Genomic DNA, 115343 nt, shown 5'->3' with positions numbered 1-115343 from the left:
GCGATGATTTACTGTCCCTTATGCTGCATGCAGAGGACCCTGAAACAGGTGAACGTTTATCCGATGAAAATATCCGTTATCAAATCATTACCTTCTTAATTGCAGGGCACGAAACAACAAGCGGACTTCTATCCTTTGCGATTTATTTCTTACTAAAGAATCCAGAGAAATTAATGAAAGCCGTCCAGGAAGCAGATGAGGTGCTGCAGGGCGGGCTTCCGACATTTAAACAGGTGCAAAAGCTAAGCTACACTCGTATGGTGTTAAATGAAGCCCTTCGCCTCTGGCCAACAGCGCCTACGTTCTCTCTTTATGCGAAAGAGGACACAGTAATCGGGAGGAAATATCCGATTCAAAAAAATCAAAGCGTCTCTGTTCTGCTCCCTAAATTACATCGTGATCAAGCGGTATGGGGAGAGGATGCAGAAGAATTTAAACCAGAGCGGTTTATGCACCCTGAAAAGATTCCGCAGCATGCCTATAAACCGTTCGGAAATGGACAGCGTGCGTGTATTGGGATGCAATTCGCACTTCATGAAGCCACGATGGTACTAGCGATGGTTCTGCACAATCTTGAATTGATTGATCATACGTCGTATGAACTGGATTTAAAAGAATCCCTGACAATTAAGCCAAATGATTTTAAAATCAAAGTGCGGCCAAGAAAGCAGCAATTCTTTATGGCGCCTCCGAAAGAAGAAGCGAAAAAAAGCCCAGCATCTGCTGAAGCAAAAGTAGCGAGTCATGGAACACCGCTGCTGGTCTTGTATGGATCAAATCTTGGCACAGCAAAGCAAATAGCGAACGAATTGGCTGAAGACGGGAAAGCAAAAGGGTTCGATGTGACCACTGCGCCGCTTGATGACTTTACACGCCAATTGCCAGATACAGGTGCTGTCCTCATCGTGACCGCTTCATACAACGGACATCCACCTGACAATGCGAAGCAATTCGTGGATTGGTTGACGCAGGATGAAGAGCAGGATTTATCAAACGTGACATTTGTGGTCTTTGGATGCGGAGATCGAAATTGGGCGAGTACGTACCAGCGGATCCCCCGTCTTATTGATGAGGCTCTTGAAAGAAAAGGAGCCAAGCGTGTAGCTGATTTAGGAGAAGGTGATGCAGGCGGTGATATGGATGAGGATAAAGAAACATTCCAGAAAACAGTCTTCGAACAGCTTGCAAAAGAATTTAAGCTCACTTTCCAAGAAAAGGGGAAGGAAAAGCCAAACCTATCAGTTGCTTATACTAATGAGTTAGTGGAGCGCCCTGTAGCTAAAATATATGATGCCTTTTCAGCTGTTGTATTGAAAAATGAAGAATTACAATCAGAAAAAAGCACGAGGCAGACAAGACATATTGAATTGAAATTGCCTGCTGGAAAAGCATACAAAGAAGGAGATCATATCGGGATTGTGCCGAAAAATAGTGATGCACTTGTTCAACGTGTGACCCACCGCTTTAAACTAGATCCAGAGCAGCGCATTAAGCTTTCATCTGAGAAAGAGGCAAGTCATTTACCATTAGATCAGCCGATTCCAATCAAAGAATTACTTGCCTCGCATGTTGAGCTTCAAGAGCCTGCGACACGTACACAGCTAAGAGAGCTCGCAGCACATACTGTATGTCCGCCTCACCGCGTGGAGCTTGAACAAATGGCTGGTGAAGCATATCAAGAAGCCATCTTAAAGAAACGAGTAACCATGCTGGATTTATTAGATCAATATGAAGCGTGTGAGCTGCCGTTTGTGCACTTTTTGGCGCTTTTACCAGGTTTGAAGCCGCGTTATTACTCGATTTCTAGCTCGCCAAAGGTAGATGAAGAAAAAGTCAGTATCACAGTGGCGGTTGTAAAAGGTAAAGCATGGAGCGGCAGCGGAGAATATGCCGGAGTCGCATCAACCTATTTATGTGGTCTGAAAGAAGGGGAAGAAGTAGCCTGCTTCCTGCATGAAGCGCAAGACGGATTCCAGCTGCCCCCTTCATCAGACATCCCGATGATTATGATTGGACCAGGTACAGGAATCGCTCCATTTAGAGGATTTGTTCAGGCAAGAGAAGTGTGGCAGAAGGAAGGGAAGCAGCTAGCCGAAGCCCACCTATATTTTGGCTGCCGTCACCCTCAGGAAGATGATCTGTATTTTGATGAAATGCAGCTTGCAGCGCAAAACGGAATTGTCCATATCCATCGTGCTTATTCTCGTTACGATGAGCAAAAAGTATATGTCCAGCATTTGTTGAAGGAAGACGGCGGCATGCTGATCGAATTGCTTGATCAAGGTGCTTATCTGTACGTGTGCGGAGACGGAAAAGTCATGGCCCCAGATGTAGAAGCTACACTGATCGATCTCTATCAAAACGAGAAACAATGCTCGAAAGAAACAGCTGAAAATTGGCTGACATCTCTTGCAAATGACAATAGGTATGTAAAAGATGTGTGGAGCTGACAAAGAGGAAAGACCGCCTATTAGGCGGTTTTTTTTGTTCTCATAGAAAGAGATCGATAGAATGAAGGTTGGGAAGATACAAAACACCTAATTTAAAAATGAAATATTTTGTAAAAAATAAGAATATTCTCTCATTTACTCCAATATGAAACAATCGTATGATTTTTTATATAGGACATAAAGGAGGAATATAATGAAAAAGGTGAAAATGTTACTCCCTTCTCTTCTCGTTTTTGGTGCTTTAAGTGTGCCTAGTTTTGCCCATGCCGCATCGGATTCAGTACTAACGTCTGATTATGACATGGTGACTTCTGATGGAAAAGTGATCTCTTCAAGTGATTTCCACAATGATACGAAAGCCCCCTCATCCTTTGACAAAGTGGATGATCTTTCTTCTACTGTTGGCGAAAAAGTAAAACCACTATCAAAATATTTAAAAGATTTTCAAACGAAAGTCGTCATTGGAGACGATGGTAGAACCAAAGTAGCAAATACAAGAGTGGCACCATACAATTCGATTGCTTATATTACATTTGGCGGCTCCAGTTGTACGGGGACACTCATTGCTCCTAACAAAATTTTGACAAACGGACACTGCGTATACAATACAGCATCGAGAAGCTATAGTGAAAAAGGAACTGTATATCCTGGTATGAATGATAGTACTGCGGTGAACGGTTCAGCAAAAATGACTGAGTTCTATGTGCCAAGCGGGTATATTAATACTGGTGCAAGCCAATATGACTTTGCCGTGATCAAAACCGATACGAACATTGGCAATACGGTCGGCTACCGATCCATCCGCCAGGTGACAAACTTGACTGGGACAACCATTAAAATCTCAGGATATCCTGGTGATAAAATGAGATCGACTGGTAAGGTGTCACAATGGGAGATGTCAGGTCCTGTGACGAGAGAAGATACGAATCTAGCATACTATACGATTGATACATTCAGCGGAAATTCAGGTTCTGCCATGCTCGATCAGAACCAGCAAATCGTTGGAGTTCATAACGCTGGGTATTCAAACGGAACGATTAATGGCGGTCCGAAAGCGACAGCTGCCTTTGTTGAGTTCATAAACTATGCGAAAGCGCAATAAAAAATAAAGCTTGTTTCCTTCATAGGGGACAAGCTTTTTTGATGGATCGATTCGGTAGGATTCATATTTCTAATCTGAGAAATTTGAGATAGAGAGCCTCTTCATTTTTTTCTCATGTCATCCGCGAACCACTCATACATTAAAATGACACATTTCCTTTCAGTCAAGATGATGCTTAAGATGGATGAGGAGGTCACGCGCTTTTGAAGATGAAAAGAGGCTGGATCGCTGCTGTCGCCTTATGTTTTGTGATATGGATGGGCACGTTGTTAGGTGGATTGGGAGAGAAGCAGGCAGCAAAAGGGGCGGATCGATATGATCATGTCATTCAATTTCCAAAGGAACGGTACCCTGAAACAGGCAGTCATATTCAAGAAGCCATTCGAAAAGGACATTCAGATGTGTGTACCATTGACCGAAATGGAGCAGATGCCCGCAGGCAAGAATCATTAAAAGGAATTCCGACAAAACCTGGCTTTGACCGGGATGAATGGCCAATGGCTGTTTGTCTTGAGGGAGGAAAAGGCGCAAGCGTTCAATATGTCAGTCCATCTGATAATAGGGGAGCAGGCTCATGGGTCGGCCACCAAATCAGCGGGTTTCCTGATGGAAAAAGAATATTATTCATTGTGAAATAAATCTGGAAAGAGTCTCCTTAGAGTGGGGGGCTCTTTTGTTTATCACCAGAGCCTATTCGAGCTAGCAGGGACAAAAGATTCAGTGATACAATCAATCTATAAGGGACAAAGACTGACAAGAAGAAAATGTGAAGGGACATATGCTTATGGATAAGAACCGTGCATTATACGATTTTTTTATGCAGCATGCAGAGAAGCTGACTGAAACATGGTATGAATCAATTGAGGATGATGATCCAGAATCCATATATCGTTCAACAGATTCCAGCATCATAGCAGAGCTAAAACGGCAGAATCAAGATTATTACCAGCATTTTATTAGAGCTATTATTGAAGACAAGACGTATTTACATACTGAATTTAAAAAATGGTCTGTGGACTTAGCCAGTGATCCGAAGCACTTAAATACACCTTTAGATTACGTCGTGAGAGAATACATGTCCAATCAAAAGGTGGTTCTGCATTACTTAAAAGAATTTATAAAACAGCGTCAAGATGAGATTGATATTGACCGCATCTTTTATTGGTATGATTTAATTTCCGAAGCATTTAATATTTCAATCCATGTGTTTATCCAGCAATATGTGAAAAATACTACGAAGAAGCTTGTGGCTCAAAGAGATATGATTTACGAATTGAGCTCACCGGTGATTGTCTTAAAAAGCCAGATTGCGTTATTGCCTTTAGTAGGTGACATTGACACAGCGAGAGCAAAGATTATTTTAGAAAATACGCTAAAACAGTGCTCACAAAAAGGTGTTCAGCATTTATGTATTGATCTATCGGGTGTTGTCATTATTGATACAATGGTGGCTCATCAAATCTTTGATCTTGTCACGTCACTTCGATTAATTGGAGTAGAGACGACCATTTCAGGGATTAGACCAGAAATTGCCCAAACAGCAGTGCAGCTCGGGCTTCCTTTTAATGAATTTCGCACGGCATCATCACTTGCTCACGCGCTGGACCGCATGACTGAATTTTCTCCAATATAAAAACCAGGCCGATGAAAGGCCTGGTTTTTTATTTAGATGACAGCGTCAATTTGTGTGACTTTCCAATCTTTTTGTACTTTTTCGTATGTCACAGTTCGTTTTACTTTGCGTCCATCAAGTGTTGGGACTGTGAATTCATATGTGCGGATCGTTTGTTTTTTTGAAATAAGTTTAGGTGTGGCTTTTTCCCAATTGAGCATGTTGTCTCCGTCACCGACTGGAACAGCCATTTTGCCTTTATGAACAATGAACTGATAATCTTTTAAACCATGTTTGATGGCATCATTAGTGAAAACTTCAGATAGGTAGCTGTTTAATTTTTTCTTTGTATCAAATGTTTTAGAAAGATAGTTGTACGTCATATCTTTATAGCTAAATGATTTTAATTTGACATTAGAATGTTCTTTAACTTTGTAGCCTGACATTGCACTCCAAAAATGTTCTCTTGCATCAAGGGCAATATGTAACGCTTCTTTATTTGTCAAAGCGGCTGATTTCTTGGAAGCGGCCAATGTTGTCGTTTGTAATGAGATCATAAGCATAATAGCAGTTAATAAAACAAATAATTTTTTCAAGGCAATTGCCTCCTTTTCTCAATGAAAACTTCTTATGTTACAAATGTTACAATAATTACAGTGATATTACAAGTATTAAATCTAAATGTTTTTTGTTTCTTTTGTTTCTAATTATATAACGTTTGAGGGAGACAAAAAGTTTTCATTTTTTTTATTTTTCTTCTTAAAGATTATTTAACCGTTCTAAAGAAGAACGAAACGTCTTTTGGAAAATTTCTATTTAGACGTTTAACACTCTTTTTTATTTATGACATATACTGTCGTGATGAATGTCTAAAGAAAGTGGTGTTTCGTATGTATCAACCGTATGAAGATATGTGGAATGGTTACTTATATGATAGGCAGATGCAAGGCTGGCCATCAAGTTCCTTTCCTCAAACTGGGGGTTTTCCTGGGTTTCCAATCGGGGGAGGGCACGGTTCAGGCGGGCAATCGGCACCGCCAGCTCCGCCGCAGCATATCATTTCGCAGTATCAGCAAGCACTCTCTCAGCCTCAAAGTATGCAGTCGCTTATATCTGCGCAAAGTGCAGGAGGTCATCAAGCTGTTCATTTTGCAGCGGGATGTAATAGAAGATGGACGCTTGTGTTCCTGAGAAACGGCCAAGTATTTTTAATGTTTGTCCTTTCCTCACAGCCTTTTGGCAGAACAACTGGTTTTATATGGCCGAACTTTACATTTGGCTCCTTCCCAAGTTCAAGTATTCTTGCATATTCTTGTGCATAAGAAAAAGCCGGTTCTCATCAGCAGCTGATGAAATACCGGCTTTTTTTAATGAATATTTCGAAATACGCCAATCACTTTACCTAGTATACTCACATTCTGTAAAATAATCGGTTCCATTGATGGATTCTCTGGCTGTAATCTAAAGTGTGTATTTTCTTTATAGAAACGTTTCACTGTCGCTTCATCTTCCTCTGTCATGGCGACCACAATATCTCCATTGTTAGCGGTGCTTTGCTGACGCACAATGACATAGTCCTTGTCCAAAATACCTGCATCAATCATACTTTCTCCCATAATTTCAAGCATAAACACTTGTTCATCTGGTGCTGCAAAAGTCTCTGGAAGAGGGAAGTATTCTTCTACATTCTCAACAGCCGTGATAGGCAGGCCGGCCGTTACTTTTCCGATGACTGGGACATTCATTACAGCACTCTTTGGAATATTCATTTCCTCTTCATCTAGTACTTCGATCGCTCTAGGTTTTGTCGGGTCTCTTCTAATTAAGCCCTTTGTTTCTAGTCTAGCCAAATGTCCATGGACCGTTGAACTGGATGCTAGACCGACAGCTTCTCCAATTTCACGGACGGATGGGGGATAACCCTTGCTTTTTACTTCATCTTTGATGAATTTTAGGATATCGAGTTGTCTTTTTGATAGCTTCGTCATCTTTTGCACCTCAAAACGTCAATTTTAAAGAAATTATAGCATGTTTTTCCTAACAGTACAAACATAGGTTCGAAAAAACGTTTGACAGAAACGTTTGTTCGTATTTATAATGAATGACAGAAAGAGCGAACACATATTCTATTAGGAGAGATGACATTATGAGGTTAAAAGAATCTATTATTTTTATTGGGGTATTCTCATTCATCGTTGGCATATTTCTCTCACTTATTGCAGTCACAAGCCATAATGATTCAAATCAGTATGTTAAAATAGAGGTTCAATCAGGTGATACTCTTTGGGGATTAGCTGATCAAGTAAATGACAGCAAATCAATCGACAAAAATGCATTTATTGACTGGGTCACCGAACACAATGATCTTGCTTCAACAGAAATCCAGCCTGGAGACATTCTTGTCATACCCGTCAAAAAAGAGCATCCAGTCGTATATCAGCTTGCAACAGTACAGTAGAAAGGTCGATTGAAGACATGAACGCAATCATTTATGCGAGAGTAAGTACTGTGAAAGAAGAGCAGGAAACCTCGCTGAAAAGACAAGAAGAAGAGCTGATGGCTTTAGCTGCCATGCACAAGATGAATGTGGTCAAAGTCATCAAAGAAAAAGCCAGTGGATACGATCTAGATCGTGATGGTGTGTTTGAAATGCTTGCTGCACTGAAGGAAGAGTCAATTGATGCAGTTCTGATCCAAGATGAAACACGTCTTGGAAGAGGACAAGCAAAAATTGCGCTTCTTCATTGTCTATTTAAAGAGAACGTAAAGGTGTACAGCGTGTTTCATAGAGGAGAGCTTGAGCTTTCAGAAGCAGATGAAATGGTCATTGAAATTGTAGGAGTTGTCGAAGAGTACCAACGGAAAATTCATAACCTGAAAATCAAGCGGGGGATGAAAAGGGCTGTTGAGCGCGGATATCAGCCTGAACTGAATTTAAGGCAGCAGGACAATGCACCTGGCCGTGAGCGTATTGAAGTACCGATTTCAGAAATTGTTCGATTAAGAAAAAACAACATGACGTTCGCCGAAATTGCCGCAACTCTTCAGGCATTAGGTTTTGACATTTCAAAAGCAACAGTGCATAGAAGGTATCAAGAATACGAAAAAGGCCTTACTACCTAAAGCGTGATTTGTTGTCAAAATGATTGATATTTAGTAGTATGTAGAGAAAATGCTTTAAAGGAGTTTGTCATGATTTCTAAAGAACAGCTTGCCAGAATAAATGAGCTTTCAAAAAAGTCGAAAGAGACCGGTTTATCAGACGCTGAAAAAACAGAACAAAAGAAGTTGAGAGAAGAGTATTTGAAAGCTTTTCGTTCTTCTATGAAAAATACACTTAAAACCGTTAAAATTGTTGACCCTGAAGGAAACGATGTCACACCAGAAAAATTAAAAAGAGAAAAAGATCAGAACCTTCATTAAGGCTGTGATTTCTTGAATTTTGAAAAGATGGGAAGAATATTCTCGTCTTTTTTCATATTTGCATAACTTTTTAGGTGATCGATAAACTAAATGTGACAAAATCCTTCTTTTTCAGCGTGAAATAGTTGTGAAAAAAGGACAGTAGATTTATGATAATGGTGTACACAAGATACGGAAGGGGATTTATATGGAAACGATTGAATTGAAATCTATTGCAACAATACGTACTCTCTCCATAGACGCAATTGAAAAAGCGAATTCCGGTCACCCAGGAATGCCGATGGGTGCTGCACCAATGGCATACGCTTTATGGACGAATCACTTAAACGTAAGTCCGCAAAATCCAAATTGGTTTAACAGAGACCGCTTTGTTTTATCTGCAGGACATGGTTCTATGCTTTTATACAGCATGCTTCATTTAAGCGGATACAACCTGAGCATCGAAGATTTAAAACAATTCCGCCAATGGGGAAGCAAAACACCTGGACATCCTGAATTTGGACACACAGAAGGCGTAGATGCGACAACGGGTCCTTTAGGCCAGGGAATTGCTATGGCAGTAGGAATGGCACTTGCAGAAAGACATCTTGCGGAAACGTATAACAAAGACAACTTTCATGTTGTAGATCACTATACATACAGCATTTGCGGAGATGGAGACTTAATGGAGGGGATTTCCTCTGAAGCTGCTTCACTTGCTGGTCATTTAGGCTTAGGCCGTTTAATCGTTCTTTACGATTCAAATGACATTTCTTTAGATGGCGACCTAGATCGTTCATTCTCTGAAAATGTGAAGAATCGTTTTGAAGCGATGAACTGGGAAGTTCTTTACGTGAAAGACGGCAACAACATCGAAGAAGTAACAGCTGCTATTGAAAAGGCGAAACAAAGCACAGACAGACCTACATTAATTGAAGTGAAAACAACGATCGGTTTCGGATCGCCAAACCGTGCGGGAACGTCTGGTGTGCATGGCGCACCGCTTGGCAGCGAGGAAGCAAAGCTGACGAAGGATGCTTACTCTTGGACGTTTGAAGAAGATTTCCATGTACCTTCTGAAGTGTACGATCATTTCAAAGAAGCTGTAAAAGACGCTGGACAGAAAAAAGAAGCAGCGTGGAATGAGCTGTTTGCGCAATACGAAAAAGAATATCCAGAGCTAGCAGCACAGCTGAAGCTTGCGATTGAAGGAAAGCTTCCTGAGAATTGGGATCAAGAGGTTCCTGTTTATGAAGCAGGTTCAAGCCTTGCCTCCCGCGCATCTTCAGGCGAAGTGTTAAATGGCATTGCGAAGCAAGTACCTTTCTTTATTGGTGGGTCTGCTGACCTTGCTGGATCAAATAAAACAACGATTAAAAACACAGATGATTTCGGGAAAAATAATTATGCCGGCAAAAACATTTGGTTCGGTGTCAGAGAATTTGCAATGGGTGCGGCATTAAATGGTATGGCACTTCACGGCGGTCTTCGTGTATTCGGCGGAACGTTCTTTGTTTTCTCGGATTACTTAAGACCAGCGATTCGTCTTGCTGCGTTAATGGGACTTCCAGTCACATACGTCTTTACTCATGATAGTATCGCTGTTGGTGAAGATGGTCCGACGCATGAGCCGGTTGAACAGCTTGCTTCATTACGTGCGATGCCTAATCTTTCAGTTATCCGCCCAGCAGATGGAAATGAAACAGCTGCAGCGTGGAAACTAGCTGTATCTTCAACGGATAAACCGACAGCACTAGTTCTTACTCGTCAAAACCTTCCAACGATTGACCAGGCACCAGAGAAGGCATATGAGGGAGTAGAAAAAGGTGGATATGTTGTGGTTGAAGCAGCTGATGCACAGCCAGAAGCACTTCTACTCGCTTCAGGATCTGAGGTTGGTTTAGCCATTGAAGCACAAAAGGCACTTGAAAAAGAAGGTATCCGCGCGTCTGTTGTCAGCCTTCCTGCATGGGATCGCTTCGATCAGCAGTCAGACGAATACAAAGAATCTGTTCTTCCTAAATCAGTACGTGCACGTATTGCGATTGAAATGGGCGCTTCACTTGGCTGGGAGCGTTATACTGGCCTTGATGGTGACGTGATTGCAATTGATAAATTTGGTGCTTCTGCTCCAGGTGAAACCATTATCGAGAAATACGGATTTACTGTCAGCAATGTAGTCAGCCGTGTGAAAGCGAAGCTGAATAAATAAACGATCTTCAAGCATCATGCTTTTTTGCTATCTGTTTGCAGAGCATTTTCACCCGCTCTGCAAACTTTTTTCTTTTTTCTTGTTTTTTTGACAAAACTAGTTTCTTCTTGCTTCATATATAGACAATTCTTTCTTTCACATTTTTGTATAATACAAGCAATAAATGAGATTGACGAAATGTGAAAGGAAGGGATAGACATGGAACGCCATTATTATATTTATTGGATTGAGGATGAATTTGCGCATCACTATTTTGGCAGAGAATCAATTTTGTTTCATTTGTTTGAGTCGTTACACTGGACGAACCGCACTGACGATGAGCTTGTAATGCTTGTGAAGCAAGTGGATTATGTGACGAAACGAATCCCTGCTTTTCATATGCACCAGCGTCTAATGAATAACTTAACGAACATTCACTATACACAAATAGGCTCGATTTACAGCGCCTCCTTACCAGATGGAAAAGGAACTGCAGCATTTATTATAAAAGACAGGTATATCCAAATGTCTGCTACTGGCAGTTATGAGGCAGAAGCAGTGTTTTTTGAAGTGCTGAGAAAAATCAGCCCTTGTTTTCTTGCGATGGACTTTAGTTCAAAGAAGCACGGGTGGCTTAATCCAGTAAAAGTGAGAAATTTTGTTTAAAAAAATAAAATTGAACGTGAAATGTTGTATAATAGCCTTTTGTTTAGTACACTTTATACGAGACAACATGAAGGAGGAAGAATTATGGATTTATGGGTTGTCATCCTTGTAGGCGTTGTTGCACTGCTTGCAGGAGTTGCACTCGGATTCTTTATTGCTCGTAAGTATATGATGAGCTATTTGAAAAAGAATCCACCGATTAATGAACAAATGCTTCGAATGATGATGATGCAAATGGGCATGAAACCGTCCCAGAAGAAAATCAATCAAATGATGAAAGCCATGAACAACCAAGCGAAATAATACGTACGATATTATGATCATAGATGGAACATGGTTATAAAGAATGGACAAGCGTTGTCCTTTCTTTATTCAATTCACCTTCATCAGACGCTTAAAACCACTGTACTTGCATGAATGAAGCAGGGAAGGTGGTTTTTATTATGGCGTCAAGCAGTATGTGAAAAAACAAAAAACCCCTATGTCAGAGGTTTTTGTTTCGTTTATGGTCACCATATCAACTGTTCTAATAATTGTGCGGCATGATTGATATCATGAAGTATGATTAGTTGGCTGAGTTTGAGTGTAAGTGTCGTTGATATTGTAAGAGGAGATGATCTAGCTGCTGGCTATGTTCGATGGTCACTGTTGATGTCATCCCATTGTGCAAGACAACTTTCATCAGCTCTTCTCTTTTTTCTTCGATTTGAGTTAATAATGATGTTTTTACCAAAGTCATGTTCCTTTCATGCAAATCTTGATAAAAAGAATCGATTCTATTATATCCATTTTAAGGTTTATTTTCAAATTTAAAGGATTCGTTATCTTGATGTCAAATTAAATTATATAAGGTTTTAAGAGAATAGACCATCTTTATTGAGGTGATGTAAAAAAAATGAAATGATTTTGTCATCTCTTATTGTATATTGTAAGAAGGGGGTGTTCTTTTGACAGATTTGAATTACTTTTTAGCATTTGGAGCAGGATTTCTTTCTTTTATTTCACCATGCTGTCTGCCGCTTTATCCAGCATTTTTATCGTATATTACTGGCGTTAGTATAGATGAAGTGAAATCTGAGAAGGTGATGCTGAGAAGAAGAAGTCTGCTTCATACATTATTCTTTTTAGTTGGGTTCTCTATTATATTTATTGCGATTGGCTTTGGGACATCGTTTGTCGGGAAGTTTTTTAATGATTATCATCAAGCGATTCGTCAAATTGGAGCCATCCTCATTATTTTCTTTGGTTTTATGACTCTTGGCGTTTTTAAGCCTTCTTTCCTTATGGGCGAAAAGAGAATACAGTTCAAAAATCGTCCTGCTGGTTTTTTTGGATCCATTCTCATCGGAATGGGCTTTGCCGCTGGATGGACACCTTGTACTGGACCTATTTTATCCGCTGTCATCACACTGGCGAGTAACAATCCTGAGTCGGCGGTGATGTATATGCTTGCGTATGTCTTTGGATTTGCCGTCCCGTTTTTTATTCTCTCCTTTTTCATTACGAAAATGGCGTGGATCAGAAGGCGTCAGCAGCTCATCATGCGAATTGGCGGGATCATTATGATTGTGGTAGGGATTATGCTGTTCTTTGATCTTCTCACATGGATAATCATCATGTTCTCATCATTGTTTGGCGGGTTTACAGGCTTTTGAAATCGTTTTCTACAGTCGCGGCGAATGGTTTTTTTTCGTCAATTGGAGTATATTATACATAGGCTGACCTTAAAGAATAAAGGAATGATTTGATATGATGATCTTGATCTCTTCTATAATAGCGATATGTATGGCAGTGGCCGTCATGTTTATTCGCATTAAGTCATCTGCAAAACCTGCAACTGCGAAAAAAATTATTTTACCTCCTATTTTCATGAGCACTGGTGCACTGATGTTTTTCGTTCCTATGTTTCGGGTAACTGGAGCTGAATTTCTAGAAGCGATCACAGTGGGGATGTTTTTCTCTATATTTTTAATCAAAACATCGAAGTTTGAAATTAGAGGCAATGATATCTACTTAAAGCGTTCAAAAGCATTTGTGTTCATTCTCATTGGACTTCTTGTCCTTCGTATCGGAATGAAGACCATCCTGAGTTCTTCTATTGATTATGGTTCATTAAGCGGGATGTTTTGGATTCTTGCCTTTGGCATGATCGTGCCTTGGCGGGTTGCCATGTATTTATCATTTAGAAAGCTGTCCAAACAATTAGATCCGCAGCAGATTCAAATGAATTAAACCTCCTTTTCATAAAGGAGGTTATTTTAATAACGATTCATATGGCGAGTGATCAATGTTTTTTTCTTGAAGGCGCTTCAGTAAAAACTTATGATCCCGCTTCGGTGTAGCCATAATGTAGCCGCGAATGATTAAGTCTAAATTAATGCTGGCAGCCTGTTCTTTTAATGCCAGCTCGCCGATTTTACCCGCTATTTTTTCTTTGGCAACATCTCTAAACAGCTCTGGAACAGGTAATACGAGTTCATTTAACAGCTGTTTGTCCTCATCCCGCCATAGGTGAAGGCTTTTTTGAATATATTCATCCTGCCAATCAAGCTCTGATTTCCCATCTTCCTTTGGCAATCGTTTTAAAAATTTGCGAAACATAAAAAAGCCACCGATTGCGAGTAATCCGATCATCACTGTACCCCAAAATAAAATGAACCACAAAAACCAGCCGCTTAACATGTTCTCACTCCTTATACCCCTTATCTCTCTATTTTATATTACATGAAGAGAGGATAGAAGAAAATAACAAAAATGTATGTCTATGATCTCTATAATCGCCCTTTTTCATTGATAGCCGCCCATTTACTAGAATGACCCAAACCAATTAATAGAAAAAGAATACATTATCATATAGCGACTCTACTATTTGGCCATGGTGGTTCGCAAAAGGTATTGACTTGAAACGAACGGAAGAGAGCCCACCTAAATGAAGGTGGGCTCTTAATGTTTGAAGTGCGGGATTTGAAAGGAAAAAGCACCGTTTGGATGGTCGGAACATTTTTTAATTTTTATCGATATGATTCGGTTTTCATAATCTGTTTCAATGTCTTTGTCGTTTAGATAAAAAGGGAGCATCACGCTTTTTTCAATTAGCTGTTCGCCTTCACCGTTTGGTTTTTGTACTGTGTAAGTCATTGTCAGCTCATGTCCAGCGAAGGTCAGTTTTACATCAGTAATCGATAGGGTGGAGACATCGATTTCGATAATATAATCACGGCTTGTTTCATAAAGATCAATTGGGAGGTGTTCATCATACCAGGCAAATGGATCATCCATTAAAACATTGAGCCAATCGTCTATTTCAAGAAAATCAGAGGAATTCGATTGCTTTTCATTCTCCATAAACACTCCTCCATCACATCTCATAATAAATCATATGATGAAAATGGAAATGTGTGAAAGACCTAAAACATCCCGTTTGGTCACGGGATGAGAGAGGAATGCTTACATATCATGATGAGAATTGTGCTTTTGTCTTGTATGGTTGCGGTTTTTCACTTTTTTACTGCCTGATAATGGCTCAGGCTGTCCGCCTTGATGCTCCTTAGGAGAGTTTTGACGGATGTCTTTCCCTGTGTTTTTATTGGTCATGATTTTTTGGCTCCTTCTTATTGATTCTTTTTGCGTTTTTTATTGTTTTGTCTTTGTTCTTCTGTTAAAACGAGTTGATCATCTGCCGTATAGCCTGCGCCATTACCCTGGCTTTTGGCTGCGTTCATGCCATTAATGACATGATTTGCTTTGCGTTTTGTCATGTTCTATCACCTCATTTGTAGTATGAGCCCGCTCCGCTTCGTTTATGAAGAGTAATCATTTCCTAATGATAAGTTAAACTTATTGAATTTAATAAAAGCATTGTTATTTACTTATGTATGAATTTGTTTTAAGATGAAATTGTGAGAAAATTGTGGTGAAATACGACGATTTTTCTGAGAATTGAAATTGATCTTGATCATCAAAAGGGGGATTTTGGACATGTCGAAACAGCAGCAAGTCGCTAAACAAGACGCTTTTCAATCTAGAAAAACGTTTTCGACAAATGGGAAAACGTATCACTATTATTCGTTAGAAGCACTAGAGAAACAAGGAATCGGAAATGTTTCTAAGCTGCCTTATTCCATTAAGGTACTTTTAGAATCAGTGCTTCGCCAAGTAGACGGTAGAGTGATCAAGAAGGAACACGTTGAAAACTTGGCAAAATGGGGAACTGCCGAGGTAAAAGAAATTGATGTTCCATTTAAACCTTCTCGTGTTATTTTACAAGACTTCACGGGTGTACCAGCCGTCGTTGACCTTGCTTCTTTAAGAAAAGCAATGGCAGATGTAGGTGGGGATCCGGATAAAATCAACCCTGAAATTCCAGTTGACCTTGTTATTGACCACTCAGTACAAGTTGATAAAGCTGGAACTGAAGATGCATTAAACATTAACATGGATTTAGAATTCGAACGTAACGCAGAGCGTTATAACTTCCTTAGCTGGGCAAAGAAAGCGTTTAATAACTATCAAGCTGTTCCGCCTGCAACAGGAATTGTTCACCAAGTGAACTTAGAGTATCTTGCAAGTGTTGTTCATGCGATTGAAGAAGATGGCGAGATCATCACTTACCCAGATACTTTAGTTGGTACTGACTCTCATACAACGATGATTAACGGTATCGGTGTACTTGGATGGGGCGTTGGCGGTATCGAAGCGGAAGCTGGTATGCTTGGTCAGCCTTCATACTTCCCAGTACCAGAAGTTATTGGTGCTAAATTAGTTGGAGAGCTTCCAAACGGAACAACTGCAACTGACCTTGCATTAAAAGTTACACAAGTTCTTCGTGAAAAAGGCGTAGTTAACAAATTCGTTGAGTTCTTCGGACCTGGTGTTGCACAATTGCCATTAGCAGATCGTGCAACAATTGCGAACATGGCGCCAGAATACGGTGCAACTTGCGGATTCTTCCCAGTAGATGAAGAAGCGCTTGCTTACCTTCGCCTTACTGGACGTGATGAAGAGCAAATTAATATCGTTGAAGAATATTCTCGCGCAAATGGCTTATTCTATACGCCAGATGCAGAAGAGCCAATCTTTACTGATGTTGTGGAAATTGATCTTTCTCAAATTGAATCAAACTTATCTGGTCCAAAACGTCCACAAGATTTGATTCCACTTTCTCAAATGAAAGAGACGTTCCATAAACATATCGAAAGCCCAGCTGGTAACCAAGGGTTTGGCTTAGATAAATCAGAGCTTGATAAACAAATCGAATTTGATCTTGCAAACGGTGAAAAAGCTGTGATGAAGACAGGTGCGATTGCGATTGCGGCGATTACGAGCTGTACGAATACATCGAACCCATACGTTTTAATCGGAGCAGGTCTTGTTGCGAAGAAAGCAAGTGAGCTCGGTATGAAGGTGCCGAACTACGTGAAAACGTCACTAGCGCCAGGTTCTAAAGTTGTAACAGGATACCTTGTGAATTCAGGACTTCTTCCATATTTAAGAGACCTCGGATTTAACATTGTTGGCTATGGCTGTACAACATGTATCGGAAACTCAGGACCGCTTGCGCAAGAAATTGAGGATGCTGTCTCTGAAAATGATCTGCTGATTACTTCTGTTTTATCAGGTAACCGTAACTTTGAAGGTCGTATCCATCCACTTGTGAAAGGGAACTACCTTGCATCTCCACCATTAGTTGTGGCTTATGCACTTGCTGGTACGGTGAATATTGATTTAACAAAAGATCCTATCGGTGTCGATAAAAATGGCGAGAACGTTTATTTCAATGACATTTGGCCATCAATGGATGAAATCAACAGCGTCGTTAAAAGCACTGTCACACCTGAGCTGTTCCGTTCAGAGTATGAAACTGTTTTTGACAACAATGACCGCTGGAATGAAATTAAAACGACGGATGATGCATTGTACAAATGGGATGAAAATTCCACATACATTGATAACCCGCCATTTTTTGAAAACCTATCAGTTGAACCTGGTAAAGTTGAACCGCTTAAAGGCTTGCGCGTCGTTGCGAAGTTTGGTGACTCTGTCACAACTGACCACATTTCTCCTGCTGGAGCGATTGGTAAGGACACACCTGCGGGCAAATACTTGCAAGAAAGAGGCGTGTCGCCTAGAGACTTTAACTCATATGGATCCCGCCGTGGTAACCACCATGTCATGATGAGAGGTACTTTTGCAAACATCCGTATTAAGAACCAAATTGCACCAGGAACAGAAGGCGGATATACAACCTACTGGCCAACTGGTGAAGTGACATCCATTTATGATGCATGCATGCGTTATAAAGAAGATGGTACGGGTCTTGCGATCTTAGCAGGTAAAGACTACGGAATGGGTTCTTCACGTGACTGGGCTGCAAAAGGAACAAACCTTCTTGGAATTAAATTTGTTCTAGCTGAAAGCTTTGAGCGTATCCACAGAAGTAACCTTGTCTTCATGGGCGTACTTCCTTTGCAGTTTAAAGACGGAGAAAGTGCAGAAACTCATGGTCTAACAGGAACAGAAACATTTGAAGTTCATGTTGACGAAACAGTTCGTCCGCGTGATCTCGTCACTGTGAAAGCAATTGACACAGATGGCAACGAGAAAACATTTGAAGTGGTCGTTCGCTTTGACAGTGAAGTTGAAATTGACTACTATCGTCATGGCGGTATCCTTCAAATGGTACTTCGCGAAAAATTGGCAAGCAACTAATACAGCAAAGAAGAGAAGGCGATTCAACAGCTTTCTCTTCTTTTTTAAAATAGTGGAGGATCAATCATGTGGAAAAAAGGAATGGCAAGCGCTGTTTTACTTGTGTTGATTGGTTTACTTGCGTGGAATTTATTTGGGCCAAAAGAGCCCGCAATCGGTCTTGAAAAAGGGGATCAAGCCCCTGATTTCGAACTGAAAACCCTTGACGGCAAAACCGCCTCGTTATCTGATTACCGAGGGAAAAAGGTGCTCGTCAATTTCTGGGCGACATGGTGTAAGCCGTGCAGGACGGAAATGCCGGATCTAGACGCAATTAGGAGCGAAAATGACGGGGTCGAAGTACTAGCGGTGAATTTGACGACCACTGAAAAGAGTGTCGATCATGTGGCAGCATTCACAAAAGAATTAAAGCTGAGCTTTCCTGTTTTATTGGACCAAAAAGGCATTCAAGCAAGATATCAGGTGCTCTCATACCCAACGACATACATATTAGATGAAAAAGGACGCATCATGTCTGTGAAGCATCAAATGCTGACAAAAAAAGAAATTGAAAAAGAGCTGGATCTATAATGATTCAGCTCTTTTGCTTATTTTCTAAATGTTTTGGCGAAAATGTAATCATACATATTTGGAGGTGAGTGGAATGAGAAGAAGAAAACGACGCACATTTGAAGAGCTTGTGCTTGAAAATAAAAAAGAATTATTAAGCAATGAGGAATTTTTAAACCAGCTTGAAGAAAAGTTGGAAGAGCGATTTAGACAAAAATAAGTTATGAATTATCCGTTTTCGTTCATCCTAAAGAAGAGGGAGGGATGAATGATGGGTAGAGAGCATGATAAACAAGCACAGTTTACACCTGACCATTTAGGGACGAAGCCTGTAGCATACAAACGGAATAAAGGTAAAAAGATGCATAATAAATCAAATGAACAGCCTGATGTGATACAGACGAAGGGTGAATAAGGAGGAATCGTGATGAATGACAAGTCATATAAATCCAATCCAGATGATCGTTCTGATAATGTTGAAAAGCTGCAAGATATGATCGAGAACACACTTGACAATATTGATGAATCTGAAGCAGCGATGTCCCTTTCGACAGATGCAGAAAAGCAAATGATCAAACAAAAAAATGAAAACCGCAAAATGAGTATTGATGCGATGCGTTCTGAGATCAAGGACGAAGAAGCGGCAAGAAAGAATGGCTATACCGAATAAACCAGGGATTCCTGGTTTATTTTATTGCCTCTTTTTAGAAGAACCATTTGGAATGTGGTAAAATTGCAAAGACAGACCTTAGGTTTTGATAGGAGAGCGATGAAAACGTGTATATATCCAAAAAAGAAATAGAAGTCCGTTATGCAGAAACAGACCAAATGGGCATCGTGTATCATGCCAATTATTTAGTCTGGATGGAAGTCGGCAGAACAGCATTGATTAAAGAATTAGGTTTTTCCTATGCGCAGCTAGAAGCAGACGGTGCTCTTGCACCTGTGATAGACTTACAGGTTCAATATAAAAAACCATTGCTGTATGGTGAAACAGCAACCGTTCATACATGGATTGAAGAATATAATGGTCTCAAAACGGTGTATGGCTATGAAATTCAAAAACCTGATGGACATACAGCGATTACAGGGACAACCACGCATATTTGTGTAGATAAAGACACTTTTAGACCTATTCAATTTAGAAAAGCCTTTCCTGCCTGGCATAAAGTATATGAACAGTCGAAGAAGCAGGTTTAATTCATGGCTTTTGGTATTAAACGAAGCGATTTAAACGCTTGGAAAACAGATGTCCAGCAAGGGAAAGTTGCTTTTTTAACACACTATTGGCTCGATGACCGTTTTCCAAATGCCAATACCGTCACCAAAGCAGCCTGTCAGGATATGAAGCAGTTAGTTGAATGGGGAGAAAGACATGGCCTAAAAAAAGAATGGATCCATGACCGCGCAGGGTTTCCTCATTTTGACCTCATCGGAGAACCGCAAAAAAGAATTCTGCAAAAGGAACGGTCTTTAGGAAACATTCATGAGTATGGGCTGTATATTGAAGTGTAAAACAAAAAAGATACCCGAGGGATGAGGTATCTTTTTTGTTTATTCATAATGAAATTCTGGTTCTTTCACGGATTCGTTATAATCAATATGCAGATCATGGTTGTCAAAGTACCAAATATCACTTTCCTCAATGAAGAAAGTAATACCTTCTATTTCAGCGGTTGCGCCGGCATTTTGAGGTTCATCTTTTGCGACGCCGAGAGAAAAGCCTTTTTGTACATTACTGCACCCGCCATATCTCACAAAAAAGCGAACTTGATCACCTTTTTCTAAATCTAATTCATCCTTGTACCAATTGAGTGCATCTTCTTTTATCGTTAATTTCAATGTGATCGCCCCTTTTTGAAGTCATGCTGTTTTTAAAATGCAGGATGCAAAAACAGCTTTTCTTTACTTTTACCACATATTTAAATGGATGAAACGGCTAGAGCCATTTGATTTTCGGTTCAGTTTTGTTGAGAATTCGTTTGAGGTTGGCGATGTGTCTGTAGATCACAAAGCCAGCAAGAACGGCAACAACAATGATTAAGAATAGGTCTTTGGTGAATATGCTGTAAATGAATGTATAGATCCCGGTCAGCATAGATGATAGTGAAACATATTTACTAATGTATAAAAATAAGAAAAAAGCAGCGATCATCGTGATAAATAGGAATGGGGCATAAAATAGCAGCACACCGCCTGATGTAGCGACTGCTTTTCCCCCTTTAAATTTTGCAAAGATAGGAAAGCTGTGACCGATAACAGCAGCAACTCCTGCTAATAAGGGATGGATGTCCAGCTGCATGAAAAACGGTAAAGCTGAAGCAAGCGTCCCTTTTAGGATATCAGCAGTAATCACAATAGACCCTGCTTTTACGCCAAGTGTACGAAATGCATTCGTCGCACCTAGGTTTCCGCTGCCATGTTCACGGATATCGATTCCCTTTGCAGCTTTCCCGACAATGAGACCGGATGGAATACTGCCGAGAAGATAAGCCAAAATAAACATCAAAGCAATTAACATCTGCATAACTCCTTTATATTCTCCCTCTTGTCTTACATTTTAACATGATCTTGTGAAAAACATGGGGAACTTTTTTTGAAAAAATCGAAAGCAGATGGATTCAGCTTTGTTTTTAAGCAGAAATTCGCTAAAATAGAGGAAAAGGAGTGTCTTGATGAACAATCCTACGAAAGAAGAAATTGGCCGTATATTAAAGAGCAGTAAACGAATTGCTGTTGTTGGTTTATCAGATCAGCCGCATCGGACGTCTTATATGGTGTCTAAGGCGATGCAGGATGCCGGGTATGAGATCATTCCAGTGAATCCAACGATCGATGAAGCACTCGGTGTAAAAGCAGTCGCTTCTTTAACAGATATAAAAGAGCCTGTTGATATCGTCAATGTCTTTAGACGTTCAGAGTTTTTGCCAGAGGTGGCAGAAGAGTTTCTCGAAATAGACGCACCTGTTTTTTGGGCGCAGCAAGGCATATATCACGAAGAAGCGAAAAGGCTGATTGAGGAAAATGGCAAGGTCGCCATCATGGATTTATGTATCAAGGTGGCTCATGCGATGACAAAAACTCATTAAATCGTCAAAAATCCTTGGTTTTTCAAGGATTTTTGCTTTTTTGTTGAAGAAATATATTTGCGATTCTAGAAGAAAGCGATAAAATAAGGCGACAGGGACATATCGGCGGCCTTGCATATCGAGAAAAAGAGCGATAAGATAAATATAGAACGTTTGTTCTGTTTTGCTAAAACCATCATATGATTGCATTTGGCTTATGAAACAGTCTTGTTTATAATGGACTTCTAGTTCTGATTGCAGAATGTAGATTGATTCTCATAGCTGTGCAAAAGAGCATGTATTGGTGAATCACACATGCATGGTGATGATGCAGCTTATTAAAGTGGACAGTAATGAGCAGCATGATCATCATTAAAATCTAGAGAGATCATTTGATGATTAGCCGGTTATGTTTGTTAGTGAAAGGGGATTAAGCATTTGGTTAAAAAGCAGCAAGTAGATTATAACGATGATTCTATTCAGGTGCTAGAGGGACTTGAAGCGGTCCGTAAACGTCCAGGGATGTATATTGGATCTACGGATTCACGCGGTCTTCATCACCTTGTCTATGAGATTGTAGACAACTCTGTCGATGAAGTGCTCGCTGGCCATGGAGATCATATCATTGTCAAAATACATAAAGATAACAGCATTTCTGTCCAAGATAAAGGACGAGGAATGCCTACTGGTATGCATAAGCTTGGAAAACCGACACCTGAGATCATTTTAACGGTCCTTCACGCAGGCGGAAAATTTGGTCAAGGCGGATATAAAACAAGTGGTGGACTTCACGGAGTTGGGGCATCTGTTGTGAACGCGCTGTCAGAATGGCTCACTGTTACCATTGAACGTGACGGGTTTATTTATCAACAGCGCTTTGAAAACGGCGGTAAGCCTGTCACATCACTTGAAAAAGTCGGAAAAACGAAAAAAACGGGAACACTGATTCATTTTAAGCCGGACCCTACCATGTTCAGTGTCACGACCTATAATTTCGATACATTATCAGAGCGTTTAAGAGAATCTGCCTTTTTATTAAAAGGGTTAAAAATAGAGCTGATCGATGAACGGCATGATGTACAAGAAACGTTTTATTATGAGACAGGCATTGAAGCCTTTGTTGCTTATTTAAATGAAGAAAAAGATGTTCTAAGTGAAGTCGTCTCATTTGAAGGAGAGCATCAGTCCATCGAAGTAGATTTTGCTTTTCAATTCAACGATGGCTACTCGGAGAATATCCTTTCATTCGTTAATAACGTCAGAACAAAAGATGGCGGTACACATGAGTCTGGTGCCAAAACGGCCATGACGAGAGCCTTTAACGAATATGCACGCAAAGTGGCCCTTTTAAAGGAAAAAGACAAAAATTTAGAAGGCACTGACATTCGTGAGGGACTGTCTGCTATTATTTCTGTCAGAATTCCTGAAGAGCTGCTTCAATTTGAAGGGCAGACAAAAGGAAAGCTTGGGACAAGTGAGGCTCGTTCAGCTGTTGATGCTGTTATTTCTGAAAAGCTTGCGTATTTCCTTGAAGAAAACCGGGAAACAGCCACTCTTCTTGTGAAAAAAGCGATTAAAGCGCAGCAGGCAAGAGAGGCTGCTAGAAAAGCACGTGAAGAAGCGAGGAGCGGCAAGAAACGGAAAAAGTCTGAAGCAACGCTGAGCGGAAAATTAACACCTGCTCAATCTAGAAACCCGGCAAGAAACGAACTATACCTAGTAGAAGGTGACTCAGCGGGCGGGTCAGCAAAACAGGGGCGTGACCGTAAATTCCAAGCGGTGCTGCCGCTGCGCGGAAAGGTCATCAATACAGAAAAAGCAAAGCTTGCTGATATTTTCAAAAACGAAGAAATCAACACCATTATTCATGCAATCGGTGGAGGCGTCGGTGTCGATTTTAATGTAGAAGACATCAATTATGATAAAATTGTGATCATGACAGATGCGGATACGGATGGAGCGCATATTCAAGTGCTTCTCTTGACCTTCTTCTACCGCTATATGAAGCCGCTGATTGAGCATGGCAAAGTGTTTATTGCACTCCCGCCTTTATATAAAGTCAGCAAAGGCTCAGGGAAAAAAGAAATCATTGAGTACGCATGGTCTGATGAAGAAATGGATGACGTATTGAAGAAGGTTGGAAAAGGGTACACGATTCAGCGCTACAAAGGGTTAGGTGAAATGAATGCCGACCAGCTATGGGAAACGACAATGAATCCAGAATCGAGAACACTTGTCAGGGTCAAAATTGATGATGCTGCACGTGTGGAACGCCGCGTCACAACTCTTATGGGGGACAAAGTAGAGCCACGCCGTAAATGGATTGAAAAGAATGTCGCCTTTGGACTTGATGAGGAAAGCAACATTCTTGAAAATGAAAACTTGTCGCTAGCTGAGGAGGTTTAAACATGGCACAACAAGAACGATTTCATGATTTACCATTAGAAGAAGTAATCGGCGACCGGTTTGGCCGCTATAGTAAATATATTATCCAAGATCGTGCACTTCCAGATGCACGTGATGGATTAAAACCTGTACAACGAAGAATTTTATATGCGATGTACGCAGAAGGAAATACGCAGGATAAAAACTTCCGTAAAGCCGCTAAAACAGTCGGTAATGTTATTGGTAACTATCATCCGCACGGAGACTCATCTGTCTATGAAGCGATGGTGAGAATGAGTCAGGAATGGAAAGTACGAAATGTGCTGATTGAGATGCACGGGAATAACGGGAGTATCGATGGAGATCCGCCTGCTGCCATGCGTTATACGGAAGCAAGGCTGTCGGCCATTGCTTCAGAGCTTTTAAAGGACTTAGACAAGGAAACAGTTGAATTCGTTGCAAACTTTGATGATACAAGCAAAGAGCCAGTTGTATTACCAGCGATGTTCCCAAACCTTCTTGTGAACGGATCAACGGGGATTTCAGCAGGTTATGCCACAGATATCCCGCCGCATCATCTTGGAGAGGTCATTGATGGCGTCATCAAACGAATCGAACAGCCGCATTGTACGGTTGAGGATTTAATGACGGTCATTAAGGGGCCGGATTTCCCAACAGGCGGTATTATCCAGGGTGTCGACGGTATTAAGAAGGCATATGAAACTGGTAAAGGGAAGATTATGATTCGCGGAAAAGCGGAGATTGAAACCATTCGCGGCGGGCGCCAGCAAATCGTGATCACAGAAATTCCTTACGAAGTGAATAAAGCCAATCTTGTCAAAAAGATGGACGAGTTCCGAATTGAAAGAAAAGTAGAAGGCATTTCAGAGGTCAGAGATGAGACAGACCGTACTGGGCTTCGAATCGTAGTAGAGTTGAAAAAAGAAGCAGATGCAAATGGTGTGTTGAATTTCTTATATAAAAACTCAGATCTGCAAATCCCATATAACTTTAATATGGTGGCGATACATAATCGAAGACCAACCTTAATGACGCTGACAACTATACTAGATGCATATATTGCCCATCAAAAAGAAGTGGTGACGAACCGTTCAGCGTACGAGCTTCGAAAAGCGAAGGAACGCCACCATATTGTCGACGGCTTAATTAAGGCACTTTCCATCTTAGATGAAGTCATTGCCACAATCCGCTCCTCTAACGATAAGCGAGATGCGAAAAACAACTTGATGGCGAAATATGACTTTACAGAAGCACAATCAGAAGCGATTGTTTCCCTCCAGTTATATCGTTTAACGAATACAGATATTACGCAATTAAGAGACGAAGCAAGAGAGCTTGATGTGCGTATAGCAGAGCTTGAAGACATATTAGGTAACGAGAAAAAGCTGCTAAAGGTCATTACAAACAGCTTGAAAAAGCTCAAAAAGACATATGCTGATGAGAGACGATCTGTCATTGAGGAAAAAATCGAAGAAATTAAGATTAACCTTGAAGTGATGATCGCATCAGAGGATGTATACGTTACAGTCACGAAGGATGGTTACATCAAACGGACAAGCCAGCGCTCCTATGCTGCCTCTAACGGTAAGGACTTTGGCATGAAGGATACTGACCGTTTGATTCATCAGTTTGAAATGAATACAACAGATGTTCTTCTGCTGTTTACGAATAAAGGAAGCTACATTTATTGTCCTGTTCATCAGCTGCCAGATATACGCTGGAAAGACATGGGGCAGCATATTACAAATATCATTTCAATTGATCGTGAGGAATCAATCCAAAAAGCCATTCCAATAAAAGAATTTGATGAAACGTCATATCTTCTATTCTTTACAAAAGGCGGAATGGTGAAGAAAACAGAGCTTCTTCAATATAAAGCGCAGCGCTATTCGAAACCGCTTGTCGCCTTGAACCTAAAAGGTGATGATGAACTCGTAGATGTCCATGTCACAACAGGACAGCAGGAATTGTTTATTGCAACGAAAAATGGTTACGGTTTGTGGTTTGATGAAGAAGAAGTAAGTGTTGTTGGTCCGAGAGCGGCGGGTGTCAAAGGAATCAATTTGAAGGAAGGGGACGAGGTAGTCTCTGGCCAGATCATTGATCCAAAGAACGATGTCCTTGTGCTCACGACACAAAGAGGGGCTGTAAAGCGAATGAACCTCTCTGAATTTGATAAAACATCAAGAGCGAAACGCGGAGTTCTTATGCTAAGAGAATTAAAGAAAAACCCGCACCGTATTGTGGCTGTGATCGCTGCATCTCTGCACAATACGCTTGAGATAGATACAGAAAAGGGTACAACGATACCGCTTGAAATCTCTACTCTCAGAGCAAATGACCGCTATAGCAATGGATCATTTATTGTAGATGAGGAAGAGCAGGGAGAAGTGACTCATGTCCTTCTGACGCCTGAACCTGCGCCAGATGACAATAAATAAGCAAACGAAAACCCCCTGCGACTGGCAGGGGGTTTCTTTTATATACGGGTCTTTTAGCTCTCGTGGTTGCCAAACATGCTTGAAATGGCGTGCACTACTTCAATTCCTTGGTAGACGAAAAGAGAAAGTGAAGTGACAGAGAATAGACCTAGAATGAAAACTCTTAAGAAAAATAACATCGTGTAAAACCTCCCAATTTTTGTTTTGATTTAGATGGTTGGGTTAAACACGAGCTAGTCGGAAATAAGAAGATTGATAGAACACTGCAAGTAAATGCTTCTTTTTCCGGTCAAATCGATCAGTATGAGTGATGCGTGCAAATCCAGCTGTCATACTGCCAATAATCAGCAGTGCTGTAAATGCGGCAAATACTGCGCTCACATGTTTTTGTTTCTTTTCATCGCCCATTGTCTGAACAATTTTCATTTCATGTGATTCTTGATCGGCAACCACCTTTGCATGATGGTATACCTGAACGGAATGAGGCATTGAGAACAAATGAAAACTTGCAAGTGCTATGAATAAAACACCTAATTTTAATAGCATATTTTTTTTCATTTTTCTCACCCCTTCCTGTTTATTTTCATGATCTTACCACGTTTTCAGTTATTTGAAAAGTCTTATTTTTTTACTTTCCCTCTTTAAAAAAGCGATAAACATCAGGACATCTATATGACTGTTTCACTTCATGAAAGGTTTCAATTTAATTTTTTAAATTTAAAAAAAGTGCCATGATCAAGGATCAGACACGTTTAGTGAGATTGTAATGCATGTGGTTTTGCTACAGCTTTTGTAAAGATTCCTGCAATACATATGGCAAATAGAACAAAGTTAAAAGCATGGAGCAGTCCCACTTGATTGGCAAGCAGCCCTAATATAGGAGGGCCGGAAAGAGAGGCTGTGTAACCAGATAAGGTCACAATACTAACGCGTTTGACAGCGTACCTGCTATCATCGCCAGCTGCAGAAATGGTCAGCGGGAAGCCTAAAGATGCGCCAAGCCCCCATAAAAAGATCGATAGCATACATACAACAAGTGAAATTTTTAAAATGACTAAGAATAGGCCGGCAGCTGCTGATAAAATCGCAACTCTTAGCAATAACACTCTGCCAAAGCGATCGATCAAACGTCCGCTGATCAGTCTGCCGCTAATCATGCCGCACAAAAATAAAGCATAGATGACCGTACTCATGGAATGTGAAACCTCGTAGCCATCCACCATTGCAAGTGGAATCCAATCATTGGCAGATCCTTCGACAAACGCAAGACATAAGGCGATCATCGCAAGAGAAATTGTTCGTTTGTTCAGCCATGCCGTTTGAGTAGACTCAACTGTATCGGGCTGCTTCTCATGCTGATCCTTTCCTGTCCCATGCGGAATAAACCGTGTACAAATCAATATGCAGAGAAAAAGCAGGAGGGCGATAGCGAGAAGGTGTATCAATACAGAAATCCCTAAATGGATAAAAAGAATACCAGCACCTGCTCCAATCAAAGTCCCAATGCTAAAAGAAGCATGCAATATAGGCAGAATGGTTTTCTTGATGTTGTACTCAATCTCTGTTCCTTCTAAGTTCATCGCCACATTGCACATGCCAGAGCCTGCTCCAAAAAGAAAAAGACCAGAAGTGACGACAAAGATAGAAGAGATCGATGAACCAATGGCAAGAGTAGTGAATCCAAGGAACATCAAAAAAGCACTGATCACAATCGCCACTCGGCCGCCTTTTTTGCGGACGAATACATTTGAAAGAACAAGCCCAACAATTGAGCCAACAGATAAACCGAGTAAAATAAGTCCCATTGTTCCTGTGTTTGCTTGTAATAAATCTCTGACTTCCGGTGTCCGTGAAAACCATGTTGAGATGGAGATTCCAGACATCGTAAAGATCACAATAATTGCTTTATACCACTTTAATTCCATCTAATCCCTCACATTTAAAAATGTATATGTTATTGAACAAATCTACTCGATTATAAATGAGACTTGCTGATTCGTAAATAACAGGAGGGAGGAACGTAATGAAAAATGTTAGTCAAAAGAAAATCCTTTTGGTTAGAGGTGAAATTGATGGATACAATATTTAGATTGATGAGCATTTTTGCAAATATAATTTAAATTTAGATGAACGTTTTGACCATTAGAACGTAAAAGAATTCATTGAAAATGGATCAAACATCAACTGGCGCAATAATGAAAGATTGACAGCAGTGCTCATAGCAAATGGCGCTGTTGTGACGTAATGGTTATGGTTGTGAAATCGTACCGAATATCATAAAAGCATTTAGGTTTAAATGAATCAATTTAATTGATTTTTTCTTTTTTGTCTCAATAAGATAAGTATACTTAGTTTTGAGACGAAAGAAATTCGTTTGTTGTTTAACTTCCTAGAATATATATTATGTAAACTAGGAAATGAGAATACATATTAGCGTCATTCCATTATTTGAATCTCCATCCCCCATGAAGTTGTGATATAGAAAAATCCAAGAGGGCTCAGCTCTCTAACTTTAACATCAGGCTGTTCTGCAAAATATTTCAAAGCCTCTTCTATATTGGTCACTGTAATAGCTAGATGAGCTACACCGATATCACTCGGTTTTAGGTGAACATTCTGTTGATCTGGCGTCGACCATTGAACCAGTTCGATCTTTCTACCGCCGTATTGCAAAAATGCCGCCCCTTCTACAACTGAATGATCGTGAACCCCAAAGTATCTTTTTAAACTATCGTCTTCAAACTGCATCCGTCCTGGCCGGAACAAGACTTCAAAACCCAAAATATTAGTGAAGAATTCAACTGCTACTTCGATATCGGGTACTACAAATCCTGAATGCTCTATTGTGCCTTGAAAAATTGTATTTTTCATATCGCTAAACCCCTTTGATTTTTTTGGAAGTAAACGATTAATTATAAAGTAGTATTTAATGCAGCTAATAACACAAGCACCGATGATGTTGGCACTACTACAAGATTTAGAACAACAATACCTGGGCCTTGAGATACTATATTATTTTTTGTAATTTCTATCTTTTTTGATTATCCATTAAAATTTACATGTTCCATCTGAACAATAATCATCTAGCGACGACTCTAATTTATGCTCTTCAACCTTAGCATTCGCGTACTCTTCTTTCCAAACCTGTTGTAATGTTTCTAAAAATACTTCGCTAGGTTGTGCTCCTGAGATGACATATTTATCATTCACTACGTAAAAGGGAACGCCCTGAATCCCAATTTTTGATCCCTCGGCTCTATCAGCTGCAATATTCTCGCTATATTTATCATTTGCTAAAACATCCAAAGCTTCGTTGCCATCAAGACCTATTTCACTTGTAAGTTGAGCAAGTGTTGCGTGATCACCGATATCTAGTGAATCCGTGAAATGAGCTTTCAAAATACGCTCCATAAACTCCCGTATCTTCCCTTTTTCTTTTGCATAATAAGAAAGACGAAGTGCATCATATGAATTCGTAGGAATCATTGTATCAAATTGATAATCTAATCCAACCTCTTTTGCTTTCTGTTTCAATTGATTGTTCAGTACTTTTGCTTTTTCATATGGGACACCATGCTTAGAGGATAATACTTGATGGATATCCATTCCAGTGTTTTTTTTCGCATATGGATCTAATTGAAAATGACGAAATAAGACTTCTACCTCTTCTTTATGTTCAAACTGTTCTAACCCTATTTCAAATTGACGTTTGCCAATATAACAAAACGGACAAACAAAATCAGACCAAATTTCTACTTTCATCATATGTTCCCCCTTTATGATTTTGATGAATGTGCGAGGGGGATTATGTTAATAAACATCTTTTTAACTAATCCCGCCAATGCTCTTTTTAAAACGTTCGTGCTGCCGCTTTTGCTTTTTCAATTGTTGCAGTAACAATTTCTTCTTCTTTAGTTGGATCATAGTCAATACCTTCAACAAAAATCGTTGGTTCCACTTCAATTCCAACAAACTTTAGCGCACCTCTCACGTAAGAATCGGAATGTTCCATTCCAATTGCCTGCGAATAAAATCCTCCCATTCCATGAATATGGATTGCTTTTTTTCCTTTCATCAATCCTTCTGGACCTTCAGCTGTATATTTAAACGTTTTTCCAGCACTCATGATTGTATCAAAATAGGCTTTTAATAAGGGTTGGATTCCTAAATTCCACATTGAAGACTGAATGATGTATTTATCTGCTTCCATAAATTGCTTTGTGAATGCATTCACTGCTTCTATTTTTTGTGCTTCAACATCTGTTAGCGCTTCCCCACTTCTTAACTTCTTTTGTCCAGTTAAAAAATCAGCATCGATTAATGGCACATTTGCATAATAGACATCTACTTCTATTATTTCATCCGTTGGATTTACTTCCTTATATTCATTGATAAATGCTCTAGCAACTTGCGTACTTCTTGATTGTTCCTCACTTTGAGGTGTTCCTTTAACAAATAATACTTTTGACATGATCATTTCCCCTTTATGATTTTGATGAATGTTTTTTGTTCCTAAACATTTTTTGAATACTTATTAAAAGAATTTACACGTTTCATCTAAACAATATTTTCGGAATGATTCCTATAATTTTTGCTGAATCAACACCCTCATACAAAAAGCTGATTTAATGATTATAGACAATCGGCATTTTTCCGATTAATTGGCGTTGCCTAGCGGCGTCATACATGAGTTTAGCGACATTTTCCCTAGAAACGGACATTTTAGCTGGCTGATCGCCGAATGAATAGCCATAAGATTGCCCGTTGTATTTGATATTAGGATTAATGATTCGAACGACTGTCCAATCCAGGTTCGATTGTTTAATCAGTTCTCCTATCTTCTTCATTTCGGCATAACCATTTGGCATGAGAAGTTTAGGCAATATTCTTGGCAATATCGTCGATAAGCTTTTCTTATCGTCTTCAGATTGCAAGGCTGGCGTCGCAAGTGTAATCAACCTTTTTTTGGTGAACTTCTTCATCGCTTTGACAATCCGGTTATGTCCATCGGCAATCGGTGTGCCTTTTCGTTTTCGCGACAAATCAATCCCGGGGCCTAAGGTGCTTATCACGACATCAGCTTCTGAAACTGCCGTTTCAATAGCTGAAGTGTTCGTTAGCTCCCCCGTTACAATGCGTAAATTCGAATGCTTTTGCTTGATTTTCTCAGGGTTTCTAACATATACCGTAACGAAATCTCCGTTTTCTAATGCAAACTGTGTTAAAAGTTGACCGATTGCACCAGTTGCACCAAAAATAGTGATGTTCATGGTCTTCTATCTCCTTTTGTTATTCTGAATGATCACAATTATTTCCTTGATCAAAACTTTTTCATAATAACATGTGTTATTTAAGCAACGCGCGTTGTATAATTTGATGATAAGATGAAAAAGAATAATAAACAATAACCAAAATAGCCAATATGTTGTTTACGCAACACTTCTATTGTATTGTCGTTTTTAAACACCATATGAACCCTTAAAAGGAGAAGAAAAAATGATTATGCCAAAAAAAGATCCAAGAACACTTCGTACAAGACAATTGATTGTAGACTCTTTTCTTTCGTTAGCTAGTGAAAAAGATTTCAACAATATAACGGTACGTGATATCACAGAAAAGGCTACTATTAACCGCGCTACATTTTATGCGCACTTTGACGATAAATTTGATTTATTACATTCTACAATCACCAATACATTTACAGACAAATTGAAAAAAAGACTAAATGATCACGATGGATTCAATGAAAAAGTCATTGCAAATATTTTTCTAGCCATGTGTGATCACCATAAAGAGATAAGCGACCTATGTCCTAAAGGTTATAATTCTTTAGGAACGATTATAGAAAGTAAAATTAAAGAGGAGTTACAGAAGCTAATAGCTGATCTTGTGCTAAAAGGAACTGAAAATACCATTGAATTAGAGGATAAACAATTGGTAACAACCCTATCTACTATGCTAAGTTGGGGGATATACGGAGCTGCATACACATGGAATAAGGATGGAAGACCTATTTCACCAGAAGAGCTAGTGACTAAGACCCTGCCTATCTTTAGAAATGGTATGAGTAAGTATTTTCTTTAAAGTAGCCTTTATTATTAAATTACGCAACAAATTGGTATTAGAATAAAACAGTTGCTGTAATTGGCAGTGGGCATTCTGCTGTTAGCACTCTGTTTGAGCTGGCAGAGCTAAAAGAGACATCAAAAAACACAGAAATGATATGGATTTAAATAGTGGGGTATTTGGAGGAGAAAGCAATGATCAATTGCCTGCAAGAGGTCAATTAGTGCTCGATTTGTTGTTGCTTAAATGACTGGTGATAAAGAGTCTGCTGAAAGTGTAGAACTTAAGTTGCAAAGCTTTACTTAGAGTGGATTCAATAATAAGTTGCAAAGCTTTACTTAGAGTGGATTCAATAAGTGGATTCAATAATAAGTTGCAAAGCTTTACTTAGAGTGGATTCAATAAATTGTGGAACTCTTATACGGCTTTTGTGTAAACCTCCCCCCATCTTATTTAAATTTCAAAACCTCTACGACCTTCTCAATAAATTAAATCGGTCGTAGAGGTTGGGCCTTTTTGAGCTACCTTGCTTTGTTACCGAATTTGTTGCAACAGTAAATTAAATACTTTGGGATATTTCTTTTAAAAATTGCTTTCTCTTTTCATCTGTTGTTAAGTTAACTCCCGAAAAATGAATCCATTTGGTGTCTTCATTTTTCAATCCCAAGTCAGCAAGAGTTCTGTTAATAAAAACGCTTTGAATCGCATTCCCACCTTCAGATTCTATATAATCCTTATCTGTTGTAGATGTTGAAATCACGGTTGTTTTTTTTATATTTGTCAATAAGCCCTTCAAAGCACCGGTATTTTTATCTTCCAAGAATGCAAAACCTCTTAACATCACTTTATCAATAAATCCTTTTAAAATAGCAGGTAAATCCCACCACCAGACAGGAAATATAAATATCAATTCAGTTGACTGATTTAATTTCTCTTGATAATCCTTAACTAATTGATAAGTTGTATCTCCTTTATTAAAATATTGCAATTCTTCAGCTGAAAAAACAGGATTAAACCCATCTTTATATAAATCGATCACTTGAAATGGTTCTCTCTTTGTTTCTAGATTTTCTGTTATGGAAGCCAAAATGGCATGATTATAGCTTCCGTCCCAAGGATGTGCATAGACAATCGTTTTCATTATTCATTCACCCTTTTTTGTTATTTTCATCATATTTTGATGTACATTCATTTTATTGTATGCTATAACGTACTACAAGTACGGTAATTAAAGTGCGATACTAACCTAAAGGAGAGTGTAAAATGAATGAGGAGTCCTTCCAGACGAAAGCTGAGCTAAAAGATACTGGTTTTGGGTATACTTTGTCATTAATTGGCGGGAAATATAAAATGCCGGTTCTGTATGCTTTATATACTAACAGTGCTCCTGTTCGCTATAATCAGCTGAAACGTATGCTCGGAACAATTTCGTTTAAAACATTAACCAACACACTAAAAGAACTTGAAGCGGATTACTTAATTAATCGTAAAGAATATCCTCAAGTACCTCCAAAAGTAGAATATAGTTTATCTGAAAAGGGATTATCACTGATGCCTGTATTAGATGAGATATGTTATTGGGGAGAGGAACAAATGAAAAATAATTAGGTAGACTGGAAAGAAAGCTACTACGGTTTAAAAATGCTTTCTAAAGTAGCTTTCTTCTCATCTTATATCAATCCCATAGGCTCATTTTGTTGATGTGCTAACTCCATTCCTTCTGCCAGATAGAGAGCGTTCTTCTTATCTATATCATCATCAGGCCAATTGTGAATCAGTTGACGCAATCTAACTGCAACGGTCTTACAAACATCTGGCATTAAGTAACTATCAGAATCCGAAAGATTCAGCAAAGGAATGATGTCATCTGTAAAGTTTTCAAAGGGTATGTCCCCGCCAAATCCCTCCATTTCATCTAAATTCATACCGATACATGCTGCTAACTTGCATCTAAAATCATGGAAGTCGGTGTAAGACCAATGTACTTCGGAGTGAGTAAAATCCATTCCCACGAATCATTCCTCCGTTTTCAAATTGTGATGGTCAATGTTTTCAACATTCGCAAATATTACTCCTGATTGATCATATAATGGGACAACGAGGCACGCAACGCTCTATTCTACCAGAGTCCTAAGGTTATTTTGATTTAATCCCTGCCCCACAAAGAGGTATGATAATGGTTTCTTCTGATTCCTTTTGATATTTCATGTAGCCAGCAAAATTGATGGCAGATGTCACTTCGACATAAAATCCTTTCTGACTCAGTTTAGAGCGTGCATGTATAATTTCTTCTTCTTCAATATCAATAAACGTACCATTCGTCTTGTGTACAGCTTCTAAAATTTGTTTAGAACGCGCTGGAGCAGCAATAGCGATCCCTTCTGCTACAGTCCCTTTATTTGTCACAGGCGTTGCTGATTCCTCCGCATGTTGAAAAGCTTTCACAAGTGGTGCGCAGTTTTTCGCTTGTACAGCAACAATTTTCGGTATTTTATGAATGAGACCATTTTCGAATAACTCTCTAAAGCCATAATATGCACCGAGCAGCAGAGTGCCGTTTCCAACCGGAATGATTAAAGCATCCGGTGCTCCTTTTAGTTGCTCATAGATTTCATAGGCGTATGTTTTTGTACCCTCGAAAAAATAAGGGTTATAGACATGGCTTGCATAAAAAACGTTTTCTTCGTCTACTGCCTTTTGGGCCGCAGCTGCAATGTCCTCTCGTGTACCATGAATTTCTTTAATCGTTGCTCCGTGGGCTTTTATTTGAGCGACTTTTTTAGGTGATGTTTGATCACTTAGATAGATGTCACAGGCAATACCACAACGCGCAGCATACGCAGCAATTGCCGTTCCTGCATTCCCGCTGCTATCAGCAATGACTTTTGTTACCCCTAATTCCTTAGCTTTTGTCATTAACACAGCTGCTCCACGGTCTTTAAATGATAGTGTCGGCATCATATAATCAACTTTTACATAAGTGTTTGGCTCATTAGGATCTAAAACGATTAAAGGAGATTGGCCCTCGCCCATTGTCACAGTTTCCCACGTCTTAGAATCTTTTGGAAATGGCATGGTTTCAACATAACGCCATAATGAATTTGGATAGTGATCCCAAGCTGTGACGTCTATTTTCGGGGTATCTTTCACTAGATTTAATACTCCACCACAATCACATTTCCATAGAGTTGGTGTCATCTCATATTTTTTCCCGCAATGGTTACAACTTAATTGATTCATTCTTCATCTGCCCCTTTGAATATTTTTTTATACAAAATATAATTTTTTATATAGGGTGGTCAAAAAAATATTCTAAATATATGCAATGGCATCCATTTCAATCTTGAAACCAAAATGTAATTCATTCGTTGGTACAACAGTACGTGCTGGTTTATGTTCACCGAAAAATTCAGTGTAAACCGCATCTACTTTATCCCATAAATGAATATCCGAAATGTATAATGTCATACGCAAAATCTTTTCTTTTTTACTTCCAGCCGCTTCTACAATCATTTCCACATTCTTAAGTGCTTGTAATGTCTCTTCTTCAATGGTGCCGAATTCTTTTTCTCTTGTTTCGGGATTGATGGCAAATTGTCCTGAAACGTAGACCGTGTTTTGATGAATGGTTGCGAATGCATAGTGTCCGTTGGATTTTAGATTCCCTACCTCAAGGATGCTTTTCATTTCGTTTCCCCTTCATTCGGTTTATGCTTGATCTCATCTAAATAGCTATAGACGGTGACTTTGGAAATACCTAACATAGATGCGACCTTCTCAACAGATCCTTTCATTAAAAAAATTCCCTTTTCATCCATGAACCTTATTAATTCAATTTTTTCATGGCGTTTCATGACTGGGTGAACACTGTTTTGAATGATCTGTTGAATCAATTGATCTACTATTTCTTCCACATTTTCAAGTTCATCATTTGATGTTGATTCATTCTCTTGAACTTCAACTTTTGTAGAAAGAAAAGTATCCATAAATTGCTGCATTTGATTCAATGCTTCAACATCAAAATTGATACAGAATGCACCGATCACCTTTTGCTTCGAATCACGAATTAATGAAGTCGAAGAACGAATGGTACGGTTGTCTTCTGTTTTAAATGTATACCCAGCAAGATAATCTTCTTTAAAATCTTCTGATTGTAAAACAGTCTTTACCAAATGATCAAATGATTGACCGATTTTTCTTCCCGTCACATGATGATTGACTGTAAACATGACAGATGCTTGAGGGTTCGTTAAATCATGAATAACTACTTCACAATTTGGTCCAAACATTTTTGCCGTAGATTTTGCTAAAGGAATATAGCTCTCTAATAAATTCTTTATATTTTCCATGCCTAAGCACCTCATTTGTTTATTCCACTAGATTGTATAATTTTTTATATATAAAAACAATATATAGATTTTTTTATATGTATAAAAAAGTTGAGGAAATATAAAAAAAGCAGCCATTGACTGCTTTTTCTTTTGCTCCTTTCTAATTGATTTCTTGCTGGATTCCATACAAAATGACTTCAATTCCCCACCTGAACCGTTCCATTGATACGGTATCACCAGCAAACATTTCTTCTTTCAGGCTATGGATGAAAGGAAACCGCGTTTTGTCTGCATCATGAAATGATTTTTTTGTATCTGAAATCTGCGAAGAGCCGTGTTTCTTCCATGAGACCTTTTCGTATGCTACGGAAGATACGTATAACAGTAACAGGTCTACTCCCCATGCAGCAGATGTAGATTTGATCCCGCCTTCATGCAATGCAGCGAGGAGTTGTTCGGTCAACTGCAGAAAGTTCGTTCCTTGCGGGATGGTGGAAAGAGAAATTTCAGCAAGACCAGGTTTTTCGAATAACAGTAGGAAATAAGTATGCAATATGTCAAATAACTGTTCTTTCCATGTGCCAACCGCTGAATCTGGATAAACCATTTGGCCGAGACCATAATCCAATACGTAAGCACTTAGTTCTTGAAAATTGTTCACGTAGACATACAAAGATGCAGGTCCCGTATCGAGTGCTTTAGCCACTTTACGCATACTCATACCCTCTAACCCTTGCTCCTTTAGAAGCTCATAGGCAGTTTTCACAATGAGTTCACGGCTTAAGGGCTCTTTAGCCGGCCGAGACCGACGACTTATAATACGACGATTTGAATTGTTCATACTCTCTTTATAACATGTCAAAGTCAAATAGTAAATTGAGCATCAATCACCGTTTTCTTGAAAAGAATTCATCATATCTGCAAGCTTGACCGCAGCGTTTTTTGAAAAACATAGTTTTAAACTTTTCTCCGATTCATGAGCTTTCTCCGATGAATATTCGTACATCATGTCTTCATATTCTTCAATAGCCTTTTCAATATGATGAGGATTTCGGACAATCGCAAGTGCAAGCTCCATTGCATCAAACATCGCCATGTTTACACCCTCACCTGCGAATGGCGACATGACATGAGCGGCATCACCGATAAGCGTTGCTCCTTTATGGCGGTTCCATTTAAAACCGACAGGAAGCGTATAAATCCTTCTTGGAATGATGGCATCTTCTGCATAACGAATATAATTTTTCAGCTGATCGTCCCAATCACTAAATAACTGTAATAATTGTTCTTTTGCTTCTTTTGCTTGATGAAACGGAATACCACAAGTCTCAATCCAGTTACGTTCTACCATAAGGCTTGCATACACTTTTATTCGTCCATCTCCGTTTAACTGACCAATCAGTCCTTTGTGGTCTGCTAAAGCAAACATTTTACCACGTTTATTAAATGCAGCTAAATCAGGGTGGTTCACCTCTACGTTGAGGATATTCAATTCCAGCATCGTGAGCCCGGCGTATTCAATATCAATATCTGTTAACAGAGGACGCACACGAGAAAAAGCACCATCTGCCCCAATTAAAAGATCAACTGTCTCGACAATTCCGTTTTCAAAATGAAGCTCAGTCATGCCGTTTTCTAATGAAACGCAACTTTCTAGTTTATATCCATATTTGATGTTTTCAGCATCCATTTGATCTAACAGCAGTTCGCACAAAACACCACGATCAATTTCTGGGCGAGTGCCTTTCTGATCTGATTCCGTTTCTTCATCTAAATAAATTCTTCCTGATTTATCAAGTAATCGGAAATCTTCTCCTTCATAGCGGGCGTTCCTTTGAAATTTCTCATAAACTCCCGCCTCTTTTAAAGCTTTTTGACCTGTTTCTTCATGAATATCCAGTGAGCCCCCTCTTTCAAGGCTCTTGTCATGCATCTCTCGTTCATAGATGGTTGTTTGTATTCCGTAATTTTGCAGAATTAAGGCGAGTGTTAGCCCCCCAGGTCCTCCTCCAATAATAGCGATTTGCTTTTGCTCCTTAGATAATGCCGTCATCGTATGCATCTCCTCTTCTTTATGGAAATCGTTTAAAGCCACATCTCTTTTATATTATAACGAACACTGTTCGCAAAGAACAGTGTTCGTTTGAAAAAGTTTATTTCACGGTTGTGTGCTTTAATGAAAAGAAACCAATCGCCCGCCACCATATGATACACTCCAACTAGGAATGTTAAAGGATGTCGAATCATCAGAATGATTCTTAAATCAGCCGTTTCGATTGTTCTAATTCTGATGTAGGAGGTGTTTCTATGAATAAATTATTGGCAATGTTGATATTAGGATTGAGCTTTAGTGGTGCGGCTCTCATTCTTACTGTCCCTTTGTTATTCAAGCCCAAACCAGAACAATCTGAGCTGGTGTTTGCTGCTGGATCTGCGGGCGCTTTCGCAGTATTCGCTGTCTCATGCCTAGTTCCTCGAAAACGATTCAATCGCTAAAAAAACTAAACAAAATCCACCATTATAACAATGGAGATGTGTTTAGGTTTTTGTGATTTACCTTAGTGTTCAGTCAAAGAATGTATACAAGCTGACCCCGATAGGGAATCTACTTATTCAAAACAAAAGAGACTGCTGAAACATATCACGATATGCACTCTAAACGAATCACTAGCTTTGGCATAATAGACATCAATGCGAAAATCTTTGATATTAATTCTGACATTCCTCATATCACAAAAGGTCCATTAAACGCATATCGTTTTGTGATATAATCTTGAGTCAAAGACAAGCGCTAAGAGAAAATGAACTGGCTGAATGGACATCATGAATGTGAAAAATTCTGTGGAAATGATAGGGTGATAGCGATGAGAAGAATTGAGTCTGGTATATCAGTAGACAACGAAACATTTTCTGATGTTGCCAGGTATGAAAACGAAACAATCAGCAGAACGACAATCATCAACTCAAATGTTTGTTCTCCTATTTTTTTGAGCTGTCACTTGGATCATCTTGTATTTGATACGTGTGATCTGACGAATGCGAGATTTTTTGCCGGTAGTACGATTGATCATTGTACTTTTAGTCATTCAGACTTGCGCTCTGTGGGCATTGGCAAAAACGAAGCCGTCTTCACCAATTGCGAATTTTCTTCCTGCGATATGAGGGGAATGACATTGGAGAATGCTACGTTTATCGATTGTACTTTCTCTAATTGTAGATTCAATGACCGTGTTTTACAGGCAGCGAACATCGTCAATTGTACTTTTGCTGGTAAGCTAATAGAAATAACGTTTGAGGGAAATGGCAAACAAAAGCTGATCGCCAATTTTGAAAACTGCACCCTTGATGGTGTTCGTTTTATAGGCTGTGACCTAGCGGCATGTATTCCGCCAGCATCCAAACACCATTTATATGTTGAACATGTATCTGTACGAGTGAAAAAGGCCTTAGAGAAGATAGATGATGATCCTACTCTGTCTGACCATGATCGGAAAATACTAGTGCGGAGTCTGCGGAAGCTTGAACAAATGGAACAGTATATTTTTAACACGAAATATATGGAGAAAATACATGGGGCCGCTTTTGTTGAACGATTTTTCAGTCATCTTGGATGTAGCAAGGATCACATGTAATATTTGCTACATTCCTTTTCCTACTTTATCTTTATGTGGTACATCAGCTTCGAGTATATTTGAGCGGAATGAGTTCTTCGATTTTCACCTTGACTAGCTCCCCATCCATATCAAGGATGACAAAACACGTTGGTCCAAAGTCTGAAATGAGCTCTCGGCAGATGCCACAAGGGCTGACTACCCTAATTCTTCTATCTTTTTCATCTGAATAAGGGTGTCTCACTGCAACAATTGTATCAAAATCTTTGTATCCATTAGATAAAGCGCTACCAATCGCAATGGCTTCTGCACAAACAGTTACCCGTCCGATATAGGCTTCTATATGGACAGCTGATATGATTTCTCCTGTTTTCATGCGGATCGCTGCCCCTACATGATGCCTGTCATCTTCATAAAGACTGATAATCTTCTTTTTTGCTTCGTCTATTAATTCGATATCTTCTTGTGATAGATCAAACGTTTTCATTGCGTTCCCCCTTTCGCCTCACTGCTCGTATGTATTATACCAAACATGAGGTGATGAACCGAACTTCACTCTCCTTTACAAACCAGCCAAAAGACCGTTTAATCTGTAGTGAATTGCCATTCTGAATGTATTTCATATTCAATTGAAAAAGGCTGCTTTCAAATAAGCAGCCTTTTCGCCTATTTACATCAGAACATGTACCCTTTCTAGGTGTGAACTGAATCCCTAACGATTGATCACTTGAATGATTTTCTTCAGAGCATCTGCCGCTTCTGGAATTGGCATGACAACAAACACATGCAGCATTTCAGGATAAACAAAGGTTTTGATGTCCATTCCTTGTTCTGATAGTTTTTCATCGAGCTTTATGGCATCTGGATATAACATATCATGTGTTCCGATAAAATGAGTGATCTTCCCGAGCCCTTTAAAGTCACCGTAAATGGGACTAATCAATGGGTCTGTGAGACTTTGATCAGCTGCCCACATTTTTGTGATGACTTCCATTCCTTCATGACCTAGAATCGGATCCTTTTTTGCATATTCAAATATGAGAGGGTTGCTCATGCTCATATCCACGCACGCAGATAGTAACACGATATCCTTCGGCTGCGGCAGATCCTCTTTCTTTAAAAGGTGCGCAAGACCAAGTGAGATGTTTCCCCCAGCTGAATCTCCCATGATCGTCAATTGATTGGCACTTCCGGCAGTTTTCAGAAGGTCTTTATATAGGTTAAGCATTTTCGGATACGTATCCTGGTTGCTATAATGAGGTACTTTTAGGTAAATAGGAGCGACTACTTTCGCACCTAGTGATTGCGCCAATTTATCCATGAACAACCAATGGACATTCAAAGGCTGATTTGTCCATGCGCCACCATGTAGATAGAGAATGACTTTTTGATTTTGTGATGCTTGTTCATTCAATGTGAAAACTTGCATGCCTTCGAATGTCTGCTCTTGTACATCACTGATTAACTTCACATCATCCCCAATAGCATAAGGCTGCGTATTTTCAATTCCTTTTTGCTCAAGAAATTTTTTTGTCTGTTCGATACTAGAAAAACTCTCTTTATTACTTTGCGAAGCGAATAATGTTTCAAATTGAATACTTTCTTTAGAACGTTCACCACGATACATTTCTACACTCATTTTTTTCTCTCCTTCACCCAATAGGTTTATTGATCATCCTGCTTCGGAACACGAAATGATTCCAGGTAGACTTGTACTTTTTTTTCAGGGGTTTTTAATAAGTTAGATAAAAGGTCTTGAATGAGACGAAGGCTTTTAATTTTCTTTTCAATTTCTTCATGTTTAAGATGGACAATTTGTCTTAGGGTATCAAGGTCTATGTCTTGACTTAGCATGTCCATAATTTCAGCTATTTCCTTTAATGAATAACCGAGCGTTTTCGCATCTTTGATCAATTGAATTTTCACAACATAGTCGTCTGTATAGAATCTGTAACCGTTTGAACGTCGTCTTGGAGCAGGTAATATGTTGTGCTCTTCATAGTAACGAATTGCGGCAGGACTTACTCCTGTTTTTTTGGCAAGTTCTCCTCTAGTCATCAACTCCATCGTTACTCCTTTTTCGTGATTTTGTCTTTCTATATTTACATTATAAAGGTTGAACTATACTTCAAGGTCAAGAGATGTTGATGTCAATTCTGAAGCGTTTTAAAAGGTAAACATTTTTAAGGTTGCTGTAAGGTTCAGATTAATACAGGTTAAGGTTGAGGTAGTACAATGTGTTTGTAGTAGTCAATAAATCATAGAGGTGAAACGTTTTGAGAGAAAATAAAGTCTTGTCTTCATTATGTTACTTTAGTATCTTTTTCGCACCATTTTTGTTCCCAATTATCGTCTATTTCTTAGGTCAGGACGAAGTGAAATATCATGCGAAAAAATCATTATGGACGCATGTCATTCCTTATTTGATTTTTGGTATTGGCATCCTTGGTTCAGGTTTACTTGGTATGAAAGATATCAGCCATGCGGGGCCTTTCTTAATTGCGACATATGCAGTGACATTCCTTGTTGCCATCTACTTCTTCATTTGGAACATTGTCAAAGGCATCAAAGTGTTTTCAGAATAAATAATAGGTAAAAAAACGGTTCTGTTGTTGATCAGAACCGTTTTTTGTATGTTTTTATGCTGGTAGTTGGATATCAATTGTTGTTCCTTTCCCTACACTGCTGCGGATCGTGATATCCCCGCCGTGCTTGACGATAATATCCTTTGCAATGGCCATCCCAAGACCAGAGCCTGCATGCGAAACTCCTGTGTTCGTCCCTCTATAATAGCGGTCAAACACTTTTTCCAGCTCTGCCTCTTCGATTCCTTTGCCGTTGTCTTTAATCGTGATGTGGGTATGTTCTTTTTGTTCAAGCTGTACAATGATTGTCACATCAGAATCATTGTGAACGAGGGCATTTAAAATAAGATTGGTAATTGCTCTTCGAATGAGGATTTTATCAATATTCAGCATGAGCTTGTCTTCATTCGTTTGAAGCTCAATCGTCTGATCAGCATATCTTGAATCGTTTAAAATATCAATGAACGTTTCCCGCAGCAGTGACACAATGTTGACTAGCTCTTTATTGAGCATGACGCCGTTATTTTTCAGCCTGGTCGTTAAATTCAGATCCTCCATGACATCTTTGATATAAAGTGATTTATTCTCAATGATGCCTGCGTAATGTCTGATGTCTTGCTTTGAAAGGGGATACTTTGGATCTTTGATGATTTCTGCATAGCCTTGAATAGAAGCTAGCGGCGTTTTAATATCATGAGAAATATGGGTGATCCATTCTTCCCGTATTTGCTCTAATTTGTCTTTTTCTTTCTTGCTTGAAGCGAGCTGCTCTGATAAGTGATTGACATTATAAAAGACATCTTTATAAATTCCTTTAGCAGGCAGATTTGTCGTGTAATCTCCGTTTGCCAGCCGCTGGATGCCATGAATGGCACGGCCGAGCGGTTTTGTGAGCTGCCGGCTGAATAAGTAATCAATGAGTAACGCTATGATGGCATCAATTGATAATAAAATCATCGTTCCGATATTGAATTTTGTCACTAAGTCCTTCGTGTCGAACGAGAATAGGTATTTTCCGATAGAAGGGTCTTTATATCCGATAAAGTAGCTGTATTCTTTGTCTTTTACTTTTTTTCCGCCAGCAAAAATGGTCGAAAATAATTGCTTATCTTTATATTTATGTAAGTTCACGATTTCTATTGGTGTATATTTGTTCTTTAATCCTTTAGGTGCATGCGCATGATACACGTCTTGTCCATTTTCGTCTAAAATTTGAATCCATGCATTCTGTTGTTTTAAAGCTTTCTGCCCTTCTTTGTTTACGGTTATTCCTTGATCAGAAAAAGAGACGTATTGTTCAAATGATCTTGTGAAGGTTTCGGGCGTATTTTCCTCGTTATGCTGGCTGTTTGCCTGAAGTACAAGCCAAATCATAAATACGAATAAGTTGATAAAGACCGTGATTATGGTCACGATAATGACAGAGACCATATACCTGCCTGTTAATCGCCATTTCATCCTTACGCATCCTTTACAACAAATTTATACCCAAGCCCTTTGACTGTGACGAGAAACTCTGGTGTTGACGGGGAATTCTCTATTTTTTCCCGAAGTCTTCGGATATGAACCATCACTGTATTGTCAGAACCGAAGAAGTCTTCTCCCCAAACGGTTTGATAAAGCGTTTCTTTACTGATGATGCGGTTCGGGTGCTGCAAGAAATAGGACATAAGCAGAAGCTCTTTTGGCGTGAGCTCAATTGCCTCGCCATTTTTAGTCAGTTCTGCTAGCTGCTCGTTTAACTCAAACGGCCCTTTTTTAATCACGGGATCGGCTTGAGATGACTGCAAGTATGAGACCCGTCTTAGCTGCGCTTTCACCCGGTAGGCGACTTCCTTTGGGCTGAACGGTTTTGTAATGTAGTCATCCCCGCCGATGGCAAGTCCTACAATTTTGTCTGATTCCTCTCCCTTTGCTGATAAAAAAATAATTGGAACATGGGAGGTCTCTCTAATTTGCCTGCAAATATCATAGCCTTCACCGTCTGGCAGCATAATATCAAGTATGACAAGATCGGGTTGTTCTTGATGGAATTTCGTGAGCCCCTCACGGGCAGTTGAAGCTGTTATGACACGATCAATGCCTTCTCTTGTTAATACTGTGTTGATTAATTCCAAAATTTCTTTTTCGTCATCGATCATTAATACTTTGCTTTGATGCTTGGGCATACATTGATCACTCTCCTGAAGTCATTGTTATTATTATACCCAATGTGAGTACATAGTGAAAAATCGACTTCCTACTTGCATAAAAAAAGCCAATTTTCTCATTTTAAAAGAAAATTGGCTTTTGGTGATTCAATTCATTTTAGCGTTTGACCACAAAAGTTGTCACACTTTGAGCCGGGAGATGAGCCCAAAATTGATTACCTGATATATTTAAGTCTGTACCCGGCTGAAGGTTGCTGTTGCTGCTCGTAATCCATCTTGACGCTTGCGAAGCAGTTCCATTTTGCATCACAAAGTGCTGATTGACTCCTGTATTGTTTTTGTTAATCGCGACAATGACGACCTGATTGTTTCCTTTGTAGGCAGATACGAAAACATTTGGTTCAGGACTTTTCGTTGCATCAATCCTGATGTATCCAGGGCGTACAAATTTGGAGAAATGCGCCATGTTGTAACCGCGTTTGCTGATCATGCCGTCTTCCTTCATAGGGCCGTAGGATCTGCGGATGTACCACCAAACATATGCCTGAAAGTCCCCTTCTACCATCGAATGGTGAATATGCTCTGAAACTCCTAATGCTTCAGGCCAGCGGTCGGCTGAATTGTTATCGCTATTCGGGTAGTAGACCTCTGTCATCCAAAGCTCCTTCCCCCCTCCTTTTTGTTTGAACAGAGGATACGGAAGCTGGCTGATTTGGGTTCCGTACAAATGGGCTCCGAGAATGTCCATATTTCCAAGCGCCTGCGGATCATTTAAGATAGGATCTGATATATTTTTAAGGTATTGAAAGGATTCTGGCGCAATTACACGGGCATTAATGGAGCCGGCATTTTCTCTCATGAAACGCAGGATTTCCTGAGGAGTCCACCATGTCCATTCATGTGCATAATCGGGCTCGTTTTGTACTGATATCGCATAGAGATTGACGCCATTATTTTTCATATACGTCACAAAATCGTTCAGATGCTGAGCATATGCGGCGTATTGATTGTATCTTAGCCGTTTTGCAGTTGTACCATTACGGTTGAAGGTCTCCACCATTTGGCTTGGAGGATTCCAAGGTGAAGCGATCACTAAAGCTCCATGCTCTATTGCTCTTTTGGCAGTGGCGACCTCTCTGTGCCAATTATTTCTGTTCTCATCTACAAAAATTCTTAGAATGGAAAATCCTAATTGATTCTGCCCATTGCCAAAGGCGGTTTCCCTTTGAGGTGCGGTCAAATCCCCAATCCAAGCCGGGTGGTTCATTCCACCAAATCCGCGAATCACTTGTCTTTCCGCATTGATATTAATATTGGCATCTGCTGCTGAAACTTCAGTCACGAAAGGTCCGATGAACATGACAGACAGCATGGTGAAGCAGACCAATAAAGTGCAGATTGGTTTTTTGATCATTGACATCAAATTTTTCCACTCTCCTATCATTTTCTCATCTTTTGTTATTGAGTAAACCGCCAGGAATCAAATTGAAATAGGTTTGCACCTGTTCCTGTGAAGACAAAAAATACGTTGTGTACGCCAGCTGCTCCATTTACTGTCGTTTCTACTTCTCGCCAGTTGTTCGGTCCGCCTGTGGAAGGGACATTTAGTGTTCCGACGAGTCTGCCGTCAGGGCTTCCGAGGCGTACTTCTATTTTGCCGCCTGCATTTGATGCTACATTCGCTTTAAATGTTCTTGCGCCGCTTGATCCGAAATCGACGTTACTGGCAGCCACCCAATCTCCGTTTTGAATGTTTGTGACATGCTGGTTATTGACCGGTCCGCCTGGGGCTGAGGATGCCTCTGTTAAAATGCGTCCATTCCAAGCAAATGTTTCAGCTTCTACCCGCTGATATGGATTCAGATTGGATAGCTGTTTGACGCCTTCATAATTGGCTGCTACCTCTTGAAGGGAGCCGTCAGCATTATGCACAAGCTTATTAATGTGCGGAGATCTGTAGCCTCTTCCTGCTCCATATAAGGCAGAGCTGACTGTTTGGGTATGATATACGACATACCACTCGTTTTTAAAATTGAACACAGCATGATGGTTGTTACCGCCTCCCCCGAAAAATGCACCCGGATTTTTCAGGAAGTGCCCTCTATACGTAAAGGGACCCATCGGACTTGAGCTCGTCATATAACCGATCTCACCAGGTGGTTTATCTGCAGGGTGGGAGCCGCCAAAGTTAATGCAATAGGAATAATAATAGGTTCCGTTATACTTATGCATACCGGAATCTTCAAACATAAAAGGAGCATCAATGGTCGAGGCGCTGCCCACAACACTTGTCATATCAGGCCCAAGTTTTAATACTCTTGCTGTTTTAGGATTGGCCCATTGTCCCTGCGTTGGATTAGAACCGCCTGGAACGCCTCCGCCGGCATATAAATAACCAGTGCCGTCATCATCTACAAAGACGGCTGGATCAAACAGCCATACAACCCCGGCCATTCCTGGTGTATTTGGCGTGACAAGCGCTTTTCCGATAGGATCTGTCCATGGACCGATTGGGGAATCTGCTGTAAGAACGCCAATCCCTCCGCCGCTGTTCGCGAAATAAAGGAAAAATTTATCCTTCCCATTGATTTTTTTCACCGCCGCTGATGGAGCCCAGGAAGCACCTGCCCATTTAGCAATTCCTCTGCCGCCATTTGCCCCATTTGCTCCGGCTACTGGAATCGCGCCATGATCTGTCCAGTTCACCATATCTGCTGAAGAGATGACGAAGACCCTATTCAAATTGGCAAAAGAATTATCCTTAATCGTTCCGTTGCTGTGATATTCATAGTCATCACTCGACATATAAATGTACACTCTTCCGTTATAGGTGAGCGCAAACGGATCAGCGCCCAAGTGGTGGTCTATGAGCGGGTTTGCATTTCCTACACGTTTTGCAATTGTTGTGCTTGCCGCACTCGCATCATATACCGGTAAACAACTCAGTACCAAAGCAAAAATCAATAAACCAACGCCGCACTTCATCCTCGTCCTCATCGTTTCATTTCCTCCTGTTTTCATCTTCCTAATATTGGGGTTTGGGCCCAATTTCAAAATATGTTGATAGGGACTGATGAAGAATGAATAGAAAGAATGATTTCTAGTGCAAATCCTTGCTGGAATCACAATGAAAACCCTTACTTTTTGACTAGAAGACAACAAAAAATGCAGTCTCCCAAGCTGGGGCTGCATTTTTTCTCCTTATGAATCATTGCATGTTTAAATATAACGAGCGGTGACCATTTTCTTTCTTGTGTAAAACTCTACTCCGTCAGTTCCATTGGCATGCAAGTCTCCGTAGAAAGAATCCTTCCAGCCGGAAAACGGGAAGAATGCCATTGGTGCGGGTACACCGATGTTTACGCCAAGCATGCCCGCTTCAATGTTTTCGCGAAATTCTCTTATGCTTGATGCACTGTCTGTATACAGGCAGGCACCGTTCGCAAATTTTGATTGGTTGGACAGGTCGATTGCTTCTGCTAATGAAGAAACACGGACAATTGATAAGACTGGGGCGAAAATCTCGTCCTGCCAAATTTTCATTTGATTTGTGACATGATCAAAGATTGTCGGTCCGACGAAATACCCTTCTCCATTTGTTTCGTGATCTTGCCGGCCATCACGAATGAGGCTTGCTCCTTCTTCAATCCCTGATTGGATGTATTGAAGCGTTCGTTCTTTATGTTCCTTTCGAATGACTGGACCAAGAAAGACGTCTTCATTGATCCCGTTTCCAATGACGAGTTCGTTTGATTCATCAACTAATTTTTGAATCAACTCTTCAGCCACTTCTTCTTCCACTGCGACAACGGCTGCGGCCATGCAGCGCTCTCCTGCTGAGCCGAAGGCAGCCCCGATGATTTGTTTCGTTGCCGCGTCTAAATCCGCATCTTTGAGGACAATGGAGTGATTCTTTGCGCCTGCAAGTGCTTGGACACGTTTGCCATGCTCTGTTCCTTTTTTATAGACATATTCTGCGACTGGCTGAGAGCCGACAAAAGATATGGCTTTGACCTTTTGATGTTCAAGCAGGCCGTTGACGACATCGTGAGCCCCATTGACAATGTTGAGAACACCTTTTGGAAGACCCGCTTCTTCAAACAGCTCTGCTAACCTTGCCGCAAGAATAGGCGTTCGTTCTGAAGGTTTTAAAACAAACGTATTTCCGCAGGCAATGGCAAGCGGGAACATCCAGCAAGGCACCATCATTGGAAAGTTAAATGGCGTAATGCCGCCGATGACGCCAATTGGATAGCGGTACATGCCTGATTCAAGTCCAGTCGCAATATCTGGCAGCTGTTTTCCCATCATTAAGGTTGGTGCGCCCGCAGCAAATTCCACACATTCAATCCCGCGCTGAACTTCTCCTTTTGCCTCAGTTACACTTTTTCCGTTTTCAATCGTTACGAGTTCAGCCAGCTCATCCCAGTTCTCAACGAGTAACTGCTGGTATTTAAATAAAATGCGTGCACGCCGGGGAACAGCTGTCTTAGACCAAGTAGTAAACGCTTCTTGTGCTGCTTGTACCGCGCGTTCGACATCTGTTTTTGTTGAAAGCGGCACTTCCGCGATGATTTCGCCAGTAGCTGGGTTATACACTGCCTCTGTCTGACTTGTTTCCGCCTCAATCCATTGTCCGCCAATATAATTTTTCAACGTTTGTACATCTGTTTTGGTCATGTTCCCTCTCTCCTCTTTGTTAAAAAATGTCATGCTTAAAGGGTGTGTATGTATCGTCATTGTCTCATCTAATGGGCATTCATCTGTATACACTCTTTGTCAAATCAAACGGCAGTTTTGGTTTACGTTATGATAAACCGCTTTAGTCAGGCTCTTGTTCAACACAGATTGGTTTGTTTGTGACATTTAACACTAGAATACCGAAATTTCATGATATGTTTTTGATTAACTATTGGGTAACTTTAGAAAAATCATAATATTAAAATGGGTCTCAGTCAATCCTCTTTTTGCTTCATAAGAAAAACCTGATGCGCGGTGCATCAGGTAGAGGCTGGTTTATTTCTGTTATTTGGTTGATGCGGCATATTGATTTGGTTCTATATAATTTGGCAGCATCTCTCCATGTGCTTCAATGAGTTCGTCACATAATTGAATGGTGTCATCAATTGATAGTTCAGCGCTTGTGTGTGGATCCAGTAAAGCCGCTTGATAAATGTGTTCTCTTTTACCGCTGATTGCTGCTTCAATCGTCATCAGCTGTGAACTGATATTGGATCGATTGAGTCCAGCCAATTGTTCAGGGATCTCTCCGACATAGCATGGCATGATGCCGCCTCGATCTGCCACACACGGTACTTCTACACAGGCTTTTTCAGGCAGGTTGTCAATGAGCCTGCCAGTATTCAGAACATTTCCGCCAAATTTAAAGGCAACATTTGTTTCGATGGCTTCAATGATACGTGAACCATATTCTTTAGAGCGGGTATGTGTGATCTGTGTGTTCCCCACAAGGTCATGCTTCATTGTATTCCAATTGTTGATTTGTTCCTCGCAGCGTCTCGGGTATTCATCAAGCGGAATGTTAAACTGACCGATTAGTTCTGGGTACCGTGATTTGATGAAATATGGATGGTATTCGGCATTATGCTCTGAGGATTCTGTGACATAGTAGCCGAATTTATCCATCAGTTCAAAACGAACCATATCATGATGCCGTGATTGCTGCTTTTCTTTTGCTCGTCTTTTGATTTCTGGATACAAGTCTTTTCCGTCCCGTTTTACCTCTAATAACCATGCCATATGGTTAATGCCGGCAATTTTTTCTTCAATGTCTTCATGTTCCATTTCAAGAGATTCAAATAGGTCCTTTGTACACACCTGCACACTATGACAGAGACCAACCGTTTGAACCTGAGTATAGCGCAGCATCGCACCTGTCAGTGTGGCCATTGGATTCGTGTAATTTAACAATAAAGCATTTGGGCAAACCTCTTCCATATCCTTTGCAAAGTCAAGCATGACAGGAATCGTTCGAAGGGAGCGGAAGATGCCGCCGATCCCTACCGTATCCGCAATCGTTTGTCTTAATCCGTATTTTTTAGGTATTTCAAAATCAATGACAGTACTTGGCCGATAGCCTCCAACCTGGATGGCATTGATGACATATTTCGCATCCTGTAAGGCTTCTTTCCTGTTGTGATAGGACTGAATGGTCACATTTGCACCGTAATTTGCTTTTAAATGCAGGAGCATCGTTTCTGATTCTTTCAGCCGGTTGTGGTCGATATCATATAATGCGAATTCAAAGCCTGCAAGGGCGGGAACAAACAGACAATCTCCTAATATATTTTTAGCAAACACGGTACTCCCTGCACCGATAAATGTAATTTTAGACATAGACGACTCTCCTTTTCACATCCATATTGGGCTAGCCTTTGACAGAGCCTTGTGAAAGCCCTGCGATAAAATATTTTTGCAAAAGTAAAAACATCGTGACCATTGGCAGCATCGCAATGAGTGCAGCCGCCCCAACGAGCTGAAGCTGATGCTGATTTTGACCAAAGAAATGGGATAAGGCGACTGTGAGTGTATGCATCTCTTTATCTTGCAAAAAAAAGATAGCAAATTGATAGTCGTTCCAAATATACACGCAGGCAATGATTAATACAGAAGCGGTAATGGGCTTCAAAAGCGGAAAAACGACAGTGAAAAAAACTCTGAGTGTCCCTGCTCCATCAATACGGGCAGCTTCTTCAAGCTCCTTTGGAATTGTCGACCGGATAAAGCCTGCGTATAAGAAAATCGTCAGCGGCAAAAAAGCAGCCACATTGTTTAGAATCGCAATTTGATAGGTGTTCATCATCCCGATTTGAACGACCATTTTATAGAGCGGGACAAGGGCTGTGAGCGGTGGAATGACCATAATGGCAATAAATAAAACATAGACTGCTTTATTCAGTTTTGTGTTCCTTCTTGCAAGCGGATAGGCTGCAAGAGATCCAAACATAATGAGCAATACAGCGGAGCTGAACGTAATGATCACTGTATTCAAAAAGGACTGGCCAAGCTGAGCCTCTGTCCATGCTGTGCGGAAGTTTTCAAGATGAATCGCTTTCGGAAACAGCCATTTTGAACTAAAATCTCCTATCCCCTTTAATGATGTCGTCACCAAAATATAAAATGGAATCAGGTGTAGCAATGTGATCAATAGTGCGAGGAAGGAGTACCATCTTTTCTTCTGTCTATAGGCGTTATCCATCACACCTCGGTCTCCTTTCGTTTGAAATAAATCAGCGCTGCGACACTAATGACAAGGATGATGACTGCCATGAAAACTCCTTGCGTTGCTGCATAGCCTGCATCTTGACGTTTGAAATACAGATCATACATAAAGGTCGACATGGATTGCGAGGAATCTCCAGGTCCCCCGCCCGTGAGTGCCACAATGACATCAAAGAGCTTGAGTCCGCCAATGACATTCAGCACAACATTAATGGTGATCGACGGCATAAGCAGCGGCAGTGTGATCCGCCTAAATTGCTGGAGGCTTGATGCGCCGTCTAATTGTGCCGCTTCATAATAATCCTTAGGAATACTTTGAAGTCCTGCTAAATAAATGATCATCGCAATCCCGACGAATTGATATGTGTTGACAAGCACAATAATCCATGTGTTGAATTGCGGGTTGCCGAGCGCATTCATTTGATCAAATCCAAAAAACGTCACCACATCATTTAAGGCACCGCCTTGGTAAGCAAACACAAAATACCAAATATAGCCCATCGCAATCGGGCTGATCATGACAGGTAAATAGATGACCGTTCTTGTGATGGCTTTCATCTTTAAGCTTTGATTTAATAAGAGAGCATACCCAAGTCCGATGATATTTTGTAAAATGGTACTCCCAATTCCATAGAGAAGCGTGTTTTTGACAACAAGCCATGTCGCCTGATCCTGAAGCAGCCGCCCATATTGCCCAAGACCAATCCATTGATAAGTTTGTGAGAAACCGTTCCAATTCGTAAAAGAAAGCTGAATGCCGTTCAAAAAAGGATAAATGATAAAGGTACTGACGACGAGAACAGCTGGCATGTACATCCACCAAAGTGATGAATTCTGGCGTTTTTGTATCTTTTGTTTTGGTAAAGAGGTGAATGCGGCTGGCTGCTTTGCTTTTGTGATGTCATTCATTGGCTTCACTCCTGTTTCAGCATCCATCGGCTATTGTTTTTTCAAACGCTTATATTCCTCTTCCATTTTCTTTGATAACTGTTCTGGTGTGATGGAGCCTGCTAATAATTCTTGACCCGTTGTTGCCATGACCGCCCACATTCCGCTTGGTAAGTATTTTCGATCGAAATACGGTTCAATCTTCACCTGTTCGTATTGATCGTAAAAGGTAGAGTAATAGTTTTTCGCTTTCACTTGTTTTAGAGCTGTTTCAGAGGATGTGCCCTCGGCGATTTTTTTTGCGTTTTCAGGTTTTGCTAAAAAATCGATGAATTGTTTTGCTTCTTTTAGATGCTTGGAGTCTTTCCAAGCAGCGACAGTAAACCGTTCTCCGCCAATCCAGCTTTGTTTATCTCCCTCATGAATGGCTGGAACAGGCATCGTGCCTACTTTGATCGATGAATTCAGCTCTGTTGCTTCAGGTCCTAAGGATCCTCCGACAAAGGTGAAGGCGATTTTATTTTGTGCCATGAGCTCAGGCGCTTGAGATAGTTTCGCTGTCAGGACATCCTTGTTTAAAAGGTCTTGATCCTTCAAATCTTTCATGAACCTGGCAAGCGGTGTATATAGAGACCAATCAAATGATCCATTTTCAAGTTCTTTTCCGTATTGATGCTTTTGATCGGTGATTAATAAAGGCGTCGCCAGCTCATCAAAGACTTGGGCAATATTTGAGTTATCTCCTCCTGGTATCCAAAGCGGCACAACATCTCCTTTACTTTTTTCTTTCACTGTCAGCAAAGCAGATTTGAGTTCATCAAGTGTTCTAGGGACTTCTATGCCATATTCCTTTAATAGATTGGCATTAAAGCTAAGCCCGTCTTTTGCTTGATTCAGCGGATAGGCGTACACTTTGCCATCTTTGTCTTTTAAAATCTGGTCGAGGGAAGGATCAAGCTGTTTGACCCAATCCATCTCTTTTAAATCAGCCACATACTCGCTATAGCGCAGTTTGGCCCAGCCATGTGTATCAAACAGGTCTGGCATATCGTTTGCCCCCATTTTGACGCGGATCATATCTTCATAGCTGTTGCCTGGGAAATTGGCATCGATTCGAATCTGCTCATGCTCCTTTTCAAACTCACGAATCACTTCTTCAAACGCTTTTCTTTCCCCGCTGTTGCTCATCGTTGAAAATAGCGTCAAGGTCACCTTTCCATTTGCTTCAGAAGAGCCGTTATTGCCGCAGGCAGACAACATCATGGTCAAGAAAATGGCTGCAGTCAGCATCATGATTTTTTTATTCATGGTTTCCTCCTTTTGATCACTGAAAATTCAGACGATTATCGGTAGAATTCATGCAGTTGCGGAAACAAAAGAAGTCCATTATACTGGAATTCTATTCTTTTCAAAGAGATAAGAGAGCATAGCGGCAGGCTGCCTTGTGTTCAGCATGATCTGGCCATCATGCTAAGCAGCTTGCTTTCTGCTTTTTTGTCTCTTTTTTGTTAGCTGAAATCTATGGTTCACCCCCTTTCACGGATGAGACATGTACTGCCTCGCTCGATGAGTGTTGTTGGCACGACGACTTTTAGAGGAAGTTTTCTTCCGTTTATTCTCTCAAGCAAAAGCTTCAGGCCGACTTCCCCCATTTCTTCTGTATATACTTTGACGGTTGTAAGCGGCGGGCTTGAAAATGAAGCGGCTTCAATGTCGTTAAATCCAACAATGGATACATCTGAAGGCACGTGTAGACCGGCTTCATGAAGAGCGCGCATTGCGCCGATTGCCATAGAGTCACTTCCAATGAAAAAGGCTTGCGGCAGTTTTCCTTTTTTGATGGCTTGCTGCATAAGCGTATAGCCTTCTTGCATGGAGTATTCACCAATGTGGATGTCTTCCATATGAAGAGCGCCCGCTTCCTGCATTCTTTTCATAAACGTCGTTTGTCTTTCGTCCTCAATCACAGCATTACCTTCGAAATAATGTTCCCGCTCTTTTCCGCCAATATAGCCTAGATGTGTATAGCCAAGAGAATGCAGATGACGAATGGCGCGATCTGCCGCTCTGACAAAGTCCACATGTACACAATCATACAAATCTTCATCCGCATAATGATTGATAAAAACAATGTGTTCCATTCGATTTGTCATTTTTTCAACCGTATCGGGGCTGATTCGTCCAATGACGATCAAACCGTCAATATCCTTTAGCATCGCCCCTTTATCCATGCTTCTTAGGCGAAAGGTATGGAGAGTGGACAAGCCTTGTTTGGCATATTCTTTTTCAATTCCTTTTCGAATCGATGAAAAAAAGGGATCATTTAATTCTTCGTCAATGGATTGAGCGACAACGACACCGATGACTAGGGATTCAGATGGACTTTTCTCTTCTGCTTGATCGGCTTTTCTTGCTCTTACTGGGGTATAGTTTAACTTTTTAGCAATGTCGAGGATGTTTTGTCTCGTTGCGTGTGAAACGGCAAGTGTTTGATCGCCATTTAACACACGGGATACAGTGGAAACGGACACTTTTGCATCATGAGCAATATCTTTGAGTGTAGTCATAGGCAAACTCCTCATCATTATTTGACTAAATATTTACTAAAGATATTTGAAGGATAACATATTAGTAAAGCGCTTTCAATTATCAATTTGCAATTTTTATTTTGTTTTTGGGTAAGTTTTGGTGAGTGAATTATGTTTTAGTAAAATTTGCGTAAAAAAAGAGGATAGTTTTATCCCCTCTTTTACTAACGTGATTCAATTGAGGCTGTTTCTTTTGCAAACAATTGCTTCATTGTTTCCCAAGCGGTGTCGAGCTCTTTATGAAGTCCAAATAAACCTGAGGTGCCGATGATGTAGATTTCATTTCCAGCCTCAGCAAGCAGCCGGAACGTGCTCTCATTACAAGAACCGTCTACTTCAATTGAAAACGAGTACCCTTCGTGTTTTTTGATATCTTTCACCTGTTTAATTTTCTGAAGCATTTTTTTAATAAAAGGCTGTCCGGCAAAGCCTGGATCGATCGTCATGATCGTCACTCTGTCTATTAAATGAATAAAGGAATCTAATGCTGCAACCGGTGTGGTGGGATTTAGAACAAAGCCAACCTCACATTTTCTTTTGTGAATATGGCGGATGATTCGAAAGGCATCTTTTTGCACGACTTCTGGGTGTAAACAAATCATCGTTGCGCCTGCATCAATACATGCATCGATTAAAAATTCCTGAGGGTGTTCGGCCATTAGATGAACATCAATCGGTAAATTTGTTAGTTTCCGCAGCTGTTCAATGAAAAAGGGTGATAACGTAATATTCTTCACATAATGCCCATCCATTACGTCGACATGGTACCGGTCTGCTCTTGTGTTGAGAAGATGAATTTGTTCACGGAAGTGAGTTAAATCCATGCACATCAGTGAAGGTGAAAAAACGGCTGTCATTCTCTGGCTCCTCCTTTTTACAGCTGAAATAAAAACTTGATCATTCCAATCAAGATTCCGATGATGCCAAAGTCTGTATCTCCAAATGTTGTTCCTTCAAATCCAAGGGTTCCTAGCACAGGTAACAAACAAGCAGGTAAAAAGGAAAGAAGCAATCCATTTACAAAGGACCCAGCGACAGCACCTCTTACCCCTCCTGTTGCATTGCCATACACTCCTGCTGTAGCACCGCAAAAAAAGTGCGGGACAAGACCAGGGACAATGACAGTTAAACCAAACAAAGGTAAAAGAAAAATGGATACGATGCCTCCTGCAAAGCTGCATAAAAAACCGATAATGACCGCATTTGGCGCAAATGGAAAAACGGTTGGTGCATCAAGTGCTGGCTTTGCCCCCTTCACGAATCGATCGGCAATCCCTTTAAACGCAGGCACGATCTCGCCAATTGCCATCCGTACCCCTGCTAAAATAATGTACACACCAGCAGCAAACGTAATCGCCTGAATGAGAATGAAGACAGCGAAGTTCGTGCCCCCGCTAATTTGTTCTATAAAAGGAATTCCTGCAAACGGTGCAATCGCAAAAAACAGCAAAGCCATCGTAATTGAAATGGCAACAGAGGTATCTCTTAGAAAACCGAGCGATTTAGGGACTTGAATGGTTTCCGTTGATTTCTCTGGAGAACCAACCCATTTGCCGATCATTCCCGCAGTAAAATAACCGAAAGTACTAAAGTGTCCGAGCGCGAGATCATTGCTTCCGGTGACTTTCCTCGTAAATGGCTGAAGGATTGCGGGGGCAATGACCATAGCTGCTCCTAATATCATTGAACCAGTAGAGATGAGTAGCCACCCGTGCATGCCGGCTGTCGAGAGAACGACGGCGAGCATAGCTGCCATATACAACGTGTGGTGACCAGTCAAAAAGACGTATTTAAAGGGTGTGAATCTTGCAAGTAACAAATTGACCAGCATGCCAAAAATCATAATGAGTGCTGTCTGTGTACCGAATTCCTTTTGAGCAATGGCGGCCATAGCATCTGTATTTGGGACAACCCCTTGAATGTGAAAGGCTGCTTCAAACATCTTTCGAAAAACCCCGAGTGAATCAGAGACGACTGTAGCACCCGCCCCTAATATTAAGAAGCCCATGGTTGTTTTCAAGGTGCCTGACACAGTGTCTGCGGCTGATTTTTTCTGTAAAAGTAAACCGGCTAGTGCAAACAAACCGATGAGAATGGCAGGTGTGCCCAATATATCGTTCATGATCAGTTCTATCATGATGTGAATCCCCCTTTTTCATGACTTAAATGTGTTGACGAAGGACGTCTTTAATGGCTTTCTGGTCTAACAAATTATTTAAGCCAGCCACATTTCTTGTGCCGTCATTCAGCTGGTCAATAATATCAGCTGCTCCGATATAAAGATCTGCTTGTTCATTTTTACTTGTACTGAGATCGGTATGATCCACTTCAGCTATAAGACCTAATTCTTCTAATGCTTTTTTGACATTCATTTCTACAATAAAGCTGCTTCCTAATCCGTTTCCACACACAACAAGAATTTTTTTCATTGCCTTTTTCCTCCTTTATACTTGTGAAAATTGATCAATTAGTTCTTGAACCGATGCTAAATCTTCTGCTTCAATCAATTGTTTCGTCCGTTTCTCTTCACTTAACAGCATGGTCAGCTGTTTGAGTGCTTTCAGGTGGCTCATGCTGTCAATAGCCGCTAACACAATGACGAGCCGCACCTGCTTTTTTCCATCCTTTGAAAACGAAATGGGCTGCTTGAATGACATGAGTGCCATGCTCAAGTTGTTCACGCCGTCCTCGGGCCTTGCATGTGGGATGGCCACTTGTGGTGCAATGACAATATAAGGACCATTTTGATGAACAGACTGAATCATGGCTTCCACATAACTGGGTTTAATCGCATGTTGATCAAGTAAAGGCTGCGCCGCTTTTGTAATCGCCTCTTGCCATGTGTCTGCTGTTTGGTGGAGCTGAATGGTTTGTTCTGTTAATAAATCATTTAACACTGGGTTCCACCCTTTCTGATAGGATACATATGTGGGATGAAGCAGCTCCTGAATGTCATGAAGCAGTGCTTGTTTATTTTGTATGATGGTATGCTGCTGAATGATGTTGAATAAAGCGTTTACATGATGCTCGTCAATCTTCGCTTCTGAGCCTTTCCCGTATTGAAGTATCGTTTTTTTCTCATAGGCAGTTAAAATAGGATGAACGAGATGAACTGGTTTTCCTTTAAACGAAATAGGTGTTGTGGACACAACGAAATCTGCATCAACGGCTGCTAATTCTTCATATGCACGCTTTGATAACAGTCCGCGTACTTCAATGTAGCCGATTAATTCGAGAAGCTGAGTTTTCAGCATGTTACTTGTGCCAATTCCTTCTCCGCAGACAATGTATACAGAACGGCTTACAATGGATGAAATTCCTTCTCTTCTCATCCAGCTGCCAAAATGCATGGCGAGATATGCAATTTCATGGTCACTCAACTTTGAACAGGCCGCCTTTTCTAAATGGCACGCAACTTTCTGAGTAATTTCAAACACTTCTGGCTGTGCTTTTTTTATAGAGTCCGTCAGTTCGTTGATCATTCCAATGTGATAGATGAGCCTGTAATAAGCTGGAAGTAAATGCATTGTTAAGTTTTGCTCCAATGCTTTAGGTTCTTGAAAGGAAATACAAGCATATCTCTGAAAGTCCAATATCATTTGTCTGGCGATGGTGCGAATGAGATGTTCTTCTGGTTTTTTAATTGATGGAAGTTTTTGTTTTTTGGCACTGAGCCATAGGGTGCTAAGAAAATAGATCTCATCATCATGAACAAAGAGACTGGTCTCTTTTTGAATCTGCGCCATGAAACGAATAGCAGCCAAGCATTCATCTGTTTCCTGCAATGTTCGCTTTTCTTCGTTTGGAATGTGTACAGCATGCCCTAGCTTCATTCGCTTGAAGTAGAAAAAGAGATCCAAAGAGAGCTGATCCAGCATCTCATCTGCAAATTCAAGCTGAAGTTCTTGTTCTGACTGCTGGAGGAGATGGTGTACCCGTTTGGATGAAATAGGTCCCTTTAACCAAAACGACGGAAACGTTTTTTCGTTTTTGATCATTGTGCGAATGAAATGTATATAAGGTTTGAGTGCCAATCGAATGGCCCTTTCGTCTCCTGATATCACATAGCCGCTTGCTGATTGATAGCGGAGTGTGATCTCCTGCTTTGAAAGCGCTTCTTTTAGTTGTTTCATATCCTCAAGTAATGTATTTCGGCTCACCTTTGTCATCTTCATAAAATCATCAATTTTTAGGCAATGCTCGCTACATGCAATGGATAAAAGCAAGATAGCCCTTCGTTCTTTTACACATGGTTCATAATCTTGACCAATAAGAATGGTGTCAGCTTTTTGAATAATGACTTCTTTTTCATGAGGATTTAAATAATAGCCAAGTTGACCTTTTCGCTGCACACCACTAAGCTGATGAGTTTTCAGCCAGCTATTCATTCGTTTGATTTCAGCATAAACGGTTCGAGTCGAGACATTCATTCGATTCTGTAAATCTTCTATTGATAGATAAGATGTCGTATGAAGCAGCATAGATAGTAAAGTCGTGCCCCTTTTGGTTAAGTACAGTTGGAATTCCTCCTTTCTTCCCCTTTGGTTATAAGTCTAATCAACTCACATGCATCAAAGAAGCCCAAATGTCTTCAGCACATGCTGTGCAGCGATTGTGTGCTCTTTTCATAAGAAAAACACACCATTTGAGTGTGCTTTCAGGCTTGTATACAAAGAGTCCTTTGTCTTCTTTTAGTTGTTTAAAAGCAAAAAACCTAGAATGGTATAAAGCCAGTCAAGGTTTTTTCACTTCTTATCATCTTTTATTTTTCCTATACGTGACGCTCAAAATTATTTGTGGTTTAAACTAAATCCGAAATCCAAATAGTTTTCAAATGAAATACAAATACACCAATCACCTTCTAACGATATAAAGTAGTGGTGCTGTGGGATATCTAAAAAATAGACTAGTAACTCTTTTAAATGTTTTAATTCAAACTGGTACCCAAACTCTGTAAGGTTATCCCCTATGTAAATTACTTGTAAGTCATTAGCTAAATATTTTTCTTTTAATTCAGTTATAAATAGAAGAGCATCAGGAAGTAACGATTCATTACTTGAGCTCTTACTATGATGTTTATTGGTTTGTAACCAATTTATTTTTGAACCAGCAAAATCAAATTTTTGTTCTATTAAATCTAAATAAATTTTTGGATTTTTATGTACTTTGACATAATTAAGCAGGTCTTTTAATTCCAAATCCTTTATTAGATCTTCATCATAAGAATTCAATAAAATGAACCCCTTTATCTAAAATGTATTTATTTAACTGCCTTCGTGTCAAAATCTATAGGAATCACTGTTCAGTCATTTGTCGCATTCATCATTTCAGTGTACATTACTATTTTAGCTTGGTGCCCCGTCTCTGACAAAGCATATTCATCTTTTTGACGGAGTTATATTAAATTTTCTGCCATACCAAAACTTCATTCTTCTATATTCAATGCCAATAATAAATATAGTGCTGGGTTGAAGAATCTATTGTCATCCCTATTTTTTCATACAATTGTTGTGCTTTTATATTAGAAGTCGCTGTTTCTAAACAGATAAATCGTGCCCCTTTTCGTTTGCAAATGAAAATGCTTTTTTCACCTTGCTTTGCAACAAACAAAATAGACTCTTGTTTGCGGTATTGTTCCGCTAGAAAATGATAAGCACCTTCTACATTAGAACGCTGCTGATAAAATTGGCGATATTAATCAAACAGAACCGCAACTTGCTTTAAATCATTTTTCCGCAAGCGCTGCGGAAACGTTTTTAATTATTTCTTCGCGATTCCAATCTTCAAAGCTGCGGTACCAAGAAACAGTGAACCATTAATTGCTGCATAAAAAATTACCGCATTTATAGCGGGGTATCGGTAGTTTTCTATTGCTTTTATTGGAGCGGAAATATCCCTGACAGTGAAAATCGAATTTAAGTCAAAATGAAAGAGGCTAAGGGTCAGCCTCCTTTCATTGTTTATAGAGTTGGTAAATTTAATGCTGTATTGATATTTTGAACATCTAAATTGAATTGTTCATTCGGATTCCAAGCGTGATAGTATCCTTTTTCTGTCAAATAAGCAGAGATTTGCTCATGCATATCAATCGCCTCCACTAAATGGCGGGTTAGGATTTCTTTAACTTCAGATGTGCCTGATTCGGTAACTGCCATTGCATAATTTTTGACTCCGCTTTTTGCTGAAATCAATAAATCCATGGCAATTACTTGATCAGAGAGTGCATTCATGCCAGTTAAATTTTCAATAATTGGATTCATATTATTCATCTCCTCACTGCTGCTTTGCGTTAGATAAAATAGAAGAATATTCCTGTAATTGTCTACTGGACACATCAATGTCCTGCTGCATAATATCTTGTAGCCTTTCATCCGTAACCAGGGCTTTCAAAGTTTTGGATTTAGTTAAACAAGTGGTCTTAAATACAGCCATTTCATGGATCTCAAGAACTTCATGTAAAGCGTAATTCATACTTATAAAAACCTCCTTCTTATGGTTTCAATACGACTTTTATACAATTATCTGTTCTTGTGTCAAAAATTTCATAGCCCCGTTTGGCTTCACTGAGCGGGAGAACATGAGTCACTACATCTCCCGGATCAATTTTGCCTGTTTGAACTAATTCAAACATATATGGCATATAGTGTATCACAGGGGCTTGTCCCGTCTTGACGGTAACATTGCGGTTCATAATATCACCCATTGGGAATCCATTATATTTTCCGCCATAAACACCTGTAACTTGGATTGTCCCGCCTTTTCGAACGGCCTGTGACGCAATGATAAACGCACCAAAAGCTCCGGCATGAAGTTTGAGGCCGCTTGCAAGAAATTCCATATCAGTCATTTTTCCATCCATGCCTACCGCATCAATGACAACATCTGCTCCACCCTTTGTCATTTCTTTCAGATGCATGCCTGTATTCTCATATTTTTCAAAATTTACGATTTCCACGTTGTTCGTACGTTTGGCATGCTGCAAACGATATTCCACATAATCAACGGCAATCACACGTTTTGCACCTTTTAACCAGCAAAATTTTTGTGCAAAAAGTCCTACTGGACCGCAGCCCAGCACAATAACTGTATCTCCGTTTTTTACCCCCGCATTGTCAACAGTCCAAAATGCAGTGGTCATCGCATCAGCAATGACTGAAAGCTTTTCATCGGGTTCTTCAACCGACTCAGGAATTTTGAAATGAGTAAAGTTAGCAAAAGGCACCCGCAAATATTCTGCCTGCCCTCCTGGATGACCGCCAGTTATTCCTGCATATCCGAAATATCCTCCCATATCACCGTTTTCATTGGAATTATCACATTGGCTCTCCAAATGGTTTTGGCAGTAAAAGCATTCACCACATGCAATGTTAAATGGAATAATTACACGGTCACCTTTTTTCAGCTTCGTAACTTCTGGTCCTACTTCTTCAACGATTCCCATTGGCTCATGACCAATGACATAGTTTTCCTGCAGATTAGGAATCATCCCATGTATTAGATGTAAATCGGAACCACAGATAGCTGTACTGGTTACTTTAATGATCATGTCATCAGGCTTTTGAATCTTTGGGTCTTCAACTTCCTTCACTTCAACGTTTTTAATGCCTTGATACGTTACAGCCTTCATTCTATACAGCCTCCTTGGTTATTGTTTATCAGAATGTTCATCAGGTGTCTGGGCAAACAAACCTTTTCTATTAGTCTCCACAGGGAATAGATTCATTTTGCCAATCATGACCGTATTATTGGCAGAGAGCTGATCTAGTTTATACTGTTCACTTAGTTCGTATGGATGGAACCACTTTTTATTAATCATCAGTTCTGTAATTTCCTGATGCATCGCAATCCCCTGCATTAGCTGATCCCGCAAAAGAGCCCTAACATCAGGTGATGCGGATTCGGTTAATGCCACAGCAATATTCCGAACCCCTTCTTTTGCACGAAGAAGGAGATCCATAGCAAAAGTGGTATCTGCAAGCTCAGGTACATGTATGGAGTTTATTGGGTCTAAATAGTCATTGTTCAATTTATATGCACTCCTTTCATGTTTACTGTTGGTGTTGGGCGGTTTTCAGGAACAGGAGCTTCAAATGGTGCTCGTTTATAGACTTCCTGTAACTGTCCAAGCGCTTGTATCGATTGTTCAACATCTTTTTTCATTAAATTTCTCAAATCATCATCAAAAACCAGTCCTTGCATTAATTTCGATTTCGCTACACAAAGTGTCTTAAAATTAATGACTTCATGTAAGTCCAAGGACTCATGGGCAGCTAATTTTTGATTATCCATTCAATTCACCCTCCGTGTATTCAAATTAAATCAATGGTATTATGCCGAAAAAAATAATTTTTCATACTCTCAGAAATACAATGATGGAAGAAGATTAATCATCTGTGGTTGAAAATAGTGTAGAGACTTTATATAGTTCAATGTTTGTCCATAAATTAGAGGTTTTACAAAAAGGGGGATTAAAGTTCCTTATGCTGGGGTTATTGGTCAGTGTACGTAAGTTCGTGTCTGTATTGTTAAAACCAGCCGCTTCTACTTATGGCTGTTCAATGTAAAAATAGATGTAGTTGTGCCAATGAAAAAGGTCAGTTTCCTATAAAGAAAACTAACCTCAAGAATTTGATTTATTAAATGTAACTTTCTTTGTTATGATTGAACAAAAAAGCAAATTCATTGCAGGAATAAAAAACAACTATTCACCCAATGAATGTTCATACAGCTATTCAGATAACAAAACGGCACCTCTCCATAAAATTTATCAAAAAACCCTCATTTACTTATGGTACAGCTCACCGTCATGTATCTATCATGAGGTCTAACCAGCATTGATTATGGACAATATAGGAGTAGTCTCTCTTGTAAACCTTCCATGATTTCTACCGGCATTTCCCTGACCTTGATATCCTCACCTAGGAAAAATATCCAATTTGTTATTTCGGTTATTTCTTCTGAATGATTAACATTGATAAAAGTCTTTAGAATGGCTGTAGTTTGGTAAGGATTCGTATAAGAAATTGACATTCTTAAAGGATGGTATTTTTTGAACTGTGCAATTGCCTTTGGACCAAGTTCAAGGACAAGATTGATTACTTCCTCCTGCTTACTTAGCTTTTCTAAAATCTTTTTCCTACTTAATCGATTATTTGTAGAGCATGGTTCTACATCTGTGAGATTGTCGACAGGCAAAATCCGTTTCTTCTCTTCCTTTAAATCAAAGCCTTCAATCAGCCATAGGCTTTTTTCACGATAAAGGTTCAAGAGGTAAATAGGATAGGACTTTATCACTTTCTCCTCTCTAATGGTGATCAGTACATATCGATCCGAAATAAGCAGTTGGATTAATTTTTCTAACATGGGATGAGGGAGATCTGATAAATCAAGCAGGTCAGGATTATTCGGGTTGGTCCCTTCAAATAGCAAGAGGCGATTTAAAAGAACAAGGTCATCTTGCTGGGTTTCTGAGATGAGTCCTAGTAATTTTTCAGCTAAAGACTGGCGACTCTTTAAATAAGGGAGTTGTTGGTTTCTCGTGGCCATAAAGGCAATAAAAAGAGCTTTAATCTCATTATCGGTAAAACGAACAGTTGGCAGGACAGAATTGTTCATCACAAAATATCCCCCGTCCCTTCCGACTTCTGCGACAAGCGGCATCCCCATAGCTTCAATTTCTCTGATGTCTCTAATTGCTGTCGAACGAGAGATATTAAATTCTCTCATGATTTCAGAAATTGTAAAGTTGGCGCGGTTGTTAATATACCGCATGATGGTATTAATCCGTTCAACTTTTTTCATCTGCTCCCCCTAAACAGTATCATTTTTTGACATGGTTTAAGCCTATTATATACCTATCAAGTGAAAAGAAAGAATCATTTGATTCATTTTTTGAAGAGGATGTGTAGAATATGACAGATTATATACTAGAAGAAAAAGACAGCTTTAACGTGTTAGGTATTGGAACTGAACTTAAGAGTCATTACACAGACTATGCGGGCATAACGAAGGAAAAAGCAGACTTTTGGCAAGCAGTCAATCAAGAAGGAAAGCTTGACACATTAAAAGCCATTGCCACAAATGACTATATTTTTATCGTAAACGAAGCGGTAAATAACAAGCTGATGCATTATGTCGGGGTCATGACAGAGGAATATCTATCAGAAGCAGACAGAGTGATTCAATTCCCTAAAGGGGAATATCTAATCGTTAAAGGGGAAGCTAAAACCGCTGATGAATTGCATCAAACGCTTACTGGTATTGCATTTGGTCAAGTCTTGCCTGAAGCAAAGAATTTCGCCTATGTCGGTGGACCAAATGCAGTAGTAGAGATGGGGCAGCGAAATGACTTATTACTTGGTGAGATGTGGATTCCTGTTGTACGGAAATAAGAAGGAAATGGAGGGATAGAAATGGCTTATATCGTTGATTTTAAAAATGTGTCTACGATTGGTTTAGAGTCTTCACCTGTAGCAGAAGCACTTGCTGGCTTACGAGCGAATGAGGCTCGTTACTTTATGAACAAATATAAGCATGAATTGACAGTATTGCCTGCTAGCGAAAGTCAGGAGACCCTTGATTATGTGAACCGAGTGCTAAAAGAAGAACGTGAACTAGAGTTTGCAGCCAAACCTTTAGAAACGGCAAGTTTTCAAGTGGAAAATATCAAATGGACCTACGTCTTTTATGAGGATGGTCTTGCAATTAACGTCCTGTATACAGTGGATGACCCGAAAAAACGCGCTGTTGGTTTTAAGCTTTCTGAAGGGATGGAAGTACCAAAGGAATTAGAAGGAAAATTTAAATTTGCTAGGCAGAAGTCTAAACTAGCTGGAACGATTCGTGGATCATTTTTTAAAATTAAAGGGGAATATTGAACTCGAATTTGTGAAAGTGATTGAACAAATAAATTAAAATTCTTTCCCCCTTCTAAACAGAGCAGCATTCTCTATGCATTATTAGAGGATGTTTTTCTGTTTATTGTACCAACTTCATTTTCTTATGAAAAAGTTCGCCGTTAAAGTGGCTTGTCAGTTATTTTTTTATATAAATGTCCTGCTATTTTACTTTTTCAAAGGAATTTCTGATCTAAATTCAAAGAAAATGATGTAAAGTATCCCCCCCTCATTCAAAAAACACTCACTATAAAAGCTGGTTTTGCTTGTCTATATCATACGATGATCCTCTTAGGTAAAAAGGTCCCCTTTTTGTCGGTTTTTTCTCAGTTTGAAGTTCAATAACACAAAAAACCTTGAAAGGCATTAAGCCAATCAAGGTTTTTTTGCGTAATCTCATTAAAAACGAACTAATTTGAATGCATTTTTGAAAGAAAGTCTTGAAGAACTACTTTTACTGGTGAATTCGCAGTGGTAGCCACTACATGATTTACACGTTCTAAAATTTGGGGATGCTTCAAAATCAATTTCTTGCTTTCTTCAATTGGGAAACTTCTCAATGTATCAATACAAATCTCAAATAATTCTTTATCATTAGTATTTAACAAACCTATTAAAATATTTAACTCATATTCATTGCACTCATTATCCAGACAGTAAGCAATTTTACGCTGCCACTCTATTGGTTTATTAAGCACCTGATTTGATAGTTCTTCCCAGTCGTTGAGGCTAAATTCAGAGAGTATCTCACTAGCAATCAAACACCCGTCATCATACCATGAATCTACTGTTGTATCAGCAGATAAAAGATTATCTAATTCTTTAAACATATTGAGTCCCCTAATTATGAAATTACTCTGAGAACACATTCGAGTACCTACAGCCCCAAAAATTGATCATTGATCATAAATGAATAAAACTGAAGAAACTAGCGATGTAAATTTGTTAGTAATTAAGAATCTACTATTTCATTTCCACCAGTTGGATGTAATTTCTTTCAAATGAAATTCTATAAAATCAATCACTTTGGTATAGTCTTCCGAGCTGAATTCCTGAATAGGATTGTCCCAATCTGTATTTTTAACTATTAGAACAAGATAGTTACCATCAGAAGATAAATCGGGATACCACCCTAAATCCAATGTTATTGATGATTTCTCATGATAAAGTTGTAATAAACTTTCAGTGAACATAAACCATCTATCATCTTCTGTTTCTAACTTTTTAGGGTCAATTTCTCTAAAATTATTATAACATACAATCCAACCTTCAGTTATTCTTAAAGGATGAATGTTGAATACAGGGACTTCAAGTTTTATATTCCTTCTCATTATTCTCCAACTTATCCATAAATTTTATAGTAATTTAAGTCCTAATTTATTATTTAGATTAATTATATTGTCTTTAATCATTCTACTAATTTCAATACTTAGTTGCTCAACTATTTTCAGAGGTTGCTTTTGTCAATTGGCCAATCTATATTTTTCAAATACCTTCCTTAACACCTCGCTAATAGTTTTCTTATCCTGAGGATACTCTGTAATGTACGTGTTACAGGCTTGCTCAAGATAATAGTAGAATGTTTGATAATCAACAATAACCTCATCATCATGAAGTGCAAATAGTACTCCATGAAAGGGTTCCTCGTCGGGTTCCAAATCATTTGGAAATGTGCAATCAACATCGTTAATTCCATAACCTACTCCCGTAGATAAATGCTGAACAATATTTACAAAGCTATCATCAGTGATGGCATTGAAAAAAGCCACCACAGGAAAGTGTTCATCTCTTAACATTTGAGTTTCTAAAATTTTTTTTAACATACTATCTGAATCCTCCCACCTATAATTCAGGATAAAACGAGGTCACTGTCCCATCCTTATCTGTATAACCTCTCCATTTTATACCTTGTCCATCGTAACCTTCCCATTCTCTCCCTAAAACACCTTTTGAAGAAGCATTATTTACAGCTTCTTTTCCTCGTTTAATAAAATCTTCATCAGAAATTAACTTAGGATCATAAACAGTTTTATCAAATGGCTTTGCTTTCCATCCAATTTTTTGACCTGTTTTAGCATCTAAAGAAGGAACTTGGTAAGTTATTTTTTCCACTCCTGGCAAAGCATCATGCTTCTTAACATTTAATATATTTACATCATTTTTCATAAATTCATCTTTGTTATGCGCCCCACCAATTCCTCTTCTCCTTGGAACATTGGGATCAACTTTTCTTATATGATCTTCTAAGCTAGATGAGAACTTAACTTTTTCCCTACCCGTAATTCCCATCTTCCCCCGAAACCCTTTCGCCCCAAACGGTAAAAGCATTCCTAGCGCCGCATTCATACTCGCTTCCTGCTGTTCTTTCGAGATCTTATTTCCAAACATGTCTCGGCCTGTAATCGCTTCGCTGAAACCGTTAGTTGCAGTGAGGCCATATAAGCCTTTTTGAGATATTTTTAAGGCGCCAAAAGACTTTTGTGATGTCTTGTAAATGTCGACTGCTCTGACTGCGGCTGATGTGGCTTGAGTCGTTTTATAGACGGCTTTTCCGCCTTTGAAAATGCGTCCTGCCCAGCCGACAATTGGGATGTAGCCTGCCGCTGCCATGCCGCCTGCGGCGACGCGCTGGCCTGCGGTGAGTTCCTCGCCTGTGATTGGATCAATACCCGTTGCGGCGCGTTTTGCATCATTCACACCCGTTAGTTCATTGACAATATTTCCACCATAATCGAGCACTTTTTCATACCAAGAACGGTTGGCGAGGGCTTCTTGTTCCTTTGCGATCTTGCGGGCTTCTTCTTGTTCTTTTTTGATTTTCAGATATTCAGAAGTTTGCTTTTCAATATCACTTTTTGCCTTGTAGATTTCGCTATTTTGATACGCTTTCTTATCAAAATTCATAGGTGAAATCGCTTTTCCGTCATTTGTCGCATTTATCATTTCTGCGTACAATGCCATTGTAGCTTGCTGCTCCGTCTCTGACAAAGCATATTCATCTTTTAAATTTTGATCAAGCTCTCTCAGATCTTTGACCGTCTTTTTTCGTTCATCTTCCGCATCTTCTATTTTTTCATCAAAGGTTTGGCTATCAAATACCTCTAGGGAAATGAGGTCATCAATGTCTTGAAAAATCGTTTTGAGTGCCTTTTTTTGATCCTTTACAATGCTTTTGGCATTCTTGATGCCCATATGTACTGCGTTGTCTAAAAAGTGTTCTTCTACAAAGGTATCGCCGCCAAAGCTCGTATCATCAAGTGTCCCAGAAACACCTTCATGAAAGGCTTTTTGCTTATCAATGAAGCTGATAAACATGTCTACATTTCCAGCCAGCTCTTGATAAAAGCTTTTAATGTTATCGGCACCTTTCCCAGTGAAATCATCACCGAGATTGGCAACACCTTGTAATGTCTTTTTTAAATCTACCATTTGTTCGCGGAGTTCCTGATAGTGTGTTGCCCTTGTATCCATGGCACTGGTTAGTGCTTTTGCATCAAGTATCTTACCCAGAAGAAGTCACTCCTTCCTATTCATTGACAAGGTCAATTTTACCAACACAAGGAATGTCATGAAATAGGAATAAAGATACAAAAACAACTTTTATTTGATCAGAGAAAGGTGCGTTTCTTCAAAAAACGGACACCAATCAAGGCATTTAAAGTGCTCAATGATCAGCGTCCGCAGGTTCTTCTTTCTGGACAACATATTCGGTTCATTTTTCTTGTCTATTATACGATGATCAACATAAAAAAGCAGTTCTTATTCAGGATGTATTTATTGACGCAGTAATGGCTGAGTCGTGTAACGGAAAGCGCCACCAAAGCTTCTTGTTATTTTAAAATCAACATATTCTACCCTAAAAATTATCAAGACCTAAATTGAAAAAATTAAAGGGTATAACATATTTTATATGATTATACCCTTCCTTCTTAAACTAACGCACCTGTTAGCATAACAAGAAAATGATTATTTTATTTTTTTTAGCATTTTAAAATTATCCAACTTAACCCCCTTTTTTTCCACAGTTTGTGAACAAACAATTTTATAACCTAGATGTTCAAAAAATGGCTTAGCTGTAATACTTGCTTCGGTATCAATTTCTAAAAGATTTAGTTTCTTTGCCTCAGATTCGAGCATATCAACTAAAGCTGTGGCTATACCTTGTCCTTGATAATCTTTATGAACGAATAGTCTATCTAAGTACCCGGTATGCGTTAAATCGCTAAAACCAACAACTTTATCATGAACTTTAGCAACAAATGTTATATTTTGACCCAATGATTCCTTCCAAGAATTAATTTTATATTCTTTTTCATCTCTTGGTGCCCAAGCATCCAATTGTACTTGGGAATAATCTTTTGAATTTACGGAATGAACTGTTTCATAAAACAATGAAATAATCTCTTTTGTATCAGTATCCTTAAACTTTATAATCTCCACTTTCTGTTATACCTCCCCTTATTCGGATAAGCATCCTATGTTGTTATTCACAATGAGAACTTCTTGCACCCTCATAACACATCTCTCCTAAGTGGGCTTTCTTACGATTTAGCCTTAAGCAATTGCAGCTCTTGTTCCATTATTTCAGCTGCTTCTGAAATGAATTGGATGATTAAATCTAATTCTTCTGGTTTGTATTCGTTTGTGAGCTGTTTGGTTGATGCTGATAAGGATTGGAAGAGTTCTTTTACCTGTGATTTCCCTGCTGTTAGTGGGACAATGATGACTCTTCGTTTGTCCTTTGGGTCTTTTTCTCTTTTGGCGTAGCCCGCTTTTTCAAGCCGGTCAATGAGAGCTGTGACTGCACCTGAGCTAAGGCCTGTTTTTTCACTTAATTCCCCCGCTGTGAGGGGGCCGAGTTCGTTTAATAGATCGGCTGATTTGAGATCTGTTGGAAAAAGGCCGAGCGATTGAGCGGCCGCTTGGTGGAATAAAACGGTTCGTGTGGCGAGGCGCCTCATTGTATGTATGATCTGGGCTGCTCTGTCTTCTGCCTCGTTCTTTATTGACAACTTGTTCTCCTCCCTTTAAAATCAATTTATCTTGATCATCAAGATAAATGTTCTCTTACTTTATGGTTAAGTTGATCATAGCAAAAATAATGAGAGAACGTAAGCAGGAGGTAAATGAAATGAATCATGTGGATAAAGGCAAGGCATCCACTCGCTTTGTTGTCATCGGTTTGCTGTTAGGGATTTTTATGGCAGCGATGGACAATACCATTGTTGCAACAGCGATGGGAAGCATCGTAGCAGATTTGGGCAGTTTTGATAAATTTGCTTGGGTGACGGCTTCTTATATGGTGGCAGTGATGGCCGGAATGCCGATTTACGGAAAGCTTTCTGATATGTATGGTCGAAAGCGTTTTTTTCTGTTTGGACTTATTTTCTTTTTAATTGGATCAGCGCTGTGCGGTATCGCACAAACGATGGATCAGCTCATTATTTACCGAGCCATTCAAGGGCTTGGAGGCGGTGCACTTCTACCGATCGCATTCACGATTATCTTTGACATCTTTCCGCCTGAAAAGCGCGGAAAAATGTCTGGTATGTTTGGAGCAGTCTTTGGTTTATCTAGTGTACTCGGACCGCTTTTAGGTGCTATTATTACGGATTCGATCGGCTGGCATTGGGTTTTCTATATTAACGTGCCAATCGGTATTGTCAGTGTCTTCTTGATCGCCAGGTACTATCAGGAGTCGCTTGAACATCGTAAGCAGAAAATCGACTGGTCAGGTGCCATTACACTTGTCGTTGCGGTTGTCAGCTTAATGTTCGCGCTTGAGCTTGGCGGTAAATCTTATGCTTGGGATTCGGTGCAAATCCTCACACTTTTTGCTGTGTTTCTTGTGTTCGGTACGATCTTCTTTATTGTTGAGCGTAAGGCTGAGGAGCCGATTATCTCATTTTGGATGTTTAAAAATCGATTATTTGCTACATCTCAAATTTTGGCGTTTTTATATGGCGGGACATTTATTATCCTTGCTGTCTTTATTCCTATTTTTGTTCAGGCGGTGTACGGTGAATCTGCGACAAGTGCAGGGTTTATTTTAACACCGATGATGATTGGATCAGTCATTGGCAGTATGATTGGCGGAACGATGCAGACGAAAGTGCCTTTCAGACGTCTGATGACCATCTCTGTCATTTCATTTTTCGCTGGGATGCTGCTGCTTGCCAATATGTCACCAGATACAGCAAGACTGTGGCTCACACTCTTTATGATGATATCAGGCTTTGGCGTCGGGTTCAGCTTCTCCCTTCTGCCGTCAGCTTCAATGAATGATCTTGAGCCGCGCTACCGAGGCAGTGCAAACTCGACCAATTCATTTATGAGATCACTTGGGATGACGTTAGGTGTCACGATTTTCGGGACGATTCAAACCAATGTGCTGACAAATCGTTTAGCAGATTCCTTTAGCGGAATGAAAGGAGCCCCTTCTCAAGTAGGCGATCCACAGGCTATTTTCCAAGAAGGTGCCCGCTCACAAATTCCGCCTGATATTTTAAATAAAGTCATCGATGCGATGTCACAAAGTATTACGTACGTATTTTTGCTTGCATTATTCCCGATTGCACTTGCAGCGATTACGGTCGTATTTATGGGAAATGCACGGGTACGCACATCTAATGAAATGAAAGAAAACGAATAAAGTGAAAAAGCAGAGCGATAGCGGCTCTGCTTTTTTTCGTCTCATTGATATAATGGATGGGCTTTGCCCTCACTGCCAACGATTCGTATTTTCGATTGGACCATGTCTTTTGCTGCTTGTTTTGCTTTTTGTAAATACATACGCGGATCTAAACTTTCAGGTTCGTTTGAGAAATGATCACGTATCGCCTCGGAATATGCATTTTTCAGTTCAGTTGAGACATTCACCTTTGCCATACCAAGTGCAACACATCGCTTGACATCTTCATCTGGTACAGCGGAACCACCGTGCAGGACAAGTGGTACATCAACAAGCGCTGCAATTTGTTCAATGCGGGCAAAGTCAATATCCGGCACTCCTTTATAAATGCCATGGGCAGTACCAATGGCAGGCGCTAAAGTAGGTACCCCAGTTTCTTCTACAAATTGACGGCATTCTGATGGAACGGCTTTTTCGGCATCCTTTTCATCGACGACGATATCATCTTCTACGCCGCCTACCTTGCCTAGCTCTGCTTCGACATTCACACCTACTTTTAATGCAAGATTCACGACTTCTTTTGTGCGGCGTACATTTTCTTCATATGAATGCATGGATGCATCGATCATAACGGATGTATATCCGGCCCGGATACAGGTGAGAATCACATCAAAGTCCGTGCAATGATCCAGGTGAAGACCGATTGGGATTTGATATTGATCAGCCGCCGCCTTCACTGTATCTGCAATCGCTTTTGCTCCAAGAGATTGGACTGTTCCAACCGTTGTTTGCAAAATCACAGGTGACTTTAATTCTGCGGCAGTTTCGAGCACCCAATAGATACTGTCAAAGGAGTGCACATTGAATGCCACAATTCCGTATTTTTCTTTTTTCGCAGCCTCAAGCATCGGTGTTGTTGAAAGTAAAGGCATGATCAAACATCCTCTCTAGTTAAAATATCCGTTTCTAATACAGCAAGCATGTCTTCATTTGTTCTTGTTTCCAGCAGTTTTTGTCGTTTCGCTTCATCCATTAAACCTCGTGAAAGGGCAGAAAGAGCCTTTAAATGAGTGGTTCCTGCTTCGTTTTTGGGGATCAGTAAGGATAGGAAGAAAAAGCAAGGCTTCCCATCAAAAGCGTCCCATTCAATTCCTGTTTCCGTGCGGACGATCACAAGTGCTGGTTTCGTGATGGCTTCTGTTTGTGTATGCGGAATGGCAAATCCATCTTGAAATCCGGTTGTACTAAGTGCTTCTCTTTCCGCTAAGCCTTTTTTGACATCCTCTGGTGAGGTGCAAATACCTGCTTTGTAGGCAATGTCAGCAATGGCTGCGAAAACACCAGCCTGTGAAGAAGCTGTTTCGTGAAGATTCATATAGATATGTTCCATTATTTCTCTTCCTCCCTCTTAAACTGCGGGTTTGTCTATTTTTTTACGATAAAGTCCGTATAGTATCGCACCTACAAGTGATCCGATTAGTATGGAAAGCACCCATTGGAATGCGCCTGTGACGACTGGAAGGACAAGGAACCCGCCATGCGGAGCTGGAACCTGTACGCCAAAGAGATACGTTAATATAGCAGAGATGGCCGAGCCAAACATGATAATTGGCAGGACAACGACTGGGTTTTTTGCCGCAAATGGGATGGCTCCTTCTGTAATATGTGTCGCCCCCAGAATATAGTTGATTGCCCCTGCATTTCGTTCTTGTGGCGTGAAATGTTTTCGGAAAATGGTTGTAGCAATCGCAATGATAAGCGGTGGTGTGATACATGCCGCTGACACACCTGCCATGAAGTAAAGGTTACCTTCTGCAAGTAAAGCCGTTCCAGTGACATAGGCTGCTTTGTTAAAAGGTCCTCCCATATCAAATCCACACATTGCTCCAACAATTAAGCCTAAAAGCAAAGGATTTGTGGATTGTACAGATGAGAGAAAATCCATTAAGGAATTATTTAGCCCTGTGATTGGGACTAACAGCGGGGTCATGACAGCCCCGATTAAGAAAATACCGATCACGGGATAGATGAAGATCGATTTTAATCCATCAAGTGAAGCTGGTAGTTTTTGAAGCAAGAATTGAAGCAATAAAATGATATATCCTGCTGCAAAACCTGCGATAATACCGCCTAAGAAACCAGCACCTCCATCATTTGCAAGGAGACCCCCTATAAATCCAACGACCATCCCTGGGCGTCTAGCGATCGAATCAGCGATAAATGCTGCTAAAATTGGCACCATTAAGCTAAAGCCAAGTCCGCCAATGCTTTTCAAGTAGGCAGCAAACGGATGATACGTTTCGTGCTGAGGATCAGCAGAGTAGATTCCGAATAAGAAAGAAAGGGCAATTAAGACACCGCCTCCAACAACAAATGGCAGCATGTGTGATACACCGTTCATTAAGTGTTTATAGATGGTGTGTATCCATTTATTTGCCGACTTTTGTTGAGAGGATGAAGGAGCAGATGGTTTCTCTGTTCCAGAAGCTCTTCCTTTCACTTGATGAACGGGAGCATCTCCATTTATAACGCTCTGAATCAGCTCGGCCGGCGTGCGAATGCCTTTGGCTACAGGCACTTCAATGAGTGGTTTGCCGTGAAAACGGTCTGTATGCACATCTTTATCGGCTGCCACAATGACCCCATCTGCTTCCATAATGTCTTGATCTGTTAAAGCGTTTTCAATTCCTACTTGACCATGCGTTTCGACTTTAATGTCGACCCCTAGTTGCTCAGCAGCGATTTTTAATGCTTCAGCTGCCATGAATGTGTGTGCAATCCCTGTTGGACAGCCGGTTGCAGCGACAATTTTTTTACGGCTCATGTGTTATTCCCCCTTATATCTTCTGAATGTGTACTTGCTCAATCAATGAATCAATATCATGTAAATCACTTAAGCCTTTCGAAAAAGCAGTGGATGCTCCAGTTGCAATGCCGTAGCGTAAGCACTCTTCAGGTGAGTGTCCTTCAAGGTGTTTACTAAGAAAAGCTGCGAGCATCGCATCTCCAGAACAAGCTGTGTTTACGACAGTGCCTGTCGGTGCGTTTCCTTTAAACACTGCGTCCTTTGTAATGAACAATGCCCCTTCTCCCCCGCGGGAAATAAGCACTTGCTCTGCACCCATCTCAATGAGCTTCTCTCCTGATTGAATGAGTTCTTTTTCTGACAAAGGATGTGTTTTGCTGAAAAAAGCAGCAATTTCTTCTTCATTCGGTTTTAATAAATACGGCTTGTATTGAAGCGTCTCAAGAACTGCTGCTGAGCTTGTGTCTAAAATGAACTTGACCTTCTGTTGATGGCAAATAGCTGCTACTTCTGAAAAAATGCTGGCAGGAACACCTTTTGGCAGACTGCCTGACATGATAAGAATGCCTCCTTGCGGGATAGCCGCAATTTTCTCACGAAAGGCGTGAAGCGCTTTTTCTTCAATCGCAGGGCCCTGGTTCACGAGCTTGTATTCTTCTGTCGTATTGATAAAAACATTAATGCGTGTAATTCCTTCAACCGAGATAAAATCGGTCTGAATAGAGAGATCCTTTAAAGATTGTTCAATATAAGAGCCTGAAAACCCAGCGATAAATCCTAATGCAGTGCTGGTGAAGCCATATTTCTTTAGCATAATCGACACGTTCACGCCTTTTCCATTTGGCTGATAATCTTCATCTTCTGTACGATTGACTGCATTTGCCCGCATTTCTTTTAATGCAATATATAGGTCAATAGCAGGATTTAAGGTGCAGGTATAAATCAATTGGTTTCACCTTCTTTCTTTTCTCTAAAGAAAGTATCTCATACGATTCGGTGAAAATGTTTTCAGAATGTGTAAAGGTTTTCATGAGAAAAAGCCTTCCAGATCAAAGTCTCGAAGGCTTTCTTATTGGTTATTTCATTCGGATCACATAGGCATCGAGTAAAATGCGGGCAATGACATGAAGAGACAGGCGGGATCTGACTTCATAATCTGGGAAGAAAGATTGTTCCCCTTTATATCCGACTAGTGTCATATCTGATATTTTGCTTAATGTAGAATCTATTCTTGTCGTGACTGTAATGGTTGTCACTTGCTTCATGCTGAGGTTTTGACACGCTTCAACTAGCTCAGCTGTTTCGCCATTTAATGAAACAAAGATGGCAAGCTCACTTTTTTGAATGTCTCTCGATTTCAGCCGAATGATATTCGGATCGTCGTGTACTTCACATGTTTTTCCGATGAGCTGTAATTTGATGGTCATCTCTTTGGCGATCATCTCTGAGAAGCCTCTGCCGAAAATATAAATTTTGTCTGCATTATGTATTTTTTGAACGGCATCTTCAATTTGCCCAATGCTTTGCAGCTGTATCGTTTTTAAAACCTCTTCTTCATTTTTCCGAATCGCTAGTTTGATGTCTTCATCAATATTTTTGAGTTGGTCACTTGCATCTGTCATTTTCTTTTCTTGTTTCAATCGATATTTAAAGGATGTATAGCCGTTATAGCCAATTTTTTTCATCAGTCTGACAATCGTGGCAGTCGATACATTGGCTCTTTCGCTTAAAGTGACAATGGATAAGGTGGAGATATCCTCTAAATGCTGGTGAATATAATTGAGTAAATAACGTTCTGTTTCACTTAACGTTTGATATACATCACTTGGGATGTTAAATAATGATTCATTCAATTCGATTCCCCCTTATTCATTTCATACTATAATTAAATGCCCAATAAAAACAAGATGATTCTTTTGTCATGTATTTAGAAGAAAGGCGAAAATGAGTGAAATTTTATTTTTGACATAAACTAAGGAAAAGTTGTGTCTATGTGAAAGGAGGTGATCCGTATGCTTCATCTTTTGTTTTATCTGATCCTTCTCTATGTCGTTTATGTCTTTTTGACCGCATTTGTTTTGTTTTATTTGCCGATACAAAAAACATGCAAAGAACATTGTATCTATAAAGCCTCTTCGATCTCAGGCGACGATCAGGGCACAAATCAAGTGATGCTTCTGGACGATGGATTTGAGTCTGGTCAGGCAAGAATCCAAATGATTCGTGAGGCAAAGAGGATGATCCGCCTTAGTTATTATTCCATTCAAAAGGGAAAAACAGCCGAATGGGTACTAGGTGCTTTAATTGAAGCTGCTGATCGAGGAGTGAAAGTTCAGCTGCTTTTAGACGGCATCTGCCACAGTTTGCGTGGACCGCTGAAGCATTTACGATATGCCGTGGCAAATCATCCGAACATGGCCATTCGTTTTTATGAGCCCTTTCGGTTATTTAAGCCATGGACGTGGCATAACCGCCTTCATGATAAGCTGCTGCTAGCAGATGGCCGAGTGGCTATCATGGGCGGAAGAAATATCGGTGATAAATACTTTGCAGATCAGCCGCCGAAAGACTTTGCATTTGACCGCGATGTGCTACTCTATAACGACAAAAAAGGAAAAGTATTAGATGAAATGGAGCAATATTTCGTTTATTTATGGAATCATGACTTTACGAAAAGAACAAAAGCCGTGTTCTCCAAGCAAAAAGCAAAAAAAGGCTTAAAACTAAGAAAGAAACTGCTTAGATCCTATCGGGAGGCAGTGCATGCGAAAGAACCTTTTGTGATGTCCTCCTTTCATTGGGCAGCAGATGGCACCTCAGTGAAACAGATTGCATTTTTTACAAATCCTGTGGAGCGTTTCAATAAGCGTCCTCTTGTGCTGAAAAAACTAAACGATCTTGCTCACCGGGCAAAGCGTTCTGTGCTCATACAGACGCCTTATGTCATCCCGACACGCCCAATGAAAGACGGTCTCACTCCCTTAGCTAGCGGGATTCAAACGACAGTTGTCACGAATTCTCTTACAGCGACGCCAAATCCGTTAGCTTTTGCAGGTTACTTAAGCACGAAAAAGGAACTGATGAAAACAGGCGTTCATTTGTACGAATATGAAGGTCCGTATTCCATTCATGCGAAATCGATGGTCATTGATGATTATTTAAGTATTATCGGAACATATAATTTAGATGCGAGGTCTAGTTTTTTAAATACAGAGTCGATTTTGGTCATTGATAGTGCCCCGTTTGCGCTATCACTTACTCAGGCAATTGAACGTAAAATCGCCTATAGTATTCTCGTCGCGAAGGACAAAGAAGCCTATAAAACGAGTGCCTATGGGCAGAAAAAAAAGCCTTTAGTGAAAAGGCTCCTTTTAAATGGTTTATCCGCGATCACCGTTCTATGGCGTCGATTGATCTAGAGGGCAGCTACTCTTGTGGCAGCCCTTTTTCTTCTGATTGCTCCTCTTCTGCTGACTCCAATTTGGTCAATTTAAACACCAAGATCCCCGCAACAATCACAATGACACCTAATAGTTTTGCGGGAGAAAATTCCACTTTCTCTAACCCAAGCCAGCCGAGCGAATCGAACAAAAGCGCACAGCCCAGCTGTGAAATCAGGACAATCGAGATTCCATAAGTCGGGCCAAGCCGTTTGATGCTTTGAACGAGGCAGATGACCACCCCTACTCCAATGGCTCCGCTTATCCAGTACCACGCTTCCATATGTCTTAATTGAAACATGCCGGTTCCTTCTAGCAAAAGACCCATCAAAAGTGAAGCAATAAAGCCCATACCTAGAACGAGAGTGGTCGTTGACCAAGAGCCGGTCTGCTCATTGACCTTACTGTTAAAAATGGTTTGTAAGCTGACGAGTGCGCCAGCCGTGATGGCTAATCCTATTCCTATGATCATGTCTGTATCCCTTCATTTCTTCTATTCATAAATGTTTCGCTCCGCTAATTCTAAGAGTCCTTCCCGGTCAAGAATCGTAATTTCCCCTCTTTGCCTCTTGATCAGCCCTTTTTCACAAAATTGCTGAATCACCCGGTTAATATGCCGGTAGCTTGTACCAATTAAGCTCGCCGCATCAGTAAGACGAAGTGCGCTCGCACTGTTATCACCTGTTAACACGGACAATAAGTAGCTTGCGAGCCTGACCTCTACAGGATATAAAAGGTGGAAACTCAAATCGTTTGATTTCGTATAAAATTTGTTTGTGATGCCCTTTAGTAAAAAGGTTAACACGCGGGGATCATCCTTCGCATGGCGCTTGAGCGCTTGATGAGAAATCCTTAGCATATGTACTTCTGTGACAGCCTCCACTGTATTGACCATATCTGTCTGCTGAACGTATTCAATATCTCCAATCGTTTCAAGAGGATGTTTAAAACAAAGAATAAAGGTCTTCCCTTCTTTTGTGGTGGTGAAAATCTTTAATTTTCCTTTTACTAACAAGTACAAGTGCTCCCTCTGATCTCCCTTTGAACAAATCAGTTCACCTTGCTCATAGCGCCATAAGCTGACGTGTGATATGAGTTTCTGATGAAAGACGTTTTCTAATTGATGTGCCTTGAGATAAGAGGAAAATAGTGATTCATCATGAAGCTCCTCCATCTGACGCCCTCCTTTATAGCTTTAAAATGATGACGCCTGCGATCATCAATAGAATTCCTGCATAATGCTGCCATTTCATTTTCTTTTTCTGTACACCAAACCATCCTTTTGCATCAATTGCAAAGGTGAAAGCAAGCTGTGCAATGAGCAAAGCAGCAATGGTCAGTGTGACACCGATCATTTGAATTGCGGTGACTTCATTGAAAATAATAATGGCTGCAAATGCGCCTCCTACTAAATAAAGCGGGTTCACCTTTCGATATTCCCTGAAGTGTCCGTCACGCACGATCAGTAAAATGATAAGTGCGATAATAAAACCGGTCAGCTGCGTGATGGTTGCCGCCTGCCATGTCCCGATATCCTGGCTGATTCTTGCGTTTGCTACGCCTTGCAGTGTAATACAAGCGCCTCCTAATAAAGCGAAAATAACACCTTTCATTCGTTCAAATGCTCCTTCTTTTTTCAGTCTAGTTCCATTAAAAGATAGATACCCTCATGTTGAAAAGGACATATGTCCCACTTTGCGTATTATATCAGAAACTTTTTCTTTTGCAGTTTCATCGTTTTAGATTTTTCACAGTGGGTACAGTTTTATATCACCTGAAAACAGAATATTGAATTGAATCACATATAAAAAGGAGACATGTCAGAATGAGAAATCAAGAGAAACATTTTATTAACGGAGAATGGATCGCATCAACAGGAAACGAAACGACGGAAGTCATCAATCCTGCTACAGAGGAAGTCATTGGCACTATTAGTTTAGGAACAAAGGAAGATTTAGATAAGGCAGTCAAAGCCGCTCGTGCCGCCTTCCCTTCTTTCTCAAAAACATCTCGAAATGAACGCGTAAAGATGCTGGAAAACATAGTGCGCGGCTACGAAAAGCGTAAGGATGAACTGATAGAAGTCATGACACAAGAGCTTGGTGCACCGCTTAAAGTATCAGAAGAGGTTCATTACAAAATGGGACATGAACATTTTTCTAAAGCAGCGGAAGCACTTAAATCTTATACATTTACTGAGGACCGCGGCGGACATACCATTATAAAAGAAGCGATTGGTGTCAGCGGATTGATTACACCATGGAATTTCCCAACGAATCAAACATCACTTAAAATCGCAGGTGCCATTGCAGCAGGCTCACCAGTTGTCTTAAAGCCAGCGGAAATTACACCTTTTGCCGCAATGATTCTTGCAGACATCATTGATGAAGCAGGCGTACCAAAAGGAGTCTTCAACCTAGTAAACGGAACTGGTGACGTCATTGGTGACGGCATTAGCTCACATCCTGATATTGACTTTGTTTCATTTACTGGATCAGGTGCTGTCGGCTCTAAAATAATGGAAAATGCTGCAGACAATATTAAGAAAGTGGCTCTTGAGCTTGGCGGGAAATCCCCTCTTATCGTCTTAGATGATGCAGATGTGGATGAGGCAGCCGAAACAGCCGTTCATCATATTGCGATGAATACAGGTCAAGTATGTTCCGCAGCTACACGTGTGCTGATTCCTGAATCAATGAAAGACGCATTTGAAAAAGCGCTGCTGAATGCTCTGCCGAAGTTTACCGTTGGTGATCCGAGAGAAGATCACGCCACTGGCCCTCTTGTTTCCAAAAAGCAATGGGATACCGTGCAGTCTTATATTGAAAAAGGAATTGAAGAAGGTGCTAACTTGCTTGCTGGGGGAACTGGTAAGCCGAACGGACTAGACAAGGGCTATTTCGCAAAGCATACTATTTTCACAAATGTGAAAAATGATATGACCATTGCGCAAGAGGAAATATTCGGACCCGTCATGAGTGTAATCACATATAAGGACCTTGATCATGCCCTTGAGATTGCCAATGATACAGTGTATGGCCTTGCTGGGTATGTGGTTGGAAAAGATGAAAAAACATTAAAATATGTAGCTGAACATATTCGTGCTGGTCAAATTACCATTAACAATGCCGAAACAGATTACTTTGCCCCATTTGGCGGCTTTAAGCAATCTGGTATCGGAAGAGAATGGGGAGACTTCGGAATCGAGGAATATTTAGAAGTGAAAGCTGTGATGGGACTTCCAACAGCATAATTTGGGAAAGGAGAAAAACCTTAAGGTTTTTCTCCTTTTTCATGATAGGAAGAATCTGCCCCTTGCTCCCTACTTATCCATCTTGATGAGATATTTTTCGACCGTTGCTTTAGGAGGAAACGATTCTTGTAACTCATCAAACCAAACCTCAATCGTTTGACCCTGTGACAGCTCTTTAGTATCTACTTTTGTTAAATCCATAACGATGAGATCATTTTTATACTTTTCAATAAGAAGATGAGTATTCAATGAATCATCGCTTTTTAGAGGCGTTTTATTGTTTATAAGAAGTAAATTCGTCTCCCCTTTTCTTAGCAGGATGCCTTTTTTTGAAAAAGGTGCTGTTGTTTTATTCTTATTGTATGAATCCTTTATATTGCCCTTTGGAGAATGGCACGCAACTAATAAAACGAGAAAAATCAAGATGACAAGCCGAAAACATTTTATGTTTTTAAACTTTAGCTGCATCAACTTTCATACACCCCTTTTCAATTCCTTACGATCGCTTCTTCATTCAAAACGGTTCATTTTTCTTAAGGTGCTTTATCCAGTTAAGCGATTCACCTTCAAGTTCCTTCACCTTGCAAAGGTATTAGAAATCTTAATCATGACAATCAATATTATATATTTTACTTAATGGCAAACTTTCGGTAAAGTTCAAATTGAACCTATATATATAATTCCTATCGAATTAATCTATGTTTATATTCCTTGTGAGGTGGATATCGTTGCAACTTCATGTATTGAACAGTCCGTTTAGTCAGGAGCAGGCAGAACTGCTTAATCAGCTGCTTCCGACTTTAACAGATCAACAAAAAATTTGGCTTACCGGTTATTTATCAGCACAGGCAGCTTTAGCCGGATCAGAAAATACTGCCCTAGCCCCTTCTCCTTCTGCCGCAGCACCAGCGCAGCCTGTCAGCAAAGATGTGACCGTACTTTATGGCTCGCAAACAGGCAATTCTGAAGGGTTAGCAAAAAAGACAGCGCAGCATCTTGAAGAGAAAGGTTTTCAAGTGACGCTCTCTTCTATGTCAGATTTTAAACCAAATAGTCTGAAAAAAATAAACAATTTACTGATTATCGTCAGCACACATGGCGAGGGAGATCCGCCTGATAATGCTCTTTCTTTCCATGAATATGTTCATGGCAGACGTGCACCAAAGCTCGATCATTTAAGCTTTTCTGTCCTTTCACTTGGTGACAGCTCTTACGAATTCTTCTGTCAAACAGGTAAAGAATTTGATGAGCGCTTAAAAGAGCTTGGCGGAACGCGTCTTTTCGATCGAGTGGATTGTGACCTTGATTATGATGAGCCGTTTTCTGAATGGCTTCAAGGGGTGGCATCTTCACTTAGTGAAGGCGAAGCCGCAGCAACCCCGCAAGAATTAGCAGGAGCAAACACTCAAACAGCAGCATCTGAATACTCAAGAACAAATCCTTTTTATGCTGAAGTGCTTGAAAATATCAACCTAAATGGCCGCGGCTCTAACAAAGAAACCCGTCATTTGGAGCTTTCTCTTGAAGGATCAGGACTTGTTTATGAGCCAGGTGACAGCCTTGGTATTTATCCAACAAATGATCCTGCGCTTGTTGATGAACTGATCAAGGCATGCGGATGGGATGCAGAGGAAGCCGTAACTGTTCATAAAAACGGTGACACTCTTCCTTTAAAAGAAGCACTCACCTCTCATTTTGAGATTACCGTATTAACAAAACCTCTTCTTCAAAAGATGGCGTCCTTTACAAAAAGCGAAGCCTTGCAGGCTCTTTTAGAAGAAGGAAACGAAGAAAAGTTGAAAGCGTATATAGCAGGAAGAGATTTAGTAGATGCTGCTCGTGATTTCGGTCCTTTTGAAGGAACAGCGGCAGACTTCGCTGCGATTTTAAGAAAAATTCCTGCCCGCCTTTATTCCATTGCAAGCAGCCTGAAAGCAAATGAAGAAGAAGTTCATTTGACGATCGGTGCTGTGAGATATGATGCTCACGGAAGAGAACGTCAAGGTGTCTGCTCGATCTTATGTGCAGAGCGCTTAGAGCCAGGTGATACGCTGCCTGTTTATATCCAGCACAATCAAAACTTTAAGCTTCCTGAAAACCCTGATGCACCGATCATTATGGTAGGACCAGGCACAGGCATCGCCCCTTTCCGTTCCTTTATGCAGGAGCGCGAAGAAGTCGGTGCAGACGGAAAGTCATGGTTATTCTTCGGTGATCAGCACTTTGTAACGGATTTCTTATATCAAACCGAATGGCAAAAGTGGTTAAAAGATGGTGTGTTAACGAAAATGGATGTGGCTTTTTCAAGAGATTCAGAGGAAAAAGTATATGTCCAGCACCAAATGAAGAAACAAAGTAAAGAATTATTCGAATGGCTGGAGCAAGGTGCCTATGTATATGTCTGCGGAGATGAAAAACATATGGCGCATGATGTTCATAATACCCTTCTATCGATCATTCAAGAAGAAGGTGCGATGAGCAAAGAGAAAGCAGAAAGCTATCTAGCCAACTTGCAGCAGCAAAAACGCTATCAGCGTGACGTATATTGATTGAATGTTTGAAAGAAAGGAGCTTTTACTTACATGGTGAAGACAGCATTAACAGCGCCGGATGGACCTCCGAGCGACGTAGAGGAAATCAAAGAAAAAAGTGATTATTTACGGGGTACATTAAAAGAAGTAATGCTTGATCCGATTTCAGCGGGTATCCCTGATGATGACAACCGCCTGATGAAGCATCACGGCAGTTATTTACAGGATGATCGTGACCTGAGAAATGAACGGCAAAAACAAAAGCTTGAGCCTGCCTATCAATTTATGCTGCGCGTCCGCCTGCCTGGCGGAATCGCCACATCTAAGCAGTGGCTTGTGATGGATGAGCTTGCTCATCAATACGGAAACGGTACGTTAAAGCTGACAACTCGTGAAACCTTTCAGCTTCATGGTATTTTAAAATGGAACATGAAAAAAACCATTCAAGACATCCATTCCACTATGCTTGATACGATCGCTGCTTGCGGCGATGTGAACCGTAATGTCATGTGTACATCAAACCCCTATCAATCAGAAGTACACCATGATGTATACGAGCTCGCCAAAAAATTAAGTGATGACCTGCTTCCGCAAACAAGAGCGTATCATGAAATTTGGCTTGATGAGGAAAAGGTAGCGGCAACGCCTAATACAGAGGTTGAGCCGATGTATGGTCCACTTTATTTGCCAAGAAAATTCAAGATTGGTGTGGCGGTCCCTCCTGCTAACGATATTGATGTTTTTTCGCAGGATTTAGGCTTCATTGCGATTATTGAAAATGATCAATTAGTCGGCTTTAATGTCGCGATTGGCGGCGGAATGGGCATGACTCATGGTGATACAGCGACTTATCCTCAGCTCGCAAAAGTCATTGGATTTTGTACACCGGAACAAGTTGTAGAGATTGCCAAACAAGTGATCACCATTCAGCGTGACTATGGAAACCGTTCGGTGAGAAAAAATGCCCGCTTTAAATATACAGTGGACCGCCTCGGTCTTGAGAATGTAAAAGAAGAGCTGGAACGCCGCCTTGGATTTGCTCTATTAGACGCAAGAGATTATCACTTTGACCATAATGGTGACCGTTATGGCTGGGTAAAAGGCATCAATGGCAGATGGCATTATACTATGTTTGTAGAAGGCGGCCGGATCACTGATTACGATGATTATCCGCTAATGACTGGCATTCGTGAAATCGCAAAAATTCATACAGGTGACTTCCGCTTAACAGCGAATCAAAATTTAATGATTGGAAATGTCACATCTCATAAAAAGAAACAAATCGAACAGCTCATTCAGAAGTTCGGTTTATCAGATGGCCAGCAGCACTCTGCACTGCGCCGCAGTTCAATGGCCTGTGTTTCTCTTCCAACATGCGGCTTAGCGATGGCAGAAGCAGAACGCTACCTCCCGCGCTTGATTGACAAAATTGAAGAGATTGTCGAAGAAAACGGCTTAAGTGACAAAGAAATCACGATTCGAATGACTGGATGTCCAAATGGATGTGCCCGACATGCGCTTGGTGAAATTGGCTTTATCGGGAAATCACCTGGCAAATACAACATGTATCTTGGCGCTGCGTTTGATGGCAGCAGATTAAGTAAACTGTACCGAGAAAATGTAGGAGAAGAAGACATTTTAAACGAGCTTGGCTCTCTACTCCCCCGCTATGCGAAAGAACGCGAGGAACATGAACATTTCGGTGATTTTGTGATTCGGGCAGGTATTGTGAAAGAAACAACAGATGGCACGAATTTTCATGTGCAATAAAAAAGACAGGACGCTCTCCTGTCTTTTTTTATGGACTTTGTTTCCTTTTCAAGTATTCGCAAATGCTTTTGTACACCTTCGGATTGTCTAAAGAAGATAGATCTGGTGAAGGCAGCTGTTCATAAGCTCCTTTTAATAAACGCCGGACGATTTTTCCGTTTCTTGTTTTCGGTAAAGCTGAAATGAGATGAATTTCCTTTGGAGTGAGCGCTTTCCCCGCATGTGAACCAACATGTGTTTTGAGCTCTTGAATGAGTGTTGTTTCTTCGAAAGACTGTGAACTCGCTACAATGAAACAAACAAGTGCCTCTCCCTTCACTTCATCCTTTACTCCAATCACAGCGGCCTCGTGTACGGCCGGGTGCCCGACAAGAATGGATTCAATTTCAGCTGGACCGACGCGTTTTCCTGCTGTATTAATGACATCATCCGATCTGCCCGTGATATGGAATGCGCTATCCTCTGATTGCATCACCCAATCACCGTGTGTCCACACCCCATCAAATCGTTTGAAATAGGTGTCTTCATAACGCTCCGGATCTTTCCAAAATCCACATGTCATGCCGACCCATGGCTTTTTCACAACAAGTTCCCCTACCTCATTCATAACGCTCTCTCCTGCCTCATTAAACACATCTGCCGCCATTCCTAAGATTGCCGCATTAAAAAGGATCGGTTTGATTGGGCGAAGCAGCGTACTTCCTACAATTCCGCCAGAAACCTCTGTTCCCCCTGAGTAATTTAAGATCGGAATATGCTTTTGACCAATTGTGTCAAAAAGCCACTGCCATGGTGCTTCATTCCACGGTTCACCTGTAGAAATGATGGCTTTGACATGCGACAGCTCAATGTCTGAAAGGTTTTGCTGCATCGCAGATCGAACAAAAGTAGGTGAAAGTCCAAAATGGGTGACTTTTTGCTCGTGGATGAATGACCAGAGATGCTGTTCATTTGGATAATCGGGGGCGCCGTCATATAAAACAATCGCAGCTCCATTGATCAAGCCGCCAAAGACGAGAAATGGCCCCATCATCCACCCCATGTCTGTGAGCCAGAACAAGCGGTCTCCTTTTGAAACGTCCATACAAAGACCGGCATCAAAAGCTGCTTTTACAGGAAAACCTGCGTGTGTATGGACAGCCCCTTTGGGTGTACCGGTTGTTCCAGAAGTGTATAAGATCATAAGAGGATCTTCATTTGAAAGATAAGTCGTTTCACTCAGTGGTTCTTCTTTTAACAAATCGTTTAGCTTGATATCCTCTTTATATCCAGTATGAGAGGCAGCGTGTACTATGACTGTTTTGACAGTCTTGGTTTTGTCGATGGCTTCTGCCGCACATTCACGCATGTTGATCGTCTTTCCCCGGCGCGTCACGCTTGAGCCTGTGACGACAATGGTTGCACCGGATGCACGAATACGTACGGCTAGAGGCTCGCTTCCATAGCCGGAAAAGACTGGGCTAAAGATGACACCAATCTTTGCAAAGGCAAGCATGACAGCAGCCGTTTCCGGAAGCATCGGCATATAAATGACGGCCACATCCCCTTTTTGAATCCCCTTCTTCAAAAAACCAGCAGCGAGACGATTGACCTTTTCCTGAAGTTCGAGGAACGTCCATCTTCTCTCTTCTCCCGCTTCATTTCTCCAAATCACGGCTGGCTGATGCTGGGTTTCTTCATTCTCTGCCCATTTGTCAACAGCCGTTTCGACCACGTTGAGCCTGCCGCCTTTATACCAATTGGGCCACATGAATGAATCTTGGCCTAATGCAGCTTCATACGGCTCCTTCCACACAATGCCGACCGCCTTTTCAGCTTCTCTCCAAAACCAATCGGTACGCTCGATACTAGCTTGATAGAACGCATCGTAAGTAGTAAAACCAAGCGAATGCATCCATTTGTAAAGACGTGTTTGTTTCATCATCTGCTCTTCAGGTATCCACGCTGGTTTTAGGTTTATCATGAGGCCGCCCCCTTTAGACCGGATAAACCGGGTGTTTTCGTCTTGTAAATGTCATCTCTTTAGAGGTATAGGCTTGTAATCTACGACAAAGCTCATCTCGCAATTGGTCAAACGGGATAACACCATCGACAATCATTTCAGAGGCAAGCTCATATATATTCATATCTTCCTGGTATTCTTTACGTTTCTCTTGTATAAATGCCGCCCTCTCTTCGGCAGGCAGTTCGGCAATTTTATTCGCATAGACAGCATTTACAGCGGCTTCTGGCCCCATGACAGCAATTTGTGCTGATGGAAGAGCGAGACAGCAGTCCGGTTCAAAGGCTGGTCCTGCCATTGCATATAATCCTGCACCGTACGCTTTACGAACAATGACGGATATTTTCGGAACGGTTGCCTCTGACATGGCAGAAATCATTTTCGCCCCGTGCCTGATAATGCCTGCTTGTTCCACTTTTGTTCCAATCATAAACCCCGGTATATCCGCAAGGAAAAGGAGTGGAATATGAAAGGCGTCACATAGCTGAATAAACTTGGCGGCTTTGTCAGCTGAGTCATGAAATAAAACGCCGCCTTTTACCCTTGGCTGGTTGGCAATAAGACCGACAGGCTGACCATTCATGCGGCCAAATCCTGTAATCAACTCTGCGGCAAACAACTTTTTGATTTCAAAAAATGATCCTTCATCAATGAGTAAATCAATGAGCTGATACATATCAAAAGGGGTATTTTGCCCTTTAGGGATAAGGTCTTGGAGGGTGATCTCTGATGGTTTAGGTGCGATTGAGGCTGCCCGTTTTGGTTTTTCTGTGTAGTTAGCAGGCATGTAAGTTAAATAAGTGCGAGCGATTTGAATGGCTTCTTCCTCTGTTTTTGCTAAAATATCGCCGCATCCAGAAATGCTGCAATGCATTTTTGCCCCGCCCATTTCTTCAAGTGATACTTTTTCTCCAATCACCATTTCGGCCATTCGCGGTGAGCCTAAATACATTGAGGCATTTCCTTCGACCATGACGACGATGTCACAAAAAGCAGGAATGTAAGCACCTCCGGCTGCAGAAGGACCAAATAGTAAACAAATTTGCGGAATACGTCCAGACAGCTTCACCTGGTTATAAAAAATGCGGCCTGCACCCCTTCTGCCTGGAAACATGGCGATTTGATCGGTGATTCTAGCACCGGCAGAGTCAACTAAATACAGCATCGGACAGTTGAGCTTTTCGGCTGTTTCCTGAATTCTAATGATTTTTTCTACCGTTTTGACGCCCCATGATCCTGCTTTGACGGTAGAATCATTTGCCATGACGCAAACAGTCTGCCCATTCATCCGCCCCGTCCCTGTGACAACACCATCTGCTGGTAAATGTTCATCCTGACACTCAGCAAACATGGCATCCTCAATGAAAGAATCTTCATCTAATAACAACTGGAGGCGGTCACGGACGAACAATTTTCCTTTTTCTTTGTTTTTTTGATGGTATCGCTCAGCCCCGCCTTTTACAATCCGTTGTTTTTTCAGTTCATATTCTTCGATCATCCTCATTCCCCTTTCTTGCTACCTGCCTCTGTATTGAGGCGTACGTTTTTCTTGGAAAGCTTGAAGACCTTCCGTTCGATCTTCTGTATCAATGAGCCGTAGATAGGCTTCGTATTCCTTCGTTAGACCTGTATGCAAATCGTGATCAAGGCTTGATTGAATTGCTTGTTTCGCTTCTTTTAAGGCAAGCGGGCCATTTTTAATGATTTGTTTTGCAAGAGAGATGGCATCGTTCATGAGGGAATCTGCTAAAGAGATATGCTCAATCAGTCCGATTTGAATGGCTTCTTCTGCTTGTAATGATGTGCCTGTGAAAATAAGTTCTTTTGCTTTACCGAGTCCAATGAGGCGCGGAAGGCGCTGCGTCCCTCCGGCTCCTGGTATGATAGCTAGTCCAGTTTCTGGCAGGCCGAGTCTTGCTCCGGCTCGTGCGATGCGGAGATCACAAGCGAGCGCGAGCTCAAGTCCTCCGCCAAGTGCGTGTCCGTTCATCACTGCAATGACAGGTACAGGAATAGATTCAATCTCGATAAACGTTTGCTGAATCGAAAGAACAGCGCCTTTCGCTTCTGCTTCTGTCATCAATCGTCGTTCTTTTAAATCTGCTCCAGCGCAAAAGACTTTAGAACCGGCTCCTGTAATGAGCAGACAGCGAATGCTTTCATCGTGTTTGATTTCTTGAATGAGTTGATTGATCTCCTCCAGCATTGAAGAGGATAGGGAATTCGCTTGTTCTGGCCTGTTTAAGGTCATGATGCCGATCTGTTCATCTTGTATTGAAAAATGGACCAATGATGTCATGTTATTCATCCTTTATGAAGTAGTCTGAGAGTGAAAAGCGCGTAAACAGTGACTAGGCAGGGTTCGATCTACTTTTGCTTCAATCCATTCTGCCGCTTGAATTAATGCAGGAAGGTGAATATTTGTCTCAATTCCTAGTTTTTGAAGCATATGCACCACATCTTCTGTCGCCACATTTCCGCTGGAGCCAGGTGCATAGGGGCAGCCGCCCAGCCCGCCGCTGGAGGAGTCAAATATGGTGATCCCAGCTTTTAATGCCGTATAAATATTGGCAAGAGCCATCCCCTTCGTATCATGAAAATGAAGAGCGATTTTATCAGCAGGAAAACGTTCAAGTAAAATGTCTAAGCGCCTTTCTACTTGAAGCGGATGGGCTTCACCGATGGTGTCACCGAGAGATATTTCATCAATGCCATAAGAAAGCAAAATCTCCGTTAACCGCAGCACTTGATCCATTGGCACTTGTTTTTCATACGGGCAGCCAAACACGGTGGAAATATACGCGCGTGTGTTTTTTCCTGCTGCTTTTAAATCAGCTGTCATTTGTTTGATAACAGGAAGTGTTTCGTGGATGGATTGATTCATATTTTTCTTGTTATGTGTTTCACTCGAAGAGATAAACATAGCGCCTGTGTCAAGATTGGCTTCAAAAAAATGAGCTAAGCCTTTTTCATTTGGAATGAGTGCTGCATAAGTGATGTCGTCTTTTTTGTTAAAGGATTGGGTGAGTTCTTTGGCATCTTTTAAGGCTGGAACCCATTTAGGATGAACAAATGATGTGACTTCAATATAAGGGAGCTGGGCTGCTGCGAGCAGATCAATCCACGTTCGCTTCTCGCTTGTATCCAGCCAGACTGATTCATTTTGCAGTCCGTCCCGCGGGCCGACCTCCCTGATAAGCACACTCTCTGGTAATGCCATCTGGCTCCCTCCTATTCTGTCAGTTCTAGAAGAACCTCTCCTTCATCGACAAATTCCCCCTCTGCCTTATACACTTTGCTGATGGTTCCGGTCTCTTCAGCAACGATCGGAATCTCCATTTTCATTGATTCTAAGATGGCAACCTCCTGTCCTTTTTGCACTTCATCGCCTTGTTTCACAAGAAGCTTCCACAAGTTTCCGGCCATTTGAATCGTGACAGTTTTCATGAACGGTTTCCCTCCCTTTTTTTCATGAGAAAATCGGTTGTGATGATGCCTTGTAAGAAAGCAGAAGATCCGGCCATTTCCCTTAAAAGCGGTAAGTTGGTTTTGATCCCTTCTATTTCATATGCTTGTAATGCCCCTTTTAATCGTTCTATTGCAAGTTTTCGTGTATCACCGTAAACGATCATTTTCGCAATCATTGGATCGTAAAAAGGAGTTATGATGCTTCCCTTTGTCACACTTGACTCATGACGGATATACGGCGCTTCAGGCGTAGAATGCTGAGTGATCGTTCCTGGTGAAGGATAAAATGTGATGGGATCTTCCGCGTAAATTCTAACCTCGATGGCATGCCCGATTTGATGAATATCCTCCTGATTGAAGGAAAGCGGCTCACATGCAGCAATTTTCAGCTGCTCCTCAACAAGGTCAATGCCTGTAATTTCTTCTGTGACGGGATGCTCTACTTGTAATCTCGTGTTCATTTCTAGGAAATAAAATTGTTGATGCTGATCGACTAAACATTCAATCGTTCCTGCATTTTCATACCCAATCGCTTTAGCTGCTTTGACGGCCATCTCCCCCATTTGATGTCTCACCGATTCATCGAGACAGGCGGCTGGTGCTTCTTCAATGATTTTTTGATGTCTTCGCTGAAGTGAGCAGTCGCGCTCAAATAAGTGAACCCCATGACCGAAGGAATCAAAAAGGACCTGGATTTCTATGTGACGCGCGTCTTCAATGACCTTTTCCATATACAGCGTGCCATCGTTGAAAAAACTTTGCGCTCTTTTTTGATTCCCTTCAAAAGCCCTGTACAGCTCATCGTCATTTTGCACGATCTGCATGCCAATTCCTCCGCCCCCGCTTGATGCCTTGAGCATAATCGGATAACCGAGTGACTGCGCTTGACTGATCCCTTCTTCTGCATCATGCAGTGGAGCTGAAACGCCTGGTACAATGGGGATACCTGCTTGAGCCATCGTTTTCCTTGCTTCAATTTTATTCCCCATTCGCTGAATGACTTGTGCGGATGGGCCAATAAAGGCGATTCCTTCGCTGCGGCAGCGTTCTGCAAAGGCCGCATTTTCTGATAAGAGGCCATATCCTGGGTGGATGGCATCTGTATTTGTCTGCTTGGCTACACGAATGATTGCTTCCATGTTTAAATAGCTTTCAGATACTTTCGCGCCTCCAATCAGATAGGCGCTGTCTGCTTCTTGCACATGAAGAGCATGCTGATCTGCTTCTGAATAAACGGCGACGGTTTGGATCCCGAGCCTTTTACACGTTCGAATAATTCGCCGGGCAATTTCGCCTCGATTTGCAATCAGTACTTTTTGAAACATCGCTGCCTTCACTCCTTTATTAGATCAAGCGCCTGCTTTTTCAGACGAAATTTTTGAATCTTCCCTGATGCGGTCATCGGATACTCGTCAGTGATGAAAAAATATTTAGGAATTTTGTAGCGTGCCATTTGCGACTGACAATAGCTGGTGAGTGTCTCAATCGTCACCGCCCTGCCTTGCTTGAGCCGAATGAATGCGGCAGCTTCTTCTCCGTACGTTTCATCGGGTATACCAACGACCTGTGCATCAAGAATGTCCGGATGAGTATAAAGAACGTCCTCAATCTCTTTTGGGTAAACATTCTCCCCGCCTCTAATGATCATATCTTTCAGCCGTCCTGTGATTTTCACATAGCCGTCCTCATCCATCTCTGCTAAATCACCTGTATGAAGCCAGCCGTCCTGATCAATCACTTCATTTGTGGCTTCTTCATTTTTATAGTAGCCTTTCATCACATGATAGCCTCTTGTACACAGCTCACCTTGTTCTCCTCTTGGTACTTCCTCCGGCGTGCCTGGAACCGTGATTTTCACTTCGATGCGAGGAAGCGCCCGGCCGACCGTTTGAACTCGTCTTTCAAATGAATCATCCGTTCTTGTTTGGGTAATGACAGGAGAGCTTTCGGTCTGTCCGTAGGCAATCGTGAGCTCCTTCAGTCCCATTTGTTCAATGACGGCTTTCATCACATGGGATGGGCAAAGAGATCCTGCCATAATGCCCGTTCGTAATGTGGACAGATCGTATTGGTGAAAATTCGGATGGTCGAGTTCTGCAATGAACATTGTCGGGACGCCGTGAAGGACGGTGCATTTCTCTTTTTCCACTGTTTGAAGAACTCTCTCTGGATGGAAGGATTCAATTGGAATGATCGTTCCTCCTTTTGTGAGACAAGCAAGCACGCCAAGAACTGATCCAAAGCAATGAAAGAAAGGAACAGGGATACACATTCGGTCCTTTTGGGTGAGCTTCATACAATCTGCGATTTGGCTGGCATTGCAGACAATGTTTGTATGGCTGAGCATGACTCCTTTTGGGTAGCCGGTTGTGCCTGAAGTATATTGCATATTAATGACATCATCAGGTGCAAGCTCATCCATTCGTTTCTCCCACTCATGATCCTCTGTTCTTTTAGCAGCTGCTTGAATACTGTCCCAGCTGCGCATGCCCTTTGGCGTGTGCTTGCCAATATAGACGACACTTTTTAAATAAGGAAAAGATGAGGATGTGATCTCACCTTGATGAGCGTTTTGAAGCTCCGGTATAAGTTCTTCAAGCAGTCTGACATAGGATGTCTCTTTAAACCCGTCTACGATAAACAGCATGCTGCTATCAGAATGCTTGAGTAAATAAGCGAGTTCTTGAGCTTGAAAGTTCGTATTCACGGTGACAAGAACGGCTCCAATTGACGCGCAGGCAAATTGCAGCAAAAGCCATTCAGGTACATTGGGCGCCATGATGGCGATATGATCTCCTTTTTGAACCCCTAATGCCATAAGACCTTTCCCGGTTTCCTTGACTTCTCGATAAAACGCTTCATATGAATAACGTAAAGAACGTTCTGGATACACAATGGCTTCATGTGCTGGATGCTGCTCCCTTTTCTCTTTTAATAGGGAGCCGATCGTTTGTGGATGAATCGACATCATGGCTTTCCTCCTCCATTGATGGTAAGCGTTTTCATTATCGGATTAAGCTAACAGTTGTCTTGCGATGACTAGACGCTGAATTTCAGAGGTCCCTTCTCCAATTTCCATTAGCTTGGCATCTCTCACAAGCCGTTCTACACCACATTCTTTCATGTAGCCTGTTCCTCCGTGAATTTGGACAGCATCAAGACTTGCTTTTGTCGCCATTTCAGAAGCGAAAAGCTTGGCATAGGCAGCTTCTTTTGTAAACGGCTTGCCGTGATCTTTCAGCCAAGCGGCTTTCCATACCATTTGTCTGGCGAGCTCTATTTGCATCGCCATATCTGCCAGCTTAAACTGAATGGCTTGGAAGGAAGAAAGGGTCTGCCCAAATTGCTTTCTTTCCTTTGCATGCGAGAGCGATGCATCTAGTGCAGCTTGTGCGATGCCAACTGATAACGCAGCAATTGAAATGCGTCCCCCGTCTAATGTATATAAAAATTGCTTAAATCCTTTCGCTGGGTCTCCTAAAATATTCTGGGCTGGTACACGTACACCGTCTAAAATGATTTCTGCTGTATCTGAACCGCGCACGCCCATTTTGTCATATGGATTTGTAATGGACAGCCCTTTTTGCCCTTTCTCTACAATGAAGGCGGAGATGATTGGGCGGCCGTTTTCATCATGATCCGTGACAGCGGTGACGATAATGGTTCTGGCAAAATTTGCGTTTGTGATCCAGCACTTCTCCCCGCTGATGACATACTCTTGTCCGTCTTTGACCGCTTTTGTTTTCGTCCCTTTTGCATCTGATCCTGCGTTTGGTTCTGTTAATCCGAAGGAACCGAGTGCTGTTCCAGATGCTAGCGGGACAAGATGATCCATCTTTTGCTCCTCTGTACCGAAATAATAAAGCGGGCTTGCGCCTAAGGAAACGGCTGCGGCATAACTAAGACCTGTACTACCGCACTGTTTTCCGATTTCTTCTACAGCGAGTGCATATGATATCGTATCTCCTCCTGAGCCTCCGTATTTCTCTGGAAAGGGGATGCCCATAAAGCCGAGCTCCCCCATTTTTTGAAACGTTTTGACTGGGAATACAGCCTGTTCATCAATGGTTTGAGCGAGTGGTGCAATTTCTGCTTTGGCGAAATCTTTGACCATCTGGCGGATCATTTGTTGTTCTTTCGTTAATTCAAAATCCATCTTGTTTCCCCCTTTGGCTCTTTTCTATCATATTTATTAATCAAGCAGCTGCTTCATGCCAAGCTTGATTGAATTCAGAAAATTAAAACAAAGATAATAGAAAAAAAGCATGAATGATAAAATGCTCATTCATGCTTTTTCTGTTATTTCACTATTTTTGTAGAAGGCTTGCTTTCGTGATGAAGACGATTAAGAGCCGTAATCTTGTAAGTATCCATTTTCTTTTGATTGACTGGGAGGTCTTTAATCGTTGTTATGGTGCCTTTTTCTTTTCTAACTGTTTGCAGTAATTCATAGGTTTCTTTATTTGTTAATCGATAGACTGCATAATAGGATACGGTAGAATGCGGATCATTTTTGATTTGTAAAGCCGCACCATCCGTGGTCTTTTTCACAGATTGAATGATTGGTTTTTTAGGCGCTTTCTGATGAAGCCAAGGCATTTCTGGAATGAGAGCTGGTTTGCGATATGACTCTTCTATCAATCGATCCTTTACATTCAAAGGGTTGCGATTGATATCCTTCAGGCTGAAATGCATGCTTCCCTGGACGAGCTGTGACTGCCTGTTCAGCTCAATCTGCCTAAAATATTCTTCCGGGTCAGACCAAGCAGGATCACTGTTTTGATTAATTTTATATGCCGCCTGACCAATGTACAGGTGAACCGGCTCCCCTTTCACTTCATTTGACCACCATTTCGTCAGCACATCATAAGCGGCTGCTTGAAAGCCGATGCTCCAGTAAATTTGCGGAGTGACATAATCAATATCGTGCTGCTGAATCCACTCTCTTGTATCAGCATACAAATCATCGTAGTTGGTCATACCTGCTGTGGTGTTTGAACCAGTCGGGTCATCTTTGATATTGCGCCATACACCGAACGGACTAATACCAAATTTCACATACGGTTTTTCTTTCTTAATGGTGTCATTGATTTGCTTCACGAGCTGGTTCACATTATCTCTTCGCCAATCTTCTATATGAGTAAATGCTTTTTTTCCATATGTTTCATACGTTTCTTGATCTGGAAACGGGACACCAGCTATTTTATTCGGGTAAAAATAATCATCCATATGCACCGCATCAATATCGTAGTTTTTCACAACTTCTTCTATGCCGCCTACAATGAAGTCCTGAGCCTCAGGAATGCCTGGGTTGTAATAAAGCTGATTACCATATGCAATCGTCCAATCAGGATGCTCTCTTGCAGGGTGATCGGCAGACAAACGGCTGAGATCAGTATGATTCATTGTGATCCGATAAGGGTTAAACCAAGCGTGAAATTCAAGGCCGCGTTTATGAGCTTCTTCAATCATAAACTCAAGCGGATCATACCCAGGATCTTTCCCTTGCGTGCCAGTCAAATATTCTGACCACGGCCCGTATGCTGAAGGGTAAAAGGCATCTGCTGTTGGTTTAATTTGCATAATGACGGCATTCATATTCATCGCTTTGATTTCATCTAACAAACGAATGAACTCTTGTTTCTGCTCTGCTACGGGCAGCCCTTTCTTTGAGGGCCAATCTAAGTTATAAACCGATGCAATCCATACCGCGCGCATCTCTCTTGTGCTCTCAAGCTTCCCTTTTGGCACTGAACGAGCTGCTAGACTGCTAGAAGGAATGAATAAAAATACAAACATCAACATCAGTGTTAGAACTGTCATACTGATCTTTTTCAACATGTTTTGCATCACCTCATCTTAAGTTTATTCCGCTTTTTGTGATGGAATGCCAGCAGATGGTGTAAGCAGAATGTTTTTCATTTCATTGAGCTGGGATTCAGGGACTTTACAGGCTTCGATTAAATACCGCTCTGCACTCCCATATGTCTCCAGCATCTCGTGCAGCACATCTTCAAGATAATCTTGCTGCACACCGACAAGCGGCTGAATTTGTTCTTTTGACACCCGGAATAAACTCATCAATCGGACAAATCGTTCCTGCCTTCTGACAAGCATTTGCACGCCTTCATTGGAGCGCATGTATTCACTTAAAACGACAGGCAGCGGTACACCTGCCGCTAACTGAATCAGGGCAGATAAAAAACCTGTACGGTCCTTACCACTCGTGCAGTGAAGCATCAGCGGGTAATTGTTTTGATCTGAAAGCAGTGTGAACAGCTGCTGAATTTCTTCTTTACGCTCTGTCAGCATGCTTTGATATAAATCTTTCATGATTGGTGTAAATGAGAGAGATTTTCCTTCTGCTACCAGCATACGAAACATGGTCCATTTACTCGGCATCTTACTGTCAGGCTGCATCGGAATATGGACGATTTTGTCGTGTTCCTTGATCTTAGGCGGATGTGATTTACGTTCTGAGGCTGTACGGAGGTCGCAAACGGTTTGAATCCCAAGTGTTGAAAATATCTCGATGTCGTGTTTCGTCAAACGGGATAAATCTGCGGATCGATAAATCATTCCTTGCTTGATTACCATCTCATCTGTTGTTTGAAGTCCCCCTACTTCTCTAAAATTCGCAAGCTTTGAAAATGGGTTGTTTGATTGATTCATAGAAGTGAAAGTCCTTTCCAGTTTCGTTCTTTTCTCTATCATACGCTTTTATATCAGAGGAGAAAAGAGAATCAATTGACCTAATCCATGTAAGAGAATTTATTGCTATAATGAAAAAAGGACATTCGGATTGATTGGAGATATGAAGCATGATAAAAACAAAACGGATTCAGCAAATCAAAGAGTATGTGTTTGACCGGGAATCTGCCTCACTTGATGAGCTTGTGGCGCATTTTGGTGTCTCAAAAAACACGATACGCCGAGATGTACAGGCATTGGTCGAGTCCGGCGTGCTCAAAAAAGTGTATGGCGGAGTGGCTGTGAACCATTCAACGTTAGTGGTGTATCAGGAGCGAAAGACCCGTCAGCTCAGTAAAAAGCAATTAATTGGTCAGACGGCTGCCGCTTTTGTCGAAAACGGGGATATGATTTTTGTTGATTCTGGTACGACAACACTTGAGATGCTCCCCTATTTGACTGAGAAACAAGTGACCATTGTGACCAATAATGTGGATTTCATTACACAGGCGATGCCTTATGACAATCTCACCATCTTTTCCACTGGCGGGATGCTTGAAAGAAAAACGAATTCTTTCGTTGGCTATCAAAGTGTAGAGCGCCTAAAAGCTTACAATGTGAATAAAGCCTTTATCGCATCAACTGGTTTATCCATTGATCACGGCGTCACCAATTCGTCCCCGCTTGAAACGGATATTAAAAAATCACTCGTTCAAAAAAGTGCTAAAACGTTTTTATTAGTGGATGATAGCAAATTTGATCATTACGCCTTGACCACGTTTTGTGATTTACACGAGATTGATATCGTCGTGACCAATCAGGAGCCAAATGAAGATTATCTTCAATATGGAAAAGAGCATGATGTACGATTTGTCACGCCTTTATCAAATGAATAGAAAGACAAAAAAACGGCTCAGGAATTTGAGCCGTTTTTTGATTCATTGATTTCAAGCTGCATGATCATACGGAATAAAAATCGGTACACGGCCGAGATGACGTCAATAAAAGCCGTATCTTCGTGGATGTCCTCAAGCTCAAGAAGCTGTAAGTTCACATCAAATAAGCCATCTTGTCCATTAAATTGAAGCTGAGCACCATTTAATGGGGAGAGTATGTCCTTTAGAATACCCGTGTCTTTTTTAGGACGTTTGAAACCGAATAGCAAGGTATACGTTTGAAACACTTCGTCCCATTCAATGGCCAAGCCATCCACTTTCACGACATCAAACCACTTTGATTCGATATAAATGAATTCTTTTTGATGTTTTTTCACATATGTAAGTGGTGTATTTAGAAATGAAGCGTTTTCTGTTTGAATCATGTCCTCTGATTCCTTGTCTACACGTTCTATATATACATCGCCAAAGCGGGCTTCTTCTTTTATTCTCGGCCCTTCTAATGTCCAATTGCGACTCGCCGCTTCATCATATTCGAAGTCTGTCAGCGCCTGTCCTTCTTTTAATAGTTCTTGTAAGCGATTTAGTAACGACATGGCTATGTCTCCTTTCTTCTTCATGTGCATTCATTATTTTAGCATAACTCATGAAAAGAAAGATATGTCCTAGCATATGATGGTATGATAGTGTCAAAAGAAACATCTCGGAGGGGTACGTTTTGCTCACAATGACACTGGCAGAAAAAATCGTAGACGAGGTTAAAAAGGTGCTGACTGAGGAAATCATCATCGCACAAACGAACGGCACCATCATTGCAGCAACAGATCCAGCGCGCATAGGTCAATTTCATGAAGGAGCGTATCTGACATCTTTTGAAGGACAGAAACGAATTCTCACAAAGGATGACCAGCAGCACATGAAAGGTGTCAAAGCTGGCATCAATCTACCTATTTATTTTAAGCAGGAGGTCATCGGGGTCATTGGGATGACAGGAGATCCTGTACATGTGTCTCCTTTTGGCGAAATATTAAGAAAAATGACCGAGCTGCTTATTCATGAACATGAATTTTTTCAAGAAACTGAAACGGATGAACGTCAGCTTGAAGCGTTTGTATTCGACTGGCTTCATCTGCCAGAGACAGCGATTGATCTCACTAAAAAAGCGTCGCGGCTTCAGCTTGATATCAACAAGGAGCGTGCGGTTGTCCTGATTGATTGTCAGGATGAATCGTTTATGAAGCAGAATCAATACAAAGAATTGAAGGAAACGCTGCAACTCACTAGTCAGGAGATCATCGTCCGTTGGGGGCATGCCCGCTTTTTACTCATGCTGCAAACAACAGCAGATGATCGTAAAGCCTTGCAGCAGCGCCTATTTCACATCCATGCCTCCCTTACGGCGCGGAGTACGCCTAGAGTTTTGATTGGGGCGGGAAAACCAGCAGCTGCTCATTTGATGAAGCAATCCTTTCAACAAGCCTTTCGAGCATTAAAAATGGCACATGTTGATACGCCGATTGTATTTGATGAAGATTTAACGCTTGAACTTTTTATGGAGGAAGTGAGTCAGGAAACAAAGGAAGTGTTTCTTGATCGAACAATCGCCCCCCTTCTTCCCTATCCTGAATTAGTGAAAACATTGCGGGTGCTTATGACATCAGATTGTTCATTGAAATATACCGCAGAAGCGATGCATGTCCATATCAATACACTGCATTACAGGCTAAAACGAATCCAAGATTTAACGACACTAGATCCAAAGCGTATGCAAGATGCAATGCTCTTTTATTTAGCCTTCATGCTTTTAGATCATGATCCAAAAAAACGAAGCGAACAGCCCGATATTTTGTAGAATCGTCCATAGGCATAAGGCGATTCTTTTTTTATACTGAAAGAAACGATACGTCTTATCAACAGGAGTTGAATGCGCATGTTAAATTCTGAATTTTTAAATCAATTAAAAAAGATTGTCGGTGCATCTTACATGCAGGATAGTAAAGCCGATCGGCTTGCCTACTCTTATGATGCCACACCGAATTTTCAGCATATGCCAGATGTCATCGTAAGCCCGCGTGCGGCTGAGGAAATCCAGCGAATTGTCCGGCTCTGCGCCTCATATAACATACCGATCGTACCAAGAGGATCAGGAACGAACCTTTGTGCAGGCACATGTCCTACCCAAGGCGGACTTGTGATGTTGTTTACAAGAATGAACCAATTAATAGAAATAGATGAAGAAAACCTGACAGCAACGGTGCAGCCTGGTTTGATCACACAGGAACTCATTCACCAAGTAGAGGCGAAAGGTCTCTTCTATCCACCTGATCCAAGCTCTATGAAAATCTCTACATTAGGCGGAAATATTAATGAAAATTCAGGTGGTCTCCGGGGGTTAAAATATGGTGTGACAAGAGATTATGTACTTGGACTTGAAGTCGTTCTGCCAAACGGTGACATCATCAAAACAGGCGGCAAGCTTGCAAAGGATGTGGCTGGGTATGATATGACCCGTTTGTTCGTAGGGTCAGAAGGAACGCTCGGGATTGTCACTGAAGCCACGTTAAAGCTTTTGCCGCTTCCAGAAACAAAACAAACGATGCTTTGCTTATATGAAAGCCTAGAGGAAGCCGCCGCTTCAGTATCGGCGATTATTGCAGAGCGTATCATCCCCGCTACATTAGAATTTATGGATCAGCCGACCCTGGAAGTCGTTGAAGACTTTGCAAAAATCGGTTTGCCGACTGACGTTCAAGCGGTGCTGTTAATCGAACAGGACGGCCATCCTGAGGCGGTTTCCCGTGATATGCAGCGCATCGCAAAGGTTTGTCAGCAGCACGGTGCAAAAGAAGTGAATATCGCACATTCTGAAGAAGAGGCCAATGCCCTTTTAACAGCGAGACGATCTGCTTTATCTGCTCTCGCCCGGTTAAGCCCGACGACCATTTTAGAAGATGCCACAGTCCCCAGGTCTGAAATTGCCCGCATGGTGCGGGCGATCGAAGACATTGCGAGAGAGTACGATGTGAAAATCTGTACGTTTGGTCATGCAGGTGATGGGAATTTACACCCTACTTGTGCAACAGATGCAAGAAATGGAGAAGAAATGAAGCGGGTGGAGGAAGCCTTTCAGGCCATTTTTGAAAAAGCAGTCTCACTTGGCGGCACCATTACGGGTGAACATGGCGTGGGTCTTATGAAAGCCCCTTACTTAGAATTAAAGGTTAAAAAAGAAGGCATTGCGGCAATGAAAGCGATCAAACAAGCGCTAGACCCGGAAAATATCATGAACCCTGATAAAGTGTTTGGAAAAGCTGCAAGAAAGCGGGTGGTGATTTCATGAGTTCCTCTAAACAAACAGAGATTCAGCAAAACTTTCAGCAGCAAATGGACGAAAAAGAGCTGCTCAATTGCATGCGCTGCGGATTCTGCCTCCCTTCCTGCCCTACTTATATTGAATCTGGTCAACAAGAAACACACTCTCCCCGCGGCCGAATTGCTTTAATGAAGGCGGTGAGAGACGGCGTCATTGAGCCAGATGCAGATGTCGAGCATTCACTGAATCTTTGTCTTGGCTGCCGTGCATGTGAACCGGTCTGCCCTTCCGGCGTCAAATATGGAAGGTTACTTGAGGATGCAAGAGACATCATTCAGCAGCATAAAAAACAATCCATCCCTGTCAAACTTGTAAGGCGTGTAGTGTTTAAAGGTCTCTTTCCTTCACAAAGCCGAATGCGGAAAGCGGCAGGACTTCTTCGATTTTATCAAACATCAGGTCTGCAAACGGCCGCCCGCAAAACAGGCATGCTGAAGGTGCTTCCACCGCATTTACGCCTGATGGAACAGGCGCTTCCAAAGGTGCCGCGTCAACAGAAAAGCCGTTTGACGGAATACAAAGCCGCCGGCCCAGCAAGAAAACGTGTCGCCTTTTTTACTGGCTGTTTAATGGACACCGTTTTTTCCAGCACAAACGAAGCGACCATCCAGCTTTTGCAGCTGGCAGGCTGTGACGTCATCGTCCCTCCTATTCAGACGTGCTGCGGAGCGCTCCATGGCCATAGCGGTGAAAAAGAACAAGCGAAACAGTTAGCAAAGCGGAATATTGAAGCATTTGAAGAGATAGATGCGGATGCCATTGTCATGAATGCGGGCGGTTGTGGCGCTTTTTTAAGTGATTACGATCATTTGCTTTGCGATGATCCAGATTTTCAAAAGCGAAGTGAAGCCTTCTCAAAGAAAATCAAGGATATATCAGACATTTTAGTGGAGCTCGAATTTCACCGCCGCATGCCGCTTGCTTTGCCAGAGCAAATCATCACCTATCAAGATTCTTGTCATTTGCGAAACGGAATGGGTGTACAGCATGCGCCAAGGTTGCTGATGAAGGCCATTCAAGGTGTATCATTTAAAGAAATGAAGGATTCGGGCCGGTGCTGCGGCTCAGCTGGCATTTACAACATCTTGCAGCCAAAGATGTCAATGCAAATTTTAGATCATAAAATGACAGAAGCAAGGGAAACAAAGGCGACTGCCATTGTTACGTCTAATCCAGGCTGTCAGCTGCAAATGGCAGCAGGCATCAAACGCTCAGGGCACTCGCCTAGCATGCGCGCGGTCCATCTAGCTGATGTATTATTAGAAGCCGTTCAATATGGAAAAAAAGCGTCCAGCCCAATAAGCTGAACGCTTTTTTTATGCATATCTTCAGACAATTGGTTGGATAATAGAGGCAAATCGCGGAAGGAGATGGTTCAAATGCTGAAGAAAAACAAACAACAAAAGGACCCAAATTCAGTATTTGAAGCATTGTCACGTTCTGCTGATTTTACAAATGAGCTGTCTCGAAATGGAGATTTTCTGTATAGGATTTCCTTTTTTCGATCTTTGATTAATGGACATCTTCTACATGAACAAATTCTCCCCTCCCTTAAACAACTGCACCTGACACCCACTCTTGAAGAGCTGAAGGAACGAATTCCCATTGAGCAGGCTGTCATCACGAGCGATCTTCAAAAAGTGGAAGAAGCCCTTCACCGGGGCAGCATTGCCATTAGACTTGAAACAGACTGGGGCAAAACGCTTCTTTTGCCGATTGAAGAAAAGAAAGGCAGACAAGTGGGCTCGTCTGAGATTGAATTTGGCATCATTAGTTCCCAGGATGCGTTTGTTGAGATTCTCGATACGAACTTAAATTTGATTAGAAGGAGGCTTCCGGCGCCCGATCTCAAGGTCGCCGAAAAAACAGTCGGTACGCTCTCTCAAACAAAAGTTGCCGTGCTATATATTGAAGATATCGCTAACCCGCAAAACATCGAAACTGTTCTTCAGAGAATTGAGGACATTGATTATGATCAGATTTTAGATGCAAATTATCTTGCTCAGATGCTTTATGATGTGTCCAATACGATTTTCCCTTTATTTTTAAATACAGAAAGACCCGACCGCGTTTCTTCAGGTCTGACAGAAGGGAAAATCGCCATTATGGTTGATGGTTCACCTCATGTATTGCTCGCACCTACGATTTTGCTTGAGTATTTTACAACGATGGAAGACTATAACATGCCGTGGATTGCAGCTACCTGCTTTAGACTGCTCCGAATTTTTGCTGTGATATTTTCCATTTTTGCAACGCCTTTATATGTAGCAGTTTTAACCTTTCATTATGAATTGATTCCTAAGGATTTATTAGAAACGATTGTCGCCTCACGCTATCTTGTTCCATTTCCTCCGATCATTGAGGCTTTATTTTTAGAGATTTCGATTGAATTACTCAGAGAAGCTGGATCCAGGCTTCCAACAAAGGTGGGACAAACACTCGGGATTGTTGGCGGGATCGTCATTGGACAGGCAGCGGTGGCAGCGGGCTTAACAAGTAATATCCTGCTGATCATTGTGGCATTGTCTGCTCTTGCCTCCTTTGTCACCCCGATTTATAAAATGGGGAGTGCCATCCGGCTTTTGAGATTCCCTTTTCTATTTGCAGCACAGGTTTGGGGTGCCTTAGGAATTTCACTGATGGGCGCTTTTCTGATGACCCATTTGATGAAATTAACCTCTATTGGGCGGCCATACCTTGAACCCATTTATCCACCTCGTCTAGCTGATTTAAAGAGCAGTTTGATTCGTCCTCAGCTTCGATTTTTGAATAAAAGACCGGATAATTTACGCGGACAAAATAGAACCATTCACCAGCCAAAGCCTAAGCAAGGCCGGAAGGGGAAAAATGATTTTTATGAATAAGGAAGTGAAGGCATGAGCTCTTCTTCTGTCAAAGAAAAATTTCAAGTATCCCCTTTTTTTGTGTTTTTTCTCATCAATGCCAATCAAGTCGGTGTCGGCATTTTAAACTTTCAAACGAACCTTGTCCGTTCAATGAATAATGATGGATGGATCGCCATTCTTATTTCTGGCATCAGTGTCAATGTGATGATCTTTCTGATTTACTTGATGTTTAAAAAGGCCCCTTCGGATGAATTTGTTCATATTACACAATTCGTATTTGGCAAATGGATTGGGCAATTATTTAATATTCTCTATATCTTATACTTTTCATCTTTGTCGCTCACTGTCCTCGTCCATTATATGGATGTCATCCATGTGTGGCTGTTTAAAGAAATTCCTGGCTTTTTGTTTGCGGGTGTACTGCTTGTGCTAGTGTATTACATTCATACCGGCGGCTTTAGAACCATTGCAGGATGGGCGTTTTTTAGCATTATACTCACATACTGGATGACGTTTATTTGCTTTTACGTCATGAAATATAGTCACATTCGCTTTATGTTTCCAATGTTTGATCATACATTCTCGCAGCTGGTAATGGGTGTCAAAGATGCCTCCTTACCCATGTTTGGTTTTGGAACATTGCTCGTCTATTATCCCTTTATTAAAAAAGCACAAACGTCACAAAAATTTGCCCACATGGGAGCATTATTCACGACATGCTTAAATTTACTTGTCTTTCTCGTATCCATTGCGTATTACTCGAGCGCTCAGCTTACATTAACAAAATGGCCGACGTTGACGTTAACAAGCATTGTGAAACTTCCCTTCATTCAGCGCTTTGAATTTATTGAAGTGTCTCTTTGGCTGCTTCTTATTATTCCAAATATCGCAATTCCATTATGGGCAGCGAGCCGAATGGCGAAACAAGTATTTCATACAAGCCAGCGCGTCACTTTAATCGGTCTCAGCATTCTCATTTTGATGATGTTTTCGTTTTTTGAAGGGGCAACTTCCTTTGAAGCCTTTAATCAATGGGTGGAATATAGCGGATACATTCTGATTTATGGATTTATTTTATGTCTGTTGATTGGAGTCATGATGAAAAAAAGGTGGGTGAAAAAACGAGCATGAAACAGTATGTTCTCATTGGTCTCATGTTATGCAGTCTTTTCTTCACTAGCTGTGCACAGCCTCGACTTTTAGATGAATTGAGTATCTCTCAGGCGGCAGGATTTGATTTAGTGGAAAACGGCGAAATGAAGGGCTTTTTTGTTTTTCCAGTTTTTAAAAGTGAAGAGCAGGGCAGCTACCAAATATTAAGCGCTCAATCAAATACGATTAGTAATATCCAGTTTCTCGTATCAGAAAAATCCCCCTTCCCCGTTGTCATGGGACAGGTGCTTGTTATTTTAATTAGTGAAAAACTGGCGAAAGAAATTGGTATGATCGATTTGATGAATTATATTTACCGTGATCCTATTATTGGTTCAAGACAAGTATTTGCCATTGTTGGCGGAGAAGTTGAGGATTTATTGTACACAAAAATGAATCAAACGAACTTAAATATAGGTGTATACCTTTCAGATATGTTAGCCCAAAATATGAGAAACGGCAATGAACCAGTCACCAATCAGCACATTTTTATGAACCAGATGCTGGCAAAAGGTGTTGATGCCTATCTCCCTTATATTAAAAAAACAAGCAATGCTATTAAGGTTTCAGGTGTCGCTCTGTTTGATCAAGAAAAAATGGTGGGGCATATTCCAGCGGAAGAAACGTTTACATTTAAAGCCATGATTGAAAACCATAAAAACGGCATTTATGAATTTCGATTTCGTGATAAGGCGAAGACTCATGTTGTGATTGAAAATATTAAATCACGTGTGTCTTATCATATAAAACCAACTGAACATCTTACAAAAAAACCTCATATTACCATTGATATCAAGCTTAAAGGTGAATTAAAAGAATTCATGAAGTCCAAAAAAATTGATAAACCGTCCATCTTGGAGCATGTTGAGAAAGAAGTCGAAAAACGAATCGCGCATCAGGGACAAGACCTTGTTCAATCATTTAAAAAACAAAGAATTGACCCGCTTGGCCTTGGACTGAAATACCGCGCTAAAGATAAAGCACTGACGCCTGAAAAATGGAAAGACATTTATCCTGATGCAGATGTACAAGTGAAATGCCATATGAAGATTGTTCAAACGGGAGTCAGCCAATAAAAAGGCTTATTCAAATATGTCTTGCTTGTTCTCCAAGATTTTGGACACTTTCATTTTCACTCGTGGAACCTGATCTTTTTGATTAAAATCATGTAAAATCTGCTCTACTTCATTTTGATCAGTTTTAAGAATTTTAGGTGAAAATTGTTCCACAAGGGCCGGTCTATTCCCTTTTGCACAGTTTGCCATTGTATCTAGTGCAATTAAGCTGAAAGGTCTTCCTTTGTTTAGCCAAGATTTCATTCTTTCCCAGGTTGGATAGCTGACGGCTGCCAGCCTTCCCCACTTATCGTGAAAATGGATGCCATTTGACTCCATCCAATCCAATATTTTGTTAGAACGGAAACGGTGCAGGCAAATAAAAGCTGCTATCGGCAATTCTTTTTCACTGACCGATTTCAATTTCTCTATGATATGGTGTAATCCTTCATCTTCTGGCAAACTGCTGGCTGCTGCCCACGAAAGCGGATAAAGTAATTCTTCGTCCGCCTGGTTCAAAAGTTCCCTTACCCATTCAGCGGCAACTGTACCTAGAACATCAGCTGCGATTTCTAACATTCGTGATTTCACTTCGGCATGCTCCGTTTCATAAATCGAGAAAGCATAAGGTGAAATAGAGATTATTCTTTCTATCACCCGCAGCCATTGGTCTATGATGAATCCATTGAAAAAATATTCTAATCTTCATCCTTTACATCAGGGTCTTCCGGAATCGGTTCATTTAGGATCTCTTGGACGAGCTCTTTATATTGTTCGAGCTGCTTTAAATGAGTTTGAAACTGCCCTTGATAAATGAGATAAGATTCCCCGTCAAATACGTAACGGATCTTTTTTTGCTGGATTAATTTTTCAATATACGCTTCTGATACTTCTAAGTATTCAGCTGTTTCTGCGATTGTTAAATACATGTTTGTGCACCACCCGTTCGTTTCATCTAACAAATTATATCATGATCTATTGAAAAAACGGATGCTTCCTATTCTCTTTTATGGTGACCATTCTTCACATAACAAGTGTTCAGCATGTAGCTCGGCTAGATGCCGGCAAATATGGTATGATAAAATCTGCTAGACGAGCTTGCCAACACATAGACTTGGTGGTTCATGTGGCGTCTGTGATGAGGCGCAAGCCATGCTGGCATATATAGAAAGCATACTCATGAGAAAAGCAAAACAAGCATAGGCTCTTATAAGGATGCTTGAAGAAAATTCGTATTTAAAGGCAGAGTGAAATGAATGGGAACCATTTTTAATGAAATTTTAACCTGGCTGACAAGCCTTGGGTATGTAGGTGTTGCACTAGGGCTGATGATTGAAATCATTCCGAGTGAAATTGTACTTGCCTATGGCGGATATATGGTGTCAACAGGCACAATTGGTTTTGTTGGAGCTGTTATTGCCGGCGTCATTGGAGGTACGCTCGCTCAGTGTTTTATTTACTGGATCGGTCTGTACGGCGGAAGACCATTTTTAACAAAGTATGGAAAGTATTTATTCATCCATGAACATCATATCGCGACTGCAGAGCGCTGGTTTGACCGGTATGGAACCGGTGTAGTGTTTACCGCACGCTTTATCCCTGTTGTCCGCCATGCCATCTCGATTCCAGCGGGTATTGCCAAGATGCCTTTTTGGAAATTTGTTTTCTTGACAGGATTAGCTGCCATTCCTTGGTCCATCTTATTTATCTATCTTGGCATGCAGCTTGGGACAAAATGGGATCATATTCAAAGTGTTGCTCATGCTTATACAACCCCAATTATGGTCATTGCCATTGTCCTAATTGTTCTCTATTTTGTACTCAAAAAAATTCGGACGAATCGAAAACGGACAATCTAACCAAAACGCCTTTCACTGATCTTGTGAAAGGCGTTTTTTTATGAGTGTGCTGATTGTTTTTCCATATATCGAGATAATTCTATAATCATTGCACCCATTCTCTCAAGTGACGGAGCAAGAATTCGGTCTACTTCCTCTTCTTTTAAAGCTTCAGCAGTGACTTTCCCGACAGCTACTGCCAGCACGTCCTGCTCGAATAATGCTTGCAATTCTTCTTTTCTTCCCCATTCTGCGGCTAGTTTGAAAAAGGCGTGAACCTGGACAGCGGTTGTAAAGCAGACGGCATGAACTTGTCCACCTTTCATTTCTTGCAGCAGCGTTTCAGCTGCCTCTGGTTCAGGAGGTGTGTGCTGATATGGTAAAAGCGGCAAAACATCTGCCCCCTTGTCATGTAAAAACTGAATGAGAGCTGGTGCATTTTCACCATGAAGCTGCACCATCACGCGTTTTCCTTGAAATTCCTTGTCTTCAAGCTTTGAAATCAAGTCACGAACCGTTCCGTCTTCATCAGAGACGTCTGGCTGAATTCCACGTTTTTTCAGCGCAGCAAAGGTTTTGTACCCTCTTGAAGCAATATGTGCATTTGATAGAATGTTCATAAATTCTTTACCAAGCTGCAGCTCTTCTGCACTCTCAATCAATGTATCTGTACCGATGCCTGTTGTCAAGATCACCCAGTCGGCCCCTTGTTTCACAAAGGTCTCTATGCCCGGCTTTAATTCCTCTTTGGCTAAAAATACGGTTCCTTGAAGAGAGCGAATAACGGCTTGTCCTCCTTGCTTTTCGACAAGAGTACGCATTTCTTCTGTTTTTCTCGTTCCACAAATGGCAATTGTTTTTCCAGATAAGCCTTTACTCATTTTATCCCTCTTTTTCTATCACATTTGATATGTATTAAATATAGATTTATTTGGAAGACGATGCAAGTGTCTACTAAAAAAGAGCTTGACGTTTCTATCGAATTCGAGTATCTTTTGTAAGTGCAAATTGTAGGAGGTCATTATGGAAAAACAGAATGTTCAAGCAATTCGATTATCAATTGCAGACCCAACACCACTTGGTTTGTTTGGTTTAGCAATGGTGACGCTCGTTGCGTCCTCACAAAAACTAGGAATCACAGATGGTACTTCCCTTATTTTACCTTGGGCTATCTTCCTTGGAGGAATCGCGCAGTTGATCGCGTCCATACAAGATTCAAAGCATCATAATATTTTTGGAGCCACTGCCTTTGGCGCATTCGGTCTTTTCTGGATGGGCGTTGGTACGACTTGGCTCATTCAAGCCGGCGTTTTTGGGAAAACGCTTGCGGGAGCAGCAGATCCAAAACAGCTAGGTTTTGCGTTTATTGGTTATTTGATTTTCAGCTTGTTTATGACGATTGGTGCAATGGAAACACATAAAGTGTTATTTTTGATTTTCGTCTTTATTGATTTCTTATTCATTGGTCTTTCCCTTAGCACTTTTGGTGTGATGTACGATGTGACTCATACGATGGCTGGTATTGCAGAATTGATTATTTCCCTGCTTTCATTTTATGGTTCTGCAGCTGTTGTCCTGAATACACATTTTGGCCGTATTGTTCTGCCAATCGGACAACCATTCCGCATTTTTACAAAAGCATAAATAAAAAAGAACTGCTCTGTGCAGTTCTTTTTTTATGTTTAATTTTCTTGTGCCTCTTGAAAGATCTCTCCAATGATTTCATACGAACGCATTCTTTCTTGATGGTCAAACATATCCGAATTAATCATCACTTCATCTGCTTGAGTAGCTTCAATAAAGGCTTCTAATTCTTTCTTCACCTTTTCTTTATCCCCGATCATGGTTGAACTTAATTGTTCATCCACCATCGCCTTTTCATATGGACTCCAAAGGCCGTCCATGCTGTCGACAGGCGCCTTCAGTTTTCCTGGTGTATTGCGAATGAGACTTAAAAAGCGCTGATAATGAGAGGTTGCCAGATATTCAGCCCGATCTGTTTGATCGGCAGCAAAAACCGTCACACCGACCATGGCATAAGGCTCTTTTAACACATCAGAAGGTCTAAATGACTGTCTGTACAACTCTAACGCAGGAATTGTATTTTTAGGTGAGAAATGTGCTGCAAAGGCAAATGGCAATCCAAGTTCTCCTGCTAGCCTAGCGCTAAAACCACTTGAACCAAGGAGCCAAATTGGAATGTCCAGGCCTTCTCCTGGAACAGCTCTTACATGTTTTTTAACCTGACCGGTCGGCTTGAAATATTGCATAAGTTCTTCAAGCTGCTCAGGGAAATCTTCTCCGTTATGAAGATTACGTCTAAGCGCTCTTGCTGTTAACTGATCCGTCCCTGGTGCTCGGCCAAGACCTAAATCAATTCTCCCCGGATACAATGTCTCAAGTGTGCCAAATTGTTCGGCAATGACAAGTGAAGAGTGGTTTGGCAGCATAATCCCACCAGATCCTACTCGAATTTTTTCGGTTCCTCCCGCAATATATCCAATTAAAACGGACGTTGCAGAGCTCGCAACTCCTTCCATGTTATGGTGTTCTGCCAGCCAGTATCTATGATAGCCCCACTTCTCCGCCTTTTTTGCTAAATCCATGCTACGATCAAAAGATTCTTTAATGGTGCCTCCTTCTGTCACAGAGGATAAATTTAAAACGGAATAGGCTTTGCCCTGTAAAACTGATTGACTCATAAATGATGTCCCCATTTCTGTCAAATATCATACTATTTTTATACTTTCAACACCATAACATAAATCCATGAAAGATTTAAATAATTTGATTCGATGATTTTCGAAATGATGTTTTTCTAGGTTTTACTTCCAATTTAAAAATTTGCACATAAAATGAAATATCACTTCTAGGAGATGGGCAATTTGTACAATCAATTCGAACACAAATGTCCCTTTTGCGGTAAATACCATGAACAGCCTCATTACAAAAGATCACGTCATGACCGTCCTCGAAAAAGAGACTGTCCATTCATTAAACAAGAATATCCAAAACAAAATATATCTCAAGGGAATCACCCTTGCCACATTGCAAAAGGGATAAAACAATCAAAACCAAATCAAAGAGCTGGACCAAGAGGCCCGGCAGGCCCAGCAGGTCCCCCTGGACCAATCGGACCTACTGGACCAGCTGGCGGGTTAACCGGCGCCATTCCTTTTAATCCCTCACAATCACAAGATTACGATGCAGGGCAAGTGGTCACGTTTGATGGCAGTACTTACATTGCCAATGTTGACGCTCCATCAGGAATACCTGGACTCTCCCCCGACTATACCCTTTTGGCTGCTTCTGGAGAAACTGGACCTACCGGTGCCACTGGTATTACCGGAGCTACGGGCAGCACTGGAGCTACCGGTAATACTGGAGCGACGGGTATCACTGGTTCTACTGGACCAACGGGTGCCACCGGTATTACTGGTTCTACTGGGGCAACGGGCAGCACTGGAGATACTGGTCCTACCGGCGCAACGGGCAGCACTGGAGCTACCGGACCTACTGGGGCGACGGGTATCACAGGTTCTACTGGATCTACCGGTGCGACGGGTATCACTGGATCAACCGGTCCTACTGGGATCGGATTAAGTGGTGTTGAAGCTTATGATCCTGTAATGGCACCAACATATTCAGTAGGGCAAGTGATCACTTATGGTGGTGGTACTTATCTTGTGGATTTTGCACCACCTTCAGGTACGCCAGCTACGTCACCAGATTACACACTTTTAGCAGCACCGGGTGAAACTGGTTCTACTGGTGCCACCGGTATTACTGGAGATACTGGAGCTACTGGAGATACTGGGCCTACAGGCGCAACAGGTATCACTGGATCAACCGGTCCTACCGGTGCGACGGGGATCACTGGAGATACCGGTTCTACCGGGGCCACGGGGATCACTGGAGATACTGGACCTACCGGCGCCACGGGTATCACTGGTTCTACCGGTCCTACTGGTGAAACGGGTATCACCGGAGATACTGGACCTACCGGGGCCACGGGTATTACTGGAGCTACTGGACCTACCGGGGCCACGGGTATTACTGGATCAACCGGTCCTACTGGTGCCACTGGTATTACCGGACCAACGGGTCCTACTGGTGTGACGGGTATTACTGGAGCTACAGGTATCACTGGTTCTACTGGACCAACGGGTGCCACCGGTATCACTGGAGATACTGGTCCTACCGGCGCTACAGGTATCACTGGAGATACTGGTTCTACTGGGGCGACGGGTATCACTGGTTCTACTGGACCTACTGGTGAAACGGGTAGCACTGGAGATACCGGACCTACTGGTGAAACGGGTAGCACTGGAGATACCGGACCTACTGGTGAAACGGGTAGCACTGGAGCTACTGGACCTACCGGGGCCACGGGTATCACTGGAGCTACTGGTCCTACCGGCGCAACAGGTATCACTGGAGCTACCGGTCCTACTGGTGCGACGGGTATCACTGGAGATACCGGAGCTACTGGTGCCACCGGTATTACCGGAGATACTGGACCAACAGGTCCTACTGGTGTGACGGGTATTACTGGAGATACCGGAGCTACTGGTGCCACCGGTATTACCGGAGATACTGGACCTACTGGCGCTACAGGTATTACCGGAGATACTGGACCTA

123 protein-coding genes and 1 pseudogene (1 of these 124 running past the window's edge) are annotated in these 115343 nt (G+C 41.1%); 47 read left to right on the top strand and 77 right to left on the bottom strand.

Features of this window, described 5'->3' with window-relative positions; genetic code table 11:
- The 4 genes from ACLGGR_RS00620 to ACLGGR_RS00605 all read left to right on the top strand — a co-directional run.
- Positions 1-2450: the 3' portion of a bifunctional cytochrome P450/NADPH--P450 reductase gene (locus ACLGGR_RS00620; RefSeq protein WP_410972303.1), read on the top strand. 694 nt of this gene lie to the left of the window's left edge; 2450 of the gene's 3144 nt are visible here — the last part of the coding sequence; the start codon falls outside the window, past its left edge; its stop codon occupies positions 2448-2450.
- A 193-nt stretch (positions 2451-2643) separates the two neighbouring features.
- Positions 2644-3552, top strand: a complete 909-nt coding sequence (locus tag ACLGGR_RS00615) for a trypsin-like serine peptidase (protein WP_024425124.1) — start codon at positions 2644-2646, stop codon at positions 3550-3552.
- A gap of 257 nt (positions 3553-3809) precedes the next feature.
- Positions 3810-4190 carry a sporulation protein gene (locus ACLGGR_RS00610; protein ID WP_410972606.1) on the top strand — a complete coding sequence of 127 codons (381 nt, stop codon included), beginning with the start codon at positions 3810-3812 and terminating at the stop codon, positions 4188-4190.
- Positions 4191-4336: 146 nt separating this feature from the next.
- Positions 4337-5185: an STAS domain-containing protein gene (locus ACLGGR_RS00605; protein WP_142944899.1), complete on the top strand. Its 849-nt coding sequence runs from the start codon at positions 4337-4339 to the stop codon at positions 5183-5185.
- Positions 5186-5217: 32 nt separating this feature from the next.
- Here ACLGGR_RS00605 and ACLGGR_RS00600 read toward each other — a convergent pair whose 3' ends face one another.
- The gene (locus ACLGGR_RS00600) at positions 5218-5760 is read right to left on the bottom strand and encodes an IseA DL-endopeptidase inhibitor family protein (RefSeq protein ID WP_142944900.1); all 543 of its coding nucleotides are present in this window, start codon (positions 5758-5760) and stop codon (positions 5218-5220) included.
- Positions 5761-6054: 294 nt separating this feature from the next.
- Between ACLGGR_RS00600 and ACLGGR_RS00595 the strand changes: the two genes are divergently transcribed.
- Positions 6055-6486: a hypothetical protein gene (locus tag ACLGGR_RS00595; RefSeq protein WP_410972302.1), complete on the top strand. Its 432-nt coding sequence runs from the start codon at positions 6055-6057 to the stop codon at positions 6484-6486.
- 45 nt (positions 6487-6531) lie between these two features.
- On the opposite strand, the gene lexA is transcribed toward ACLGGR_RS00595, so the two are convergent.
- Complete coding sequence (gene lexA, locus ACLGGR_RS00590) at positions 6532-7152, bottom strand: transcriptional repressor LexA (protein ID WP_034283422.1); 621 nt, start codon at positions 7150-7152, stop codon at positions 6532-6534.
- A gap of 158 nt (positions 7153-7310) precedes the next feature.
- On the opposite strand from lexA, the gene yneA reads away from it, so the two are divergent.
- The 6 genes from yneA to ACLGGR_RS00560 all read left to right on the top strand — a co-directional run bounded on the left by yneA (position 7311) and on the right by ACLGGR_RS00560 (position 11726).
- Complete coding sequence (yneA, locus tag ACLGGR_RS00585; protein WP_024425130.1) at positions 7311-7622, top strand: cell division suppressor protein YneA; 312 nt, start codon at positions 7311-7313, stop codon at positions 7620-7622.
- A 17-nt stretch (positions 7623-7639) separates the two neighbouring features.
- Positions 7640-8287 (top strand): YneB family resolvase-like protein, encoded by a 648-nt coding sequence (locus ACLGGR_RS00580; RefSeq protein WP_323650268.1) that lies wholly within the window; start codon positions 7640-7642, stop codon positions 8285-8287.
- 69 nt (positions 8288-8356) lie between these two features.
- Positions 8357-8587, top strand: a complete 231-nt coding sequence (locus ACLGGR_RS00575; protein ID WP_048240230.1) for a DUF896 domain-containing protein — start codon at positions 8357-8359, stop codon at positions 8585-8587.
- A gap of 187 nt (positions 8588-8774) precedes the next feature.
- Positions 8775-10778, top strand: coding sequence for a transketolase (tkt, locus tag ACLGGR_RS00570; RefSeq protein ID WP_251215347.1), 2004 nt, complete (start codon positions 8775-8777; stop codon positions 10776-10778).
- 198 nt (positions 10779-10976) lie between these two features.
- Positions 10977-11423 (top strand): sporulation inhibitor of replication protein SirA, encoded by a 447-nt coding sequence (sirA, locus tag ACLGGR_RS00565; protein WP_024425134.1) that lies wholly within the window; start codon positions 10977-10979, stop codon positions 11421-11423.
- A gap of 84 nt (positions 11424-11507) precedes the next feature.
- Positions 11508-11726, top strand: coding sequence for a YneF family protein (locus ACLGGR_RS00560; RefSeq protein WP_003212379.1), 219 nt, complete (start codon positions 11508-11510; stop codon positions 11724-11726).
- A gap of 262 nt (positions 11727-11988) precedes the next feature.
- Here the strand turns inward: ACLGGR_RS00560 and ACLGGR_RS00555 are convergent, their stop codons facing one another.
- Complete coding sequence (locus ACLGGR_RS00555) at positions 11989-12162, bottom strand: aspartyl-phosphate phosphatase Spo0E family protein (protein ID WP_369810454.1); 174 nt, start codon at positions 12160-12162, stop codon at positions 11989-11991.
- Between the two features lie 208 nt (positions 12163-12370).
- Here ACLGGR_RS00555 and ACLGGR_RS00550 point away from each other — a divergent pair, with 208 nt between their 5' ends.
- Together ACLGGR_RS00550 and ACLGGR_RS00545 are read left to right on the top strand one after the other, a co-directional pair.
- Positions 12371-13078, top strand: coding sequence for a cytochrome c biogenesis CcdA family protein (locus ACLGGR_RS00550; RefSeq protein WP_142944905.1), 708 nt, complete (start codon positions 12371-12373; stop codon positions 13076-13078).
- Between the two features lie 94 nt (positions 13079-13172).
- Positions 13173-13655, top strand: coding sequence for a CcdC family protein (locus ACLGGR_RS00545; protein ID WP_047203110.1), 483 nt, complete (start codon positions 13173-13175; stop codon positions 13653-13655).
- Positions 13656-13676: 21 nt separating this feature from the next.
- Here ACLGGR_RS00545 and ACLGGR_RS00540 read toward each other — a convergent pair whose 3' ends face one another.
- From ACLGGR_RS00540 to sspO, 4 genes are all read right to left on the bottom strand, one after another.
- Positions 13677-14105 carry a DUF2621 domain-containing protein gene (locus ACLGGR_RS00540; protein ID WP_024427086.1) on the bottom strand — a complete coding sequence of 143 codons (429 nt, stop codon included), beginning with the start codon at positions 14103-14105 and terminating at the stop codon, positions 13677-13679.
- 261 nt (positions 14106-14366) lie between these two features.
- Positions 14367-14768: an Hsp20/alpha crystallin family protein gene (locus tag ACLGGR_RS00535; RefSeq protein ID WP_410972301.1), complete on the bottom strand. Its 402-nt coding sequence runs from the start codon at positions 14766-14768 to the stop codon at positions 14367-14369.
- Between the two features lie 102 nt (positions 14769-14870).
- A complete protein-coding gene (locus ACLGGR_RS00530) occupies positions 14871-15017 on the bottom strand; it encodes a small acid-soluble spore protein P (RefSeq protein WP_003211331.1) in 147 nt (48 codons plus the stop codon).
- Between the two features lie 17 nt (positions 15018-15034).
- The gene (sspO, locus tag ACLGGR_RS00525; protein WP_410972300.1) at positions 15035-15181 is read right to left on the bottom strand and encodes a small acid-soluble spore protein SspO; all 147 of its coding nucleotides are present in this window, start codon (positions 15179-15181) and stop codon (positions 15035-15037) included.
- Between the two features lie 220 nt (positions 15182-15401).
- Between sspO and acnA the strand changes: the two genes are divergently transcribed.
- From acnA to ACLGGR_RS00490, 7 genes are all read left to right on the top strand, one after another.
- The gene (gene acnA, locus ACLGGR_RS00520) at positions 15402-18131 is read left to right on the top strand and encodes an aconitate hydratase AcnA (protein WP_251215345.1); all 2730 of its coding nucleotides are present in this window, start codon (positions 15402-15404) and stop codon (positions 18129-18131) included.
- A 66-nt stretch (positions 18132-18197) separates the two neighbouring features.
- Positions 18198-18701: a TlpA family protein disulfide reductase gene (locus tag ACLGGR_RS00515; protein WP_111291030.1), complete on the top strand. Its 504-nt coding sequence runs from the start codon at positions 18198-18200 to the stop codon at positions 18699-18701.
- Between the two features lie 73 nt (positions 18702-18774).
- On the top strand, positions 18775-18900 hold the full coding sequence (locus ACLGGR_RS00510) for an FbpB family small basic protein (RefSeq protein ID WP_003211002.1): 126 nt from the start codon (positions 18775-18777) through the stop codon (positions 18898-18900).
- 51 nt (positions 18901-18951) lie between these two features.
- A complete protein-coding gene (locus tag ACLGGR_RS00505) occupies positions 18952-19095 on the top strand; it encodes an acid-soluble spore protein N (protein WP_008357830.1) in 144 nt (47 codons plus the stop codon).
- Between the two features lie 12 nt (positions 19096-19107).
- The gene (tlp, locus tag ACLGGR_RS00500; protein WP_410972299.1) at positions 19108-19350 is read left to right on the top strand and encodes a small acid-soluble spore protein Tlp; all 243 of its coding nucleotides are present in this window, start codon (positions 19108-19110) and stop codon (positions 19348-19350) included.
- A gap of 107 nt (positions 19351-19457) precedes the next feature.
- Positions 19458-19880: an acyl-CoA thioesterase gene (locus tag ACLGGR_RS00495; RefSeq protein ID WP_410972298.1), complete on the top strand. Its 423-nt coding sequence runs from the start codon at positions 19458-19460 to the stop codon at positions 19878-19880.
- 3 nt (positions 19881-19883) lie between these two features.
- Positions 19884-20195, top strand: coding sequence for a hypothetical protein (locus ACLGGR_RS00490; protein ID WP_251215343.1), 312 nt, complete (start codon positions 19884-19886; stop codon positions 20193-20195).
- Positions 20196-20234: 39 nt separating this feature from the next.
- Here the strand turns inward: ACLGGR_RS00490 and ACLGGR_RS00485 are convergent, their stop codons facing one another.
- Together ACLGGR_RS00485 and plsY are read right to left on the bottom strand one after the other, a co-directional pair.
- Positions 20235-20522: a HesB/YadR/YfhF family protein gene (locus ACLGGR_RS00485; protein ID WP_024425145.1), complete on the bottom strand. Its 288-nt coding sequence runs from the start codon at positions 20520-20522 to the stop codon at positions 20235-20237.
- A gap of 97 nt (positions 20523-20619) precedes the next feature.
- Entirely contained in the window at positions 20620-21201 is a 582-nt protein-coding gene (plsY, locus tag ACLGGR_RS00480; protein WP_142944912.1) for a glycerol-3-phosphate 1-O-acyltransferase PlsY, read from the bottom strand.
- A 75-nt stretch (positions 21202-21276) separates the two neighbouring features.
- Here plsY and ACLGGR_RS00475 point away from each other — a divergent pair, with 75 nt between their 5' ends.
- From ACLGGR_RS00475 to parC, 4 genes are all read left to right on the top strand, one after another.
- Positions 21277-21405 (top strand): hypothetical protein, encoded by a 129-nt coding sequence (locus ACLGGR_RS00475; protein WP_257995200.1) that lies wholly within the window; start codon positions 21277-21279, stop codon positions 21403-21405.
- The gene (locus tag ACLGGR_RS00470; RefSeq protein WP_142944913.1) at positions 21356-21769 is read left to right on the top strand and encodes a CoA-binding protein; all 414 of its coding nucleotides are present in this window, start codon (positions 21356-21358) and stop codon (positions 21767-21769) included. The genes ACLGGR_RS00475 and ACLGGR_RS00470 overlap by 50 nt, the downstream gene beginning before the upstream one ends.
- Before the next feature lie 417 nt (positions 21770-22186).
- Entirely contained in the window at positions 22187-24154 is a 1968-nt protein-coding gene (parE, locus tag ACLGGR_RS00465; protein WP_212039881.1) for a DNA topoisomerase IV subunit B, read from the top strand.
- A 2-nt stretch (positions 24155-24156) separates the two neighbouring features.
- Positions 24157-26595, top strand: coding sequence for a DNA topoisomerase IV subunit A (gene parC / locus ACLGGR_RS00460; RefSeq protein WP_410972297.1), 2439 nt, complete (start codon positions 24157-24159; stop codon positions 26593-26595).
- Positions 26596-26648: 53 nt separating this feature from the next.
- On the opposite strand, the gene ACLGGR_RS00455 is transcribed toward parC, so the two are convergent.
- The 7 genes from ACLGGR_RS00455 to ACLGGR_RS00425 all read right to left on the bottom strand — a co-directional run bounded on the left by ACLGGR_RS00455 (position 26649) and on the right by ACLGGR_RS00425 (position 31865).
- Positions 26649-26774 carry a hypothetical protein gene (locus ACLGGR_RS00455; RefSeq protein WP_260601818.1) on the bottom strand — a complete coding sequence of 42 codons (126 nt, stop codon included), beginning with the start codon at positions 26772-26774 and terminating at the stop codon, positions 26649-26651.
- A gap of 43 nt (positions 26775-26817) precedes the next feature.
- Positions 26818-27153, bottom strand: a complete 336-nt coding sequence (locus ACLGGR_RS00450) for a hypothetical protein (RefSeq protein WP_340867106.1) — start codon at positions 27151-27153, stop codon at positions 26818-26820.
- Positions 27154-27347: 194 nt separating this feature from the next.
- The gene (locus tag ACLGGR_RS00445; RefSeq protein WP_410972296.1) at positions 27348-28520 is read right to left on the bottom strand and encodes an MFS transporter; all 1173 of its coding nucleotides are present in this window, start codon (positions 28518-28520) and stop codon (positions 27348-27350) included.
- A 511-nt stretch (positions 28521-29031) separates the two neighbouring features.
- The gene (locus ACLGGR_RS00440; RefSeq protein ID WP_142944918.1) at positions 29032-29466 is read right to left on the bottom strand and encodes a VOC family protein; all 435 of its coding nucleotides are present in this window, start codon (positions 29464-29466) and stop codon (positions 29032-29034) included.
- 177 nt (positions 29467-29643) lie between these two features.
- Positions 29644-30357 carry a DsbA family oxidoreductase gene (locus ACLGGR_RS00435; protein WP_410972295.1) on the bottom strand — a complete coding sequence of 238 codons (714 nt, stop codon included), beginning with the start codon at positions 30355-30357 and terminating at the stop codon, positions 29644-29646.
- Between the two features lie 88 nt (positions 30358-30445).
- A complete protein-coding gene (locus ACLGGR_RS00430; protein WP_251215337.1) occupies positions 30446-31066 on the bottom strand; it encodes an FMN-dependent NADH-azoreductase in 621 nt (206 codons plus the stop codon).
- Between the two features lie 154 nt (positions 31067-31220).
- Positions 31221-31865 carry an NAD(P)-dependent oxidoreductase gene (locus ACLGGR_RS00425; RefSeq protein ID WP_142944921.1) on the bottom strand — a complete coding sequence of 215 codons (645 nt, stop codon included), beginning with the start codon at positions 31863-31865 and terminating at the stop codon, positions 31221-31223.
- A gap of 226 nt (positions 31866-32091) precedes the next feature.
- On the opposite strand from ACLGGR_RS00425, the gene ACLGGR_RS00420 reads away from it, so the two are divergent.
- Entirely contained in the window at positions 32092-32679 is a 588-nt protein-coding gene (locus ACLGGR_RS00420; RefSeq protein WP_410972294.1) for a TetR/AcrR family transcriptional regulator, read from the top strand.
- 541 nt (positions 32680-33220) lie between these two features.
- Here ACLGGR_RS00420 and ACLGGR_RS00415 read toward each other — a convergent pair.
- Complete coding sequence (locus ACLGGR_RS00415) at positions 33221-33802, bottom strand: NAD(P)H-dependent oxidoreductase (protein WP_410972293.1); 582 nt, start codon at positions 33800-33802, stop codon at positions 33221-33223.
- Positions 33803-33924: 122 nt separating this feature from the next.
- Here ACLGGR_RS00415 and ACLGGR_RS00410 point away from each other — a divergent pair, with 122 nt between their 5' ends.
- The gene (locus ACLGGR_RS00410; RefSeq protein WP_410972292.1) at positions 33925-34269 is read left to right on the top strand and encodes a winged helix-turn-helix transcriptional regulator; all 345 of its coding nucleotides are present in this window, start codon (positions 33925-33927) and stop codon (positions 34267-34269) included.
- Positions 34270-34331: 62 nt separating this feature from the next.
- Here ACLGGR_RS00410 and ACLGGR_RS00405 read toward each other — a convergent pair whose 3' ends face one another.
- From ACLGGR_RS00405 to ACLGGR_RS00380, 6 genes are all read right to left on the bottom strand, one after another.
- Positions 34332-34667 carry a hypothetical protein gene (locus tag ACLGGR_RS00405; RefSeq protein ID WP_410972605.1) on the bottom strand — a complete coding sequence of 112 codons (336 nt, stop codon included), beginning with the start codon at positions 34665-34667 and terminating at the stop codon, positions 34332-34334.
- A gap of 130 nt (positions 34668-34797) precedes the next feature.
- Positions 34798-35901 carry a threonine synthase gene (locus tag ACLGGR_RS00400; RefSeq protein WP_410972291.1) on the bottom strand — a complete coding sequence of 368 codons (1104 nt, stop codon included), beginning with the start codon at positions 35899-35901 and terminating at the stop codon, positions 34798-34800.
- Positions 35902-35973: 72 nt separating this feature from the next.
- Complete coding sequence (locus tag ACLGGR_RS00395) at positions 35974-36348, bottom strand: RidA family protein (protein WP_410972290.1); 375 nt, start codon at positions 36346-36348, stop codon at positions 35974-35976.
- A complete protein-coding gene (locus tag ACLGGR_RS00390) occupies positions 36345-37010 on the bottom strand; it encodes a helix-turn-helix transcriptional regulator (protein WP_410972289.1) in 666 nt (221 codons plus the stop codon). Before ACLGGR_RS00390 ends, ACLGGR_RS00395 begins: the two co-directional genes overlap by 4 nt.
- A 142-nt stretch (positions 37011-37152) precedes the next feature.
- The gene (locus ACLGGR_RS00385) at positions 37153-37833 is read right to left on the bottom strand and encodes a TetR/AcrR family transcriptional regulator (protein ID WP_251215329.1); all 681 of its coding nucleotides are present in this window, start codon (positions 37831-37833) and stop codon (positions 37153-37155) included.
- 42 nt (positions 37834-37875) lie between these two features.
- Entirely contained in the window at positions 37876-39045 is a 1170-nt protein-coding gene (locus ACLGGR_RS00380) for an FAD-dependent oxidoreductase (protein WP_410972288.1), read from the bottom strand.
- Between the two features lie 254 nt (positions 39046-39299).
- On the opposite strand from ACLGGR_RS00380, the gene ACLGGR_RS00375 reads away from it, so the two are divergent.
- From ACLGGR_RS00375 to ACLGGR_RS00365, 3 genes are all read left to right on the top strand, one after another.
- Positions 39300-39488: a hypothetical protein gene (locus tag ACLGGR_RS00375; protein WP_410972287.1), complete on the top strand. Its 189-nt coding sequence runs from the start codon at positions 39300-39302 to the stop codon at positions 39486-39488.
- A 107-nt stretch (positions 39489-39595) separates the two neighbouring features.
- Positions 39596-39763 carry a YdhR family protein gene (locus ACLGGR_RS00370; RefSeq protein ID WP_268872926.1) on the top strand — a complete coding sequence of 56 codons (168 nt, stop codon included), beginning with the start codon at positions 39596-39598 and terminating at the stop codon, positions 39761-39763.
- A 93-nt stretch (positions 39764-39856) separates the two neighbouring features.
- Complete coding sequence (locus tag ACLGGR_RS00365) at positions 39857-40624, top strand: pentapeptide repeat-containing protein (protein WP_251215326.1); 768 nt, start codon at positions 39857-39859, stop codon at positions 40622-40624.
- Between the two features lie 43 nt (positions 40625-40667).
- On the opposite strand, the gene ACLGGR_RS00360 is transcribed toward ACLGGR_RS00365, so the two are convergent.
- The 3 genes from ACLGGR_RS00360 to ACLGGR_RS00350 form a co-directional block, all read right to left on the bottom strand.
- A complete protein-coding gene (locus ACLGGR_RS00360; protein WP_073414115.1) occupies positions 40668-41090 on the bottom strand; it encodes a cytidine deaminase in 423 nt (140 codons plus the stop codon).
- A gap of 225 nt (positions 41091-41315) precedes the next feature.
- Positions 41316-42242 carry an alpha/beta hydrolase gene (locus ACLGGR_RS00355; protein WP_323650343.1) on the bottom strand — a complete coding sequence of 309 codons (927 nt, stop codon included), beginning with the start codon at positions 42240-42242 and terminating at the stop codon, positions 41316-41318.
- A gap of 26 nt (positions 42243-42268) precedes the next feature.
- Entirely contained in the window at positions 42269-42670 is a 402-nt protein-coding gene (locus ACLGGR_RS00350; RefSeq protein WP_017367349.1) for a MerR family transcriptional regulator, read from the bottom strand.
- Positions 42671-42879: 209 nt separating this feature from the next.
- Here ACLGGR_RS00350 and ACLGGR_RS00345 point away from each other — a divergent pair, with 209 nt between their 5' ends.
- Positions 42880-43188 carry a magnetosome magnetite crystal formation protein family gene (locus ACLGGR_RS00345; RefSeq protein WP_025093214.1) on the top strand — a complete coding sequence of 103 codons (309 nt, stop codon included), beginning with the start codon at positions 42880-42882 and terminating at the stop codon, positions 43186-43188.
- A 54-nt stretch (positions 43189-43242) separates the two neighbouring features.
- Here ACLGGR_RS00345 and ACLGGR_RS00340 read toward each other — a convergent pair whose 3' ends face one another.
- From ACLGGR_RS00340 to ACLGGR_RS00240, 21 genes are all read right to left on the bottom strand, one after another.
- A complete protein-coding gene (locus ACLGGR_RS00340; RefSeq protein WP_410972286.1) occupies positions 43243-44646 on the bottom strand; it encodes a sensor histidine kinase in 1404 nt (467 codons plus the stop codon).
- 2 nt (positions 44647-44648) lie between these two features.
- Complete coding sequence (locus ACLGGR_RS00335) at positions 44649-45356, bottom strand: response regulator transcription factor (RefSeq protein WP_323650350.1); 708 nt, start codon at positions 45354-45356, stop codon at positions 44649-44651.
- Between the two features lie 139 nt (positions 45357-45495).
- On the bottom strand, positions 45496-46761 hold the full coding sequence (gene xynC / locus ACLGGR_RS00330) for a glucuronoarabinoxylan endo-1,4-beta-xylanase XynC (protein WP_410972285.1): 1266 nt from the start codon (positions 46759-46761) through the stop codon (positions 45496-45498).
- Between the two features lie 35 nt (positions 46762-46796).
- A complete protein-coding gene (locus ACLGGR_RS00325) occupies positions 46797-48335 on the bottom strand; it encodes a glycoside hydrolase family 43 protein (RefSeq protein ID WP_410972284.1) in 1539 nt (512 codons plus the stop codon).
- Between the two features lie 222 nt (positions 48336-48557).
- Entirely contained in the window at positions 48558-50018 is a 1461-nt protein-coding gene (locus tag ACLGGR_RS00320; protein ID WP_410972283.1) for a CoA-acylating methylmalonate-semialdehyde dehydrogenase, read from the bottom strand.
- A gap of 345 nt (positions 50019-50363) precedes the next feature.
- Positions 50364-51695, bottom strand: a complete 1332-nt coding sequence (gene melA, locus ACLGGR_RS00315; protein ID WP_410972282.1) for an alpha-glucosidase/alpha-galactosidase — start codon at positions 51693-51695, stop codon at positions 50364-50366.
- Positions 51696-51726: 31 nt separating this feature from the next.
- The gene (locus ACLGGR_RS00310; RefSeq protein ID WP_410972281.1) at positions 51727-52557 is read right to left on the bottom strand and encodes a carbohydrate ABC transporter permease; all 831 of its coding nucleotides are present in this window, start codon (positions 52555-52557) and stop codon (positions 51727-51729) included.
- Positions 52557-53489, bottom strand: a complete 933-nt coding sequence (locus ACLGGR_RS00305) for a carbohydrate ABC transporter permease (protein ID WP_410972280.1) — start codon at positions 53487-53489, stop codon at positions 52557-52559. Before ACLGGR_RS00305 ends, ACLGGR_RS00310 begins: the two co-directional genes overlap by 1 nt.
- A gap of 30 nt (positions 53490-53519) precedes the next feature.
- Positions 53520-54776, bottom strand: a complete 1257-nt coding sequence (locus ACLGGR_RS00300; protein ID WP_142944953.1) for an ABC transporter substrate-binding protein — start codon at positions 54774-54776, stop codon at positions 53520-53522.
- Positions 54777-54994: 218 nt separating this feature from the next.
- Positions 54995-56035, bottom strand: a complete 1041-nt coding sequence (locus ACLGGR_RS00295; protein WP_410972279.1) for a LacI family DNA-binding transcriptional regulator — start codon at positions 56033-56035, stop codon at positions 54995-54997.
- Positions 56036-56220: 185 nt separating this feature from the next.
- Entirely contained in the window at positions 56221-56913 is a 693-nt protein-coding gene (alsE, locus tag ACLGGR_RS00290) for a D-allulose 6-phosphate 3-epimerase (RefSeq protein WP_251215315.1), read from the bottom strand.
- A gap of 17 nt (positions 56914-56930) precedes the next feature.
- Positions 56931-58193 carry a PTS ascorbate transporter subunit IIC gene (ulaA, locus tag ACLGGR_RS00285; protein ID WP_228279904.1) on the bottom strand — a complete coding sequence of 421 codons (1263 nt, stop codon included), beginning with the start codon at positions 58191-58193 and terminating at the stop codon, positions 56931-56933.
- Positions 58194-58218: 25 nt separating this feature from the next.
- Complete coding sequence (locus tag ACLGGR_RS00280) at positions 58219-58485, bottom strand: PTS sugar transporter subunit IIB (protein ID WP_047203175.1); 267 nt, start codon at positions 58483-58485, stop codon at positions 58219-58221.
- Positions 58486-58500: 15 nt separating this feature from the next.
- On the bottom strand, positions 58501-60573 hold the full coding sequence (locus ACLGGR_RS00275) for a BglG family transcription antiterminator (protein ID WP_410972604.1): 2073 nt from the start codon (positions 60571-60573) through the stop codon (positions 58501-58503).
- Positions 60574-60846: 273 nt separating this feature from the next.
- On the bottom strand, positions 60847-61287 hold the full coding sequence (locus tag ACLGGR_RS00270) for a rhs-associated protein (protein WP_142944958.1): 441 nt from the start codon (positions 61285-61287) through the stop codon (positions 60847-60849).
- 729 nt (positions 61288-62016) lie between these two features.
- Positions 62017-62316 carry a spore coat protein gene (locus ACLGGR_RS00265; RefSeq protein WP_410972278.1) on the bottom strand — a complete coding sequence of 100 codons (300 nt, stop codon included), beginning with the start codon at positions 62314-62316 and terminating at the stop codon, positions 62017-62019.
- Between the two features lie 13 nt (positions 62317-62329).
- Positions 62330-62527, bottom strand: a complete 198-nt coding sequence (locus tag ACLGGR_RS00260; RefSeq protein ID WP_410972277.1) for a hypothetical protein — start codon at positions 62525-62527, stop codon at positions 62330-62332.
- A gap of 19 nt (positions 62528-62546) precedes the next feature.
- Complete coding sequence (locus tag ACLGGR_RS00255) at positions 62547-63683, bottom strand: zinc-dependent alcohol dehydrogenase (protein WP_142944961.1); 1137 nt, start codon at positions 63681-63683, stop codon at positions 62547-62549.
- Between the two features lie 18 nt (positions 63684-63701).
- The gene (locus ACLGGR_RS00250) at positions 63702-64082 is read right to left on the bottom strand and encodes a spore coat protein (RefSeq protein WP_142944962.1); all 381 of its coding nucleotides are present in this window, start codon (positions 64080-64082) and stop codon (positions 63702-63704) included.
- Positions 64079-64345: a spore gernimation protein GerQ gene (locus ACLGGR_RS00245; protein ID WP_142944963.1), complete on the bottom strand. Its 267-nt coding sequence runs from the start codon at positions 64343-64345 to the stop codon at positions 64079-64081. The genes ACLGGR_RS00250 and ACLGGR_RS00245 overlap by 4 nt, the downstream gene beginning before the upstream one ends.
- Before the next feature lie 549 nt (positions 64346-64894).
- On the bottom strand, positions 64895-65857 hold the full coding sequence (locus tag ACLGGR_RS00240; protein ID WP_142944964.1) for a helix-turn-helix transcriptional regulator: 963 nt from the start codon (positions 65855-65857) through the stop codon (positions 64895-64897).
- 110 nt (positions 65858-65967) lie between these two features.
- On the opposite strand from ACLGGR_RS00240, the gene ACLGGR_RS00235 reads away from it, so the two are divergent.
- Together ACLGGR_RS00235 and ACLGGR_RS00230 are read left to right on the top strand one after the other, a co-directional pair.
- On the top strand, positions 65968-66447 hold the full coding sequence (locus ACLGGR_RS00235; RefSeq protein ID WP_410972276.1) for a GyrI-like domain-containing protein: 480 nt from the start codon (positions 65968-65970) through the stop codon (positions 66445-66447).
- A gap of 21 nt (positions 66448-66468) precedes the next feature.
- Positions 66469-66933, top strand: coding sequence for a phage tail protein (locus ACLGGR_RS00230; RefSeq protein WP_142944966.1), 465 nt, complete (start codon positions 66469-66471; stop codon positions 66931-66933).
- Positions 66934-67361: 428 nt separating this feature from the next.
- On the opposite strand, the gene ACLGGR_RS00225 is transcribed toward ACLGGR_RS00230, so the two are convergent.
- The 6 genes from ACLGGR_RS00225 to ACLGGR_RS00200 all read right to left on the bottom strand — a co-directional run bounded on the left by ACLGGR_RS00225 (position 67362) and on the right by ACLGGR_RS00200 (position 71912).
- A complete protein-coding gene (locus ACLGGR_RS00225) occupies positions 67362-67781 on the bottom strand; it encodes a hypothetical protein (RefSeq protein WP_323650387.1) in 420 nt (139 codons plus the stop codon).
- 138 nt (positions 67782-67919) lie between these two features.
- Positions 67920-68282: a hypothetical protein gene (locus ACLGGR_RS00220; RefSeq protein ID WP_410972275.1), complete on the bottom strand. Its 363-nt coding sequence runs from the start codon at positions 68280-68282 to the stop codon at positions 67920-67922.
- A gap of 132 nt (positions 68283-68414) precedes the next feature.
- Positions 68415-68774 (bottom strand): ribonuclease toxin immunity protein CdiI, encoded by a 360-nt coding sequence (cdiI, locus tag ACLGGR_RS00215; RefSeq protein WP_226340878.1) that lies wholly within the window; start codon positions 68772-68774, stop codon positions 68415-68417.
- Positions 68775-68793: 19 nt separating this feature from the next.
- Complete coding sequence (locus tag ACLGGR_RS00210) at positions 68794-70422, bottom strand: T7SS effector LXG polymorphic toxin (protein WP_410972274.1); 1629 nt, start codon at positions 70420-70422, stop codon at positions 68794-68796.
- A 495-nt stretch (positions 70423-70917) separates the two neighbouring features.
- Positions 70918-71391 (bottom strand): GNAT family N-acetyltransferase, encoded by a 474-nt coding sequence (locus ACLGGR_RS00205; RefSeq protein WP_410972273.1) that lies wholly within the window; start codon positions 71389-71391, stop codon positions 70918-70920.
- Between the two features lie 101 nt (positions 71392-71492).
- Positions 71493-71912, bottom strand: a complete 420-nt coding sequence (locus tag ACLGGR_RS00200) for a MarR family winged helix-turn-helix transcriptional regulator (RefSeq protein WP_410972603.1) — start codon at positions 71910-71912, stop codon at positions 71493-71495.
- Between the two features lie 170 nt (positions 71913-72082).
- Here ACLGGR_RS00200 and ACLGGR_RS00195 point away from each other — a divergent pair, with 170 nt between their 5' ends.
- Positions 72083-73603, top strand: coding sequence for an MDR family MFS transporter (locus tag ACLGGR_RS00195; protein WP_142944971.1), 1521 nt, complete (start codon positions 72083-72085; stop codon positions 73601-73603).
- A 41-nt stretch (positions 73604-73644) separates the two neighbouring features.
- Here the strand turns inward: ACLGGR_RS00195 and ACLGGR_RS00190 are convergent, their stop codons facing one another.
- The 5 genes from ACLGGR_RS00190 to ACLGGR_RS00170 form a co-directional block, all read right to left on the bottom strand.
- Positions 73645-74514 (bottom strand): class II fructose-bisphosphate aldolase, encoded by an 870-nt coding sequence (locus tag ACLGGR_RS00190; RefSeq protein ID WP_410972272.1) that lies wholly within the window; start codon positions 74512-74514, stop codon positions 73645-73647.
- A 2-nt stretch (positions 74515-74516) separates the two neighbouring features.
- Entirely contained in the window at positions 74517-74975 is a 459-nt protein-coding gene (locus ACLGGR_RS00185; RefSeq protein WP_095408703.1) for a PTS sugar transporter subunit IIA, read from the bottom strand.
- A 15-nt stretch (positions 74976-74990) separates the two neighbouring features.
- Complete coding sequence (locus ACLGGR_RS00180; RefSeq protein ID WP_410972271.1) at positions 74991-76406, bottom strand: PTS fructose transporter subunit IIC; 1416 nt, start codon at positions 76404-76406, stop codon at positions 74991-74993.
- A 13-nt stretch (positions 76407-76419) separates the two neighbouring features.
- Positions 76420-77334 (bottom strand): 1-phosphofructokinase, encoded by a 915-nt coding sequence (pfkB, locus tag ACLGGR_RS00175; protein WP_410972270.1) that lies wholly within the window; start codon positions 77332-77334, stop codon positions 76420-76422.
- A gap of 130 nt (positions 77335-77464) precedes the next feature.
- Positions 77465-78241, bottom strand: coding sequence for a MurR/RpiR family transcriptional regulator (locus ACLGGR_RS00170; RefSeq protein ID WP_142944976.1), 777 nt, complete (start codon positions 78239-78241; stop codon positions 77465-77467).
- 159 nt (positions 78242-78400) lie between these two features.
- Here ACLGGR_RS00170 and ACLGGR_RS00165 point away from each other — a divergent pair, with 159 nt between their 5' ends.
- Positions 78401-79807: a phospholipase D-like domain-containing protein gene (locus tag ACLGGR_RS00165; protein ID WP_410972269.1), complete on the top strand. Its 1407-nt coding sequence runs from the start codon at positions 78401-78403 to the stop codon at positions 79805-79807.
- Between the two features lie 7 nt (positions 79808-79814).
- Here the strand turns inward: ACLGGR_RS00165 and ACLGGR_RS00160 are convergent, their stop codons facing one another.
- Genes ACLGGR_RS00160 through ACLGGR_RS00150 form a run of 3 tightly spaced genes read right to left on the bottom strand, consistent with a single transcriptional unit; the run spans position 79815 to position 81441 of the window.
- A complete protein-coding gene (locus tag ACLGGR_RS00160) occupies positions 79815-80300 on the bottom strand; it encodes a DMT family transporter (RefSeq protein WP_142944978.1) in 486 nt (161 codons plus the stop codon).
- Between the two features lie 21 nt (positions 80301-80321).
- Positions 80322-81002 carry a Crp/Fnr family transcriptional regulator gene (locus ACLGGR_RS00155; RefSeq protein WP_410972268.1) on the bottom strand — a complete coding sequence of 227 codons (681 nt, stop codon included), beginning with the start codon at positions 81000-81002 and terminating at the stop codon, positions 80322-80324.
- 13 nt (positions 81003-81015) lie between these two features.
- Positions 81016-81441: a DMT family transporter gene (locus tag ACLGGR_RS00150; protein ID WP_142944980.1), complete on the bottom strand. Its 426-nt coding sequence runs from the start codon at positions 81439-81441 to the stop codon at positions 81016-81018.
- A gap of 212 nt (positions 81442-81653) precedes the next feature.
- On the opposite strand from ACLGGR_RS00150, the gene ACLGGR_RS00145 reads away from it, so the two are divergent.
- Entirely contained in the window at positions 81654-83081 is a 1428-nt protein-coding gene (locus ACLGGR_RS00145) for an aldehyde dehydrogenase family protein (RefSeq protein ID WP_410972267.1), read from the top strand.
- A 69-nt stretch (positions 83082-83150) separates the two neighbouring features.
- Here ACLGGR_RS00145 and ACLGGR_RS00140 read toward each other — a convergent pair whose 3' ends face one another.
- Positions 83151-83549 (bottom strand): DUF3221 domain-containing protein, encoded by a 399-nt coding sequence (locus tag ACLGGR_RS00140; RefSeq protein ID WP_410972602.1) that lies wholly within the window; start codon positions 83547-83549, stop codon positions 83151-83153.
- A gap of 260 nt (positions 83550-83809) precedes the next feature.
- Between ACLGGR_RS00140 and ACLGGR_RS00135 the strand changes: the two genes are divergently transcribed.
- Together ACLGGR_RS00135 and cysI are read left to right on the top strand one after the other, a co-directional pair.
- Positions 83810-85630, top strand: a complete 1821-nt coding sequence (locus tag ACLGGR_RS00135) for an assimilatory sulfite reductase (NADPH) flavoprotein subunit (RefSeq protein WP_410972266.1) — start codon at positions 83810-83812, stop codon at positions 85628-85630.
- Between the two features lie 33 nt (positions 85631-85663).
- Positions 85664-87382: an assimilatory sulfite reductase (NADPH) hemoprotein subunit gene (gene cysI / locus ACLGGR_RS00130; protein ID WP_410972265.1), complete on the top strand. Its 1719-nt coding sequence runs from the start codon at positions 85664-85666 to the stop codon at positions 87380-87382.
- A gap of 28 nt (positions 87383-87410) precedes the next feature.
- On the opposite strand, the gene ACLGGR_RS00125 is transcribed toward cysI, so the two are convergent.
- The 10 genes from ACLGGR_RS00125 to ACLGGR_RS00080 all read right to left on the bottom strand — a co-directional run bounded on the left by ACLGGR_RS00125 (position 87411) and on the right by ACLGGR_RS00080 (position 99524).
- Positions 87411-89345: an AMP-binding protein gene (locus ACLGGR_RS00125; RefSeq protein WP_410972264.1), complete on the bottom strand. Its 1935-nt coding sequence runs from the start codon at positions 89343-89345 to the stop codon at positions 87411-87413.
- A gap of 13 nt (positions 89346-89358) precedes the next feature.
- Positions 89359-90882 (bottom strand): acyl-CoA carboxylase subunit beta, encoded by a 1524-nt coding sequence (locus ACLGGR_RS00120; protein ID WP_410972263.1) that lies wholly within the window; start codon positions 90880-90882, stop codon positions 89359-89361.
- An 18-nt stretch (positions 90883-90900) separates the two neighbouring features.
- Entirely contained in the window at positions 90901-91683 is a 783-nt protein-coding gene (locus tag ACLGGR_RS00115) for an enoyl-CoA hydratase (RefSeq protein ID WP_410972262.1), read from the bottom strand.
- A 12-nt stretch (positions 91684-91695) separates the two neighbouring features.
- The gene (locus ACLGGR_RS00110; RefSeq protein ID WP_410972261.1) at positions 91696-92604 is read right to left on the bottom strand and encodes a hydroxymethylglutaryl-CoA lyase; all 909 of its coding nucleotides are present in this window, start codon (positions 92602-92604) and stop codon (positions 91696-91698) included.
- 11 nt (positions 92605-92615) lie between these two features.
- Positions 92616-92831: an acetyl-CoA carboxylase biotin carboxyl carrier protein subunit gene (locus ACLGGR_RS00105; protein WP_345831703.1), complete on the bottom strand. Its 216-nt coding sequence runs from the start codon at positions 92829-92831 to the stop codon at positions 92616-92618.
- A complete protein-coding gene (locus ACLGGR_RS00100) occupies positions 92828-94177 on the bottom strand; it encodes an acetyl-CoA carboxylase biotin carboxylase subunit (protein WP_410972260.1) in 1350 nt (449 codons plus the stop codon). The genes ACLGGR_RS00105 and ACLGGR_RS00100 overlap by 4 nt, the downstream gene beginning before the upstream one ends.
- An 8-nt stretch (positions 94178-94185) precedes the next feature.
- Complete coding sequence (locus ACLGGR_RS00095) at positions 94186-95823, bottom strand: AMP-binding protein (protein ID WP_410972259.1); 1638 nt, start codon at positions 95821-95823, stop codon at positions 94186-94188.
- A gap of 42 nt (positions 95824-95865) precedes the next feature.
- Positions 95866-97008 carry an acyl-CoA dehydrogenase family protein gene (locus ACLGGR_RS00090; RefSeq protein WP_142944991.1) on the bottom strand — a complete coding sequence of 381 codons (1143 nt, stop codon included), beginning with the start codon at positions 97006-97008 and terminating at the stop codon, positions 95866-95868.
- A 143-nt stretch (positions 97009-97151) separates the two neighbouring features.
- Entirely contained in the window at positions 97152-98693 is a 1542-nt protein-coding gene (locus tag ACLGGR_RS00085; protein ID WP_410972258.1) for a glycoside hydrolase family 10-like protein, read from the bottom strand.
- A 24-nt stretch (positions 98694-98717) separates the two neighbouring features.
- Complete coding sequence (locus ACLGGR_RS00080) at positions 98718-99524, bottom strand: tyrosine-protein phosphatase (protein WP_410972257.1); 807 nt, start codon at positions 99522-99524, stop codon at positions 98718-98720.
- 149 nt (positions 99525-99673) lie between these two features.
- Between ACLGGR_RS00080 and ACLGGR_RS00075 the strand changes: the two genes are divergently transcribed.
- On the top strand, positions 99674-100438 hold the full coding sequence (locus tag ACLGGR_RS00075) for a DeoR/GlpR family DNA-binding transcription regulator (protein WP_410972256.1): 765 nt from the start codon (positions 99674-99676) through the stop codon (positions 100436-100438).
- A 17-nt stretch (positions 100439-100455) separates the two neighbouring features.
- Here ACLGGR_RS00075 and ACLGGR_RS00070 read toward each other — a convergent pair whose 3' ends face one another.
- Complete coding sequence (locus ACLGGR_RS00070) at positions 100456-101034, bottom strand: branched-chain amino acid aminotransferase (RefSeq protein WP_410972255.1); 579 nt, start codon at positions 101032-101034, stop codon at positions 100456-100458.
- A 122-nt stretch (positions 101035-101156) separates the two neighbouring features.
- Here ACLGGR_RS00070 and ACLGGR_RS00065 point away from each other — a divergent pair, with 122 nt between their 5' ends.
- The 6 genes from ACLGGR_RS00065 (at position 101157) to ACLGGR_RS00040 (ending at position 108885) form a co-directional block, all read left to right on the top strand.
- Positions 101157-102290, top strand: a complete 1134-nt coding sequence (locus tag ACLGGR_RS00065) for a CdaR family transcriptional regulator (RefSeq protein WP_410972254.1) — start codon at positions 101157-101159, stop codon at positions 102288-102290.
- Positions 102291-102368: 78 nt separating this feature from the next.
- Complete coding sequence (gene glcD, locus ACLGGR_RS00060) at positions 102369-103778, top strand: glycolate oxidase subunit GlcD (RefSeq protein WP_410972253.1); 1410 nt, start codon at positions 102369-102371, stop codon at positions 103776-103778.
- Positions 103775-105118, top strand: a complete 1344-nt coding sequence (locus ACLGGR_RS00055) for a (Fe-S)-binding protein (protein ID WP_410972252.1) — start codon at positions 103775-103777, stop codon at positions 105116-105118. The genes glcD and ACLGGR_RS00055 overlap by 4 nt, the downstream gene beginning before the upstream one ends.
- A 72-nt stretch (positions 105119-105190) precedes the next feature.
- A complete protein-coding gene (locus tag ACLGGR_RS00050) occupies positions 105191-106675 on the top strand; it encodes a spore germination protein (protein ID WP_251215287.1) in 1485 nt (494 codons plus the stop codon).
- A 12-nt stretch (positions 106676-106687) separates the two neighbouring features.
- Entirely contained in the window at positions 106688-107788 is a 1101-nt protein-coding gene (locus ACLGGR_RS00045; protein WP_410972251.1) for a GerAB/ArcD/ProY family transporter, read from the top strand.
- Complete coding sequence (locus tag ACLGGR_RS00040; RefSeq protein ID WP_251215285.1) at positions 107785-108885, top strand: Ger(x)C family spore germination protein; 1101 nt, start codon at positions 107785-107787, stop codon at positions 108883-108885. Before ACLGGR_RS00045 ends, ACLGGR_RS00040 begins: the two co-directional genes overlap by 4 nt.
- A 6-nt stretch (positions 108886-108891) precedes the next feature.
- Here the strand turns inward: ACLGGR_RS00040 and ACLGGR_RS00035 are convergent, their stop codons facing one another.
- Together ACLGGR_RS00035 and ACLGGR_RS00030 are read right to left on the bottom strand one after the other, a co-directional pair.
- Positions 108892-109455: a hypothetical protein gene (locus tag ACLGGR_RS00035; RefSeq protein WP_410972250.1), complete on the bottom strand. Its 564-nt coding sequence runs from the start codon at positions 109453-109455 to the stop codon at positions 108892-108894.
- A gap of 107 nt (positions 109456-109562) precedes the next feature.
- Entirely contained in the window at positions 109563-109793 is a 231-nt protein-coding gene (locus ACLGGR_RS00030) for an excisionase family DNA-binding protein (RefSeq protein ID WP_039179160.1), read from the bottom strand.
- A 327-nt stretch (positions 109794-110120) separates the two neighbouring features.
- Here ACLGGR_RS00030 and uptA point away from each other — a divergent pair, with 327 nt between their 5' ends.
- Positions 110121-110723 carry an undecaprenyl phosphate transporter UptA gene (gene uptA / locus ACLGGR_RS00025; protein ID WP_142945003.1) on the top strand — a complete coding sequence of 201 codons (603 nt, stop codon included), beginning with the start codon at positions 110121-110123 and terminating at the stop codon, positions 110721-110723.
- Between the two features lie 38 nt (positions 110724-110761).
- Here uptA and ACLGGR_RS00020 read toward each other — a convergent pair whose 3' ends face one another.
- Positions 110762-111583, bottom strand: coding sequence for a uroporphyrinogen-III synthase (locus ACLGGR_RS00020; protein ID WP_410972249.1), 822 nt, complete (start codon positions 111581-111583; stop codon positions 110762-110764).
- 142 nt (positions 111584-111725) lie between these two features.
- On the opposite strand from ACLGGR_RS00020, the gene ACLGGR_RS00015 reads away from it, so the two are divergent.
- Complete coding sequence (locus ACLGGR_RS00015; RefSeq protein ID WP_024425703.1) at positions 111726-112346, top strand: acetate uptake transporter; 621 nt, start codon at positions 111726-111728, stop codon at positions 112344-112346.
- Between the two features lie 38 nt (positions 112347-112384).
- Here ACLGGR_RS00015 and ACLGGR_RS00010 read toward each other — a convergent pair whose 3' ends face one another.
- Positions 112385-113404, bottom strand: coding sequence for an LLM class flavin-dependent oxidoreductase (locus ACLGGR_RS00010; protein ID WP_410972248.1), 1020 nt, complete (start codon positions 113402-113404; stop codon positions 112385-112387).
- A gap of 174 nt (positions 113405-113578) precedes the next feature.
- On the opposite strand from ACLGGR_RS00010, the pseudogene ACLGGR_RS00005 reads away from it, so the two are divergent.
- Positions 113579-115343 (top strand): annotated as a pseudogene (locus ACLGGR_RS00005) (exosporium glycoprotein BclB-related protein); the annotation flags it as partial.

Origin of the sequence: Bacillus sp. BD48, from assembly GCF_046566805.1 — a bacterium.
Taxonomy (GTDB): Bacteria; Bacillota; Bacilli; order Bacillales; family Bacillaceae; genus Bacillus; species Bacillus safensis.
The sequence above is the reverse complement of the archived record's forward strand: the minus strand, read 5'-3'. Positions and strand labels throughout refer to the sequence as shown.

Coding starts and splice junctions, on each gene's coding strand:
- ACLGGR_RS00615 (WP_024425124.1), top strand. CDS start 2,644: ATGAAAAAGGTGAAAATGTTACTCCCTTCTCTTCTCGTTTTTGGTGCT.
- ACLGGR_RS00610 (WP_410972606.1), top strand. CDS start 3,810: ATGGGCACGTTGTTAGGTGGATTGGGAGAGAAGCAGGCAGCAAAAGGG.
- ACLGGR_RS00605 (WP_142944899.1), top strand. CDS start 4,337: ATGGATAAGAACCGTGCATTATACGATTTTTTTATGCAGCATGCAGAG.
- ACLGGR_RS00595 (WP_410972302.1), top strand. CDS start 6,055: ATGTATCAACCGTATGAAGATATGTGGAATGGTTACTTATATGATAGG.
- lexA (WP_034283422.1), bottom strand. CDS start 7,152: ATGACGAAGCTATCAAAAAGACAACTCGATATCCTAAAATTCATCAAA.
- yneA (WP_024425130.1), top strand. CDS start 7,311: ATGAGGTTAAAAGAATCTATTATTTTTATTGGGGTATTCTCATTCATC.
- ACLGGR_RS00580 (WP_323650268.1), top strand. CDS start 7,640: ATGAACGCAATCATTTATGCGAGAGTAAGTACTGTGAAAGAAGAGCAG.
- ACLGGR_RS00575 (WP_048240230.1), top strand. CDS start 8,357: ATGATTTCTAAAGAACAGCTTGCCAGAATAAATGAGCTTTCAAAAAAG.
- tkt (WP_251215347.1), top strand. CDS start 8,775: ATGGAAACGATTGAATTGAAATCTATTGCAACAATACGTACTCTCTCC.
- sirA (WP_024425134.1), top strand. CDS start 10,977: ATGGAACGCCATTATTATATTTATTGGATTGAGGATGAATTTGCGCAT.
- ACLGGR_RS00560 (WP_003212379.1), top strand. CDS start 11,508: ATGGATTTATGGGTTGTCATCCTTGTAGGCGTTGTTGCACTGCTTGCA.
- ACLGGR_RS00555 (WP_369810454.1), bottom strand. CDS start 12,162: ATGACTTTGGTAAAAACATCATTATTAACTCAAATCGAAGAAAAAAGA.
- ACLGGR_RS00545 (WP_047203110.1), top strand. CDS start 13,173: ATGATGATCTTGATCTCTTCTATAATAGCGATATGTATGGCAGTGGCC.
- ACLGGR_RS00540 (WP_024427086.1), bottom strand. CDS start 14,105: ATGTTAAGCGGCTGGTTTTTGTGGTTCATTTTATTTTGGGGTACAGTG.
- ACLGGR_RS00535 (WP_410972301.1), bottom strand. CDS start 14,768: ATGGAGAATGAAAAGCAATCGAATTCCTCTGATTTTCTTGAAATAGAC.
- ACLGGR_RS00530 (WP_003211331.1), bottom strand. CDS start 15,017: ATGACCAATAAAAACACAGGGAAAGACATCCGTCAAAACTCTCCTAAG.
- sspO (WP_410972300.1), bottom strand. CDS start 15,181: ATGACAAAACGCAAAGCAAATCATGTCATTAATGGCATGAACGCAGCC.
- acnA (WP_251215345.1), top strand. CDS start 15,402: ATGTCGAAACAGCAGCAAGTCGCTAAACAAGACGCTTTTCAATCTAGA.
- ACLGGR_RS00515 (WP_111291030.1), top strand. CDS start 18,198: ATGTGGAAAAAAGGAATGGCAAGCGCTGTTTTACTTGTGTTGATTGGT.
- ACLGGR_RS00510 (WP_003211002.1), top strand. CDS start 18,775: ATGAGAAGAAGAAAACGACGCACATTTGAAGAGCTTGTGCTTGAAAAT.
- ACLGGR_RS00505 (WP_008357830.1), top strand. CDS start 18,952: ATGGGTAGAGAGCATGATAAACAAGCACAGTTTACACCTGACCATTTA.
- tlp (WP_410972299.1), top strand. CDS start 19,108: ATGAATGACAAGTCATATAAATCCAATCCAGATGATCGTTCTGATAAT.
- ACLGGR_RS00490 (WP_251215343.1), top strand. CDS start 19,884: ATGGCTTTTGGTATTAAACGAAGCGATTTAAACGCTTGGAAAACAGAT.
- plsY (WP_142944912.1), bottom strand. CDS start 21,201: ATGTTAATTGCTTTGATGTTTATTTTGGCTTATCTTCTCGGCAGTATT.
- ACLGGR_RS00470 (WP_142944913.1), top strand. CDS start 21,356: ATGAACAATCCTACGAAAGAAGAAATTGGCCGTATATTAAAGAGCAGT.
- parC (WP_410972297.1), top strand. CDS start 24,157: ATGGCACAACAAGAACGATTTCATGATTTACCATTAGAAGAAGTAATC.
- ACLGGR_RS00455 (WP_260601818.1), bottom strand. CDS start 26,774: ATGTTATTTTTCTTAAGAGTTTTCATTCTAGGTCTATTCTCTGTCACT.
- ACLGGR_RS00450 (WP_340867106.1), bottom strand. CDS start 27,153: ATGAAAAAAAATATGCTATTAAAATTAGGTGTTTTATTCATAGCACTT.
- ACLGGR_RS00445 (WP_410972296.1), bottom strand. CDS start 28,520: ATGGAATTAAAGTGGTATAAAGCAATTATTGTGATCTTTACGATGTCT.
- ACLGGR_RS00440 (WP_142944918.1), bottom strand. CDS start 29,466: ATGAAAAATACAATTTTTCAAGGCACAATAGAGCATTCAGGATTTGTA.
- ACLGGR_RS00435 (WP_410972295.1), bottom strand. CDS start 30,357: ATGAAAGTAGAAATTTGGTCTGATTTTGTTTGTCCGTTTTGTTATATT.
- ACLGGR_RS00430 (WP_251215337.1), bottom strand. CDS start 31,066: ATGTCAAAAGTATTATTTGTTAAAGGAACACCTCAAAGTGAGGAACAA.
- ACLGGR_RS00425 (WP_142944921.1), bottom strand. CDS start 31,865: ATGAACATCACTATTTTTGGTGCAACTGGTGCAATCGGTCAACTTTTA.
- ACLGGR_RS00420 (WP_410972294.1), top strand. CDS start 32,092: ATGATTATGCCAAAAAAAGATCCAAGAACACTTCGTACAAGACAATTG.
- ACLGGR_RS00415 (WP_410972293.1), bottom strand. CDS start 33,802: ATGAAAACGATTGTCTATGCACATCCTTGGGACGGAAGCTATAATCAT.
- ACLGGR_RS00410 (WP_410972292.1), top strand. CDS start 33,925: ATGAATGAGGAGTCCTTCCAGACGAAAGCTGAGCTAAAAGATACTGGT.
- ACLGGR_RS00405 (WP_410972605.1), bottom strand. CDS start 34,667: ATGGATTTTACTCACTCCGAAGTACATTGGTCTTACACCGACTTCCAT.
- ACLGGR_RS00400 (WP_410972291.1), bottom strand. CDS start 35,901: ATGAATCAATTAAGTTGTAACCATTGCGGGAAAAAATATGAGATGACA.
- ACLGGR_RS00395 (WP_410972290.1), bottom strand. CDS start 36,348: ATGAAAAGCATCCTTGAGGTAGGGAATCTAAAATCCAACGGACACTAT.
- ACLGGR_RS00390 (WP_410972289.1), bottom strand. CDS start 37,010: ATGGAAAATATAAAGAATTTATTAGAGAGCTATATTCCTTTAGCAAAA.
- ACLGGR_RS00385 (WP_251215329.1), bottom strand. CDS start 37,833: ATGAACAATTCAAATCGTCGTATTATAAGTCGTCGGTCTCGGCCGGCT.
- ACLGGR_RS00380 (WP_410972288.1), bottom strand. CDS start 39,045: ATGACGGCATTATCTAAGGAGCAAAAGCAAATCGCTATTATTGGAGGA.
- ACLGGR_RS00375 (WP_410972287.1), top strand. CDS start 39,300: ATGAATAAATTATTGGCAATGTTGATATTAGGATTGAGCTTTAGTGGT.
- ACLGGR_RS00365 (WP_251215326.1), top strand. CDS start 39,857: ATGAGAAGAATTGAGTCTGGTATATCAGTAGACAACGAAACATTTTCT.
- ACLGGR_RS00360 (WP_073414115.1), bottom strand. CDS start 41,090: ATGAAAACGTTTGATCTATCACAAGAAGATATCGAATTAATAGACGAA.
- ACLGGR_RS00355 (WP_323650343.1), bottom strand. CDS start 42,242: ATGAGTGTAGAAATGTATCGTGGTGAACGTTCTAAAGAAAGTATTCAA.
- ACLGGR_RS00350 (WP_017367349.1), bottom strand. CDS start 42,670: ATGGAGTTGATGACTAGAGGAGAACTTGCCAAAAAAACAGGAGTAAGT.
- ACLGGR_RS00340 (WP_410972286.1), bottom strand. CDS start 44,646: ATGAAATGGCGATTAACAGGCAGGTATATGGTCTCTGTCATTATCGTG.
- ACLGGR_RS00335 (WP_323650350.1), bottom strand. CDS start 45,356: ATGCCCAAGCATCAAAGCAAAGTATTAATGATCGATGACGAAAAAGAA.
- ACLGGR_RS00325 (WP_410972284.1), bottom strand. CDS start 48,335: ATGAGGACGAGGATGAAGTGCGGCGTTGGTTTATTGATTTTTGCTTTG.
- ACLGGR_RS00320 (WP_410972283.1), bottom strand. CDS start 50,018: ATGACCAAAACAGATGTACAAACGTTGAAAAATTATATTGGCGGACAA.
- melA (WP_410972282.1), bottom strand. CDS start 51,695: ATGTCTAAAATTACATTTATCGGTGCAGGGAGTACCGTGTTTGCTAAA.
- ACLGGR_RS00310 (WP_410972281.1), bottom strand. CDS start 52,557: ATGGATAACGCCTATAGACAGAAGAAAAGATGGTACTCCTTCCTCGCA.
- ACLGGR_RS00305 (WP_410972280.1), bottom strand. CDS start 53,489: ATGAATGACATCACAAAAGCAAAGCAGCCAGCCGCATTCACCTCTTTA.
- ACLGGR_RS00300 (WP_142944953.1), bottom strand. CDS start 54,776: ATGAATAAAAAAATCATGATGCTGACTGCAGCCATTTTCTTGACCATG.
- ACLGGR_RS00295 (WP_410972279.1), bottom strand. CDS start 56,035: ATGACTACACTCAAAGATATTGCTCATGATGCAAAAGTGTCCGTTTCC.
- alsE (WP_251215315.1), bottom strand. CDS start 56,913: ATGACAGCCGTTTTTTCACCTTCACTGATGTGCATGGATTTAACTCAC.
- ulaA (WP_228279904.1), bottom strand. CDS start 58,193: ATGATAGAACTGATCATGAACGATATATTGGGCACACCTGCCATTCTC.
- ACLGGR_RS00280 (WP_047203175.1), bottom strand. CDS start 58,485: ATGAAAAAAATTCTTGTTGTGTGTGGAAACGGATTAGGAAGCAGCTTT.
- ACLGGR_RS00265 (WP_410972278.1), bottom strand. CDS start 62,316: ATGAATCCAATTATTGAAAATTTAACTGGCATGAATGCACTCTCTGAT.
- ACLGGR_RS00260 (WP_410972277.1), bottom strand. CDS start 62,527: ATGAATTACGCTTTACATGAAGTTCTTGAGATCCATGAAATGGCTGTA.
- ACLGGR_RS00255 (WP_142944961.1), bottom strand. CDS start 63,683: ATGAAGGCTGTAACGTATCAAGGCATTAAAAACGTTGAAGTGAAGGAA.
- ACLGGR_RS00245 (WP_142944963.1), bottom strand. CDS start 64,345: ATGGATAATCAAAAATTAGCTGCCCATGAGTCCTTGGACTTACATGAA.
- ACLGGR_RS00240 (WP_142944964.1), bottom strand. CDS start 65,857: ATGAAAAAAGTTGAACGGATTAATACCATCATGCGGTATATTAACAAC.
- ACLGGR_RS00235 (WP_410972276.1), top strand. CDS start 65,968: ATGACAGATTATATACTAGAAGAAAAAGACAGCTTTAACGTGTTAGGT.
- ACLGGR_RS00230 (WP_142944966.1), top strand. CDS start 66,469: ATGGCTTATATCGTTGATTTTAAAAATGTGTCTACGATTGGTTTAGAG.
- ACLGGR_RS00225 (WP_323650387.1), bottom strand. CDS start 67,781: ATGTTTAAAGAATTAGATAATCTTTTATCTGCTGATACAACAGTAGAT.
- ACLGGR_RS00220 (WP_410972275.1), bottom strand. CDS start 68,282: ATGAGAAGGAATATAAAACTTGAAGTCCCTGTATTCAACATTCATCCT.
- cdiI (WP_226340878.1), bottom strand. CDS start 68,774: ATGTTAAAAAAAATTTTAGAAACTCAAATGTTAAGAGATGAACACTTT.
- ACLGGR_RS00210 (WP_410972274.1), bottom strand. CDS start 70,422: ATGGATACAAGGGCAACACACTATCAGGAACTCCGCGAACAAATGGTA.
- ACLGGR_RS00200 (WP_410972603.1), bottom strand. CDS start 71,912: ATGAGGCGCCTCGCCACACGAACCGTTTTATTCCACCAAGCGGCCGCT.
- ACLGGR_RS00195 (WP_142944971.1), top strand. CDS start 72,083: ATGAATCATGTGGATAAAGGCAAGGCATCCACTCGCTTTGTTGTCATC.
- ACLGGR_RS00190 (WP_410972272.1), bottom strand. CDS start 74,514: ATGCCTTTACTTTCAACAACACCGATGCTTGAGGCTGCGAAAAAAGAA.
- ACLGGR_RS00180 (WP_410972271.1), bottom strand. CDS start 76,406: ATGAGCCGTAAAAAAATTGTCGCTGCAACCGGCTGTCCAACAGGGATT.
- ACLGGR_RS00165 (WP_410972269.1), top strand. CDS start 78,401: ATGCTTCATCTTTTGTTTTATCTGATCCTTCTCTATGTCGTTTATGTC.
- ACLGGR_RS00160 (WP_142944978.1), bottom strand. CDS start 80,300: ATGATCATAGGAATAGGATTAGCCATCACGGCTGGCGCACTCGTCAGC.
- ACLGGR_RS00155 (WP_410972268.1), bottom strand. CDS start 81,002: ATGGAGGAGCTTCATGATGAATCACTATTTTCCTCTTATCTCAAGGCA.
- ACLGGR_RS00150 (WP_142944980.1), bottom strand. CDS start 81,441: ATGAAAGGTGTTATTTTCGCTTTATTAGGAGGCGCTTGTATTACACTG.
- ACLGGR_RS00145 (WP_410972267.1), top strand. CDS start 81,654: ATGAGAAATCAAGAGAAACATTTTATTAACGGAGAATGGATCGCATCA.
- ACLGGR_RS00140 (WP_410972602.1), bottom strand. CDS start 83,549: ATGCAGCTAAAGTTTAAAAACATAAAATGTTTTCGGCTTGTCATCTTG.
- cysI (WP_410972265.1), top strand. CDS start 85,664: ATGGTGAAGACAGCATTAACAGCGCCGGATGGACCTCCGAGCGACGTA.
- ACLGGR_RS00125 (WP_410972264.1), bottom strand. CDS start 89,345: ATGATAAACCTAAAACCAGCGTGGATACCTGAAGAGCAGATGATGAAA.
- ACLGGR_RS00120 (WP_410972263.1), bottom strand. CDS start 90,882: ATGATCGAAGAATATGAACTGAAAAAACAACGGATTGTAAAAGGCGGG.
- ACLGGR_RS00115 (WP_410972262.1), bottom strand. CDS start 91,683: ATGACATCATTGGTCCATTTTTCAATACAAGATGAACAGATCGGCATC.
- ACLGGR_RS00110 (WP_410972261.1), bottom strand. CDS start 92,604: ATGGCATTACCAGAGAGTGTGCTTATCAGGGAGGTCGGCCCGCGGGAC.
- ACLGGR_RS00105 (WP_345831703.1), bottom strand. CDS start 92,831: ATGAAAACTGTCACGATTCAAATGGCCGGAAACTTGTGGAAGCTTCTT.
- ACLGGR_RS00100 (WP_410972260.1), bottom strand. CDS start 94,177: ATGTTTCAAAAAGTACTGATTGCAAATCGAGGCGAAATTGCCCGGCGA.
- ACLGGR_RS00095 (WP_410972259.1), bottom strand. CDS start 95,823: ATGATGTCGATTCATCCACAAACGATCGGCTCCCTATTAAAAGAGAAA.
- ACLGGR_RS00090 (WP_142944991.1), bottom strand. CDS start 97,008: ATGGATTTTGAATTAACGAAAGAACAACAAATGATCCGCCAGATGGTC.
- ACLGGR_RS00085 (WP_410972258.1), bottom strand. CDS start 98,693: ATGTTGAAAAAGATCAGTATGACAGTTCTAACACTGATGTTGATGTTT.
- ACLGGR_RS00080 (WP_410972257.1), bottom strand. CDS start 99,524: ATGAATCAATCAAACAACCCATTTTCAAAGCTTGCGAATTTTAGAGAA.
- ACLGGR_RS00075 (WP_410972256.1), top strand. CDS start 99,674: ATGATAAAAACAAAACGGATTCAGCAAATCAAAGAGTATGTGTTTGAC.
- ACLGGR_RS00070 (WP_410972255.1), bottom strand. CDS start 101,034: ATGTCGTTACTAAATCGCTTACAAGAACTATTAAAAGAAGGACAGGCG.
- glcD (WP_410972253.1), top strand. CDS start 102,369: ATGTTAAATTCTGAATTTTTAAATCAATTAAAAAAGATTGTCGGTGCA.
- ACLGGR_RS00055 (WP_410972252.1), top strand. CDS start 103,775: ATGAGTTCCTCTAAACAAACAGAGATTCAGCAAAACTTTCAGCAGCAA.
- ACLGGR_RS00050 (WP_251215287.1), top strand. CDS start 105,191: ATGCTGAAGAAAAACAAACAACAAAAGGACCCAAATTCAGTATTTGAA.
- ACLGGR_RS00045 (WP_410972251.1), top strand. CDS start 106,688: ATGAGCTCTTCTTCTGTCAAAGAAAAATTTCAAGTATCCCCTTTTTTT.
- ACLGGR_RS00040 (WP_251215285.1), top strand. CDS start 107,785: ATGAAACAGTATGTTCTCATTGGTCTCATGTTATGCAGTCTTTTCTTC.
- ACLGGR_RS00030 (WP_039179160.1), bottom strand. CDS start 109,793: ATGTATTTAACAATCGCAGAAACAGCTGAATACTTAGAAGTATCAGAA.
- uptA (WP_142945003.1), top strand. CDS start 110,121: ATGGGAACCATTTTTAATGAAATTTTAACCTGGCTGACAAGCCTTGGG.
- ACLGGR_RS00020 (WP_410972249.1), bottom strand. CDS start 111,583: ATGAGTAAAGGCTTATCTGGAAAAACAATTGCCATTTGTGGAACGAGA.
- ACLGGR_RS00015 (WP_024425703.1), top strand. CDS start 111,726: ATGGAAAAACAGAATGTTCAAGCAATTCGATTATCAATTGCAGACCCA.
- ACLGGR_RS00010 (WP_410972248.1), bottom strand. CDS start 113,404: ATGAGTCAATCAGTTTTACAGGGCAAAGCCTATTCCGTTTTAAATTTA.